This window comes from Streptomyces sp. CNX435 (genome assembly GCF_059570575.1).
This window is the reverse complement of the sequence record NZ_JCANTA010000022.1, coordinates 1-114,239: the sequence shown is the minus strand read 5'-3', so window position 1 is coordinate 114,239 and position 114,239 is coordinate 1. Positions and strand designations below refer to the sequence as shown.

The following is a 114,239-nucleotide window of genomic DNA, read 5'->3' as shown; positions in this document are numbered from 1 at the left end:
GTCGTCGTGCACACCAACCCCGACCCTGAGCGCGGGTGCTATCTGGACCTCCACCGGGCTCCCTTCGGTGAGGAGGTCACTCTCCCCGACCCGGTGGGCGTCACGCTCGACACTGAGGTCCTGAAGAACTACGTCGGCTGACCCGCGCCTCCCACCGACCGCCGTTCTGTCCGGAAGGTGACGGCCGCTACTGCGGAACTTGTGGCGGTAGGCCAGAATCGTCCGGGGCTGAAACCAGGGGGCGTGATGACGGTTGCCGGGGTGCGTCGGGGGGCGGTTGCTTTGGCCGCGGTCTGTCTGGGGGCGGTCGTTGCGGCGGGGTGCGGGGAGGAGAGCGGATCGGGTACGGCCTCGGGCAGCGGGTCGCCGTCGAGCGCGGAGGAGTACGCCGAGGCCGCGCGGACCGAACACGATCGTGCCTGGCCGGACGTCGCGGAGAAGTGCCGGGACGTACCGGCGGAGCCGTCTGCCGCGGCAAGCGACGGCGGCGACTCCGGCGCGGGGCCCGAGAATCCCAAGTACGCCGAGAACCACGCGTACAAGCAGACCACCGACGTCTCTCCCGACGAGCTGTGCCGCGGCGAGGCCCACGCCGCGCTCATCGACGCCGCGCTGCGGGACGCCGACCCCGCCGATCTGAAGGACGAGAAGCGGATCCGGCTCCTCCTCGAAGACCTCGGCTACGCCCCCGACACCGTCAGCGCCCAGCAGGCCGGCCCGTCCGCGGTCGGGTGGGACGTCACGGTGGCCGGCGCCGGGCCGTGCATCAGCGGCAACACCGGCTGGCCCGGTGAAACCGACGTTCACGGCGTGTACATGGAAGGCGGCTGCACCGAGCCCGTCGGCGGGCACTGACACCGCGGCCGGGCCGCGGTTGACGCGCGGGCAGTCCGCGGGGTTGGCTGCCGGGGTGTCCGATCTCCGCTTCCTCCGGCCGGTGGACGACGCCGCCCTCCGCGACTGGCTGTACGTCCACAACGTGACCATCCCCGCGCACCACCTGTCCCTCGACGACGTACGGGACCGCGCGCGGCGTCACCACCTGGAGGTCGTCTACCTCGGCGACGTCCCCGTCGGCTGCAGCACCGTGCGCCCGCCCGAGGACGACACCCGCACCGCCACCGTCATCGCCCGCGTCCTCGCAGACCACCGCGGCCGGGGCATCGGCGCGGAGCTGTACGCGCGCGGGCTGTTCAAGGCGTGGGAGCTGGGCGCGGAGCAGATAGTGACGGTGGTCCTCGCGACCAACGACAGCGGGCTGCGGTTCGCGCGCAAGAACGGCTTCGTCGAGACCGAGCGCTACGTGCTGCCGGGCGAGACGGCCACCTGGATCGACATGAAGCTGGCGCCTTAGAACGGTCTCCCTTGGTGATAGTCGTCGGCTGGAGCGGTTGGTCGTGACGGGGCAGCGTCGAACCAGGGCGCTGGCGCACGGCCGAGGGGCGGTCTCGGTGAGACCGCCCCTGGCCGATCCACGGCCCGCTACACGCCGGTCGCCCAGCGAGACTCCAGGTCAGACCGCGACATCTGCTGGAGGACGAAGCCGGTGATCAGGTGTGGCTGTCGATCCACTCCTGGTACGCCGGCACGGACACCCCCACGTCAGGATCGACGGCGCACTCGCCGTCGCCCAAGCCGCGGCTGACCACGCCGACGAGCTCCCAGCGGCCGCCCGCCTTCTGCAGCCCCGGTGACCCGGAGTCGCCGCTGCACAGACCGGCCTCCGGCTCCGGGCTGTTGCAGAAGTCGCCCTCGGCGATGTCCCACTCCGTGCCGCCCATGCAGTCGGAGTCCGCTGTCACGGTGGTGTCCAGCTGGTTGAGGTAGCGGGGTGAGATCTCGTTGCCGAAGTAGGGGTCGCCCCAGCCGTACCAGCGCAGGTCGCTTCCGGGCGCGCCCACCTCGTTAGCGATCCGGACCGGCTCCTGGGACACCGGGCGGTCCAGCTTGAGCAGCGCGATGTCCCCCTTCAACAGCTCGGATCCGCCGAAGTAGTCGGGGTGGACGACGATCTCCTCGACGTTGGCAGTGGTGCCCCCGGCGAGGCGGTCGTTGGAGCCGACCCGGGCGTGGAAGTTCTCCGGCGCGGTGACGGCGCCGGTGTCACGGTCGCTGACGCAGTGGGCGGCGGTCAGCACCCACTGCTCGTCTATCAGCGATCCGCCGCAGCGGAAGGTGAACTCGCCGCTGTCCCGCAGCATCTCGATCGCCGTGATGAACGGCACCTCCTCGGTGGCCTCGGTCCCCCCGACGATCGCGTTGGCGCTCCCGTGGAAGCCGGCCAGCAGCCCGACGGAAAGCGCCGCCGACACCGCACCCCCGATCAGTGCCCGCCGGACGCTTCCAGCCCATGCCTGATGCATCTGATTTTCCCTCTCGGTGATTCGCTGCTCTCTGGTTCTGCAGTCGTCAGGGGCGGGCACCGTCGGGCATGAAAACGTCACCCTTGGACCAAAGGTCACCCTTGGGGAAACCGCCACCCTTGGGGTAGGTGTCACCCATGGGCCAGTTGTCCCCGGGCCGTACGTCATCCGCCTGAACGGCCGTGCTCTCGTGCGGCTGGGCCATCGCCGGAGCCGCCGCTCCGGCGACCACCGCTGCGGCCAGGCCGCTCACGACCAGGGCCGCGCGCAGAGTGCGTGAATTCATCTGCTTCCCTTCAACGTTCATGCGTGGACCGCGGGTTGCCGCCCGCCGGGCCGGGGACGGCTTGATTCGTTCGCCAGCGTGCCGCACACACCTGGGGCGCGACCTTGACGGTTTCTGACCCCGCACCGCTACCGCCGACTCACCGATAAGGACCAGCTCTTCAGTGGTCTTCGCCCGCTCGTGCTCCTCCGGTTGAGGCACCGCTCCGTCGCCGGCGGAGCATCACCACCAGCGCCGCGGCGGCTGCCGACGAGACCGCGGCGCCCGCGCCCCACGCGGCCGGGGCCAGGCCGGAACCGGAGCCGGAGCCGGAACCGGAGCCGGAGCCGGAGCCGGACGCGGAGCGTGTCCCGGGGACGTCCATCCGGACGGGGGCATTCACGCGGCTGCGCCGCGGCGGACGTGCGCCCGGGCGCAGGCCGCCGCGCAGCCGAGCACCGACAGCGTCCACAGCCCCGTGCCGGAGATCACGAACCCGGCGCTCAGACCCATCGTGTCGTTGCCCGGCTCCAGTTCCGCCACCGGGGCGGCGCCCCAGGTGCCCCAGCCGGCCGACGGGTCGTACACCACCGCGACCTGCCGGCCCGCCGCCAGGTCCCCCGTGTCGGCGGTCATCTCCGCGGGCGCGCCGTCGTCGGCGCACGCCAGCTCGTAGTCGTAGCGGGTGACCCAGCCGGAGTCGGTGTCGGTCTCGACGGCGGCGAAGGGGGCCAGTTCCCGACGGTCCTCGACGCCGAGCACGGCGCACGTGGTCTCGGTCCCCTGCCAGCGGAGCATCCAGTCTCCGGCGCCCGGGTAGGTGAAGAGGTACGCGAGCATCAGCCCGCCGAGCCCCAGCACCATGGCGATGTCGGGGCTGTCGTCGTCCGGGTCCAAGGCGAGCCAGAGCAGGATGACGGCGCACGCGAGGATCACGACGGTGAGGATGAGAGGCAGCAGGAGGAGCAGGAAGGTGATGTTCCCCAGGTTGTGGTAAAGCCAGACGACCGCGCACGCGTGGGCGACGCACACGAGAGGCATGATCAGGAGGCCGGCGAACACCGCCCCGCGCGCCGCCCACCCCCGCCCGCCAGCCGGTTCCGGCCTATCCACCGGGATCGCCCCCTCCCCGCACGACCTGACAGGTCCGCACCACTGAAGCCGAGGTTCCTTGCGGACGTGGAGCCAAGGGTGCTTGCCGTCATAGACGGCCGGGTCAACTGGCCGTCCTCCTGACGGCCTTACGTGCGGAAGGCGATAACGCCGAAGCCGGGCCGTTCAGCCGCGCGCTGCATCCATCCGGCGCACTGCGTGACTGCCTCCACGACGTGCGGCTCAAGCGGCGGGGCATGCCCTGCCGCCTCGGTGGCCTCGAACTGCTTCAGCGCCTGAGCGATCTGCGGCGGTGTCCACTCACCGCAGCCCGGCGTGTCGGTGAACGGCAGGGGATCGGGCAGATCGAGGTAGTCGAAGGACTCCACGCGCACCGCGGTGATTCCCAGAGCCGTCAGGCCCTTGTCCACCTGCTCAAGCCAGCCGTGCTTGAAAGGGGAGAAACAGTCGTTGTCCAGGAAGGAGCCGGTGAGCAGGTACGGACTCAGACCAAAACTCACCGCGTCAATCTAACAGGAGTGCGGCGGCGTGCAGCGGCTGGGGGCGTGCAGCGGCTGGGGGCTTGCAGCGTTAGTCGCAGCCCTGGCAGTACCAGCACCGGTGCGGGATCGGCCACGCCCTGCGCCCGGTCCGAGGCGGACACCTACAGCGTCTCGCGCGGCTCCACTCGCCGTCGCAGGCGTGACACCGCCGGTGCGGACCCGGGCAGTTCTCCGCTACACCCGTCTCCGATGCGTCCGGCCCATCCATGCCCGCCACGTTACCCGTTAGGCCCCTCCCCGGGTGCGGCTCCGAGGCGGGCCGCCCGCTCACACCAGCCCCGTGACCAGCAACTTCAGGATGAACAAGCTTCAGTGGGCGGTGCCGTTCTTCGGGGCGATGGCGACTCGGATCAGTGGCAGCGGCAAGGAACCTCCAAGTAACTGAACGTACCCACGTCCGCCCGGCAGGGGTCCCGTTGTCGGTGGCGGCGGGCAGACTTGGCCGCATGGAGACGGTGTACAGCGGTGAACTCCACGTGAGCTACATGCAGTTCTACGTGGACAGCCGGCCCGACCCGTTCGGGGCCGAGAGGTGGGACACGCGCGCGGGGCAGCGCAACGGGCTGTGCGGGGCCGCCGTGCCGGGGCACCTGTTCCTCACCACCGGGCTGCACACCGGCCGGGTCGGGCTGACCGTCGAGGTGCACGAGGAGGAGCCGCCCGTCGCGGAGGTCTGGGAGGAGGTCGTCGAGGTCTCGTTCCTGCCCGCCTCGCCGAGGACGTCGGTGTTCCCGTGGGGTGACGGGGAACTGTGCGCCGCGGAGCTGGCGGAGACGGACCACCGGGTGCGGTATTGCGCACGCGGCATGGAGGTCGACCCGGACGCGGAGTCGGCTGTCCTCGACGGCGGCCCGCCCGTCGACCACTACCTGCTGCAGTTCTGGCCCGCACCCCCGGCCCCGGACCAGATCGTCCGCCAGACGTCCCGGAAGGCGGCCTACTGGCACGGCGTCGCCCGCAAGGTCCCCCCGCCGCCCACGCCCGAGGAGCTGGCGGAGGCCCAGCGGCGCGAGCGGGAGGCAAAGGAGCGCGAGCGCGCGGAAGCCCGCGAGCGGGCGGAGCGGCGGCGGTGGGGCGGGCGGATACCGAGCGAGCAGGTGCGCGCCGCCGGGGGCAACGTGATGCTGCTGGTCCGGCTGGACCGCGACCTGATCGACGTGGTCGACGCCGCGGGGCCGGCGGTGCAGCGGGACGTCGCCCGCTGGGCCGCGCGCCGGGCGCTGACCGCGGCGGGGCTGGACCGCGTCGGCTGGCTGGCCGCCGGGCTGGACGCCGTGGATCGCGGGGAGGACCTCCCCGCGCCGTTCGACGACATGACGCGGGCCTTCGACCGGCTCTTCGCCGACCCGGACGTCCCGCACACCCTCGTGGACTCCCCGGACGGCCGGCACGACAACGCCCTGCAGCAGGCCATGGCACTGCCCGCACTCTTCGGCGCCGCCGAGCCGAACCCGCTCCGGGCCGCCCTGGACGCGCTCTCGCACGCCGCCGTGACCTGGGGCAGCGCGTACCCGGAGCTGTTCGCCGAGGCCCGCGCCCGGCTGTCTGACTGAGTCGCCGCGCGGATCGCGTCCCGCGACGTGGTGTAGCGGGTTGGGCACCACGACTCCGCAGGTCACGGCCCCGGCATGCGGCCACCGCCCGCTCGCAGCCGGCACCTCCTCCGCGGGCAGCGGCTTCTTCGCCGCGCTGAGCACGAAGGCGGCGCCCGGACCTGAGACAGCCACGCCGCGGGGTGCGCGCCGCCTCCACCACTCGGCAGGACACGACCGCCGCGCGCCTACGCTCCGGCACGCCAGGCCCCCGCCCGGCCGGCCGGACCCCCATGTCCGCCGGGGCACGCCTGCCGCCGGCCGGGCTACACCGCCCTGCCTGCGCGCCCGCGCCCCCCACCGGGTCCACGTCCGTCCCCCGGGGCTCCCGGAGCCGCGCGCCCGCCTCCCCGGCGCCCGCTCCGACCCGCCGCCCCCCGGGCAGCGCCGCGCCCCGGCGCAGCCGCTGCCCTGACCACCGCTTCTGATCCTCATCAAGCCCCGCACACCCGTTGACCCCCGTGTGGACCCCGTGTATACATGCCACATTCACGGTGGATCCACCGCCGGTACGGCTCGTCCCCTGGCCCCGATGTGTGGAGATGTCAATGTCACCATTCAGCAGGCGTCACCTGCTCGCGGCGGGCGGTGGTGCGCTGGGCAGCGCGGCGCTGGCCGCGTGCGGCAGTCCGGTCAACCTGCCGTCGTCCATGGAGGAGGTGACGCCCCGGCCGGGCAGACCGAGCCGGGGCGGGGTGCTGCACTTCGGGCTCTCCACGGACCCGGCCAACCTCGATCCGCACGTCACCACCGGCGCGGCGTCGGACCTTCTGCGGCAGCTCACGTACAACGGCCTGCTCCAGTACGACGGCGACGGTGAGATCATCGGTGATCTCGCCGCCGAGTTCGGCTGGGCCGACGACACGACGTACGAGGTCAAGCTGCGCCCCGGGGTCCGCTTCCACGACGGCTCGCGGCTGACCGCGAAGGACGTCGCGTTCTCCTTCCGCCGCATGCAGGACGAGAAGACCGCGGCGACCACCGGCCCGCTCCTCGACATGGTCGAGGAGGTCGAGGCCGCCGACGCCACCACGGTCGTCTTCCACCTGAAGCAGGCGGACTCCACGATCCCCTTCGTCCTCGCCAACCCCACCGCGAACGTCGTCTCGCAGCGCTGGATCGAGTCCGGCGCCGACCCCATGACGCAGGTCATGGGCACCGGCCCGTTCCGGTTCGTGGAGCGCGTCCCCGGGGTGAGCACCACCTTCGAGCGCTTCGACGAGTACTTCGAGCCCGAGCTGCCGTATCTCAACGCCATCGTCTTCCAGCCGATGAGCGACGACTACGCCCGCGTCACGGCCCTGCGCACCGCCACCGTCGACATGATCGACTACGTCCCCGCCACCCACGTCGACGTCATCAGCGAGAACCCCCGGCTGCGCTTCGCCTCGGACCGCAGCTTCGGCTTCGGCTTCGTCGGCTTCGTCACCAGCAAGCCGCCGTTCGACGACGTCCGCGTGCGCAAGGCCGTCGCGCTGGCCATCAACCGGCCCTCCGTGCTGGAGACCGCGCTCCTCGGCCACGGCGAGCCGATCGACGGGGCGCTGATGCCGCCCGCCTTCGCCCGCTATTCCGGCTCCCTCGACGACACCCTGGACCACGACCCCGAGCAGGCCCGCTTCCTGCTCAAGAAGGCCGGCCAGGAAGGGCTGACGCTGCCGGTCGTCACCACCAGCACGTACTCGGTCATCGCCCGCCCCGCCCAGGCGATGCTGCCGGGCATCCGGGAGGCCGGGGTGGACGTGCGGCTCACCCAGCAGGAGTGGCTGACCTTCCGGGCCAGCGTCGAGGCCAAGTCGTACCCCGTGCACTCCTGGGGCACGGCGCCGAAGTTCGGCGACCCCGCCTCCCTCAACGACTTCCTCGGCAGCTCCGGCACGTTCACCGCAAACACCGACTTCACGGACGAGCGCCTGGACCAACTGCTCGCCGAGGGCCGCCGCACCCGCGACCGTGCGCTGCGCGACGAGATCTACCGGGACGTCGAGCGGCGGGCGCTGGAGCTGGTGCCGATGACCTGGACCGTACGCCGCCAGCAGGGCGAGGCGCACTACGACTACGTCAAGGGCTACCGGCACCCGCCCAAGGGCTCGTGGACCGGAGTGACCCTGCGCCGCATATGGATGGACAAGACATGAGAAGGTTCCTCCTCACCAGGTTCACGCAGGCGGTGCTGCAGCTCTTCGCCGTCGCCACCATCGTGTTCCTCCTCGTCCGCCTCATCCCCGGCGACCCGGCGCGCGCCGCGCTCGGCGAGGGCGCCACCGACGAGCAGGTCGCGCAGACCCGCGAGACGATGCACCTGAACGACTCCTTCGTGAGCCAGTACTTCGGCTTCTGGGGCCGGCTCTTCCAGGGCGACCTCGGCACCTCGCTGATGAGCAGCCGGCCGGTGATGAAGGACCTCCCGGACCGGCTGGGCAACTCCCTGGAGCTGGTGCTCGTCTCGCTGCTCATCGCGGTCACCCTCGGCGTGCTGCTCGGCCGGGTCGCGGCCACCCGCGCCGACAAGCCCGCCGACCACGCGCTCGTCGCCGGCTCGATCTTCGGGATCTCGCTGCCGGTGTTCGTCATCGGCACGCTGCTGCTGATGGTCTTCGCGTTCCTCGTGCCGGTCCTGCCGCCGCAGCGGTTCACCACCCCCTGGCAGGATCCGGTGGCCCACCTGCAGATCCTCATCCTGCCGGTGGTCACGCTCACCGCCGCCTCGTGCGCGGTCATCACGCGCATGACGCGCTCGGCGATGCTGGAGACGCTCTCCGCGGACTACGTACGCACCGCCCGCTCCAAGGGCCTCGCCGAGCAGCGGGTGATCAAGGACCACGCGCTGCGCACCGCGCTGCTGCCGGTGGCGTCCGCGACGACGGTCGAGCTGACGACGCTGATCGGCAGCACCGTCCTGGTGGAGACGATCTTCGGCTGGCCCGGGGTGAGTTCGCTGCTGATGAGCGCCGTCGGGCAGCGCGACTACCCGGTCATCCAGGCCGTCGTCCTCGCCGTCGCGGCCATCGTCATCCTCGTCAACCTCGTCGGCGACCTGGTCGTACGAGCCCTCGACCCGCGGGCGGAGGAAGCCTGACATGCCGACCGTCGAACTCACCGCTCCCCCGGCCGCACCGGCCGCCGCCGCGCCCCGCCGCGGCGCCCGCCACCTGCTGCGCGGCCTGGCGAGCAACCGCCGTACGTCGATCGCCGGCGGCTTCCTGCTGCTGGTCTGCGCCGCCGCGCTGCTCGCCCCGCTCATCGCGCCGCACGACTACCGCGACATCGCCGGCGCCCCGCTCACCCAGGGCGGCGTGCTGGGCATCGACGACTACGGGCGCGACGTGCTCTCCCGGCTGCTCATCGGGCTGCGTACGTCGCTCGCGGTCGCGCTGTCGGCCGTCCTCATCGCGGGCGCGATCGGCACGGCGCTCGGCCTGGTCGCCGGCTACGGCGGGCGCTGGGCGTCGAGCGTCATCATGCGCGGCATCGACATCCTGCTCAGCTTCCCGCCCATCGTGCTGGCCATCGCCGTCGTCGCCGCGATGGGGCCCGAGCTGGTCAACGTCGTGATGGTCATCGGCGTGCTGTACATCCCGCGGTTCACCAGGATCGTCTACAGCCAGGTGCTGGCGATCCGGAACGTGGAGTACGTCGAGGCCGCCGAGATCATGGGCACCGGGCGCGGCACCATCCTGCTGCGCACGATCCTGCCGAACGTCGCCGCGCCCGTGATCGTGCAGCTCAGCCTGTCGGTGAGCTTCGCGATCCAGATGGAGGCGGGCCTGAGCTTCCTCGGCCTCGGCGCCCAGCCGCCGCTGCCGTCGCTCGGCACGATGGTCGGCGCGGGCCGCGACTTCCTGGAGGTCCAGCCCACGCTGCTGATCTACCCGTCGGTGCTGATCGTCCTCATCGTGCTGGCGCTGAACGTCTTCGGCGACGGCCTGCGCGACCTGCTCGACCCGCGCCGCAGCGGCACCGACTCCTGAACTCCCCGTACGCAGCACGCAGCACAGCAGCGAAAGGAACCGAACCCCATGGCCGTCTCCCTGCCCGACACCCACCGTCTCGGCGAGCTGTCCTGGACGCAGGTCAAGCAACTGGCGGAGCAGGACCCGGTCGTCCTGCTGCCCATCGGCGCCATCGAGCAGCACGGGCCGCACCTGCCGGTCCACGAGGACTCCATCGTCGCGGAGTGGGTCGCCGACCGGCTGGCCCGCGAGCACGGCTACTGGGTCGCGCCCGCCCTCAACTACGGCCACTCCGGCGTCTTCCGCGGCTTCGCCGGGAACCTCTCCCTGAGCCAGGAGACGCTGCGCAACGTCACGTACGAGATCGTCGAGGCGCTGGTCGCCTCCGGCTTCCGGCGCATCGTCCTCGTCGACAACAACGGCGGCAACGTCGGCCCGGTGACCGGCGCCGCCCTCGACGCCCGCCGCGACTTCGGCGTGCTCGTCGGCCACCTCTACCCCTGGCAGCTCGGCTACGCCCTCATGCGCGACGTGTACGAGGACCCGGCCACCGCCTACGGGCACGGCGCCGAGCCGGAACACTCGGCGATGCTGGCGATGTTCCCCGAGCAGGTGCAGAGCGACCTGGCCGAGCCCGGCGCGCTCTCCTCGCCCGCCGGCTGGACGCCGACGAGCTACACCGAGGCGGCCATCCCCGGCCAGCCCGTACCCGGCACCGTGCTCTGGGACTTCTCCGAGATCAGCGCCACCGGCTGCACCGGCGACGTGAGCCTGGGCAGCGCCGAGACCGGCAAGGTGTGGATCGAGCGGGTCCTCGGCTTCTGCGCCGCGTACCTGGCGGAGTACGACCGCAACACCCGTACGGCCGAAGCCACGGCGGTGCCGGAGTGAGTACCGCGACGGACGGAGAAGAGGTGGCCGCGGCGCCCGAGCCCGAGCCGGTGCTGAGCGTGGCGCGGCTGTCGGTGGACTTCCGCGTCGCGGGCGAGTGGACACCGGCCGTACGGGACGTCAGCTTCACCGTCGGCCGCGGCGAAGTCGTCGCGCTGGTGGGCGAGTCCGGGTCCGGCAAGTCGGTCAGCTCGATGTCCGTCCTCGGCCTGGTCGCCGGCAGCGCCCGGCACCGCGGCAGCATCCGCTTCCACGACACCGAGCTGCTCGGCCTCGGCCACGAGGCGCTGCGCACCGTCCGCGGCAAGCGGATCGCGATGATCTTCCAGGAGCCGATGACGGCGCTCAACCCCGTCTACACCATCGGCCGGCAGATCGCCGAGGCGATCCGCTGCCACGAGAAGATCTCCGCGGCCGGCGCCCGCGCCCGGGCGATCGAGCTGCTGACGAAGGTCGGCATCCCGGAGCCGGAGCGCCGCGTCGACAGCTATCCGCACCAGCTGTCCGGCGGCCAGCGGCAGCGCGCGATGATCGCCATGGCGATCTCCGGCAACCCCGAGGTGATCATCGCCGACGAGCCGACCACCGCGCTCGACGTCACCGTGCAGGCCGAGATCCTGGAGCTGCTGCGCGGCCTGCGCCGCGACCTCGGCTCCGCGGTTCTCATCATCACCCACGACATGGGCGTGGTCGCCGACATCGCCGACCGGGTGGTGGTGATGAAGGAGGGCGAGGTCGTCGAGGAGGCGCCCGTCGGGCGGCTGTTCGCCGCGCCCGCGCACGAGTACACCCGCCGCCTGCTGGCCGCCGTGCCCAAGCCGCCTCCCCCCGGCGAGGCGGAGCCGACTGGCGTCCCGCCGGGTGGTGCAGGGGAGCAAGGCCCCGGAATCCGCGGGTCGGAGACGGCACCGGCGGGGCACGACCCGAAGCCCCGGGCGGACGCAGCCGCGGCAGTGGGGGTACCCCCGCCAGTGGGGGCGTTGCCGGCGGGGGAGGGCGCGACGCTGCGGGTACGGGACCTGGAGGTCGAGTACCCCGGGCGGCTGGGCCGCAAGGGGTTCAAGGCCGTGCACGGCGTGAGCCTGACGATCGGCAAGGGCGAAGTCCTGGGCCTGGTCGGCGAGTCCGGCTCCGGCAAGTCCACCATCGGCCGGGCCGTCGTCGGGCTGACCCGCGCGACCGCCGGGTCCGTCGAGGTCTGCGGCACCGACGTCACCGGCCTGTCCGGCCGCCGGCTGCGCGCCTTCCGGCCGACGTACTCGATGGTCTTCCAGGACCCCGGCGCCTCGCTCAACCCGCGCTGGTCGATCGGCGCTTCGATCGCCGCGCCGCTGCTGGTCAACGGCGTCACTGGCCGTGCCGCGGGCCGTGCCGCCGCGCACGCCCGGGTGGCCGATCTGCTGGAGCAGGTCGAGCTGCCGGCGGCCTGGGCGAGCCGGTTCCCGCACGAGCTGTCCGGCGGCCAGCGCCAGCGCGTCGGCATCGCCCGCGCGCTGGCGCTGGAGCCGGAGCTGCTCATCGCCGACGAGCCGACGTCCGCGCTGGACGTCTCCGTCCAGGCCACCGTGCTGCGGCTGTTCCGCGAGCTGCAGGACCGGCTCGGCTTCGCGTGCCTGTTCATCAGCCACGACCTCGGTGTCGTCGAACTGCTCGCGCACGAGGTCGCGGTGCTGCAGAACGGCCGTCTGGTGGAGCACGGCCCGGCGCGCGAGGTGCTGGCCCGGCCGCGTACGGAGTACACCAGGCGGCTCGTCGCCGCCGCGCCGGTGCCGGACCCGGCGCAGCAGGCGGAGCGCCGCCGGCTATGGCGCGAGATGGCGGCGGCGTGAGGGCGGCGCCGGCGCCCCGCCGTGTGGGGCGCCGCGGCCGGTCACTGCAGGTGCGCGACCACCGACTGGTCGGGGTTCAGGTGGGTGCGGATCGTACGGGCCGCGGTCTCGAACTCGTACCCACCGAGGGCGTCGAGCAGCGCCGCGTGCTCGCGCATGATGAGCGGCAGCCGCTCGGGGCGGATCGTTATCGCCGAGACCCCGATGCGCTGGTGCCGCGGCCGGAGGCTGCGGAACAGGTCGGTGAGCACGGTGTTGCCGGTGGCCTGGACGAAGCCGAAGTGGAACTGGAAGTCGAGCGCCCCGTGTTCGGCGATCGCCTCCCGGTCGCCGGCGCGGCAGCGCGCCAGCAGCTTCTCGTCGCCCATCTCCTCCAGCAGCTCGGTCTGCCGGGCGGGGATCTCCAGCCGCTTGTCGCACAGAGTACGGAAGCCGTGTATCTCCAGCACTTGGCGCAGCTCGTACGTCTCGATCATCTCGGCCACGGTGACCCGGCGGACCTGCGCGCCGCGCCGCGGCAGCAGGTCGAGATACCCCTCGGCGGCCAGCCGGTGCAGCGCCTCGCGCACGGGCGTCCGCGACACCCCCGCGGCCTCGGAAAGGACCTTCTCCTCCAGGAACGAGCCCTCCGGATACCGCCCCAGGAGGACGGACTCCCTGACCCACTCGTACGCCCGCGCCCGCGCCGTCACCGTCACCGCACGCCCGTCCTCGTCGACTGACACGCTCTCCGCCCTCTGTCGCCGCATATGTATACGCAATGTATACCAAAGCTCAAGGAGGCTCATGCCCACCCGCACGACCGACCGCCGGCCCGCCTACGCCGCCTGGCTTTCCGACCCGAGTTTCGCCACCGCCGAGATCGTGGCGGCCACCGGGTACGGCGCCGTGGTGCTCGACATCGAGCACGGCGCATTCGACCTCGCCGACCTGGAGCGCTTCATCCCGTTCCTGCGCCGGCTCGACCTCGACGTGCTGGCCAAGGTCCTCGGCCCGGAGCGCGGCCCGATCCAGCAGGCGCTGGACTTCGGCGCCACCGCCGTCGTCGTCCCGCACGTGGAGAGCGCGGCGCACGCCGCCGAGGTCTGCGCGTACGGCAAGTTCCCGCCGCTGGGCGACCGCAGCTTCGCGGGCGGCCGGACGGCGGGCTACGGGGGGTTCGACGACGACTGGATCGCCCGGCAGGACCGCGAGACGCGGGTCTACCCGATGATCGAGGACGCCGGGGCGCTGGCGGAGATCGAGAAGATCCTCGAACTGCCGGTGGTCGACGGCGTGTTCGTCGGCCCCAGCGACCTGTCGATGCGCCGCGCACGCGGCGCGTACACCCGGAGCGAGGCGGACTTCGCCGACCTCGCCGCCGTCGCGGACGCCGCGCGGGCGGCGGGCAAGCCGTGGGTGCTGCCGGCGTGGTCCGCGGCCGAGAAGGCGTTCGCGCTCGCGCACGGCGCCGACCAGCTGGTCCTGACCATGCAGCACGGGGCGCTGCTGGCCGGCTTCGGGGCGGCGGTCGCCGAGACCGACGCGCTGGCGGATTCCCGGGGGCTACGCCCCCGGACCCCCGTCACCGGCTCCGCCGGGGCCGGGTAACGCAAGATTCCGGGGCTGCGCCCCAGACCCCCGCCGGGGGCTGCGGCCCCCAGGACCCTCGGGGCTGCGCCCCACCGACCCCCCGCCGAGGGCTGCGCCTCCAGACCCCTGAGGGCTACGGCCCCCGACCCCCGCCGAGGGCGGCGCCCCCAGACCCACTTCCGGGGGCTACGCCCACCGCCCCCCGCCGAGGGCTGGGCCTCCAGCCCCCACCACACGAAAGGCACCACACCACTCATGCTCGCCACCGTCGCCCAGTTCGCCGCCACCACCGACAAGGCCGCCAACCTCAAGACCGCCGCCGACCTCGTCGCCACCGCCGCCGCGCGTGGCTCGGACCTCGTCGTCCTCCCCGAGAACGCCATGTACGCCAACCCCGACCCGCAGGCCGAGACCGCCGGCGCCGCCGAGGCGGTCGACGGGCCGTTCGCCACCGCGATCGGCGCACTGGCCAGGGAGCACGGCGTCGCGGTCGTCGCCGGCATGACGGAGGCGGCGGGCGGGGGCGCCGGCAAGCCCAGCAACACCGTCCTCGCCGTGGACCGCGGCGGCGAGCAGTTCGGCGTGTACCGCAAGGTCCACCTCTACGACGCCTTCGGCTACCGCGAGTCCGACCGCATCCAGCCGCAGCCCGCCAAGGCGCTGACCTTCACCCTCGACGGCCTCACCGTCGGCGTCATGACCTGCTACGACCTCCGCTTCCCGGAGATGGCCCGGTTCCTGGTCGACGCCGGCGCCGAGGCCATCGCCGTACCCGCCGCCTGGGTCACCGGACCGGCCAAGGAGGACCACTGGACCACCCTGCTGCGGGCCCGGGCGATCGAGAACACCGTGTACGTCCTCGGCTGCGGCCAGACGGGGCCCACCTGGTGCGGGCAGAGCGCCATCGTCGACCCCATGGGCCAGATCGCCGCCTCCGCCGGTGAGACGCCCGGCGTGGCCTCCGCGGTCCTCGACGCGGCGCGGGTGGCGGAGGTGCGGGTGAAGAACCCGAGCCTGGCCAACCGCCGCTTCTCGGTGGCCTTCGGCTGACGGCGCCTGGGGTCCCGACGCGCCGGATTCCAGGTGCTCGGGAGTGACCGAGGCCGGGATCTGCGTAGGCACAGACCAGAAACCGGTGTTGCCGTCAGAAGTTTTGACAGGCCGTGATCTGGGCCCTGCGCCGGAACGAAGACGACGTTGCCCGGGACGCTTCGGCGTCCCGGGCAACGTACGTGGCCGGCAGCGGCAGGGCTACCGGGAGAGTCGCAGGTCCCAGCCGTCGCCGGTGCGGGTCAGGGCGGGGGTGTAGGTGACGGGGGCGGGGCGGCCGGTCTCTTCCCACTGCCTCAGCCAGTCGTGCAGGACGGTCAGGGACGGGGAGTCGGGGGCATCGGCGAGGATCGTGCCGTCCTGCTGGATGACGGCGGCCGTTGTGGTGGTGGTGTGGCCGATTGCCCACAGGTCCGGGCTGAGCCCGGCCATGGTGAGGCGGTGGTCGCCGCGGGTGGCGGCGAAGGTCCGCCAGGACGGCAGGTCGATCTCCGCACCCGGGTACGGCTCGGTGTGCGTGTCCTTGAGCAGCCGGTCCAGCGCGGTGCGGGCGCCGGTGTTCAGGTGGTCGTCCTCGTCTCGCCAGGCGATGGAGATCCAGGAGGGGGCGGGGAGACGGTTCTCCCAGTCCACCCACCGGCCGGGCAGGTCGAGGTCGGTCTTGGGCGAGCTGGTGGCCTCGATGTAGCCGCCGGTGAACACCTCCTCGACCGCGGGCTCGCCGCCGGTGACGCGGATCTTGGTGACGACGGTCATGTTGGGCACGGCCGCGATCGGCAGCGGGGCGACGATGAGGCCGCCGTCGACGACCTGATTCACCCACGCCTTCGGCAGCATCGGCGGGGTGCACCAGGCCACCATCCGATCGTAGGGTGCCCGCTCGGGGAAGCCGCCGGTGCCGTCCGCCGCGTGGCAGCGGACGTGCTTCAGGCCCCGCTGGTGGTGGATGAGGCCGGCCCAGCGGGTCAGGTAGGTGTCGATGTCGAGGCTGGTCACCTGGCCCGTGGGGCCGACGAGTTCGGCGAGCAGAGCGCCGGAGTAGCCGGAGCCGGTGCCGAACTCCACGACGTTCATACCCGTCCGTGCGTCCAGCGTGGTCAGTTCGCGGTGGACGACGGCGGGGTTCGAGCGGTGCGGGGTGGCGCCGCGGCCTTCGTGGTGGGTGTAGTGGCGCTCGGGGACGGTCTCGGCGGCCAGGGCGACGGCGGACATCGGCTCACTCCTCGGGGACGAGTACAGGCATTCGGTCAACTGCTCCGGGCGGGTGAAGGACACGGCGCCGGCGGGGCGGTCAGATGGTCAGTGCGGTGTGGTGGTGCCATCCGGCTTCGGTGTACTCGCCGACCGGGCCGTGGCCGGGCACCTCGGCCCAGGCGTGGTACTCGACCGGTGGCGGGGAGAACCGCGCGCCCAGGCACCAGTTCAGGCGGCGCCCCAGCAGGGCGGCTGCCAGGACCGCGCCGAGAGAGGTCTCCATGCAGGCGGCGCGGCCGGGCCACAGGTGGCCGGTGTGCCGGACCGCGTCAACCAGCGCCCCGGCCCGCTCCGGGGTGAGCGGCCGGCGGCCCGCCCGGCGTGCCCAGCGCACAGCGCGGACGGTGTGCCGGAACGGCAGCCGCAGAAGGGCGAGCGCGAGACCGGCGGCTGCGGCCATCCGCTCGGCGAAGGTCCCGGTGCGGACGGTGGAGTACGCCTCCATGCTCGTCACTGCCACCACCCCCACCTGCGGCGGCGGATCACGGGCTGCGTGACGGCGAGGCCCTGCGCGGTCAGCGCGTCGGCGACCGTACGGACGTCGGCGGCGGCGTGTTCGCCGCCGATGCCGTACCGCTGCGCGTACTGCCCGGCGGCCTCCTCCTCGGTGGTGCCCGCGAGCAGGAGCATCACGGCGGCGGACGCGGTCGGGGTCAGGTGCGTCCAGCGGCCCGTGCGCTCATCCAGGATCGCGCCGCCTTCGTCGGTCAGGACCGGGTGGGCGCTCTCAGCCAGTCGCCACACGGGAGTTCACCTCCCACCAGGTGGTGGCGGCGGTATCGAGCTGCCGGAGCCAGACCTCAGCGGAGACCGCGAGGTGCAGGGCGCCCTGGGCGGTGGGCTGTCCGGCAGCGGCCCGGGCGAGCATCCGCGCCACCGGCCGCTCGGTGACCAGCCCGGCGGCGGCCAGCCGTGAAGACGGCCCGAGAAGATCGAGCAGGACGGGGGCGTTGTTCCGCAGGCCCGCGTACGCGAGGGCGTTGAAGCCGCCCTTCGTGGTTCGGGAGAGCACGAAGCCGGGCAGCACCCCGGTCCCGGTGAACGCCGTCTTCAGCAGCGGTTTGTAGCGGCCGGGGGCGCCGCGCTGATCTGCGGGGACCGCCAGGCAGGCCCGGATCACCTCGTTGTCGAGATACGGGGCGACCAGATCGATGCCGTACCACTCGGCGGCCAGTTGCCGCCAGCCGGTGGTGTCGGCGCCGAGGCGGGCGAGGTCCTGCCCGTCCGCCCACGTGGCGAGGCGTGCGGGTGCGTCGTCCAGATGGTCGGCGGCGGTGTCGAGGGCGGCGGCGAGTTGGTGGCGGATGTCGGGGCTCATCCAGTCGGCCGTGGCCAGCAGCGGTGTCCACGACACCGGTCGGGACGCCTGCGGCATCCACTGCCGTACAGGGCCGCGCAGTTCGGCGGCCGTCTGCCGCCACTCGCCGGCCAGACCGGTCCGGGAGGCGGGTCGGGCCCGCCGCAGGACCGACCAGGCGGAGGTGTGCCGCAGCCGGGCGTGACCGAGCGCGTGAGACCAGGCCCGGCGGTGCTGCCGCTCGCGCAGCAGGTCGGCGAGGTAGGAGGAGGGGGCGGACAGCACCGCGTCCCCGGCCGAACCGGTGAAGTGCAGGCCCGGGGCCGGGTGGTGGGTGGCCACGGTGTCCAGCACGGCCCGTTTGATCGACGCGGTGACCGCGTAGGCGTGGGGAACGTCGGTCACCGGCAGCCGACGCAGGTCGTCCAGGCCGTCGTAGTAGACGGTGGACGCGGTGCCGGACACCACGTGGTGGGTCAGGTGCGGCACCGCCGCGGCGGTGCGGGTCGCGTACGGGAGGTCGTCGTCGCGCAGGCGTTCATCGGCGAACGTCACCGCGGTGACCGGGCCCTGCTGGGCGGCGAGGCAGGCCAGCGTGGTGGAGTCGAGTCCGGCCAGGTCGGCGCTGACCAAGCGGCCGTCGAGGCGGGTGGCGACGGCTTCGACCAGCGCGGCCCGTACCGTCGCCGCGGCGAGAGGCAGATCCACGCTCCCGTATGCGGCCGGCTCGAACCGCACCGTACGGGCGCCCGAGGGGCCGGCCAGCAGCAGGTGCCCGCCCGGTACCCGTTCGACGCACCGCATCAGGCTGCGCTGCCGAAGGACGTCCGGCTGGGCCAGCGCGAGATGCGCGGCCAGCGCGGTCGGGTCGACCGGCGCCCCGTCGAGAACGGCCAGCGCCAGCGCGGACGTCGCCCACCACACCGCACCGCCGTAGCTTCGCCAGTACACGGGGTGCTGCCCGGCCAGATCACCGACGACGGCCAGCGTCGCCCCATTGCGGGCGATCGTGAGGTACGAGCCGGGCCACCGGGTCAGCTCCCGCCACCGCCCGGCCCGCACCGACGACAGCCGTGCGGCGAGCTGGTCGTCGTCGGCCCCGCAGTCCCCGATCACGGCCAGCGACACGGTTCCCTGGCTCACCGACCGCACCCGATCCGTGGGCCAGCCCACCGTCCATGCCGCCTCGATGCCGGGCACCGGGTGCCCGTGCCGGGGCCATCTGGCTTCTTCCGTTGTTCCGTACCGTCCCGCGCTCCACCGCATCGCCGCCGTCTCCTTCACGACTCGTCGTACCTGGCCAGCAACCGAAAAGAGCGCCGGGCCCACCCGTCTGTGCCCCAGCACAGGTATGGCGGGCCCGGCGTCCCCTGGGCCGGGCCCGACGGAGCGGCGTGGACCCCGTCCGGCCCGGCGGACCCGAAGGTCAGGCGTTCTTGTACTGGGTGTCGTCGGCGGTGTCGAAGTTCTGGGTGCCCAGCGTCACCTCGACGACGTCGCCGGCGTCCAGCACGACCGGCGCCTGGTAGGCCGGGGTCTGCGTGGTGTGCTCCATGTCGGAACCTCCATCCGTGTTCCGTCCCTGGCGTCCGGGAGCGGACGCGCAGTGAACGGCGGTGCCCGTCCCGGCAGTTCAGCGTCCCCGGGATTCCGGTCCGCGTCCTGCCGGGCATAACCAACAGTCAACCGGCGGTGACTCTTCGTCGGTACGGTTGGGAAGGACGGATGGGTATACGAGGTATACGGGGGGCGGTCATGGCCCAGCGCTTACCGAACACCAGGCTGCGGGACGCCGTCGCGGAATCGGGATGGACGTACGCGGCGCTCGCCCATGCGGTCCGCCAGGTCGCGGCCGAGATGGGCGCCTCCCTGCGGACGAACAAGTCGGCGGTGGACCACTGGATCGCCGGAGCGATGCCTTCGGGGCACACCGGCCGCTACCTGGCCGTCGCTCTCTCCCGCCGACTGGGACGGACCCTGACCCTGGAGGATCTGGGCCTGCCGGTCCCGGCCGGCTGGGAGAATGACAGCCTGGGACTGTCCATCGGAGACGACCCGCTGGACGCCCTGATGCCGATCTGGAGAGGCGACTTGGACCGTCGAGGCTTCCTGTCCGGTGCGGCGTACTCGGTGGCTGCCGCAGTACTGCCGTTGGAGCACGTCGACGACATCGCCTCCCGCGCGGCCAAGGCCCGCACCGGCGCCCGGGTCGGGCACGCGGACGTGGCCGCAGTACGCGACATGGTCGCGATGTTCGCGGTGATGGACGAACGCCACGGCGGACAGCACGGCCGCTCCGCCCTTGTGCAGTACCTGATGTCGGACGTCGCGACCCTGTGCCGGGGCCGGTTCGCTTCCGAGGACGACCACCAGCACATGCTGTCCGTCGCCGCTGTCGGCGTTCACCAGGCCGGCTGGCGGGCGTACGACGGCGGAGAACAGGGCCTCGCGCAGAGGTACTACCTCCAGGCGTACGCCCTGGCCCACGAGTCGGGCATCACCGGGCACGACGCTTTCGTCATGAGGACCATGTCCCAGCAGGGCATGAAGCTGCACCGCCCCGAGCACTGCCTGGCCCTGGCCGCGAGCGCCGTCGACAAGGTCCACGGACGGGTCGACACCCAGACCGAGGCGCTGTTCGCCGTCACCCACGCACACGCCCTCGCCAAAGCAGGCCGGCGGCAGGAAGCCGTACGCGAGGTCGAGCGCGCCCGCACCGCCCTGAACTCGGCGAGGGGCGACGAGGTCCCGTTCTGGGCCCTGTCGTGGGGCCCGCCCGCCGCCACCGTCCACAGCCGGACAGCGAAAGTCTTCGAGACGCTCGGGGACCGGCGCCGGGCCGCGGCGATGTACGGGACGGCGGCGGCAAGCCGACCGCCGGGCACCTATGCACGGATCGTCGCCCTGGACCTGGTCGCGCAGGCCGGGATGCAGGCCGCCCAGGGCAGCGTCGAGCAGGCGTGCGCCACCTGGGACCGGGCCATCGACCACATGGACGGCGTCCAGTCCGGGCGGACCCGCAAGGCCGTGGGCAACATGCGCCGCGACCTGTCCCGCTTCCGCACCCGCGGACTGCGATGCGCCGCCGAACTAGACGAACGCGCCCGCGACTTCCTCAGCAACCGCCGCTGACCCCAACCTCCGGGCCGGGGACAGGATGTGACGGACCCGGCCCGGTTCACAACCGCCCCGGCCGGCCGGTCGCTGCCGGCCGCCCGGGGGCCGTTTGGGGTGCGTTGGGGTTAGGCGGCCCGTAGACCAAAAAGGAACGTAACCCGCATACGAGGCGGACGCGGAGCGCGACGGCGCGCATACAGGGAGGTGAACGACCCGGAAGCGAGCGTTTCGGGGTGCTGCGGCGAAGGCGATAAATCACCACCGTGGGTGTAGGGCCCCACCCAGCCCCACCCGGCCCCACTTCCCCACGGGCCACGCCGACCTGCTCACCCCCTGCCGCGAGAAGGCGAGACTCAGATGGACGGTTACTTCCTCACGGAGCGTCACAAACGTCTCAGGGAGGAGGTCCGTGCCTACGCGGAACGCGAGGTCCGCCCCCGGGTCCCGGGGATGGAGGAGTCGCGGAACGTGCAGTACGAGCTGTCCCGCGACATCGCCCGGCAGGGCTGGCTCGGCGTCACCGTCGAGGCCGACTACGGCGGGATGGAGCTGGGCCACCTCGCCAAAACGATCGTGATCGAAGAGCTTTCGCGGGTGAGCGCGGCCATGGGCGCGATGGTGCAGGCGTCGCAGCTCGGCGTCGCGAAGATCGTGCACTTCGGCAGCGCCGTGCAGAAGAAGACGTGGCTGCCGCTGATATCCGCCGGCGTCTGCATGCCGACGATAGCCGTCACCGAACCCACGTCCGGCAGCCATGTGCTGGGGATGTCGGCGCACGCCGAGCGGGTCGGGGACGAGTACGTGGTCAACGGCCGCAAGGTGTTCGTCGGCAACAGCCACGTCGGCGATCTCCACGGGGTCGTCGTCCGCACCGGGCCCGGCTCCCAGGGCCTGTCGGCGCTGCTCGTGGAGGCCGACCGCCCCGGCTGCCGGCTGGGCCCGCACCGGCCCTCCATGGGGCTGCACGGCTTCAGCTTCGGCGAGGTGATCTTCGAGAACTGCCGGGTGCCCGCGGCGAACCTGCTGGGGCGGGAAGGCGACGGCCTGGCGGTCGCGTACTCCTCCAGCATCCTGTACGGCAGGCCGAACCTCACCGCCGTCGCCCTCGGCATCCACCAGGCGCTGGTGGAGGAGACCACCGCCTTCGCGGCCCGGCAGATCCGCTACGGCCGGCCGCTGGCGGAGCTGGGCACGGTCAAGCAGCGGCTCGGCGAGATGCAGTCGCGGCTGATGACCGCCCGGCTGGCCGCGTACCACGCGACGCACCTGCTGGACCGCGGACTGCCGTGCGACGCGGAGCTGCAGAACGCCAAGCTGGTCAACGTCGAGTCCGCGCTCGACTCGGCCCGTACGGCCATGGAGGTGCACGGCGCCTGCGGGCTCTACCCGGAGATGTCGGTGGAGCGATATCTGCGCGACGCGTACCACGTGTTACCCCCGGCCGGGACCTCCGACGTACAGCGGCTGCGGCTGGCGGAGGTGGCACTCGGCGCCGACCACGAACCGTGGTCGGCCCGCCACGCACCGCGTTCCGTCCAGCCGGTCTGAGTGCGAGCGACGGGGCGCGTCTTCTGCGCCGCGGAGGCACCTTCCGCCCAGCCGCACCTACTCGGTCAGGCCGGCCCGCTTCGCCATCGTCACGAGGTCCGGGCGGGACCGTTGATGGAGCACGAACAGCACGCGCAGCACCTCGCGGCACATGGGGTGGATCTGGGCCATCTGCGGCGCTACGGCGAAGGCGCGCTTCAGCGCCTCCTCTGCCCCGTCCAGGTCCTTGATCGCCAACCGGGCGCGGGCGACATCGATGTAGAGGCGCGCGATGCGGTTGGGCTTGAGGCCCTCCGGGGGCTCGGTGATGAGTCTGGGCGCCATCTCCGCGGCCCGGTCCGGCTGGCCGAGTTCCACGAGCGCCGCGAGTTCGTACAGGGACGTATTCCCGGGCCCGAACGTCAGGTGGTGCCGGACCACATCGTGAGGCATGCTCTCGGCCAACTCCCAGGCGTGCCGCGCATGGTCCTTGGTCGCGCTCTTGTCCCTGCCCCGAGACGCGAGGACGACGCCCCGCAGATGGAGGGAGCCGAGCACTATGGCGCCCTCCGGGCCGTTCCTCGCCGCCTGGTACTTGCCGATGGCGCGCTCTACGATCGCGAGCCCGTCCTCGTACTGTCCGGCGCTCTGATAGCAGCCCGCCTCGTTCCAGGCGGCAGCGGCCTCCGCCCCGGGGTTCCACGTCTGCATGGCGGCCCACTGCTGCCGAGCCACGATCATGTCCGCCAGGTCTGGCTGGGCGTACCGGTGCGCGACGGTATAAGCGGCGCCGTATGTGTCGGCGACCTGCCCCCAGGCGACCGCATCCCCGCCCGCCTGCAGGGCGGTCGCTGTGACCTGGCCCAGAACGGCCGGGAGCCTCCTGAGTAGCCCCAGGTAGTCAGTGTCGGAACGGAACCGGGCCACGTCCTGCAGTGCGGCGCTCAGGGCGGACTGCTCCGGGATGTCCTCCCTGGGCAGCGTGTGGCGCCGGACCGCTGCCCGTAGGTCGTTCAGCAGGTCTGCCTGCTCGCTGGGGTCTGTGAACGGCTGGCCGTAGATCCGTTGGGTCGTTACGTGCATGGCACGGGCGAGGGAGGCTACGACGGGAGGAGTGGCCGGTCGTACTCCCTCTTCGATCTTCTTGAGGTAGCTGAGGGAGATCCCGGCATCGCGAGCCAGCTTCGTCTGTCCCAGCCCTCGGGCTTTGCGAAGGACCGCGATGTTCTCACCCGCTGCCGGTGACTTGCTGTCCATGACTGCCACCTTCTCACCGTGCTCGCGATGCCGCCTCCAACCCCATTGTGACCCTGCCGAGTTGTGTCCCTGTTGTGTTCTCTGATCTTGCACGCCAGCGGTTTGCTGGTTACACACAGCGAAGGTGCGGTGACAGGAGAGGCGGATGATCGACCACCCCCACGGCTCGCCGGAACTCGAAGACCCGGCGCCGCGGCTCGCCTTCATCTACGACCGGCACGCCACGACGGCGACCGGCGCACTGGACGAGCGCATAGAGCGATGCCGGCAGTACGCGGCCGACCGCGGCTGGGTGGTGGCCGGGGAGTGGGTGGACCGCGGGGACAACGCGCTGCGCGCCCGGGCACGGCCTGCGTGGGACGGGCTCACCTATGCCATGCGTCAGGCCGCCGCACCCGCGGTGTGCCTGGTCGACACCTGGGACCGCGTCAGCTGGGACCGGTCCGACTGCGCGATCTTGCGTCTCGCTGTCCATCAGGTCGGCGGGCACTGCGTCACCGCCGGTGGGGAGGACGACCGGGAACTCAGCCGCGGCCGGATCACCGTCACCGCCCCGTTGTCGGTGAGGAGGCGGCCGTGAGCGCCGACGACGGGCCCGAGGCCCGTCGGCTTCCTCCGGTGTCCCGGAGGCGGGAGCGGGAGCACGAGCCGTTCAACCCGCGGCCTGCGGTGGCGAGTTTGGGTGAGGCGCCGGACTGGCGCGGCTACCCGCCCCCGGGGGTGGTGGGAGGAGAGGGCGTGAACGCTGAGCAGCCGTCAGAGCCGGGCGACTTGCTGATGGATCTGCGGACCGGTGGGCTCGGCCGCGTGGACCGCCTGCTCGACGACTACGTCTGGCTTCGGCTGCGCGGCGGTGGCCGCCCGTGGGTCTCACCGCTCCCCGCGTGCCGCCCCCTGACCGACGACGAGCGCCGGACCGCGGTACGCCGAGCGGGCCCTGTGCTCGCCTGGCTGCGGCCGACCCAGGAAGGCAGAGCCCGATGACCGCACCATCGCACCGGACCTCCGCAGACGGCCCGGTCCACCTGCCCGACCCGTTCCCCACCCCCGACGCCACCGCGGCCCCCAGCTGCGCGAGGTGCGCGGAGCTGGCCGAGGGCCGGACAGTGGCCCGCGCGGCGGGTGACCTGTCCGCCGTCAGCGACGCCAACGTCCTCATCCGCAGACATCCCGCCCACTGAACTCCCGCCCCCGGCCGTGCATGGCTGGCTGAACATAGGAGGTGGCGATGACCACAACAGACAACGCGCTCACTCCCGCCCTCGTGGCCCTGGCGTCGAGGCGTACGCGCTCGCAGATGCTCCCCGACACCGCCGCGTCGATCCGGCGGGCTCGCGTCTTCACCGCCCACGTCCTGAACGAGTGGGCACCGCCGATTGACGCCGATGCCGTGCGCCTGTGCGTCTCCGAGCTGTGCACCAACGCGCTCCAACACGGCAGGACACCGGGCCGCTTGTTCTTGCTGCGCTTGTCGCTCACTGATGCCGAGTTTCTCGTGGAAGTGCACGACGCCGACCCCGTCTCGCCCGAGCTGTGCGACGCCGCGCCCACCGACGAAGCCGGCCGCTGGGGCACCTGCCCGCGCCGCGGGCCCGGCAAGGTCGTGTGGTGCGGGTTCCCTCTCGCCTCGCCGTACCCCGGCGAGGCGTCGTCATGACACCCGCACTCCCGCCCCCTGCTGCGGCTGTTCAGCGTCTGCGGCGGCTCGCCCCGTCGACTCCGGGACAAGGAAGGCGGCTGGCCGCCACCATGAACCTGGCACCGAACCAGCTGTCCTCGCATCTCTCCGCTCGAACCACCTTGAGCTGGACCAACCCTCCGGGCACGCCGGTGCCCGACGTGACACAGCGTCGTTCGCACGAGTACGTGTATGCGCTGAAAGGGATGTTGCTGTGACCGAAACCCAAGCTGATTCGGATTCCACCGAGCTGTTGCGGGAAGGGATGGTCGCCGAGCTGCGGAAGCAGGGAGCCATCGTCTCCGATGAGGTGGAGGCTGCGTTCCGTGCCGTACCGCGGCACCACTTCGTGCCCGAAGTGCCGGCCGAAGACGTGTACGGAGCGCCCGAGGGGGTGGTCACGAAGCGCACCTCTGAGGGCCGCTGGGTCAGCTCGGTCAGTGCGCCGTGGCTGCACGCGCGGATGCTTGAGGCAGCTCGTGTGGCGCCCGGGATGCGGGTACTGGAGATCGGCTCGGGCGGCTGCAATGCCGCGCTCCTGTCCGAGCTTGTCGGCCCGGAAGGCGAAGTCACGAGCATCGACATCGACCCCGACATCACCGCGAGGCACGTCGCATGCTGGACGCGACCGGCTACGACCGCGTTCAGGTGATCACTGCGGATGGCGCCCAGCCGACCCCCGGTGCGACGGCCGGCGGATTCGATCTGATCATCGTCACTGTGGGCGCCGCCGACCTGCCTGCGCCGTGGGTCGACCAACTCGCCGACGACGGCCGACTGCTGGTGCCACTGCGATTTCGCTCCCTGGCCCGCACGATCGCCTTCGCCCGGGAGGACGATCACCTGCGCAGCGATGCGCTCATCCTCTCCGGCTTCGTAGCCATGCAGGGGGTGAGTGCCACGCACGCCCCGCGCACGGTGCAACTCGCCGGAAGCGACGTGCGGCTCGTCGTGGATGAGGACCAGGCGGTCGACGACACGGCGTTGACCAAGGCGTTCGCCGAGCCGCGGTGTGAACGGTGGACAGGGGTGGAGCTGACCGGATCCGAGCGTGTGCTGCCGCGGCTGGATGTCTGGCTGGCCGGCGCCGCTGCTCCGTACGGCAGGCTGCGAGCCACTTCGGAAGCGAACGACCGCGGCCTGGTCGGGTGGGTGCTGGGCACCGGCGCGGCTTGCATCTGGACAGACGATTCCCTGGCCTACCTCACCTTGCGCGCGCAGGAGGGCCAACGGGACGGCTTCGAGATCGGCGTGATCGGCCACGGTCCCGGGCGGGAAGAGCTGAGCGCACGCCTGGTCGCTGCGGTATCCCGCTTCGATCGCGAGGCCCGGCACGCCGGCGAACCGGTCGTACGCGCCTACATCCGTGGCCGGGGGGACTTCCCCACGGCGGATTCCGTGACCGTGAACAAGCCCAGCTCCCGCCTGGTGATTGGCACCTGAAGACTCGGGCCGGCCCCAGAACAGGGGACTGACCCGGAACCGCGCTCTTGGGCAACGGAGCCCTGGGAGCCCGTGCGCTGAAGGGAGGGAACGACATGACAAACGCAGTTGATGACCCGTTCGCGCTGGACCCCACCCGTGAGGACATCGGGGAGCTGACCACGTGGCTCAGCGGCGATGGCGACGGCGACGGCGACGGCGACGGCGATGGCGACACGACCGGGGACGGTTGCGGCGAGTCCCCGCCGCAGGGCCCGACGACCGGCTGCTGACCCACCAGGACCAGTGTCCAGGGCCGGACATGCTGAAGCGTGTCCGGCCCGTCCCTCTCCTGGGGAGCCTTGATGCGCACACTGTTCGATAGCCACCCGATGGCGATGGCACGAATCCCGCTTCGACCGTGCTCCGCGCCCTTGGACGACGAGGACGTGGGAGAGCGCGGGATGCTGGACGAGGGAATCTTCCTGGCCAGCCGGAGCGCGGCCGACGCGGCGGCGACGGCACGTGGACGCATGACACGGCGTGCATACGACCTGCGGTCGCGGACCCGGACAACCCCCCATGGCGTCTTCGCCGGAGTTGCCCCCGCCCGGTTTGGTGCGCGCACGGCGACGCTGCAACTGGGCGCGGACCACCGCCCTTTCACCTCCCCGGACCCGGCCTGGCTGGCAGCCGTCGCCGACCGGGTGCTCGGGGCCGAGCCCAGCCTGCTGCACGCTCTCACCGTCACCTCCGCCACCCTCGCCAGGAACCGAGGGGACCGATGGGAGATCGAACACCCCACGCCGGATGGGGCGCGGCGGTCGAGTGTGCGCGCCACCGAGGTCTCCATCTGGCTGCTGCACGCCGCCCACGGCGGCGCCCGTGTCGGCGGCCTCATTGCCCAACTGAGTCGTCGCTACCCCGACGCTCCAGCCGAGCGGGCCGCCGACGCCGTACGGGAGATGATCAAATCCGGGCTGCTGCTCACCGATCTGTTACCGGTCGGCTCTGGCATTGATCCGCTACGCCACCTACTGGCCAAGCTCCCACCCAGGGCATCCGTCCGTCCCGACCTGGAACGCCTCGCCCGGTTACTGGCCGACGCCGACGCCTACCCGCCCGGAACGAAACCCCGGCGCAAACTGCTCGGCGAAGCAACCGACCTGGCCGGTGCCCTGCACCGCTCCCATCGCCCGCTGGCCGTCGACACCCTCGTGGATGCCGACATCGCCCTGCCATCCGCTGTGGCCCACCGGGCGGCCGAAGCCGCCTCGCTGCTGTGGCGCATCGGGCACCGCGTCGGACCGCTGACCGATTACCACCAGCGGTTCTGCGCCGAGTTCGGGCGGCACCGCCTCGTACCCCTCCTCGATGTCCTCGACCCCGTGACCGGCCTGGGTGCGCCCCGCCCGCAGGATGCGCTGGGCCTGGACGAAGGTCTCGATCCACAGCGCACCGCGGTCCTCGCCCGCCTGCTCAGCGACGCGCTCACCGGAGGGGCCGGCGAACTCGCGCTCACCGAGGACGACATCGACCGGCTCGCCAACCCCTCGGCCCTGCCCCCGCCCCGCACTGCCGAGATCCACATCCAACTGCTCCGCAGCGTCACCGGCCTGACGATCGCCGTCTGCCCCGCAACCGGCTCCCAAGACGCCGGCGCCGCGCCAGGACGCTTCACCCGCTACCTCCCGGACCTGGCCCCCGGCGAGGCGCAGGATCCCGGCAGCGGACCCATGATCGCCGAGATCGTCTGCCGGCCCCGTATCGCCCGCGCCACTGCACTCGCCGTCGAGACCGGCGCCGCGCCCTGGCGCATCCCCCTCGACGTGCCTACCCGCCCCGATGACCTGCTCCCCGCCGACCTCGCCTTGGGCACTACCGGCGCCCACCTGCAGCTGTGGTCGACCAGCCACGAGCGGCCCGTGATCCCCGTGCTCTACAGCCGGCTCGCCCCGAGGCTGCTGCCTCCGGCCGCCCACCTGCTGCACTTACTCGGCCACGCCGGCACCCGCCCCTGGCATCCGTGGCACTGGGGACTCTTCGCCGCCTTCCCCCACACCCCGCGGGTGCGCTACCGCGACACGCTGCTCGCCCCCGCCCGCTGGCGCCTGCCCCCGCACGTGGCCGCCGCCGCTGACGACCGCGCCGCCTTCGAGGCGCACCTGGCCGCCTGGCGCACCGCCGCACGGCCGGCGCCGCCGTCCGTCCTGGTCACCGAGGAGTCCGACCGCCGCCTTCCGCTGGACCTGGACGATGCCGAAGAGCGCGAGATCCTCCGCCGCAGCATCCGCCGCGGCACCCGCACTCTGGCCGAACCCCTCGCCGCCCCCGAGCAACTAGCCGCTGTCGACGGCCCGACCGGACGCCACGTGATCGACCTCGTCGTCCCGCTCACCCGCCGCCACGACCCGCAACCCACGCTCCCTGACCCCCGCCGCGCACTGCGCCGGCACCCAGCGGTCTCCTTCCACTTGCCGGGCAGCACGTGGCTCTCCGCTGCCCTCGTAGCCCCTGGCCGCCTCCACGACACCCTGCTGTCCCGCCTCGCCCCGCTCCTGGACGATCTCGCCGGTGATGCCGACCGCTGGTTCTTCCTCCGCTACACCACCCCCGCCCTCGGGCCCCACCTTCGCCTACGCTTCCACGCCAACCCGCACACCCTCACCACCCGCATCCAACTGCGCCTCAGCAACGCCGCCGACGAGCTACACGGCACCGGCCTCCTGCGCACCTTGCTCCTGGAGCCGTACGAGCAGGAGGTCGAGCGGTACGGCGGCCCGGACGCCATCACCGCGGCAGAGGCCGTGTTCACCGCAGACAGCCGACTCGCCCTCCAAGCCGTACGGCGGACGCCGGACGAACGCCTCCTCCTCGCCGCGGCATGCGCCGCCGACATCGCTCGCAGCCTCGCCCCCGCCCAGGAGAGGGCCGCTCTTCGCCCCGGTCGCCTCACCGCCGGCCAACGCCGTCATCGCGACGCCCTTCGGCCCCATCTTGGCGACGGCGCCGCCTCGCTCATCCCCACCGTGCTGGCCACCGCCCACGCGGAGCTGCGCGCCGCCTTGGCCGACTACCGCAACAACCTGGCCCCGCACCTCGCTGCCCGCTGCGCCAGCGACGTCATCCACATGCACGCCAACCGGCTCCTCGCCGGCGGCCCCGAAGCCGAACGCATCGCCCGGACACTGGCCGCCGACCTCCTCCACCGCCGAGCATGACCCCCTTACGAACCCGGGCCGCCGAGACCGCCCGTCAGCTCGCCCACGCCCTGCGCGACCCGGAGTACATCACGACCCGCGTCTCGCCACGCGCGGCGCCCACCCTGTGCTACGGGCTCGCCGGCACCGCCCTCCTGCACGCCTGCCTCGCCCAGACCGACCCCGGCGCCGAAGCCGCCGCCATCGCCCACTGGGACCAGGCGCACAAGCTGACGGCACACGCACCACCGGACGGGATCCACACCGGCCCCGGAGCACTCGCCGCCTCCCTGATCATCGGCACGGACTACCTCCACGGCACCCCGTACGACAAGACACTGCCCCGCGCGGCACGATGGCTCAGCGCCCGCGCCTGCGCCCTCGCTCAGCATCACCACCAGCGCTCCGCACGCGGCGAGGGCACCCCGTGTGCCGTCTACGACGCGATCAAGGGACTCGCCGGCATCGGCCGCGTGCTGCTCGCCGCCCATCTCCGGGGCTACGGCAACGAGGCCGAGCCCGGGCTGCGCGCCGCGTTGGAGGCGCTGACGCACATGATCCTCACACCACGTGGTGCCCGGTCAGGCTGGTGGCTCTCCGCGGCCGAGCACCCGCCGACCGTTCGCGTGCCTCCCTCCGGCGCCGCCACCACCGACCTCGCCCACGGCGTCAGCGGCCCCCTCGCCCTCCTCGCCCTCGCGCACACCGCCGGCCACACCCGCTCCGGACAAGCCGACGCGATCCACACCGCCGCCGCCTGGCTCCTGAACTGGCAGGAGCCAGGCGGCTCCTGGCCCCCGTACGTCAGCGGCGACGACCTCGACACCGAGTCGGCAGCCCGGAGCACTCCGGGAAGACGGGACGCCTGGTGCTACGGCACGCCCGGCATCAGCCGCGCCCTCATCCTCGCCGCCGATGCCTTGAAGGAGCCGGCCCCGGCCCACGCCGGCCGACGTGCACTGGCCGCCTTGGGCGAACGGCCACCCGCGCAGTGGGACACCGAAGGCCCGACGCTCTGCCACGGCACGGCAGGTGTTCTCCAGACCGCGGCGCAATCCGGCTCCGACGCAGTCGCCCGGCAAGCCGCCCAACACATCGTCGCCTCGTACGCCCGCAAGCACCTGTCCGAGCAGCCGAACAACCCAGCCCCGGGCGAGCCAGGCTTCCTGACCGGCGCCGCCGGCGCTGCCCTGGCCCTCGCCGACTACTCGGGCCTCATCCCGACAGACCGCCCCGCCGCCTGGGACTGCCTGATGTTGCTCTCATGAGTAATCGCCGTGAGCCAGTGCCGGGGCAGACGGATCAGAAGGTTGCTCGCAGGTCCGACTCCCGCCAAGCGCGCATCGACCAGAGACTTCGTGTAGCTCGTTTGCCGGCTCCGCCGTTGAGGGCCGGTCAGCTCACCGCCCGGTCCCGCTCCTGGAGGATCTCCATCAGCGAGCGGGCCTGGGTCTTGATGAACTCCAGCCCCTCCTGGGCCTGCCGCCCCCACGGGCGCGGCTCGGTGTCCACCACGCACACGGTGCCCAGGGTCACGTCGGTCACCGGGTCGATGAGCGGCGCGCCCATGTAGGTGCGGATGCCGATCTGGTCGACCACCGGGTTGCCCGCGAAGCGGGGGTACGCGCACACGTCGGGCAGTACGAGCGCGGTGCGGCGGCCGACGACGTGGGGGCAGTAGCCGTGGTCGCGCTCCATGATCCGGCTGACCTCCGGCTTGCCGGGCTGGTCCGCCGCGCTCGGGTCGGCCCAGTCGGCGGGGGGCGCGTAGAGGCCGGTGAAGTACTGGTGGTCGGTGATGAGGTTGACCATCGCGTACGGGGTGCCGCCCAGCTGGGCGAGGCCGGCGGCGCCCTCGGCGAGGCGGGCGGCGAAGGCGTCGAACTCCGGGTCGGGGTGGTCGCCCAGGCCAAGTTCGTGCAGCCGCTGCTTGCGCTGCGCCAGCTCCTGGTCCTGCTCCCCGTCGGTCATCAGATGGCGGGCGGTGTGGTAGTCGAAGGTCGTCATGCGGGGCTCCTCGGTGGGGAGGTGGGCACGGGCTGTGCGGACTCGGACGCTGACGTGGATGCTGACGCGGACTCGTGCGGGGTCGCGGGCTCGGTCCCGGTCGCGGGCTCGGTCCCGGCCCGCGCCGCCACGGACCGGGCGTGCGCGTGCTCGACGAGCGTGATCAGCAGGTTGCGCGCCGAGCCGGTGGCGCGGGCGTCGCAGCACATCACCGGGGTGTCGCTGCGCAGATGGAGCGCGGCCTTCACCTCTTCCGGGGTGTAGCGGTAGGCGTCGTCGAACTCGTTGACGCCGACCACGAAGGGCAGGCCGCGCCGCTCGAAGTACTCGACGGCCGCGAAGCAGTCCGCAAGGCGCCGGGTGTCGGCGAGCACGACGGCGCCGATGGCGCCGCTCGCCAGGTGGTCCCACATGAACCAGAACCGCTTCTGCCCCGGCGTGCCGAACAGCAGCAGCATCATGTGGTGGGCGCTGAGGGTGATGCGGCCGAAGTCCATGGCGACCGTGGTCGCGTCCTTCTCCGGCACCCCGTCCAGGCTGTCGTGGTCGACGCTGGCCGCGGTCAGGGTCTCCTCGGTCGTCAGCGGCGGGATCTCGCTCACCGCACCGACCATCGTGGTCTTCCCGACCCCGAACCCGCCGGCTATCACGATCTTCAGCGGGACGAAGGAGTCGTCAGAGGTTGCGTAGTCCGACAAGGACCTTCTCCAGTAGGTATGGGTCGGTGGGGTCGGGCGGGCCCGCGGGCGCCGTGAGGATGAGCGCGCAGGTGTCGAGCAGGTCGGACAGCAGGATCTTGGTGACGGCCACGGGCAGCCCGAGCCGGCCGGCCACCTCCGCCACCGACCGCGGGCCTGCCCGGCACTCCCGCAGCGTCTCGTCGTGCTCCGGCGTGAGCGGCACCCTGGGCAGCGTCCGGGCGGCGATGACCAGGGTCTCCAGAGCGAGCCGGCGGGTCGGCGCGGTCCGCCCGCCGGTGACCGCGTACGGGCGTAACCGCGGCGCTCCGTCGGTCACCCAGGGGGCGTCGTCGTACGACGTCATGTCATGTCACCGGGCGGGGCCCGGAGCCGCGACCGCCGCCGCCCGCGCGGGAGAGGTCAGGTGCGTGGGTACGCGCTTGACCAGCTGGCCCATCTCGTAGCCGACCACGCCCAGGTCCGCGTCCGGCTCGGCGAGCACCGCGAGGATGGCGCCGGGGCCGGCGGCCATCACGCACAGCACGACGTCCTCGTGCTCCACGAGCACCTGGCGCACGCCTCGAACGGTGGCGGTGCCGATGCCGGCGCCGAGGGAGAACAGCCCGGTGGCCACCGCGGCGAGCCGGTCGGCGGCGGCGGTGTCGAGGTCGTGGGCATGCATCCGCACGCCGTCGGTCGAGGCGACGACGGCGCTGCGGGCGCTGGCGACCTGCTGGACGAAGTTGGCCAGAAGCCAGTCGAGGCTTTCGCTCACGAAGACGGGCCTTCCGTGGATCGGTGCTGGTGCGTGGGGGTGGGGGTGGGGGCGGCTGCGTAGTCGTCGGCGTGGTCATCGGCGTGGTCGGCGGCATGGTCGGGGGCGCGCCGACCGCCGCCCTCCGCGGCGCGGGAGCCGGCGGTGAAGCTGGCCATGAGGCCGGTGTTGAGGGGGGCGGACGGGGGTGCCGCGGCGGCGGGTTGGCGGCGCAGCTCGGGCACCAGGTGGCTGCCGGAGCGCTCGGGCAGCGGGGGGCGCTGCCCGGCGGCGGGGGGTGCGGGGGCGGGAGCGGAGGTGGGGGCGGCGTGCCGGGGGGTGTAGCCGGCGGTGGGGTGGCGCGCGGGAGCGGGAGTGGGGGTGGGGACGGGAGTGGGGGTGGGGACGGGGGCTTCGGGGTGGCCGGTCGCGGGCGCGGGCTGGACTGCGGTGCGCTCGTGGGCGGCGGCGCCTTCGTACGGGGGGGTGCTGTCGTACTCGCGGGCGCTCTCGTACGCGGCGGAGTTCTCGTACGCGGCCGAGTTCTCGTACGCACCCGTGGCCGCCGGGGCGCGGGTGGTCTCGGACGCGCCCGACCGGGCGGGCAGCGGGGCGGCGGCGCTCGCGGCGCCGACGGCCGCGGGCTGCGGCTGCGGCTGCGACTGCGGCTGCGGCTGCGACCGGGGCGCGGCGGCAGCGGCGGGCTGCCGCCGCTCGTGCTGCTCGCGGGCGGCGGCGGCCTTGTCGCCGGCGCGCTCGCCGGGCTCCTCCGGATCCATCAGCAGCGCGTTGGGCAGCAGCACCGTGGCGCGGCAGCCGCCGTACACGTTGCGCTGCAGCTGCACGGGGATCCGGTGCCGCCGCGCGAGGTGGGCGACGACGAGCAGCCCGATGCGGCCGTCCTTGATCTGCTCGTCCACGGCCTGCGGCGTGGACCGGCTCAGCAGGTTGTTCATCCGGTCCTGCGTGTCGGCCTGGAGCCCCAGCCCCCGGTCGTCGATCTCCACGACCAGACCGGCCGCCGCCGGCTCCACGCGCAGCTCGACCTTGGTGTCGGGCGGGGAGAACCCGGCGGCGTTCTCGACGAGTTCGGCGATGAGGTGGATGACGTCGGGGGCGACGCCGCCCTGCAGCACGCCGCTCATCGGCGGCACCAGCTTGACGCGCCCGTAGTCCTCGACCTCCGAGACCGCCGAGCGCAGCACGGCGTTCACGGGCATCGGCCGGCTGATGCGGCGCGGCACGGCGCCGCCGAGTATCGCCAGGCTCTCCACCTGGCGGCGCAGCCGGGTGACGAGGTGGTCGAGCTGGAAGAGGCCGTGCAGCAGGTCCGGGTCCTCGACCCGCTTCTCCAGCCCGTCCAGCTCGTCGAGGGAGCGGATGACCAGGTTCTGCAGCCGGCGGGCGAGGTTGACGAAGACCTCGATGCGGCCCCGGGACGAGACGTCCACGACGGCCTTGAGGGCGCCGTGCACGGTGGCGTGCACCAGCCGCTCCACCGACTCGGGGGTGACGTCGGCGCCGGCGCGGGGGGTGGGGGTACCCCCGCCAGCAGGGGCGTAGCCAGTGGGGGCACCCCCGCCAGTGGGGGCGTAGCCGGTGGGGGAGGGGGAGGTGGAGAGCGACAGCGCGTCGGGCTCGGGGCGTTCGCCGCGCTGCGCCTGGTCGACCAGGCGCAGCAGCTCGCCCTGGGCGGCTTCGAGGAGCGCGGTCAGCTCCGCGCCGCGTTCGGCACGGGCCTCCTCCTCGGCGTCGAGGGCGTCGGCGAGCGCGCCGGCGCGGAGTATCGCCAGGACCGTGATGCCCACCACGGCCAGCACTCCGGCACCGATGATCATGCGGGTCTCGGCGCTCGTCGACCCGCCTATGAGCGCGCCGTACGTCGTGGCGCCGCCCACCAGCAGCGCGGCGGTCACCGGCAGCAGCGTGACCCGCCAGAGCCGGGCGCGCAGGGCGCGGCCCGCGCGGCGCCGCCGGGAGCCGAACCGGCCCGGGCGGGGGTCGGCGTGCCCGGCGGGAGCGGGGTGGTCGGACATGGGCTTCCTCGCTGGATGGGCCGTACTCGGACTGCGTTGCCAGCGCTGTCAGCATCTGGCTGCACTGTCGTACGGCGTCGTACGGCGTCGTGCGGCGTTCTTCCGGCCGTCTGCCGGGCAGTGCGCGCGCGGCGCACACGTCATCGGATGGTCACCGTGGTCTCAAGGGCACCGTGAGCCACCACTACATTGCTCAGCGGCGGGTGTCGTTGCCACCGGTCCCCGGGGTCGTTTGGGGGTCGCTTCCCCGAGATTCGCACATGTGTTCACCTTCGCCCGCCACGGGTCCGATCGGGCCGGAACTGCGTTCGGTTTCCGCCGGTCAGGGCGCCGGCGAGGGCGCCGAACTCGCCGAGTTCGGGGGCGCTCCCGGCCCGTTCGCGGGAGGCGTGACCGCCGGGCCCGCCGAACCCGCCGGGACCCCCGGGACCGCCGAGCGCGCCGACGAAGCGCAGCACCCCGTCCAGCTCCTCCAGGCCGATCAGCCGGCTGCGCGGCCGGAGCATCCCGGCGCTGCCGTAGCGGCCCAGCTCCGCGCACCGGGCGGTCAGCCAGGCCCAGTCGAGGTCCAGGTGGTCCGCCAGCCCGCGCAGCCGCTCCGCCGCCGTGTCGCCGTCGGTGACGCTGCGCGTCTGCGCGTGCCGTACGGCGTCTGCGTACGCCCGCAGCCGGGCCCAGTGGCCGGTGGTGTCGACCTGCCAGATCCCGTCCGTACGCAGCCAGTTGGCGATGATCGCGCGCTGCCCGGGCAGCAGCGCGAACCCGTCCACCTGCGTGTACTCCGGCTCCGTGCACACCCACGTGGTCAGCCCGTGCCGCTCCATCAGCGCGAGCGCCAGGAACAGCAGCGTGCGCTCGTAGCGCTCGCTGGTCTTGACCGCGTTGTGCGGCAGGCAGAAGACGTGTCCGTACGGGCGGCCGGCGTCCGTGCCCGCCTCGCGCAGCGAACGCAGGTAGTCGTGTTTGTGGCGGAAGAACAGCCAGGCGGCGGCCTCTTCGCCGTACTGCTCGCGGACCCAGAACACCGGCCGCTCGCCGGAGTCCGCGCCCAGCCGGCGCAGGACGTGCTGGTCGCAGACGTACGAGCCGAGCCACGCGGTGCCGACGTCGGACAGGTCGGGCATCGCCGAGCGGGCCACGGCGGACCGCTCGCGCCCCAGGAAGTCGTCCAGGCCGCCGCGCTCCGCCTCCAGCACGGCGTCGTCGGCGAGGAGCCCGTCGTCCAGGTTGAGGACGGCCCAGAGGATCCCGTACGTCAGGTCGTCGAGCCGGTACGCGCGCGGGATCGGCAGCACGTCCACCGGGTCGGCGGCGACGGGCTGCCGGGCGCGTACCGCGTCGAGCACGAACAGCCCCTCGCCGCGCCGCGCGCCGAGCGCGGCGAGCAGCAGCGCCCGGCGCGCGGGGCGGATGAAGTCGCGCAGGTGCGGGTGGTCGTCGGGGCCGATGACGACGCTGTCCGGGCCGGCCTCCGCCTCGTACAGCTGCACGGCCACGGAGGTGCCGTCGAAGACGCGGTGGCCGTCGAGCTGCCAGACCCCGCCGCCGCCGGGGGCCGGCGCGGTGGGCGACAGGAAGGAGGTGGACCAGGTGACGTCGAGTGCGCGGGCGGTGGCGAGGGAGGCGTCGTCGGGGAGGCGGGGCGTGGTGAACGTGCGCGTGGGCGCCGGGCCGAGGAGCGCGTCGACGTCGATGCCGAGCATGTGCTCCAGGACGGTGCCGGCGTTGCCGCGCGGGATCTGCTCCCCGGCGAGCCAGCGCTTGAAGGTGGTGCTGGAGATGGTGAGTCTGGCCAGCCGCGGGTCGCCGTACTCGGCGGCGGCCTTGCGCGCGGCGTGCGTGTAGTGGACCTCGAACGTCGAGAATCTGGCCCAGCCGCGCTTGGCCAGCTCGACTCGCAGCAGCGTGGGCGGCGGCGGTACGGGGCCGGGCTCCAGTTCCGGCACCGGCTCCAGCCCCGGGTGCGGCTGCGGCTCCGGGAGGGCGTCGTCGTCCGTGGGTGGGGCGGGTGGGGGGGTGTGGCCGTCGGCGGGTGGTCCCGTCGTGGTCATGTGTGGCATACCTCGATCTGCCGGCTCAGACCGGAACATTGCGCTCCGTAGCCTGCCTTCTGGCATGTGCCATGCGTAAGTTCCGGGGGTGTGCAGAGCGTTCACGCCAACCCGCGCATTAAATCGGCTGATCTTCCAGGTCGTTCGGGGGTCGTCCGGCCGGGAGCGGCCTCCGGGCACGCCGGGCGGGCAATAATGCGCGATCATGAAGCGAGGCAGGCCCACGACCCGGTTGACACTGACGGACCGGGAACTCGACTTCCTCGAACACCTGGTCGCACACAGCGCCACCCCGGCGGCGAGACGGCTGCACTGCCGGATCGTGCTCGGCTGCGCGGCGGGGGAGTCGAACGGGGAAGTGGCGGCGCGGCTCGGGGTCACGCCGGCGACGGTGTGCCGGTGGCGCAACCGCTTCGCCCGGGAGGGGCTCAACGCGGTGCGGGGGGCCGCCGTCGGCGGTGAGCAGGGGCCGGTCGCGGAGCGGGTCGCGGGGCGGGTCGCGGGGGTACGGGAACGGGGGCCGTCCCGGCGGGAGTCGGGCGGGCCGGGGGCCGACGGGCGCGCGACGACCAGTCCCGCGGGAGCCGGGTACGCGGTCGGCCACGCCCCGTCCCGACGACCGGGGGCGCCGGGGGCGCCCGGAGCGCCGGGGGCGAGCACCACGGCGGCTGGGGGCACCACCGCCAGTGGGGGTACCGGTGGGGGCGTAGCCGGCGGGGGAGCGGACTTATCTGGTGGGGGACGGGCCGGGGGCGCTTCCCGCGCCGGAGGCGACTACGTACGCGTCAACGTCCGGCTCGCCGCCCTCATGCGCGAGTCGGGCCTCACCCCCACCTCCCTCGCCGGCCAGGTCCGCGAGCTGGGCCGGCGGCGCGGCCTCGAACTGCGCTGCACGCACACGTACGTCAAGCGCTGGCTGCGCGGCAGCTTCGGCCCCTCCGTACCGCCCGAGCTGATCGCCGCCGTGTTCTCCCGCCGCCTCGGCCGGGACGTCACCCCCGCCGACATCGCCGCCCCCTCCCCCTCCGGCTACGCCCTCTCCCCCACCGGCCACGCCCGCTCCCCCGCCGGCTACGCCCCCACTGGCGGGGGTCCCACCAGCTACGCCCGCACCGGCCGGGGTATCCCCAACAGCTGGCTCCTCCCCGACGACCTCGGCCTGCGCGGCCCGTCCACCCCGCTCGGCGCCGTACGCACCGCCGCCCGGCTCTGGGACGCCGACCCGCGCTACGCCCTGCCGGCGGTGTCCGCCACCGCCCTGCGGAACTCCGTCCGCCGGTGGCGCGGCGCCAGGCCGCCCGCGCCGCCGCAGCGCGCCCTCGGCTCGTACCGCGTCGGACAGCGGGACATCGCCCGGATCCACGCGCTGACCGAGCACCTGGCCATGCTCGACAACCGCTACGGCGGCGGCGCGGCCCGGTCGATCGCGATGACCCACCTGCGCACCGACGTGCTGCCGATGCTCGAAGGCACCTACACCGGGGCCGTCGGCCGCAACCTCTTCCGCGCTGCGGCCCTCGTCACCCACCACACCGCCCACCTGCTGTACGACACCGGCCGGCACAGCGCGGCCCGCCGCTATCTGCGCCTGGCCCTCGACATGGCGTACCACGCCCACGACCGCGCCTTCGCCGCCAAGATCCTCGGGACCCTCGCCCATCAGGCCGTCCACCTCGGCGACTACCGCGAGGCCGTCGAACTCGCCGAAGCCGGGCTGGCCGAGCCCGGGCTGACCCCCGGTGGCCAGGCCGCGCTGCACGCCATGGCCGCCCGCGCGCACGCCCGGCTGCGCGACCCGCGGGCGACCGCGATCGCCCTCTCCCACGCCGAACGGTCCCTGTCCGCGGGCAGCGCGGCGCAGGAGCCCGTCTGGCTGCGCTACTTCACCGGAGCCGAGCTGCACGACGAGATCGCGCACTGCCTCGTCGACCTCCGGCAGGCCCGCGCCGCCCGGCCGCACGCGGAGCACGGCATCGCGGCGCGTACGGACCGGTATGCGCGCAGCATCGCGTTCACGCGCGTCGTGCTGGCCACGGCGTGGCTGCAGCAGCGGGAGGTCGAGCAGGCCTGCCAGGTGGCGACGGGCGCGCTGCGGGCGACGGAGGACATCCAGTCGGAGCGGGTACGGAGCTATCTCGCCGGGTTCCGGGAGCGGCTGCGGCCGTTCCGGAACGTGCCGGCGGCGCGGGAGTTCTCGTACCGGGCGGCGCGGGCGCTGCGTTGAGCGGGGCGCTGCGCTGCGCTGGGCGGGTCGGGGCCGGTGAGGGGTGTGGGGGTCACCGGGGGCGGGGGCGGGCGCGCGGGCGTAGGCCCGCGGGCCGCGGGCGGGGCGGCCGGCGGCCCCGACTCGCATCTCCGCCCCGCGGGCGGCCCGCTCCCGCGACCGGCAGATCGTCAGCGTACGAACCGGGCGGGCCGGTACGGCGCCAGCTCCGGGGCCTCCCGGCCCGTCAGCACCTCCCCCGCCACCAGCTCCCCCAGGCGCAGGCTCAGCGTCATGCCGCTGTGCGTCACCACCGTGTACAGCCCCTCGGCCTCGGCGTTCCAGCCCACGATGGAGTTGTCGTCCGGCGGCATCGGGCGCGTGCACACCCGGCCGCCGACGAGCCGGGCCGTCGCCGCCGGCGCCGGCAGCATGTCGTGGGCGCGGGCGTGCAGTTCGCGGGCGAGCACGGCCACGCGGTCGGCGGGCGTGTGCTGGTCGACCTCGTCGTTGAGGTCCAGCGCCTCCAGGTAGACCCGCCCGCCGGCGAGCGGGCGGGCGTGCAGGCGCGGGGTGAGCACCATGCGGGTCAGCGCCGGGCCGCCGGCGGCCGGTTGGAGGTGGGCCAGGAGCGTCGGCGCCTCGGACCCCGGCGCGTCGCCGGGCACCAGCGGCACGTACGCGCCGGCCAGCGCGGCGACCGCCGGGGTACGCCACCCGGCGCAGCACACCGCGACGTCCGCCGGCACCGTCTCGCCCCCGGCGCACCGCACGCCGCGCACCCGGCCGCCGGCGGTGTCGATGCCCACGACGCGGGCGGCGCCGCCGGTACGGACCCGGACGCCGCCGGCGCGGGCGGTCGCGAGGAGGTGGGCGACGAGCGGCTGCGGGTCGACGGCGGCCTCGTCGGGGAAGTACGCGACCTGGGCGCCGTCGTCGATGCGTACCGCCGGCTCCAGCTCCCGGGCGCGCGGCACGGGGATCCACTCCGCGGCGTACCCCCAGTCCTGCAGCCGGGCGACGGTCTGGTGGAGCAGGTCGAGCCCGGGTCCGTCCGCGGCCCACCGCAGGGCGCCGCCGGGGCGGTACCATCCGCTGCCGACGGTGCCGGGGCTCTCCGCGTACGCCGCCGGGCCGGTCTCGCGTACGAGCGCCGCGTGGGCGCGCATGGCCGACACCGCCAACTCGTGGTAGTGGCGAGGGGACTTGGAGTGGGCGTTGATCCAGGCCATGGAGCCGGCCGTCGTCCCCGCCCCCGGCTCGCCCCCGTCCAGCAGCCACACCTGTGCCGCTCCGCCCCCGAGCCGCGCCGCCAGCGCCGTACCGATCACGCCTGCACCGATCACCACAATGCGCACGATGATTCGCCCCCGTTTCGCTCGTGCACCTCGTTCCTTCCAGGCTGCCACCGAGCGGGACCGACCGAGGGAATGGAGCATGATGTGTCCGGATATCACCCACAACAGAAGCGGAATGGATAGTTCGTACGGAAGGTAGGTTCGAGGCTCCGAGACCTGATCGACGAAGTGATCGACGAGCGGAGCACGCACATGCAGCACATCGTCCGGCCCGAGGGATCCCCGCCGGTCAACGGCTACAGCCACGCGGTGGCGTTCACCGGCACCGTGGTCGCCGTCTCCGGCCAGGTGCCGCTGGACGGCGCCGGCCGGCTGGTGGGCGAGAACGACGCCGAGGCGCAGGTGCGCCAGGTCTTCGCGAACCTCGCCACCGCGCTGGCGGCGGCGGGTTCCGGCCTGGAGCACGTCGTCAAGCTGACCGTCTACCTCACGGACCTCGGCGACCTCCCGGCGTTCCGCCGCGTACGGGACGAGCTCCAGGACCCGGTCAACCCGCCGGCCAGCTCGCTGGTGCAGGTCGCGGGGCTGGTGAGCCCCGACTTCCGGGTGGAGGTCGACGCGCTGGCGGTGGTGCCGGGCTGACCTCGTACGCCGGCGGGGCCGGGGGAGGAGACCCGGCGGCGGAACGGCGCTACGGTGTCGTGGTGACCCGGAAGCGGCTCATCGTGCTGGCCGGCGCGGCGTTCGCGCTGGCGGCGGCCGTGGTGACCGCCGTGGCCGTGGTCGCGCTCCGGGGGGGACGGGCCCGAGCGGCTGGCCGGCGCCGAGGCGATCGGCGGCGGCGGGGACACCGGCCTCCTCCCGAGCCGCCTCCCGGCGGGCGACCCCGACGGTCTCGGCCTTGGGGAACTGGACCTCCGCAGCAGCGTGAACCTCGTGGCCGGCGACGGCGACGACGGCCTGTGGATCCTCGGGGACTACGGGGTGCTCCTCCACGCCGCGGACGGCCGCGTCGACCACGCCCGGCCCGTGGCCGAGCCGGGGGGAAAGCACGTGACCGCGGGCGCGGACGGCCGGGCGGTCATCTCCTTCTCCAGGTCGGCGGTGGTGACGGGGACTGATCCGGACGACGACCGCACCGTCGAACCGCCGCTCCCCGAGGACACGTACGTCAGCGCGGCGGCAGCGACCGACGACGGGACGGTGCTGGTGGGGTACACGAACGGCGCCCTGGACGCCTTCGGGCCGGACGGGCGGGTGCGGCACCTCGTCGACGAGGCGCCGGGCAGGGTCGGCGCCCTCGCCGCGTTACCGGACGGGCGGGTGGCGTTCGTGGCGACGAACCCGGACGGCGAATACCTCCGCGTGGTGCGGCCGGACGGCGGGATACGGACCGTCTACGAGGACGTGGACCGCCGTCGCTCCATCAACCAGATCGCCCCGGCGCCCGGGAACCGGGTCGTGGCGCTGAATGCCGGGTCCGACACCGTGCCGCGGATCAGCGTGATCGACCTCGCCGGCGGGGTGTCCGAGACCGTCGCCACCCTGTCGGACGTGGCGCTCTGCGACTCGACGGACTCCTGTGGGCCCAGCGTGCTGCAGGGGGTCTGGTCTCCGGTCTCGGTCGCCGTGGTCGGCGACGACCTGGTCTTCCTCGCGGACGGGAAGCTCTGGCGGCGCGAAGACCTCTTCTCCTGAGGCTCCGGGGCGTACGGCCGCGGCGGTCACAGCTCGCCCTCACCGAACCCCTCGCCCGCGCCCTCTCAGCAGGTCACCCGCGCGAGTGGAGCTGACTCCGAACCGATGATCTGCTCGGCGAGGGCTGGAGAGACTGGCTTCGACCCGGAAGGGGGTGCACCATGACGGTTATGGCAGAGCGCACGGCACACGTGACTCAGATGTCGGTCGACGATTTCGAGAAGATCGCCAAGGCCGCCGAGAAGGAGATCGAAACCGTCAGGTTCGAGTTCATCGACGGACGGATCGGAGTCAAGGGCGTGCCGGACGGAGATCACGGCGAGATCATCGCGTGGCTGATGGAGCAGTGCATGGAGAGCGGGCGCCTGTTGCGCACGTACGCGAGCGACCTCGGCCTCCAGGTCGAAGAGTACCGCGGCGGGCGGGCCAAACCAGACGCCATCCTCGCGCCGAAGGGGACGTTCGCCGGGCAGGGCGACTGGGCAGATCCCGACCACGTCGCGATGGTCGTGGAGGTGACCTCGTTCGACTCGGACACCCACCGCCGGGACCGCGTGGAGAAACCCGTCGCCTACGCCGCCGCCGGCATCCCGGTCTACCTGCTCATCGACCGTGATGCGTGCACCCTGACCGTGCACAGCGACCCCTCTCCCCGGGGCTACCGGGACATCCACTCGGTTGAGTTCGGCGCTACGGTCGCCCTGCCGAAGCCGGTGGATATCGAGCTGGACACCGGGGAACTCAAGGACTACGTCCGCTGACCGGGGCACCCCCCATAGCCGGTGGCCCGCGCCGGAGCCGTCACGACGTGCGGGCCGTACCGCACTCGCCGGGCACCCGTCCCTCACCTGCGTCGACGGCTCTTCGAATCACCGTCCGGCCGATACACCCGGCCGCGGGCAGGGGCGGATGTCAGACCCGTGGTTCAGGATGGGGGCATGAGGGAGATCGACGTGGTGCTGGCGGACGGGCGCCGGCTGCACGTGTACGACACCGGGGCCGGCGGCCGTGACGACCGGCTGCCCGTCTTCTGGCACCACGGGACGCCGAACGTCGGGGCGCCGCCCGGGCCGCTCCTCGCGGACGCCGAGCGGCTGGGGATCCGGTGGGTGTCGTACGACCGGCCGGGATACGGGGGTTCGAGCCCGTGGCCCGGGCGGGACATGGCGTCGGCGGCGGCGCTCGCCTCGCGGGTCGCCGACGAGCTGGGCATCGGACGGTTCGCCGCCGTGGGGCACTCCAGCGGGGGCGCCCACGCCCTGGCGTGCGGTGCGCTGGCGCCGGAGCGGGGGTACCCCCGCCAGAGAGGGCGTAGCCGGCGGGGGAGGGTGACGGCGGTGGTGAGCGTGGCGGGGCCGGCGCCGTTCGGGGCGGCGGGGCTCGACTGGTTCGCGGGGATGGCGGCGGGCGTCGCGGATTCGCTGCGGGCGGCCGTCGCGGGGCGCGCGGCGAAGGAGAAGTACGAGGCGGCGGCGGCGTTCGACCCGGAGATGTTCACGGCGGCGGATCACGCGGCGCTGGCCGGCGCGTGGCGCTGGTTCGAGGACGTCGTCGGCCCCGCCGTCGCCGGCGGCCCCGCCGGTCTGGTCGACGACGACCTCGCCAACGTCGGCCCGTGGGGCTTCGACCCGGCCGCCGTGACCGTGCCGGTGCTGCTCCTGCACGGCGCCCGGGACCGGGTGATCCCGCACGCGCACGGCGAGTGGCTGGCCCGCCGCTGCCCGGCGGCGGAGCTGTGGGTGCGGCCCGACGACGGCCACATATCCGTCCTCGACTCGGGCGCGGCGGCGCTGGAATGGCTCCGGGAGCAGACCGGGCCGGCCGGCGCGGCATGATGCTGATGCCGATCACGCGGACGCCGGTCTCGGCCACCCCGCACAACGACCAGGAGGACCGGCGTCCACCCCGGCCGGCCGCTGCCTGGGGTTCCCGAACCTCCTGCAACACCGCGTCGACTCGTTCCGCCTCACGGACCCCACCCGCCCGGGATATCGCAAAATCCTCGTGTTCTTCCTGGTCGACCCGTCGAAGACGATCGTCTCGACCTCCGACGTGCCACCGCAGCAGCCGTGGTCCGGCACCTCGACCATGACGCTTGAAAAGGCCAGGAGCTACCGCGAACAGCTCATGCAGGAACGCAAGTTCTTCGTCGACGAACACAACGAGCAGCTCTACGAACGGGAGTTCTCCCTCTGCGAGCACTGAGAGGGAGGGCGTCCTCGCCCTTGCCCGAACGGCGTCGTGGAACATTATAAAACACACGGATTGTCACGATGTGTCAGGAATGCGGTTTAGGCGTGTGCCCAGCTGGTTACCCGGGGCGGCATGGCACAGATACCGAAGCGGCGCGGAAAGCACGGAAGGTACGGCGGACCCGTCGCGGCCGTTCAGGAGGCCGAGGTCGCGCGGGGGACGGCTGCCGGGCCGGACGAGCAGGTGGTGCAACAGGCGCCGGACATACCTTCTGACCTGCCCAAAGGCGCCTGGGGGGCGGTGCTGAAAGGCACCGTGAAGGAGTTCAAGAAGGACGAGCTGACCGACCGGGCGGCGGCGCTGACCTACTACGGGATCCTGGCGCTGTTCCCGGCCCTGCTGGCGCTGATCTCACTGCTCGGGGTTGTCGGGCAGTCGGCGTCGCAGCAGGTGCTGGACAACATCCAGAAGCTGGCCCCGGGCGCGGCGCGGGATGTCCTCAGCAACGCGGTGAAGCAGATGCAGGGCAACGCCGGGATCGGCTCGGTCATGGCGATCGTGGGTCTGGTGCTCGCGGTGTGGTCGGCGTCCGGCTATGTCGCCGCGTTCATCAGGACCGCCAACGCGGTCTACGACGTCCCGGAGGGCCGTCCGGTCTGGAAGGTGCTGCCGGTCCGCGTCGGCGTGACGGTGGTCCTGATGGTCCTGGCCGTGGTCAGCGCGGTGATCGTCGTGTTCACCGGTGGTCTGGCCGAACAGATCGGCTCCGCGCTGGGTGTCGGCGACACGGCACTGACGGTGTGGTCGATAGCGAAGTGGCCGGTGCTGGTGCTCCTGGTCACGGTCATGATCGCGCTTCTGTACTGGGCGACGCCCAACGCGAGGGTGCGCGGCTTCCGCTGGATCACGCCGGGCAGTTTCCTGGCGCTGGTGATCTGGATGATCGCCTCGGCCGGGTTCGCGCTCTACGTGGCGAACTTCGGCTCGTACAACAAGACCTACGGCACCTTCGCCGGCGTCATCATCTTCCTGGTGTGGCTGTGGATCACGAATCTGGCGATCCTGCTGGGCCTGGAGTTCGACGCGGAGATGGCCCGGCAACGCGCGGTGGCGGGCGGCCAGCCTGCCGAGGAGGAGCCGTACGTCGAGCCGCGCGACACCCGGAAGTGGGACGACGAGGACCGCCGCCGGCTTGCGTCCTGAGAGGAGGGTTCACCGCCGGAATCCTCACCGGGCCTGCTTCAACGACTTCGAAGGACAGGTGAACTCCATGACAGTACAGGGCCCTCCCCGCACGGGAAGGAGAGCGCAGGAACCGGTGGGCGAACTGGTCCAGCGTGCGTCGCGGCAGATGTCTCATCTGGCCCGCGATGAGATGCGCCTGGCGCAGGCGGAGATGACCGAGAAGGGCAAGCGCTTCGGCAAGGGCGGCGGTCTGTTGGGCGGCGCCGGTCTGTTCGGTGTCCTCACCTTGCAGGCGCTGGCGGCCACCGCGATCGCCGCGCTGTCGCTCGTGCTGGAGGTGTGGGCGGCGGCACTGATCGTCACCGGTGCGCTGGCCGCCATCACCGCGCTGACGGCGGCGCTCGGCAAGCAGCAGATCAGCAAGGCAACCCCACCGAAGCCCGAACAGACCGTGGACAGCGTGAAGGCCGATGTGGCCGAGATCAAGGAGAGGGCGGCCCGACCATGACATCTGACAAGCCGCAGACGGGCGACAGGGCGACGCCCACTCCGGAGGAACTGCGCGAGCAGGTCGAGGCGACTCGTAAGGAACTCGGCGATACCGTCGCGGCGCTCGTGGAGAAGATCGACGTCAAGACCCGCGCCCAGGAGAAGACGGCCACCGTCAAGCATCAGGTCGCCGGGAAGACCACACAGGTCAGGACCCGTCTGCGGGACAAGGCGGCGCACGCGGCCCACGCGGTGCAGGACAGGACCCCCGAGCCGGTACGCGCCAAGGCCACCGCGGCCACAGAACAGGTCCGCGGTGCGGCCGTCCACGGCGGGGACCTGGCCCGGGAGAAGGCTCCGGAACCGGTACGTGAGAAGGCCGGTCAGGGCATGCGGGCGGCGCGGGCCAACCGCGTGCCTCTGCTCGCCGCCGCCGGCGCGGTCATCGTGCTGCTGCTCATCGGCCGCTCCAGGAGGCACCGATGAAAGCCGCAAAGATCGCCTACAAGCCGGTCGGCATGGCTCTGGGTGCCCTCAGCGGTGTTCTGGCCGGCGCGATGTTCAAGCAGGTCTGGAAACAGCTCGGGCACGAAGAGGACGCCCCCGACGCCACCGACGAGAACCGCACCTGGCGCGAGGTCCTGTCGGCAGCCGTCCTTGAGGGCGCGATCTACGCGGGTGTCAAAGCCGCCGTCGACCGCGGCGGCGCCACCGCCACCCGCCGCCTGGTCGGCACCTGGCCCGGCTGACCCGGCCGTTGTCAGTCCGCCGCAGTAACCTTCCCGCCACTGAGCAGCACGGCGCCTGACGGCCGGAGAGAGAAGGAGTGCCTTGTCCATCCATCCCTTCTACGGCGTGCGGGTGCTCGCCCTGGCTCCCGACCGGCCGCGGGTGAGATTTCGTATCTTCGTCGTCGACTACGACGTCGAGCGCCGGTGGCATGCTGAACTGCCGGGAGACGCCGGCTTCTTCCTGTCCCTGCTGTGGCAGAGCGCGGACGACAGCGGTGGCTCCCTCGCCGGTTTCTTCACCTGGCGGGAGCCCGAGAACGACGGCTGGCTCACCGTGAACACCCGGTGGTTCGTCGAAGGCGTCGAACGTGTCGCCGCCCGCAACCACCCGCCGGCCGACGAGGTCTGGGAGCACATCGATGCCCTCCGGGGGGAGGGGATCCACCAACGGGACGACGGCTGGCCGGACGAGGACCGTCTTGTGCAGGCCGACTACGAGGTGCAGGTCACCGACCCACGGTGGCTGGAGCATCTCCGGCCCGGTCTGAGCTGGGAGACCGGGTACTACCCGGACCCGACCCGTCGGCTGCTGCGCGCCGAGGACGCCCCGCACGTGCCGGATCTCACGGAGCCGGAGGCCGTCCTCACTCCGTTCGCCGGGTCCGACTATTCCGACGACATCGCGGCGCTGGCCTTCTCCGACGACGGCCGCTTCCTCGCCGTCACCAGCGAAGACGGCGAACTGGCCGTCTACGACACGGCCAACCGGTCCGAGCGGCTCCGCCTGTCACCTGACTCGGCCGGCCGGGACATCATGTGGGTACCCGGGCGGCATGTGGTCACGCTCAAGGAGGACGAATACGACGAAGTGCGCCCGTGGGCCTACGACCTCGACGCCGACACCGAGACCGACGTTCCGGTGGAACCGGGCCGCGAACGCTCCCGCACCGGCCGCTTCCGGGTCGAGTACGGTGCCGACGGTCGGGTGGACTTCGTCTCCGGGCAGTCCTCGCCCGATCGCACGGTACGCGTCGGGGACGCTTCCTCCGGCCGGGTCCAGGGCGTGGCATTCAGTGCCGACGAGACCCGGATGTTCGTCGCCCACGACTCGAAGGTGCACGTGATCGAGCCCGCCACCGGCAGGGTCCTGGACACCATCGCCGTGCCGGGCGACTGGCTGAACTCACTGGCGGCGAGCCCGGACGGCGCGTACCTGGCCGTGGCGACCGAGGACTGGAACGATGAACGGAAGTGCACGCCTGACATCTACCGGGTCGCCGACCGTGAACTCGTCATGCGACGCCCTGCGAAGGACCGTACACAGGCCGGGATCAGTGCCAGGTCCCTCGCCTGGTCGCCCGACGGCGCCCGGCTGGCGGCCATGGTGGAGAACCAGATTCACCTCTTCCGTGTCGGCCTGCCGGACGAGCCACCGGCCCGTCTCGCACTCGCCCAGCACTACAGAGGTTGCTCCTGATCCAAGCTCCTGGGCCCCGGTGCTCCTGGTCCGTGAAACGGAGACAAGGTGATCCGCACCTTGGTGGCGTCGTCCGGAGAGTCAAGATCTACTTGCATGAGCCATGTGCCTGGTGTGAGCCGGAGTGTGTCGTCTCTGTGAGCGTCTCCGATGGACAGCACCCCGGACGGGAGGTCGATCGTCGCCTGGTACGCGGATTCTGCTGCGGCCGTCTGACGCACTTCTACCACCATGTCGACGTCAGCCACGTCCTCGGCAACCAGACGCTGGTGCCGGACCCGAATGGTCACCCAGCAATGCGAAGTCCATACCGGGCCCGGAGCATCCAGGCTGTCCGCATCGAAGTCGCCTTCATCCTCGTCGTTGGCGTAGATACAGCCCCAGTAATAGGGCCGAGTTCGGCGCAACAGCTCGCCTGTTTCCATCGGCACATCATGCCCCAGCCGTACCGCAGCGCGAGATCAGTTCCAGTCACGCAAGCCCGTCCAAGACGGCTACACCAGATCAGTGTCGAGACCCTGCGACTCTTTGCTCGACGGCCTGGCTCAATCTCCAGCGGGGAGGACGCCGGAACCAGCAGGACTCCGGCCGGCAGCCTCCAGCGCGCCTTCGGGTCCGCGGCCCACTGCGGCTCGTCCGGCCAGTCGCTCGGGTAGCGCCGTCCGAGATAGACCATCGCGAGTGGCTCTTCCAGCTGGACCGGCGGGTCCTCCTCCATGAAGGACAGATCGTCATCGTCGTCGGCGGTGACGAACCCGAGGTACGTGCTCGCGAACTCGGTGACGATGCCGATCAGCTTCGCAAAGGCGTCGGTGTTGCCCCGGTTCTCGTCGTAGTCCTCGTCGAGCCGACTCTCTTCGACGTGGATCTGCATCATCCAGTTGTCGGAGAGGCGGGCCCCCGCCAGGAACGCCGACGTGCCCGGCAGCCACACCTCCAGCCCCGGCCCGAAGTCGGCGGGCGCCGTCCGGAAGCCCCGCCCTCCAGGACCCCGGCGAGGCGCCGCCGGTCGGCCGGGGTGGACTCGTCACGGTCGCCGTCGTAGGGCAGGCCGATGAACCAGATGCTGTCGTCCATGGGGACATCCTGCCTCGTGCAGGGCCGACATCAGGAGGTGCTCCTGCACGAGGATTCGTACGAGGCTTGCTTCCGCAGCAGCGCCGCGCCGGACTCGGCCAGCCAGTCCGCGAGCGTACGCAGTCCGGGGTGGATCACGCGCAGCGCCTCGATGTCCGCGTGCCAGCGCGAGCCCGCCGCCCAGCGCTCGCGGACCCGGGCGATCTCGGGGCCCCGCGCGACGGCCTCGGCGTGCGTGAGCTGCTCGTAGCGCACCGCGCTGCCCGTGGCCTCGCTGATCGCGGCGACCGCCGCGGCCGGAGTGGGGGCGTCCCCCGCCAGCTCCAGCGTCCGCCCCGCGAACCGGTCCGGCCGGTCGAAGGCCAGCGCGGCGAACTCGGCGATGTCCTCCACCGCGATGATCTGGACGGGCTCGTCCGGCGGGAAGATGTGCCGGTGCACACCGTCGACGATGCCGTCGACGCCGATGGGCGGTGACACCAGGTAGTTCGACATGAACCGCACCGGGCGCAGCACGGTCACCTTCCGGATCCGTTCCCGCAGGTAGTCCTCGATGCGCTTCTTCCCCTCGGAGCCGCCCAGGCGGTCCGGCGTGGACGCGATGCCGGTGAACACCACGTGCCCGACCCCCACCGCGGCCGCGGCGTCGACCAGCGCCCGCCCCCGGGCGAACTCCCGCTCCACGTCGGAGCCGTCCGGCCCGAAGGCGAGGGGCGGCACGGCGAACAGGCCCGCCGCCCCCTCCAGCGCCGCGGGCAGGCTCGCCGGGTCGTCCAGGTCGCCGCGTACGAGGTCGGCGCCGGCGGCCTCAAGTGCGCGGGCGGCGGCAGCGGCCGGATCCCGTACGAGCGCGCGCACCGGCCGGCCCGCCGCCAGGAGCCGGCGTGCGGCGGCGCCGCCCTGCCTGCCGGTCGCACCGGTCACGACGACCAAGCGGTCAGTGGTCATGTCTGTCGTCCTCCACCCCGGGATTGTCTGTCGGTCGATGTGGAATGCTCCACCCGGTTGAGAGCGACGGACAAGGATTACGTGACATGACGACCCCGGCTCCTCGCGACGTGGGCCGCGCCGACGCGCGCCGTAACCGCGCGAAGGTGCTCACCGCCGCCGCCCGGGCCTTCGACGAACACGGCCCGGACGTCTCGCTCGGCGCGATCGCCCGCCGGGCGGGGGTCGGCGCGGGCACCGTGTACCGGCACTTCCCCAGCAAGGAGATCCTGCTGGAGGCCGTGCTCGCCCGGCAGGTCGACGAGGTGGTGGACGCCGCCCGGCGGTGGGCGGCCCGCACCGATCCCGTCGCGGCGCTCTTCGGCTTCCTCCTGGAGGTCGTCGAGACGTCCCACGGGCGCAAGCACACCTGCGACGCCCTGACCGCCGAGGCGAACTGGCCGCGCCCGGGCCTGGCCGCGTCGGCCCGCCGGTTCCGTCAGGCCCTCGACGAACTGCTCCGCGCGGCCCAGCGGGCCGGCGGGGTCCGCGACGACGTCGGCCCGGCCGACGTCGTCGCGCTCACCGCCGGGTGCGCGACGGTACGGGCCGCCCACCCCGACCGGACGGGCGGCGCCCGCATGGCGCGGCTGGCGCTGGAGGGGCTGCGGAGTCCGGCGTACGTCACGAAAGTCCCGGCGTTCCGTGACGGCGTCGGTGCCGGTGCCGGTGCACGTGGCCCGTCGAGGCGGTGCGAGGAGTGCGGAGCCCACCTCGACTCCCGCCCCACCGGCCGCCCGGCCCGCTACTGCGGGGCAACCTGCCGCCAGCGGGCACACCGCCGGCGCCCCGGGCCGATGACACGTTCCCGGGGGGCCGGCGGGGAGGGAGCCGAGGGCCGCCGTCAGCGGAGGTAGACGTTGGGCTGTGGCGGGCGGTTCATGCCGTCCCCGAGGAAGTAGCTCGGGTGGGGCGGCTGGTTGTAGGCGGTGTTCTGCCACGCCAGGGCGACGCGGTACTGGGCGTCGTGGACGAGGGTGTGCAACTTGGTGGTGGTGGGTGTGGAGGTGGCGTAGATGCGCAGGGCGCTGTTGTCCGTGTGGCGCCAGATGACTTCCTCCCGCCAGTCGCCGAAGAGGTCGCCGGACAGGACGGGCGTGGACTTGGTGCCGTTGCTGGAGGTGACTCCGCTGCCGTCGAACAGCCGGGTGTCGCCGCCGGTGCCGTACTTGTCGACGTGCGTGCCGTCCAGGAGTTCGCGCACCGGGTCGGCGTCCCACCAGGCCAGGAAGTTGGCGGAGGAGGGGTTGCGGCCGACGTTGCCGCCGGCGGAGTTGCGGAGCTGGTCCATGTTCGGGCCCGCGCCCCAGAACTCCGCGCCCTCGTTGCCGGCGAAGATGTCGCCGGCCACGCCGCGGCCGGGGCCTTCTTCCCCGCTGGTGGGCGTGCGGTGGATGACGTCGCCGTTGCGCGCGTCGTGCAGGTCGGAGCCGGGCTGGCTGCTCGATTCGTGGATGCTGAAGACCTCCACGCCGGAGCGGGCGGGTACGAAGTCGCCGACGTGCAGGGCGTCGCCGTGGCCGAAGCCGGTGGAGTACATCAGGCTGCCGTTGTCGTCGATGGTCGCGGAGCCGTAGACGATCTCCTGGCGGCCGTCGGCGTCGACGTCGGCGACGGACAGCTGGTGGTTGCCCTGGCCGTGCGCGGCGCCGTTGCCGGAGGAGTTGGAGTCGAACGTCCAGCGGCGGGTGAGCTCGCCGTCGCGGAAGTCCCAGGCGGCGACGACGGCGCGGGTGTAGTAGCCGCGGGCCATGATCAGCGAGGGGCGCTCGCCGTCGAGGTAGGCGGTGCCGGCGAGGAACCGGTCGACGCGGTTGCCGTAGTCGTCGCCCCAGTCGGCGACGTTGCCGCGCCCCGGGACGTAGTCGACGGTCGACATGGCGGCGCCGGTCAGGCCGTTGAACATCGTCAGGTACTCGGGGCCGGTGAGCACGTACCCGCCGGAGTTGCGGTGGTCGGCGCCGGCGTTCCCGATGACCGTGCCCTCGCCGTCGCGGGTGGCGTCCGCCGTCTTCATGGCGACCTCGGCGCGGCCGTCACCGTCGTAGTCGTAGACCTGGAACTGCGTGTAGTGCGCGCCGGCCCGGATGTTGCGGCCCAGGTCGATACGCCACAGCTGCTCCCCGTCGAGCCGGTACGCGTCGACGTAGACGTTGCCGGTGACGCCGGACTGGGAGTTGTCCTTGGCGTTCTCCGGGTCCCACTTGACGATCAGCTCGTACTGGCCGTCGCCGTCGACGTCGCCCGGGCTCGCCTCGGAGGGGATGTAACCGGAGCCGGGGCTCTCCAGGGGCACGTCGAGGTGGTCGCCGCCGCTGAAGCGCAGCGAGTTCTCCGACGGCTCCTGCTCGACGCCGCCCACCACCGCGGTCACGGTGTACGTGGCGTCCGCGGGGGCTCCGTCGTCGAGGTAGTTGGTGGAGTCGGTGACCGGCGAGTCGTTCACCTTCGTGCCGTCGCGGTAGACGTTGAACTCCGTGTCGTAGCCCTCGGTGCCCAGCAGCCGCCAGGACACCAGGTTGCCGCTGCCCGAACGCACCGAGACCAGACCCCGGTTCAGACTTTCCATCTGCAGGGCCGCCGCCTCGGCTGCCCGCGGATCCGGGTCGGCCGACTGGGCGTGCCCGCTGTCGGTTTCGGCGGTGGCGGCGTTCGACCACGGCGTGGGGAGGGCGGCCAGCGATACCGCGGCCAGCGACGCTGCCAGCAGCATCACGGCAGGCCCGCGGGCCTCTCGCAGTCTTCGCACGGACATGTGGGGGTCTCCTTCGATGGACGGCGGACGCTCACGATCCCCGGAAACGATCACTGAAACGATTCAATTCCAGGCCCCATGGGAGCGCTCCCGCGGAAGACTAGAGCCGGGCGGCCGGAGCGGCAATACCCCCGCGCGCACGCCGCCGGGTGCGGCCCGGGAGAGGCGGCGGGCCGGGGATCTTGAACGCCGCCCATACGATCTTTCCGGGGCCGTCGCGGTCGGAGGTGCCCCAGTCGTCGGCGAGGGCGGCGACCAGCAGCAGCCCGCGGCCGCGGTCGTCGGTGTCCGCGGGCGCGCACACGTGGGGCTCGCCGCCTCCGGCGTCGTGCACCTCCACGTGCACGAGGTGCTCCTGCGCGAGCACCCGTACGAGGAAGAGGTGGCCGGCGGGGGTGTGCCGCAGCGCATTCGTCGCCAGTTCCGAGATGCACACGCGGATGTCGTCCGCCCGGTCCCCCGCGCGCACCGCCGCGGCGACGAAGTCGCGCGCCCTGCCGACCGAACGTGCCCCCCGCGCGAACATGCGCGACTGCGCGGTCCCTCCGCCCGCCACCTGCTTGTCTGCCATCGCCATCCCTGCCAATTCGTCAGTTCGACCGCCGCCCGCGGCGGGGATCTACTACTTTGCGTAAAGGAAGTGTTGCGCTCCGTACCCGGAGGGCGACAGGTCTTCACGTCCCCGGCCACCGCTGGAGATAGGAGTCGCACAGTGCCCGCACGTCCCCGCGAACTCACCCCCGACCGCAGTGCCCGTCACCTCTTCGGCGCGAAGATGCGCGCCCACCGCATGCGCGCGGGCATGAGCCTGGAGGCGCTGAACGAGGTGGTGAACATCAGCCGCAGCCACCTGGCCCGCATCGAGACGGCGGAGGCCATGCCGCCGCCGGATCTGCCGCCGCGGCTGGATGCGGCGTTCGGGACGGACGGGATCTTCCAGGAGCTGTACCTGCTGGCGGCGAAGGAGATCCACCCGGACCAGTTCAAGCGCCGTATGGAACTTGAGGCGCGTGCGCAGATGATCGGGGAATACAGCAGCCAGATCGTGCCGGGGCTCCTGCAGACGGAGGACTACGCGCGCGCCCAATTCACGCTGTCCAATCCCTGGGCACCTGAAGGGAAGATCGAGGAGCTTGTCACTGCCCGTCTGAGTCGGCAGTCGGTGCTTTCGTCGGGCACATTGCTGGCTTATTCGGCGGTGCTGGACGAAGCCATGCTCCGCCGGGGTCTCGGCGGACCGGAGGTGATGCGTCCCCAGCTCGCACGCCTGGCAGAACTAACGCTCACTCAGACGACCATGGTCCAGGTCGTCCCCTTCGCCCTCGGGGGACATGCCTTCATTGGTGGCTCAATCATGCTGATGACCTTGGACGGTGGTGCGCGGGTCGCCTACGAGGAAGGCATCACGACCGGCATGTTGATGGAGGATCTGGCAAGCGTCATCGAACGGCAGCGGGTATACGATCTCTTAAGGGCGTCCGCCCTGTCGCCGGACGATTCGGCGGCCTTTATCCGGTCCGTGATGGAGGAACTTCCGACATGAGCACCACGCCCGACCTCTCCCCCGCGGAGTGGGTCAAGTCGAGCTACAGCGGAAACGGCGGGGGCAACTGTGTCGAGTGGGCACCCGCCTTCGCCACCTCCGGCGTCGTCCCGGTCCGCGACAGCAAGGACCCGCACGGCCCCGCGCTCACCTTCGAGCCGTCCGCCTGGTCGTCCTTCGTCGCCGCCGTCCAGCGAGACGAGTTCGGCACCGCGTGACGTAGACCCGCCTCTGCCCGACCGGCCCCCGCCACCTTCGGCGGGGGTCGCTGTACAGCGGTCGCGCCGCAGCGTCAGGCGCCGTAGCGCGGCAGAACTTCGGTGTCGACCGGGGACGGCAGTGGAGCCGGCAGTTCGATCGCCTCTCCGTACACCCCGTCCAGCCGGCCGTGGTACTCGCCGTCCTTGGGGCGGGTGTGCAGGACCCAGCGGCCGGTGCGGGGGTCGAGGACGAGCAGGGTGGCCACGCCTGCGCGGGCATACCAGCCGTTCTTGTCGGTGATGTCCTTCGCCTTCTCCGACTGCGAGATCACCTCGATCGCGAGAGCGACGTCACGGGGGTCGGCGAGCCAGGAACCGTCCTCGTCCCACTCCACGGGCAGGACCGCAAGGTCGGGCGTGGCGTAGTCGTCCGGGTCCTCCGGCATCGCGACCGAGGACATCTCGTACGGGGCCAGGCCCTCGGGCAGCCGGGGCTCGATCTGGACCCGCAGGCGGCGGATGGTGCCGGCGTGCTTGCCACGCGCCCGGGTGGGGGACGTCACGAGGCTGCCTCCGATGATCTCGACACGCAGGCCGGTGGACGCTTCGATCTGCTCGGCGACCTCACGCAGGTTCCCGGGGCGCGGGTACAGTACGGGAAGGCTCACAGCTGCCCACCTCCTCATCGGCGGCCGGTGGTCACCACCGTACCGGGTACGGCCCCCCGGCCGGGGCACGCGCACATCTGGTCCAAGGGAAGATCGTCACCGACCCGGGGTAACCGGCTCCCCTTCGACGGAGACGGCGAGCTGGCGCCGGACGGCGGAGGGGCTTTCAACGTTCTCAGCCCAGGGCCTCGATCGCACGCAGGATCAGCGCCCGCGCCTCCGCCCCGTACACCGCGAGCTGGGTGAATTGCGCGAACGCCTGCTCGTACAGCTCGATCTCGCTGGGCGCGGTGACGCGCACACGCGCGGCCAGCAGTTCGACGTTCACCTGCGCGTCATCGAAGATCGTGAATGCCTCCAGCGGCCAGATGACGCCCTCCCGCACCGCGGCCACGGGCACGACGCCGAGGGAGACCGCGGGCAGCGTCATGCAGGCGAGCAGGTTGCCCAACTGGCCCGATATCACGTCGGCGTCGCCGAGTCGGTGGTTCAGTACGTGCTCCTCGACGAGGACCGCGAAGCGGTGGTCGCCTTCGCGGATGACCCGCGAGCGCCGCATCCGCGCGGCCACGGCCTCACTCACGTCGTCCGGGGTGCCGCGGAAGCCTGCGATGGTGCCCATGAGGGCGGCGGCGTAGGCCGGTGTCTGCAGGTAGCCGGGGATGACGTTCGAGGCGTAGGTGCGGAAGGCCCGGGTGCGCTCGTACAGCGGTGAGGCGGCTTCCTGTAGTCGGCGCATGCCGGTGCGCTGGAGCCGGCGCCACTGGACGTACATCTGGTCGGCCTGCCGGTTGGCGGCGATGAGGTCGGGAGCCTGGCCGTCGACGTCGCACGCGGTGCACCAGGCGCGTATGTCAGCGTCGGACGGGGTGGTGTGGGCGTTCTCGATACGCGACGGCTTCGCGACCGACCAGCCGCACCGCCGGGCCAGCTCCTTGCTGGTGATCCCCGCGTCCAGGCGCAGCTCCCGCAGTCGCGCCGCGAGGGCTGCGCGCGCTTCATGGGCACTGGACGGCGGGGAAAGGGGCATGAGGGGCATCCGTCCTCGTCCGTCTCCGGGTCGATCGCGACGAGTTGAATGGTCAGGGCAACCGTTCCTAGAGACTGAGCGGGAGTGAGTCCTGTTGCCAGAAGCCATGCTCAGCCGAACACCCCGAACGGTCTTGGGTGTTCTGGTCCACCGCGTTCGCTCCGCGTCCGGCGCGCACGGATCGTGTCCGTGGTCCGGGGACGCGGGGGCGGTTTCCCTCGCTCCCCCGGTCGCCGAGTCGGGCCTGGGCGGTCCGATGCCCGTGCACATCGCTCTGGTGTGCACGGGGCGGTGTCGTCCGTCGCCTGATCCGGTGTCCGAGGGCGCGCCTGCCGATGGCCACCGAGGCGGCGGCGTGTCGGCTGGTCTTGCGGGTTTTGCTGGTGAGGGGGGCTTGCCAGTGCTGGGCGCCCCAGACGCTGGTGTAGGCAGGGTCGACGGCGATCACGCTGATGCTGGCTTCTGCGCTCATGGACAGCAGGCGTGCGCGCAGGCGGCCCGTGGGGATGCCGGAGATGAGCTGCCTGAATCGCTTGCGGCGGCCGTGTTTCTCGCGGGTGGTGGAGTCGGTGAAGTCGAGGTCTTCGATCGCGATGGCCTGCACGCCGGTCTGCTTGGCCCAGTGCAGGAGGCCGGTGAGGGCGTGGCGGAGCTGGGCGTCGCGGTGCGAAGCGCTGCCGGTGAGTTGGTAGGTGAAGCGGCGGGGTGTACCGACGGGGTTGCCGTGTTCGTCGAGGCGCCATGCGGCCAGGTGGTCGGCGTTGGTGTCCACGGCGATCACGCCGTGGGCGCGCAGCGTGGCCAGCGGCACGATGGTGGGGGCTTTGCGCCTCCAGGAGGCGTCGAGGTACCAGCGGCCCCGGACCATGTCCAGGTGGATGCGGTAGGCCACGGCCCGGTTCGTTTCGATTCGGTCGTGCCATTCGTCGCCTCGGTGCCGGAAGGCGACCCTCGCGGCGAGCACGTACCGGCCGTGCTTGGTGTTCGCGTGCTGGGCGAGGGGGGCGGGCAGCTTGATGCTGATCTCGCCGTCGGGGCTGACGCGGATCGTCTCGTTCCCGAACCTCTTGCCGGACTCGCCATCGGCGGTCAGGAACCACCGCGCCGCCTCCCACTGTGCCCGCCACTGCGCCTCGGTCAGGTTCGCGGCGGTGAGGTGGTGACGGGTGCGCAGCAGTCGGCGGCCCCCGCGTGTGATCGACACGCGTCCGGCATCGCGTTCGGCCGCGATGCGTCCGTACCGCTCTTCGAGGATCGCCAGGCGCCGGGACTTGTGGAACCACTCATGCGAGGACCGGTAGCCGCCGGGCTTGCCCCGGCTGCCCTTCTGGGCGACGGGCAGGGACAGCCGGTGCCGGATCATGCGGATACCGGCATCCAGGGACTGCAGGTGCGCGTGCTGCGCACGCCGGGACAGTCCCCACTGATCGTGCGTGCTGGTCGTGATCGAACCGGCCCAGCGGGAAGACGACAGGGCTGTCAGGTCGCGTTTGCGCCCGGCCCACGTGTCGGTGGAGTGCTCCAGGCCGTCACGGCACCTGCGAGCCAGATCACGCGAGGCCAGTGTCCCCAGGTGCCCACCGACAAGGCGCAACACCTTCTCGTCTCCGGCCGTCAGTCCCTTGAGCCGGTCGCGGATGCTGACACCCGTCGGGCCGTCGGCAGCAAACGGCCGGGCAATCTGCCGCAGCGGCCTGCGCTGGTCAGCCATGCTCGGCGGCCTGAAGCGCCTTGCGGGCACGGTTCTTCGCCGACCGGCGCCCATACAGGCGGGCACAGAACGAGGTCAGCACCTCCACCATGTCCCGCTCCAGGTCATCCCCGACCTCGCCTTCGTCCAGCACGACCAGGCGGCGCCCGGCCGCGGACAGAGCCGCCTCGACGAACTCGACGTTCATCCGACTGAGGCGGTCCTTGTGCTCCACCACCACCGCCTGCACAGCAGGATCGGCAAGCAGCCCCTTGGCCTTGGAACGGGCGCCGTTCATGCCGGAGGCGATTTCGGACTCCACCCGCACCACCCGCTGGCCTGTAGTGGCAGCCCACCGGGCCAGCCGGACGACCTGGCGCACCAGATCGTCCTTCTGATCATGCGAGGAGACGCGGGCATACAGCCCCAGCCCGCCGATTGCCTCAGGCGCGGCGTTGGCCCCCACGTTCACGAGGATCGTGCGCGGGCCGACCCGCTGAGCCGGTACCGGCAGCGTCCCCTCACGGAACCAGCGATACGCAGTCTGCGGATGCACGCCCTGCGTCTTCGCCCATTCCGTGAGATTCATGCTCTGACAACGACACTCACTCATACATGGTTACGCACACTCACCCGACTTCGAGGGCTAGCAGTTGAACACCCTCCCGACCTTCAAACTGATTACGGGGAATTTCACCAGCTTCAGCCGATGAGATGACTCCGTCGAAGGCGGACCAGGGGGAGCACACCGGCGTATCTAGAGGGGATGCAATTCTGCGTAATCTCGTTCCAGCTCGCCGCCCGGGGCGAGCCCGGCGACGAGGACGACAACACCGACGGGGGCCGGGCGGCGGCTCGATCTGCCGAGCGCGGCATGGAGTCTGCGTCTGGACCGCCGGATTGAGCTGGCCAAGACCATGTACGGGCACGACGCGTTGCACACCGGGACCCTCACCCTCGACGACGGCGAGCTGATGAAGCAGGCGCGCCGGCTCGCCCGCTGACCTCCGGGCGTGCGTGTGGGTGGCGCGGGACCCCGGCGGAGGTCCCACGCCACCCACGTCTGGCGTCCGGGCCGGGAGCGGGGGCCCGGGCGGGAGTCAGGACACCGCGTTCCACCTGTCCCGGCCCTGGTAGGCGGGCAGCCACTGGTCGTTGAACATCGTGAGCACGTTCTCCGGCATCCGCGCCGTCATCATCGCGACGACGTCCTCGTTGGCGTCCTCCAGCAGCCACGGGACCATCGTCGCCGTCTCCGGACCGGTCTTGGCGACGTGCACCTGGCTGTAGTGCTGCCACTGATCCTGCGTCAGCCGCGCGTCGATCAGCGGCAGCGCCTCTTTCTCCTCGTGCTCCAGGTGCGCGGCCAGCGCCTCCGCGAGCGCGCTCGTGGCGGCGGCGACCTTGTCCCGGTCGGCGCCCTCGTCGGCCAGGACCGCGTCGACCGACGCGAGCAGCGGGTCGATCTGCGCGTGCTCGGCCTCGATCGCGTCGAGCACCGCCACCTCGCCGGGCTTGTCGGCGACGGCCTCGCGCAGCGGGGGCCAGAGGGCCTCGTCCTCGGAGGTGTGGTGGATGGTCAGGGCCTTCTTGAACAGCTCGTAGCTGGAGCCGTTGGCCAGGATCCGGCGGGGGTTCTCGTCGGTGCGGGCGGCGACCTCGGCGATCTTCGCCAGGTCGCGCCGCAGGGCGTTGTGCATCGCGTACATCATGGACATGTCTATGTTTCCGGTCATAGCTCATTTCCGTGTCGTCGATCCGAGTGTGGGACGCCCAAAATCGTATAGGACGTCCCGTCTTGTCCGCGTGCGAAGCAGCTGCCTCCCCTTATGACAGGCGGGACCCGGACGATGTGACGGACCCCGGGTCGGAGCCGGGTCGAAGCCATGGTCGAGGACCTGCACCGGACCGACGACGGCACTCCGCGACCTGCTGCGCTTCCTCGTCTACGACCCGCCCGACGGGCCGTCCACCGTGCTCAGTCACCGCCGCGAGGATCTGCCCGGCAGCGGGCTGCCGCTCGGCGGCGTACCGCCGGCCGGCCGGATGGCCGCCCCCGCGGACGCCCCGGGGTACGTACGGCGGTCTCACCCGGCCCGGCGCCAGCGAGCGCCGGTCGCGCTGGTCGCCTTGAGCAGCGCGGGCAGCGCGGGCTCGCCGGGGGCGGCGCGCCACACCTGAACGTGGTACTCCTCGCGCGGCGCGCCGTCCGCGCGCGGGTACCCGCCGTCGCGGTTCCGCCCATGGACGCGTACGCGATACGTCCCCGCCACCCCCGCGCCCGCGCCCGCTCCGGAGCCCGCGCCCGTGCCCAACGGCAGTCGGCTGGCCTCGTCGTCGCTCTCCTGCCAGTTCGTGGCGAAGTCCATGAACGCCGACCGCCACGCCACGGACACCTCGGCGACGTCCTGCCACGCCGCCGCCTCCAGCGGCGGTTCCCCGTCCCAGAGTTCGGCGCTCACCCCGACCGTGCCGATCTCCTGCCCGCACAGAATCCGCAGCCCCTCGCCCGCGGGGTCGGCCTCGACCAGCCCGTTGTCCGTGAACCCGGCCTCGAACTCCACGACCAGCGACTCCCCGACGACGTCGACCGTCGACGCGTCCACGAACACGTCGACCGTCCCGACCCCCCACATCAGCCCCGCCAACCCGCCCACTCTCCTCTCCACGCCGGGGACCCCTCCCTCTCGGGTCCGGGCGGTCCGGTCTACCTCATCCACCTGGCCGTACCCACTTTTTTGTGGGTACTTGGCACGCCGTGCCCGCCGGGGCGAGGCTGGTGGCAGCCGGGAAACACGGAGGTGGTCAGGGAGCCGGGCGGGCTCCGGTGAGTTTGTCCAGCCGGCGGTGGCCCCAGTCGCTCAGCGGGGCGAGCGCCGCGGAGAGGTCACGGCCGAAGTCGGTGAGCGAGTACTCCGTCTTCAGCGGCAGCCCGTCGTGCACCTCGCGGTGCACCAGGCCGTCGCCCTCCATCTCGCGCAGCGCCTGGGTCAGCACCTTCTCGCTGAGCCCGGGCAGCCGGCGGAGCAGTTCGCCGGGGCGGTGGGGGCGGGTCTCCAGCAGCCAGAGCAGGGCCGTCTTCCACTTGCCGTCGATCACCGCGATCGCGGCGGTCACCCCGCAGACGTTCGTGTCCTGAGCGCGCTTCCGCGTCACGGCACCCCCATGATCACCACGTGTCTCATTTTCCTTCTCCTACTTATGGAGGTTAGTCGTGTCCGAAAACTCTGCCGTCACTGTCCTCGGTCTGGGCCCGATGGGACGGGCCCTGGCCGGTGCGTTCGTCGCCGCCGGGCGGCGTACCACCGTCTGGAACCGGACCCCGGGCCGGGACCGCGAGCTGGTCGGGCTGGGCGCGCTGAGCGCGGCGTCGGCCGCGGAGGCGGTGGCGGCGAGCGAGCTGACCGTCGTGTGCGTGCTGGACTACGACGCCGCCGACTCGGTGCTGCGCCGCGAGGACGTCGCCGGCGCGCTGACGGGCCGTACGGTCGTGAACCTGACCGCCGACACCCCCGCGCGGGCCCGCGACGCCGCGGACTGGGCGGCGGCGCACGGCGTCCGCTACCTCGACGGCGCGATCATGACCCCGGTGACCACCATCGGCACGCCGGACGCGGTGTTCATCCACAGCGGGCCGAAGGACCTCTACGACGCCCACCTGCCCGCGCTCGCCGCGCTCGGCGGCACCCACACCCACCTCGGCGAGGACATCGGCCGGGCGGCGGCGTACGACGTGGCGCTGCTCGACATCTTCTGGACCGCGATGTCGGGCTACGCCCACGCCCTGGCCGTCGCCCGCGCCGAGGGCGTCACCGCGCGCGAACTCGCCCCGTTCGCGAAGGGCATCGGCGCGATCCTGCCGCCGATCTTCGACGGGGTGGCCGCGGCCGTGGACGACGGGGACTTCTCCGGTGCGAGCAGTCCCGTCTCGTCGGCCGCCGCGACCATGGCGCACGTGGTCGCCGCCTCCGAGGGCCACGGCATCGACGCCGGCGTGATGCGGGCCGCCGCGGGGCAGACCCGGCGGGTCATGGGGCTGGGGTACGGGGCGGACGGGTTCACGCGCGTCACCGAACTCGTCGCCGGGAGGCTCACGGCCGCGTCCGGCGGCACGGCCGACGAGGGCTGACCGGCGCTGACCGGGGCTGAGCAGCGCCGGCCGGGGGCCGGCCGGCGCTGACGCCCCGGCGAACGGGGGCCGTCCGGTCCGCATCCGGCCGGCCAACTTCCGCCTCCCCTCGCCCTGTTGCGTTAGACGGCGTACAGGACGGGAATTCCCCCGTCGACCCGCGGAGACGACGGCGGGAGCGACGAAGGGGGAGCCATGAGACGACGCTGGGGAATCGGCGCGGCACTGGCCGCCGCGGCGGCGGTGCTGGTGCTCGCGGGCTGCAGCCAGCCAACGGACTACAGCGAGGTGGTGACGTTCACCGACGAACACGGCCGCGCGTGCACCGCGGCGGTGGTCGTCGACCAGGAGCAGAGCGAGGGCGACGACTACGAGGTCTCCGGCCTCGACTGCGACTACCCCCCGGAGGGCCAGTCGCCCGGCCCCGCCGGCCAGCAGCCGCTGCCGGAGCGGAACGCCGGGGACTGACCGGCCGGACGAGGCGCGGCCGGCCGCGGCGGCGGTGGCGGTGGCGGTGGCGGTGGCGGCGCGGCCGACGCCGCGGGCAGCCTCGGGGCGTTCGCCCCGGCGACCGCCGGCGCCGCGCGTCGCGGCGCCGCGGCCCGGCCCGTCGCCGCTCGCGGCGGTCGCCATGGCCCGCGCCCGTGGTGATCCTGGCCCGCGCCCGGCCCGCCCCCGTACCCGCCCGGCGGACGTCACCCCCGCAACTCCCCCCGCACCACCAGCGCCGCCGCCACCAGACTCCCCAGCGACGCCCGCGTCTCCGCCCACCCCCGGGTCTTCAGCCCGCAGTCCGGGTTCACCCACAGCCGCTCCGCCGGAATCGACCGCAGCCCGGTGTGCAGCAGCGCCACCGTCTCCGCCGCGCTCGGCACCCGCGGCGAGTGGATGTCGTACACGCCCGGCCCCGCCTCCCGCGGATAGCCGTGCGCGGCCAGTTCGTACGCCACCTGCATGTGCGAGCGCGCCGCCTCCAGGCTGATGACGTCCGCGTCGAGGTCGTCGATCGCCGCCACGATGTCGCCGAACTCCGCGTAGCACATGTGCGTGTGGACCTGCGTGTCCGCGCGCGCGACGCCCGTCGTCAGCCGGAACGCCTCCGTCGCCCACGCCAGGTACGCCGGCCGGTCCGCGGCGCGCAGCGGCAGCGTCTCGCGCAGCGCCGGCTCGTCGACCTGGATGACCGCCGTGCCCGCCGCCTCCAGGTCGGCCACCTCGTCGCGCAACGCGAGCGCCACCTGCCGGGCGGTCTCGGCGCGCGGCTGGTCGTCGCGGACGAAGGACCACGCCAGCATCGTGACCGGGCCCGTGAGCATGCCCTTGACCGGGCGGTCCGTGAGCGACTGCGCGTACGTCGTCCAGCGCACGGTCATCGGCTCCGGCCGCGCGATGTCGCCGGCCAGGATCGGCGGCCGGACGTAGCGGGTGCCGTACGACTGCACCCAGCCGTGCCGGGTGGCGAGGTAGCCGGTGAGCTGCTCGGCGAAGTACTGCACCATGTCGTTGCGTTCGGGCTCGCCGTGCACCAGCACGTCCAGCCCGGCCTTCTCCTGGTACGTCACCACCTCTCGGATCTCCGCGGCGATCCGCTCCTCGTAGCCGGCCGGGCCGAGGCGCCCGGCGCGCAGGTCGGCGCGGGCCGCGCGCAGGTCGGCGGTCTGCGGGAAGGAGCCGATGGTCGTCGTCGGCAGCGGCGGCAGCCGCAGCCGGGCGCGCTGGGCGGCGGCGCGGTCGGCGTACGGCGCGGGGCGGCGGGCGTCGGCGGGGGTGACGGTGGCGGTGCGGGCGCGTACGGCCGGGTCGCGGGTGATCGGGGAGGCGGCGCGGGCGGCCAGGACGGCGCGGTTGGCGGCGAGTTCGGCGGCGACGGCGCCGGTGCCGTGCGCCAGCCCCCGGGCCAGCGTGACGACCTCGGCGCTCTTCTGCCGGGCGAACGCCAGCCAGCGCAGCAGCTGCGGGTCGATGTCCCGCTCCGCCGCCGCGTCGAGCGGTACGTGCAGCAGGGAGCAGGAGGCGGCGACGTCGACCCGGTCGGCGAGCCCGAGGAGGGTGCCGAGGGTGGCCAGCGCCCGTTCCAGGTCGCAGGCCCAGACGTTGCGGCCGTCCACGACGCCGGCGACGAGCCGCTTGCCGGGCAGCCCGCCGGCGGCGGCCAGCGCGTCGAGGTTCGGCGCGGCGGCGCCGGTGAAGTCGAGCGCCAGCCCTTCGACCGGCGCCTTGGCGAGCACGGGGAGTGCGTCGCCGAGGCGGTCGAAGTAGGAGGCGACGAGCAGCGCGGGGCGGTCGGTGCGGGTGCCGAGGTCGCGGTAGGCGCGGGCGGCGGCGGCCAGTTCGGCGGGCGTACGGTCCTGCACGAGCGCCGGTTCGTCGAGCTGCACCCACGCGGCGCCGGCCGCGCGCAGATCGGCCAGCACCTCCGCGTACACGGGCAGCAGCCGGTCCAGCAGCGTCAGCGGCTCGAAGCCGGCGGGCGCGCCGGGCGCGGGCTTCGCAAGCAGCAGGTACGTCACGGGGCCGACCAGCACGGGCCGGGGGTCGGCCGCGAGGCCGAGCGCCAGGGCCTCGGCCAGCTCCGCGGTCTGCTTGCCCGAGTCGGCGGTGAAGACGGTGTCCGGGCCCAGCTCGGGTACGAGGTAGTGGTAGTTGGTGTCGAACCACTTCGTCATCTCCAGCGGGGCCGCGTCCTGCGTGCCGCGGGCCATGGCGAAGTAGCCGTCGAGCGGGTCGGCCGCGACGGCGTCGCGGTGGCGGTCGGGGATCGCGCCGACCATGACGGTGGTGTCGAGCACGTGGTCGTAGTACGAGAAGTCGCCGGTCGGCACCTCGTGGACGCCGGCACCGGCCAGCTCCCGCCAGTTGGCGCGGCGCAGGCCGGCGGCGGTGGCGCGGAGTTCGGCGGCGGTGACGCGGCCCTTCCAGTAGCCCTCGATCGCCTTCTTCAGCTCCCGGTGGTGGCCCTGCCGGGGGTAGCCGTACACGGTCGCCCGTGCCGCCGCGGCTGCGGACTTCGCTGTCACGGAGATCTCCTTCGCGAGATGAATCCCTGAGATCCCGGCGACGGGAGGAGAGGGGGAAGGAGACGTGAAGGGGGCAGCCCGGCGCGCGCCCGCGGTGCCGCGGCGGGTGTCCGCCGCGTCGCGGTGCCTGTCCTCAGGTCTGCCCTGTACGTCACGTGCGCCGACCCGCCCTCGAAGGTCACCGGGATGTCCGCGCACGGAAGGCCCGCGCGCGGGCAGCGGGCAGGTCTTCGGACTCGCGGGCACGTCCGTACGCGCGAAGCTGCGCGCACGGGCGCCTACTGGCCGTCGCTTCCCGGACCCGCGGGGTCCAGTGCGTATGACGGCGGTCGTTCCCGCTCACCGCTGCGGGGCAGTCCCGGATTCCCACCGGGTTCCCTCTTGCGACGCCACCGCCTGGCGGGCGGGGCGAACCGGCTGCACGGCCAGTGTAGGCGGCAACCCGGGCCGGCCGCCGGGCGGTTCGCCCCGCCCCGGCGAACGCCTCCGCCCTCCACCTCCGCGGCCCCCGCTGCCGCGTCGTCAACCTCCGCGACGACGCCTGAGTCGTTCATCCCGCCGGCGTCGGGACCTCCCGGGGAAGCAGGCCCGTCGACTTCGCCGTCGCCCAGAAGTCCGCCGGCACCGGGAGGGCGAAGGCCCGTACCGTGCCGGCCACCTCCGCGGGCGTCCGGGCGCCGACCACGACGCTCGTCACCGCCGGGTGGCCGAACGGGAAGCGGACGGCCGCCGCCGCGGGCGGGACGTCGAAGCGGCGGCAGAGCGCGTGCCAGTCGGCGACGCGGCGGGCGAGGGCGGCGGGGACGGTAGTGGGGGCACCCCCGCCAATGGGGGTACCCCCGCCAGTGAGGGCGTAGCCGGCGGGGGAGAGGGCGTAGCGGGTGGGGGAGTAGCCGTGCGGGGCGGTGGGGCGGGGGTCGGTGAGCAGGCCGGACTGGTAGACGCCCGCGGCCAGCACCGCGACGCCGCGCGCCGCGCACAGCGGCAGCAGGTCGTCGAGGCCGGAGTGGTCCAGCAGGTTGTACCGGCCGGCGAGCATGACGCAGTCCGGACCCGGGGCCGCCGCCTCGCGGAGGTAACGTGCCGCCACCGGCGCGTGGTTGACACCGATCGACACCGCGCCGACGGTGCCGCGGGCGCGGAGTTCGGCCAGCGCCCGGTACGCCTCCGTGACGGCGACCGGGAAGTCCTCGTCCGGGTCGTGCACGTGCAGCACGTCGATCCGGTCGAGCCCGAGCCGCCGCAGGCTGTCCTCGACGGAGCGCATCACGCCGGCGTACGAGTAGTCCCGCCGCGGCCCGACACCGGGCGGCGGGTCGGCCCAGATCGGCTGCGTGTCGGTACCGCCGGGCACGATGAGCCGGCCGACCTTCGTGCACAGGGCGTACGCCGCGCGCGGGCGGCCGGCGAGGGCGGCACCGGCGCGGCGTTCGGAGAGCCCGTACCCGTAGACCGGCGCGGTGTCGAAGAGCCGGACGCCGGCGTCCCAGGCGCGGTCGACGGTGCGCGCGGCGTCCTCGTCGGACACGGGCGCGAACAGGCCGCCGATGGAGGCGAGTCCGAGGCCGAGGCGTGTGACGGGAACGCCGGTACGTCCCAGCGGCACGACCTCACCCGCTCGCATCCGCAGCTCCTCCTCAGTTCGGGCCCCGCGTTCACAGCGCGATGTCGTAGCCGCCCGCGCTCAGCGTCGCCGTGTCGCCTCACCCAAAGCAGCCCCCCACCACGCGCATTGCCTGCTCCCAACTCCCCGTACCCGCTCCGGCACCCGAACACGTCCCCGCCCGTCAGGCCGGCGGGGCTGCCGTGACGCTCGGCTTCGTCCGTAGGATCGCTCCATGCCTGCTGACCAACGCGTGACCCGGTCCACGTTTTCCGGCCGTATCCAGCCGATATCAGCTCCTCAATCGATGCCGCAGCTGCCCCGGCGGATCTGGTCAGATGCAGACTGGGAGCAAATCCAGTCCGGCTACGCGTCACGGGACATGGATGAGAAGTGGGACGTCTTCGTGGAGGGCGAAGTTGTCTTCCTGCATCGAAGCTGGACCGGTTACGGAGTCTTCGCGGCGACCTTCGCGCCGGTTGACGGCGGTGGATGGCGGATCGCCAGTGCCGTGGTCGAGCGTGACGCCGAGCGCTATCGAGGCACGGACGATGCCTACGACTGCGTCATGCTCGAGTTGGTGATCAGCGCCATCGTGCTGGGCGAACCAGCGCCCGACCTCCGCTCGAAGCTGGTGGAGTTGACGCGTCGGAAACCTCGCTCTGCTGATGCCCCGGCCGGCCTGATTCAGCACAGCGCCCTGGGGCTGCGCTCGGACTCCTAGTGCCGCATCAGGCGACGTTCGCGCACATGTGCCGGCTGCCGTCATGACGCGCGGAGTCGGGCGGCGGCGGATGCTGCGAGGTCCTTCGCCATCCCGCAGAGATCCTCGGTGGGACGCTCGCCGTGGACGTCGAGGCGCACCATCTCGGCGGCGGTCACGCCATCCTGGCCGTTGTACCTGTGGTGCTCGACAAGCGCGGTACAGGTGTCGCCGTCGTCGTTCGGTTTGACGACCGTGCGGTATCCACTGAGGGTGAGGACCGTGCCGTCCTGAGCGGAGCTGGGCTGGTCCCGGAAGAAGCTCACCTCTGCGTCGAGCTCGTCGATGGTGCTGGACCACTCGCAGCCCCAGTTCGCGATTGTGGTGTCCGGCACGTCGGTCCTGAGGCCGGGAACGGCGGACAGCGCGGTGGCGTCGAGGAGTTTGCAGGCATTCCCCCAGGCCAGCGAGGATTGCGGGTAGGCCGATGCACGGCGGGGGATCGGACCGGCGTCGAGGACCTCGGCCGCGCTCGCGGCGGCTCTTTCGGCGACCGTACACAGGGTGGCGTTGCCGCCGTTCACTGAGCCTTCGCCCATGTTGACGCGGACCTGGAGCAGCGTTTCCGCTGTGCTGCCGCCGGTGGTCAGCAGCCGGCTGCACTCATCGTCCTCCGCCTCGTCTTCGACGACGTTGATCCTCCCGATCGTGCGGATGGGTTTGGCCTCCTGGGGCGGCGAGCTCTGAACCAGGCGGATCGATACGTCAATCCGGGTATCACCGTCGACTTCTACCAGCACGTCGCAACGGTCGAAGTTCCCGTAGTCCACATCCTTGCGGACGTCCTCGCCGCCGAACTGGTCGAGAACGGCGGTATCGGCGAGGGCACACACGTCCGCCGTGTGCGGGCTGCCGATCAGGGCCTGCGCCCCCGGTCGCCCGCTCTGGCCGGCCTCGGACGCGGGCTTTCCGTCCTCGCCGTCGTCGTCGCCGTCGTCGCCGCCGCCGCCGCCGCCGAGGATGATGCCGAGTGCCAGAGCCACCACAGCACCGACACCGAGCGCGGCTGCGAGCAGTGGCTGGCGTCGGCGCTTTGTGACGGTGTCGGAGGCGGCAGCGTCCCCGGGTGCTGTAGCCGTGTCCTTTGAGGCTCCAGGGTCGGCTGCGGCGACGTCCTCCAGCAGTTGCTTGACCTCCGAGGCATCGGGGCGCTGCTGAGGGTTGCGTCGGAGCATGGCGGCGAGCACGGGGTACAGCGGCCCCACGGCGTCGGCGTCCAACTCGACGAAGCCCTGCTCGGCCTGTAAGTGCCTCAGACTCCGGGTGTTCTCCCAGTAGTCCACGTCCTCCTGGTGGCCGTTGCTCTCCCGGGTCCCTGGCTCGCCGCCACGCGGCGGCGTACCGGTGACCAGGGCGTAGAGGGTGGTCGCCAGGCAGAACACGTCCGATACCGGCCGGGGGGTACTGCCTCGGGCCAGTTCGGGAGCTGCGTAGTCCGGTGTGTAGCTGAAGGGGCCGTTGAACGTGATGGTCTCGCTGCCGCCGACCCGGTAGGCCGCTCCGAAGTCCAGCAACTTCGCGTCACCGCGCCGTGTGAGGCCGATGTTCGCGGGCTTGAGGTCGCAGTGAACGACGCCTTCCTCGTGCAGGGCGACCAGCGCGTCGGCGAGTTGGGCCCCGATGCGGGCCGCCTGTTCGGGGGAGACCAGTGGTTGCCGGTCCAGGCCGCCGCTGGGCACGTACTCCATGACGAACCAGTACGTGTCCGCGTCGCGCCCGTCGCCCTCCGACGCCACGGTGACGACGTCGTACAGGGTCACGACGTGAGGATGGTCGCGGAACTTGGCCATGGCCCGCGGCTCGCTCAACAGCCGACGCACCGCTGTCTCGCCCTCGCCGTCCGTCCGCTCCGGCTTCAGCGCGACGTCCTGACCCACCACTGTGTCGTGTGCCAGCCACACATCGCCGCCGCGCCCCGCGCCGATGACCTCCTTGAGGACGTAGCGGTCGGCGAACTCCTCTCCGGAACGCAAAATCCACCCCCTCGCTCGACCCTGCCCACACGACCAGCGCCACGCGCCGGATCGAACCTATTGTGTAGGAGGACTGTGCGCAGGGTTACCAGCGCTTTCAACAGTCACCCTTATCGGTAGCCGCAGTCTGGCCGGAAGTGATCGGTCGACTGACTGGACTGCGTCGTCGGCGGGCACCATGCGGCACACGCTACGGGTGCGCTACGTGACCGGCAGGGACGCTCCGTGCCACTCGCCGGCCCGGGTGGGACGCCGTGTCCTACCCGTCCACGTGCAGTCGGTCGGCCAACTCGGTGATGGGCGCGGTGCGGCGGGGTTCGCGGCTGCGGATGTCGGCCACCAGCTGGCGCGCCGTGCCGTGGTACCGCATCCACTCCGGGGCTTCCCGTTCGGCCGCCAGCAGGGCGCCGGTGGCGTGTTCGTCCTGGGCCAGGGCCGTGTAGGCCAGCGCGCGGTCGACGTGGAAGCGGGCCCGCCAGGTCGGGGGCAGGGTGCGTAGGCCCGGGATCGCGCGGGACGCGACGACGGCCTCGTGGCTCTTGTCCATCTCCACGAGGAAGTTGACCTTCGCCACGCCCGCGTTCGTCGGCCCGAAGGGGGTGGCGTAGTCGAGCCGGTCCTCGCCGATGCGGGCGGCGGCGGCCGAGGCCATGCGCAGCAGCTCCGTCACGTGGTCGTACCGGGTCTCGCCCTGGCGGGCGGCGGCGGTCGCCGCGCGCAGCAGCAGGATCCCCCACAGCGACAACTCGACGGGCCGGGACCGGAATCCCGGGTCGATCGCGTCGGCCTGGGTCAGGGCGACGTGTTCGGCGTCCTCCAGCCGCCCCTGCCGGGTGAAGATCCACGCCAGCGTCGAGGCGCCGATGGCCTCCAGGTACGGGTCGTCCGAGCGGCGTGCCGCGTCCGTCGCCCGCTCCATCGCGGTGAACGCGGCGTCCTCCTTGCCCAGTGCGGCCAACGTGGTCGCCGCCACCTGGTACGCCTCCGCGAGCACCGCGTAGGCCGCGGACCGGGCACCGCCGTGCTGCGCCTCCACCGCGGCCCGGGCGTCGCGGATCAACTGGGGGAGCAGGGCGCCGATTTCGCCCATACGGCCGTCGCGGCGAATGCGCTCGGTCGAGCGCAGGGCCGCCCGCAGGGCGGTCACCGTCGGCGGATCCTCCGGCTGTGGTTCCTCGCCGAGCAGGTCCGAGCCGAGCAGGTCAGATACCGGAGCCACCGCCTGTCGCAGGGCGAGGACCGAGGGAGCGTCGCCTTCGTCGTGCGCTTCGAAGGTGGTGGGCTGGCCGATGAGGACGGAGGTCTCGACGTCGAGGGCGCGCGCCAGTTTGTTGAGCGTGGACAGGCGCGCGGAGTGGCGGCGGTTCTGCTCCAGCTTCCGTACGGTGTCGACCGAGACGTCCGCCCGCTCCGCGAGGCGCTCCTGCGTCAACTCGCGCCGCGCACGCAGCCGTCCGACCCGGTCACCGATGGACTCGTCGTACCCCATGGACACCTCCGCCGTGCGGATTCCCCTGCCCACGCTACCCGGTCGGTGCCTCCCGCTCAGTAGACGATGTTGAGGCCGGAGGGGTCGGTCTCCAGCTCGGTGGCGGTGATCTCGCCGTCGTGGACGGTGAAGCGGAACGCGATCTGGGGGCGGCCGTCCAGGACCCAGACCAGGCCGGCGGCGCCGTTGATGAGCGCCGGGACGGGGGCCCAGGTGCGTACCGTGCAGACGCGGGTGACGGACTCGGTGCCGTTGACCTCGGTGGCGCCGACGACGGCGTCACGGCCGCGGCGTTCGGCGTGGGCGGCGGCCTGGGCGGCGGTGGTGACGGGAGCGGGGCCGGGGGTGGGGTGGGGCGCGGGGGGCGTCGCGTTCGGGGGTGCGGCGTTCGGGGGTGCGGGGGGCTCGCCCGCCGCGTCGCTTCGTACCGGGTGGTCCGGGTCCAGCACCGTCAGCAGCGCCTCGAAGTCGCCCTCGCGGGACGCCTCGAAGAACGCGCGCGCGATGTCCGCACCCGCCTTCACCGCGGGGTCCACGCCGTCGTCGGAGCCGTCGCAGCCACCGAACACGCCCGCGTCGTAGACGCTCTCGCCGTACGCGCCGCCGCCGCCCGGCGCGTCGCCGCCCTTCGGGTCGTCGCCGTACGCGCCCGCCGGGGCCGCCGCCGCCGGGCCCGCCCGGCGTACGCGGGCGCGGGCGCGGCCCGCGAGCTGCCGGGCCGCCGCCGGCGAGCGGTCCACCACCGCCGCGATCTCCTCGAACGGCACCGCGAACATGTCGTGGAGCACGTACGCCAGCCGCTCCGGCGGCGTCAGCGTGTCGAGCACGACCAGCATCGCGAGACGTACGGAGTCGGCGAGCAGCACTTCCTGTTCGGGGTCCGCCGGCGGCTCGCCCGGCTCGGCGGCGTCGACGAGGACTTCCGGACGGGCCTTGCGGGACCGGAGCATGTGCAGCGAGACCCGCGCGACGGTCGTGCGCAGGCACCCGTCGAGGTTCTCCGCGCCGACGCCGCCGACGCTGTCGGTGCGGCTCAGCCTGATCCAGCTCTCCTGGACGGCGTCGTCGGCCTCGTCGGCCGAGCCGAGCATCCGGTAGGCGAGGGCGCGCAAGCGGGGGCGGTCGGTCTCGAATCGTTCGGCCAGCCAGTCGTGTTCGTCCATCTGGTCAGGTCCTCTCGGCGACACCTTCTTTCAGTTGACCGCCGAGAGTGCCCGGATGTGACGGCCCCCGGGAAGTTCGCCCAGCTGGGAGCGCTCCCGGGCGGGAGTGCACGAGTGCACGGCTCCCGCCCGGGTGCCCCCGGGTCGGCCCCCCCCGGGGTCGGCCCCGCAGTTCAGCCCATGGGGTCAGCCTCCGGGTCAGCCGCCCGTGCCCCACCAGTCGCGGGCCACGTACGCCGGCCGCCACTCCTCCCGGTACGCCGCCCGCACCGGCGGCGGCAGGAACGCCAGCGCCGCCGTCTGCATCTTCTCGTCGGCGCCCTCCAGCATCCACGCCGTCAGCACCGGACCGTCGGCGGCGCCCTTGGCGGCGTGCACCCCGCCGAAGTGCTGCACCTGCTCCGGCGTCAGCGTCCTCTCGATCAGCGGAAGCGTGGCGTCCTCCTCGTGGCCGAGGTGCGCCCTGAGCTTCCCGGCCAGCTCGTCGGCCAGCCCGCCGAGCCGCTTGGGGCCCCGGTCCCGGTCGACCAGCGCCGCGTCGACCGCGTCGAGGAGCGGGTCGATCTGCGCGTGCTCGGCCTCCATCGCCTCCACGACCGCCAGGTCGTCCGGCCGGTCCGCCAGGGCCTCGCGCAGCGCGGGCCAGAGCGCCTCGTCCTCGGCGGTGTGGTGGATGTGCAGGACCTTTTTGAACAGCTCCCAGCCCGCGGCGGCGGCGAGGATACGGCGCGGGTCGTCGTCGGTGCGTGCGGTGGTCTTCGCGATGTGGTCCAGATCGCGGCGGAGCGCGTCGTGCATCGCGTACATCAGGGTGAAGTCGACGGTGTCGCTCATGGTTGGTTCTCCCTTGCTCACCCTTCTGACGGATCAGCCCCGCGGAATGTGAGGCGGTGCAAGAGAGGGACTGGCGGCGGGTGCCACGCCCTGCCCTGGCGCCGGGCGGGTCCCGTCGCGCGCGAAGGCGAGACGGCAGGTCTGGACACAGCTCCGTGGGGCGACTGCGACACTTCACCTCAAGTCCGGCACTACGACGCGGACCTCTTCTGACGCTGCGGATGGCGGCAGTGGACGTCGTCAGGTGGTACGTCATGAGGACCACGAGCCGAGCTACGCCCAGCGGCGGATAGCGTCTATCGTCCTCTCCGGCGAGGTGTTGAAGCAGAACCGGATACCGGGTGCCGCCGCGGCCACCAGGTTGACAAACCGTTCGAACACGAAAGTGTGCTCGGGCGCCAGGCGCACGCCGCCTCCGATCATGACCACGTCGAAGGATCCCTCGGCCAGCCGTTCGCGGACGGCCTTCTCCGCCTCGTCCGGGTCGGAGCCGGTCAGGCACGTCACCAGGTCGAAGCCGGCCTCCCGCACGGCGGTCATGCCCTGCTCGATCTGTGCGGCGAGCGTCGGCTCGTCGAGGCCCGGATACCTGCTGTAGTCGATCGCGCTCGGGTGGAACCCGAGGACCAGAACCCTTGTCACGCTCTTCCCTTCTCCCAATGGATACGTAATTCGGCGCGGCAGCCAGTCGCACCGCCAGCTTCCCGGAATACATCCGCAACGGCGCCTCGTGCTCAGGCTCACAACCAGCGCATGATCTTTCCAGTCGCGGACCGCGGAATGTGATCGACTGACTCGATGAAACGCGGAACTTCCACAGGGCCCAGTTCAGCAGCACACCATGTGCGCAGACTTTCGACCGAGAATCCCGGGTTCAGAACGACACGACACCCCGGTACCTCACCGCGGACCTTGTCTTCCACTCCGAAGACTTCGACATCCGCCACGCCCGAATACCGCAAAAGGACCTCACGAATACGGGAGCAACTCACGCGCATGCCCGCGACCTTTAAGAAGTCGGCCTGCCGTCCAACGAGCCAGATACCCTTCGGCTCCACCCGTCCAATGTCGCTGGTGGGAAACCAACCGTCGACTGCGAGCCCCTCATCGTAATGAGTACCTCGGATGACTCCATCGGCAAGTCCACCGGTCCGGACGTGTAGCACATCCTCATCCGAGTCGGGGCTCGCCAATCGGATCTCGACGTCAGGCAGTGGCCGGCCCACGTAGCCGAGCGGATCTGAAACTGATCGCATGTCACCGATGGAGAGCGTGCCTGTCTCGGTGGAACCATATACGTTGAACAAAGGAAGAGAAGCGATCAAGGATTGCTCAATCGTCTCGCTGTGAAGCTTACCCGCTGACGATATAATCGCAGCCAGCCTGGAGAAGACATCTGTGGTGCTCGAACCAAGAATAAGATCCAAATGAAACGGAAGGCCGGTGAATACCTGGACATCGGGCCGATCAACTGCGGCGGACAGTACGGACAAGGTTGCGCTGGGCTTGGCCGCCCATACCCGAAGGCCCATCCCCAACGCGGCCACGAGATGGCTGAATCCGTACAGGTGGAAGCTCGGTGCGGCCAACACCACGCCGGAATATCCTTGATAAACAGCGCCCGCAATCCGGGTACTGTCCACCGACGTGGCCTGCACGCTCCGAACGACCCGATTCGGCGTTGCGGTTGAGCCAGATGACATGAAGCCATAGGAAATCGTTCGCAGAGGTTCCACGAGCGGCGAATCGACAGCAACCCTTTCCTTCGCCACGCCCTCCAGCCCTGCCGACCACGTCTCAACCTCAATCCCCACGGCGCCAAGATCAAGGTTGGGGTCCACGTACGTGACGTTTGCGTCGGTGGCTTCGGCAGAGACGGCCGCCGCGATGATCGACGTGGTCTTCGGGCTTCTGCAGACGATTCCCGTCTGGTCGGCGAGTTGGTCGGCCAGCGCCAGGCCGGCCGACAAGAGCTCACCCCCCGACCACCACTTACCGTCTTCGAACAGCACGGGTGATTCTTTGGCGTCAGAGAGAATCCGCGAGAATATCACTCGCGTTCACCATCCTCGGCCAGTGCCAACGCCATAAGTCCGCAAGCAGGCTTGTCGAGATCCGAAGAAACGGTTCGAGACAGCATCGATTCGATCGAAACGGCGAGTGCCCGCGGATCACTCACCGGTAGGTGCCCCGTGTTCGCGACCACAAAGATTTCGGCGCAGTCGGAGATCTCTCGGATCTCCACGTAGAGTTTACTTCCATGGCGGAGTAGATCTTTTCCGAGCGTGAGTTCCCGTACCGCTCCCGACGGGACCGGGCCCTTGCGCAGCCGCACCGATCGTGTGTCGTTGTGGAAACTGTCAAACCAGGGGAGCTCATCCAAGCCCTTGGCATCCTGCAGCTCACGCCGCATCCTGTTCCAGGCGTGCGGATTGAACCGACTCATTCGGTACGAGTTCAACGATTCCTGGTAGACGTAACGAACGATATCAGCGAAACTCCTTCCGCCGACATCAATACGTAAACCCCAAGATTGCGCAAGATTGCCGATAAACGCGACCTCGGCGGGAGAGAAGCGGTTGGAGAGCATACTCTGCAGCACAACGCGCTCTCGGCCGGCCAGCACGGACACCAGTACCGCGGTAGCTGCCATGAACACACTCGCCGAACTGACACGAAATTTCGCGGCGATCTGATCCGCGGCGGCCGTTGCATCAGGACTGACCAACGTCGCGCTGCGCAACACCGGCCGGTCGGTCACCTTTGTCCCAAACATTTTCGTTTCATGAGATCCGAGAAGGTCCTGCCAACGTAGGACAGCCCGCTCGGAAACCTTCATGAGGCGTTCGCCGGCCTCTTCCTCTGCGCGGCCGACGCCCGTGATCCTGTTCTTTCCCGACCACACGCGACCCCCGCGGAGCAGACCGCGCATGTCCTGCACCAACGCCCGTTCACCAAACTTGTCGAGCACGAGATGCGACGTCACACCGAGGATGGCGATCGGCTGTCCCTTCGAAACCGCAAGCGCGAACCGGACCGGCCATTGTCCTGCGGTGTCGAATGACGGTTGGCTCCACTCCTCCAGGTAGGAATGGACATCCGTCGGGTCCAACTCGACGGTAGGCAGCTCGATCCTCCCGGACTTACTGACCTCCTGATAACAGCTACTACCGTCGTCGGCCATGGGGAATTTCGTTCGGAGCCCTTCGTGAACGGACATCACGGTGCCGATAACGGAGGCGATGTTTTTGTACCGACTCGTCTGCTCCACAGGAACCGCAAACCGGGTGTTCAGATGGCCGTCGTGCGGCCTGTCGCGCTTGATGGCCGGCCAAATACTCTCCTGAGCCCACACGAGTGGTCCCGAAGCACTCCGCTCACCGGAGAACTCGACCTCAATCACCGAGGTTTCGGTCAAACGGGAAGCTGACTTCATTCTAAAATATCCATTCTTTCACTGGCCAAGGCATGGACACCTCTGTCGAGCCTGCTACGGACGGAGGTTCGCGATTGACCCCGAACCCACGAACACGGACTTCGAGGGAGTGAGGCCAACGTCCTCTATCATGGAGAACGCATAGTGGTCGCGAACAACGAAACGATCCTTACCGTAGATGAGGTACCGATCGCTCTCTTCCGATGGCGTGAAATTGATCGTGACGACATTCGCGCCAGCCAGGTAGCCGAGCTTCTGACCCCCGGGGGAGTTTTTCGCCAAAGCACTAACGGATGGAATCAGCCATCGCGGGTTCAGGATACGGCTCACCGCGATCGCGTTGAGAGTCATGTCCGCGTTTCCGGAATCGGCGTTTTCCAGCGGTGTTTCCAGGGCCGGAATAAACGGCGAGAAACTGCACATGTCGACGTCGAGTTCTAACGCAAGCAGGATGTCCTCGGCTACTGACGCAACAGATTGTCCAGGAAGTCCGACAATTCCGCCGACGCCCACTCTGTATCCGAGGTCCTTGAGTAATCGAATACATTCCAGGCGCTCCTCAAGACGCTCCTCCCGCATCTCCAGATTGAGATCGGGATCGCTCGTCTCGAATTTCATGATATAGCTGTCCGCACCCTGTTCTTTGAGGTACTCAAGCTCGGCCCTCTTCTTTATCCCGAGGTTCAGCAACACCTCAACGTCTCCGCCGAACATCTCCTTGATGCGAGGGATGGCGCGCCCGACGACCTTGGTCGTCTGGGGTATCTCCCCACCCTGGAAGAACACCACGTTGATATCGTTTCGCTGCATGACCTCAGCGGCTTCGACGAGCTCGTCATCACTTGCCACAAAGCGGTCGATCTTGCGAGTGTTGTCCCGGCGCATCGGACAGAATTTGCAGTTGACTCGGCAGATATTCGCGACTTCCGACACTCCACGTACGACGACTCTGCTGCCGAATACTTTGTCGCGGGCCGCCCTGGCTTCCTGGAAGAGCGCCGACTGCTCGCCTTTCGTCGCTTGGAGCATCTTCATAATCTGTGCTTTATCGATCACAGCATCTCCTCATCTGTCCGCGCATTCGGAGGGTTGCACCAGGAGTGTGCCGGATTAGCGGGCCTCGCGCTTTTCGATGCAGGACGCCAGCGCCCGGACGCTCGTAGTGCTGGCGATCACATCTTCACCATCCAGAGTGATACCGAATTCTTCCTCGGCCCTCGACAGCACATACATGATCGACAGGGAGTCGAATCCGAGAGAACTCCGTAGGTCGGTGTCGAGATCCAGGTCGGCCTCATATCCCGCGCCATCTGAAGAGCGCAGAACATCCTGGACAATCGCCTGTAGCTTTTCAGCAATCTCAAGACAACGCTGCATTATGTGATGCTCTTTCCTGATGCCTGGGCGGTGTGACTTTTCCGGCACTGATCAAGTCGCACTACGAGCGAGCGCTGCGAACGGCTAATACAGCTCGGCCGCCATTGTGTCTCTCCGCGATGGGTCATATCTGGATATCGCCTGATCAACTCACTGACCGCACAGTGCGCCTCGGCGATCGCCAAAGTATTCCCCAGGCAGTGGTGTGAACCTGAGCCAAAGCCGAGATGGCTGGCCTTTCGCCGCCTCAGGGAGAATGAGTCGGGACTCTCGTATTTAGCGCCGTCGCGGTTCGCCGAAGCGAACGAGGCAATGACGAGTGAACCGTCGCCCTCCAGCGTCTTGCCGGACAACTCGAGATCGCGCACGAGGTAGCGGTTCGCTGACAGGCTCAGCGGTGGCTGATACCTCAGGGTTTCCGCTATGAGATCATCTATGTGAGCTCTTCCACTCGCAAGCTCTCCCGGGACGTCAGGAAACTCCAGGTAACACAGAATTGCATTGTTGATCAAATTGACAGTGGCCTCGTGACCCGCGATGATCAAGAGTGTGATCGTAGAGATGAGATCGGCATCCGTGATGTTCGTCTTCCGAGATCTTGTTGTCATCAGCTCCCAGATCAGGCCATCGTGACTCACTGGACGCCTTCTCTCGAAGATCTCCGAGACGAACCGGGTTAATTTGGCACGGGCGTCGCCCATGCGCTGGCTTCCATCGTCAGTCGCGAGAATGTCAGTCGTCCATCGCCTGAGATCCGGCTCGTCGTCCGATAGAATGCCAAGCACCCTGCCGATTACCAGAGCGGGAACGAGCCGTGCGAAGTCCTCCACGAGATCGACGTCTTCACCCGGCGGTAGAAGGGAAATCTGCCGATCAACGATACGTGAGATCATTGGTTGCATCGCACGGACATTCGACTTGGAAAAGGTGCTTGCAATAGCCTGCCTGAGCATCGAATGACGAGGGTCATCCGATTCGAGCATATGACTGTTCTCACGGCCAGGGCGTTGATTACTCAGCGAGTCGGAGGATAATAAACACCGCGCATCCGAATAATTCAGAACGAGATGACAACGCCGTCCATCCGGCAAAATGACTTCGTGAACAGGGCCTTCATTCCGCAGAGCCGCATAGCACGCCTGCGGATCGGAGTAGAGTTCTGAGCCAAATTCTCTCAATAAGTCTATCAAGAGAAACTCCTCTACGCTGACACCGGCATTGCGACAGTTTTCTCATCCACCGTTCCTAGCGGGTCCTCTAGTCCCGTCGCGGGTATCGGTAACGCGTCTTTGATCGCTCTCTGATAGGCAGCGGGCGGGAAGATGCGGCAGCGCATCCTCCGCCTGTGCCGTTTCATTCCCGCCCCCGGCTCCTCCCACGCCCGGTGGCTGGAACAGGACAGGGCCGACATTCGCTTTCGGCCATGAGCAGAGCGGTCCCGGGGGGTGCCTCTATACGGGTTCGTCAATCCTGTCGTGCCGGGTTTGAGGTGATTCGTTGGCGTGGGGTTTATGCGGTGAGTGCGGCGGTCCTTGGCTCGCGATTCGTAGAAGGTGCCGTCTCGGAGCATGGCGAACAGGACGCTGATTCGTAGGCGGGCGAGGCGGAGGAGGGCTTGGGTATGGGTCTTGCGGTGGGCGCGTTGCTTGTCGTAGTGGGCGCGGGAGGCCGGGTCGGCGTTCATACAGGCGAAGGCGGACAGGAACATGGCCCGTTTGAGTTGCCGGTTGCCGCCTCGTGGGGCGTGTTCGCCGTGGATCGAGGTACCCGACGACGTTGTGGTGGGGGCGAGTCCGGCGTGGGAGGCGAGGTGGGCGGCGGCCGGCTTTGCGCAGGGCGGCCGGGGAGCCGTAGCGCTCCAGCAGCCAGGTGGCGGCCTGGTGGTCGAGACGGGGACCCAGGACGCGCTCCAGGCTGGGGTGGAACTGGGTGAGCAGACCTCGTATCCGGTTGGACGTGCGGGTGGCCTCGGCCGCGAGGTCCTGTCGGAAGAAGCCGGTTAGCGGCGGCGGGGCCCGCACGGGAGGGCGTGGGCCCGCCGCGCCTGGGACGGGGCGTGGGTCAGCAGCTCAGGCGGTCGCCCGGGGTGACGCCGAGGATCTGGGTGAAGCGCTGGTAGTTGTCGATGCGGCTCTGGACCTGCGCGGGGTTGCCGCCGTTGCACTCCAGGGCGCCGTTGATCGAGCGGATGGACTCACCGAAGCCGGCGTCGGTGGTCATCGCCGTGTGCCCGGGCATGGTGCCGGGTCCGCTCTGGGTCATCCAGTACCACAGGCCGGTCTGCCAGGCCACGGCCGGCTCCCGCTCCACCCGCCAGGGGTCGTTGAGCAGGTCGAGGCCGAGCGCGTCGCCGGCGGCCTTGTAGTTGAAGTTCCAGCTGAGCTGGATGGGCCCGCGGCCGTAGTACGCGGCCTGGCCGGCCGGGCAGCCGTAGGGCTGGGTCGCGTCGCAGTAGTGGGGGTAGTTGGCCTGGTTCTGCTCCACGACGTGGACGAGGCCGCCGGTCTCGTGGCTGACGTTGGCGAGGAATGCGGCGGCTTCGCGGGCCTTGGTGGTGTTGTCGCCGGTGTTGGCGAAGGCGGGGTAGGACCGCATGGCGGTGGTGAGGCCGCTGTACGTGTAGAAGGAGTTCCGGTTCGGGAACGTCTGGTTGAACTGGGCCACCGTCACGAACTCTCCCGGACCGGGGCCCGGCCCGGGGTCGCTGCCGCCGCAGGTGCCCTGGTCGGCCCAGACGCCCCACTGCCCGGACCTGTCAAGGTCTAGACCAACAAATACCGCGAGGTTCAGCACACAGCAGGCGTCGGTCTCGACACCCGTCCGCCCCCGGCGTCGGTGACATAGGAGCCCCCGGCTGTCGCTACTTTGAGACTTCCAAGCCACGGGCGCGAAGGGGAGACGCAGATGAGCGCACGATCGGAAACGGTCAACGCATGGCTGGAGCCGCGAGCGGAGGAGATGGTGGACTTCCTCGGCCGCCTCGTCGCCGAGCCGACCGAGAACCCGCCCGGGGTGGGACTCGGCCGCTGCGCGGAGGTGCTGGCGCAGGAGATGCGCCGGCTGGGCCTGGACCCGGAGCTGGTCGGCATCACCGGCGCGCACACCCTGGAGGACCCGTACATCGTGCGCGGCGGCGCCGGGGCCGGGTCGAAGTTGCTGTACTTCCACGGCCACTACGACGTGGTGCCGGTCCAGGACCGCAAGCAGTTCACCATGCAACGCGAAGGCGGCAAGCTGATCGGCCGCGGCACGGCCGACATGAAGGGCGGCATCGTCAGCATGGTCTACGGCGCCGCAGCCGCCAGGGACCTGGGCCTGATCGGGGACGGCCGGATCGTGATCCACCTCGTCCCCGACGAGGAGACCGGCAGCGTCGTCGGCGCCGGGCAGCTGCGGGAGCACCACATGATCGACCCCTCCGCGGTGGCGATGGTGACCGGCGAGCCCAGCGGCAGCAGCATCTGGAACGCCGCGCGGGGTGCCGTCAGCCTCAAGGTCGGCTTCGCGGGCCGGGAGGCGCACGTCGGCCAGGCGGCGTTCGGCGTCAACACCTTCGCGCACATGGTCCACGTGGCCCGGCCGCTGCTCGCCTACGCCGCGGAGATGGCCGCCCGGCCCACCGGCTACCCCATGGACCCCGCCGACCCGACCGGGTCCATGGTCGTCGTGGGCGGGCTGTGCGGCGGCGGGTCGAACTTCAACGTCGTGCCCGCCGACACCTGGTTCACCGTCGACAGCCGGTTCAACCCCGAGGAGGACCTCCAGGCGGCCCTGGACCGGATGAAGACGATCATCGACGAGGCGGCGGCCGAGGTGGACGCGGAGGTCACCGTCGAGGTCACCCAGTTCCAGCCGCCCGCCGGCACCCCGGCCGACCACCCGGCCGGCGCCGCGCTCGCGCGCTGCGTCGAGGAGGTACGCGGCGAGCCGGCCCGGTTCGAGATGTGCGGCGGGATCCTGGAGAACCGCTGGTACGACCAGCTCGGCATCCCCTCGTTCGCCTTCGGCGCCGGCCGCCTGGACGTCTCGCACGGCCCGAACGAGCATGTCGACGAGCAGGAACTGCTCAGGACCGCCGCCGTGTACGCCCTGTACGCGGGCGAAGTCCTCGCCTGATCCCGCCTGATCCCGCCCCGCCGCACATAGTGCGCACCACCGGATGAACAGGCCCGGGAGGCCCCGTTGACTGCCGCTCGGCGCGGCCGTACCGTCCTTCCGTTTGGTTTCTCAGCCGGTCGGACGTCCGGATCGACCGCCGCTTCGACGGCGGGCTCGTCGACCGTGCCCCGACCGCCGAGCCGGGAGGTCCGCACGTGCCCGAAGAAGAAGCCACCCCGTCACTCGACCCCGCCGCCGCCGGCGACTCCGCCAGACGCGGCCCCAGCAGCGGCCCCAGCAGGCGCAGCCTCGGCCGCGCCGCCGCGGCCGTCGCCGTCACCCCCGTCCTCGCCGGTACGTGGCAGGCGCTCACCGCGTCCGCCGCCTCCGCCGCGGAGGCGGTCAGCACCCGGAGCCGGGCCTGGACCGGCACGTGGGCCGCCGCCGAGACGACGGTGCCCGTGGCCGACGCCGCTGCCTTCGCCGACCAGACCCTGCGCCAGGTCGTGCACACCAGCGCCGGCGGGCGCGCACTCCGTATCCGCCTCACCAACCAGTACGGCACCGAGCCCCTCGTCGTCGGCGAGGTCCGGGTGGCACACTCCGTCCCCGGCGACGGGACCGCCGTCGTGCCAGGCACCGACCGCGCGGTGCGCTTCGGCGGCCGTACGTCGGTGACGCTGGCGCCCGGCACGCGGCGGTGGAGCGACCCGGTGTCGCTGGAGGTGCCGACGGCGGCCGACCTCGCCGTCAGCGTCTACCTGCCGGGCCCGACGCCCGCCGACACCGTGCACAGGTCGTCGTTCCAGCGCAACCATGTGGCCGCCGGGAACGTTGCCGCGAAGCCGGCCGTCGAGCCCGAACGCACCTTCACCAGCTGGTACTTCCTCGCCGGCGTCGCCGTCTCCGGCACGGCGCCGGGGACGGAGGCCGAGGAGGGCACGGCGATCGTCGCCTTCGGCGACTCCATCACCGACGGCGCCGCCACCACCGTCGGCGCCAACCGCCGCTGGCCCGACGTCCTCGCCCGCCGCCTCCGCGACGAGGCCGGCCGCACCGCCACCGGCGTCCTCAACACCGGCATCGGCGGCAACCGCCTCCTCCGCGACCCCAACCCACCGCCCGGCTCCAACGCCGAGGGCTACGCCCCGTACTTCGGCGAGGCCGGCATCCGCCGCTTCGCCCGCGATGTACTGGACCAGCCGGCGGCCCGGCACGTCATCGTGCTCCTCGGCATCAACGACCTCGGCCACCCCGGCCGCGACGCCCCCCGCGACGAGGAGGTCACCGCCGCCGACCTCATCGCCGGCCACCGCAGCCTCATCCGCCAGGCCCACGCCCGCGGCCTGCGCATCCACGGCGCGACGGTCCTGCCGGTGGAGGGCGACGACCTCGGCTTCTACACCCCGGAGCGGGAGGAGGTCCGCCAGGCGGTGAACCTCTGGATCCGCAACGCCGGCGAGTACGACGGCACCGTCGACTTCGACGCGGCGACCCGCGACCCGGCGCAGCCGCGCCGCCTGCTGGCGGCGTACGACAGCGGCGACGGCCTGCACCCGAACGACGCGGGGATGGCGGCGATGGCGGAGTCGATCCCGCTGCAGCTGTTCACCTGAGCGCCCCCGCAGAGAGCAGCCGGTAGCAGCAGAGGGCCGGCCCGCGACACCCGCGGGCCGGCCCTCTCGTTCCGTACGGAGTCGTACGGAAACTCAGTCGCGTTGGGCGTTCTCCGGGAGCTGGCGGAGCTTCATCGTGCTCGCCGTGCTGCTGCCGAAGCCGTAGTCCAGGAGCTTCGCCGCGTCCGGGTAGCGGTCGCTCGCGTTGAGGACCACGCCGATGTACGTCTTGCCGTTGCGGGTGGCGGTGAAGACCAGGCACGGGCCCGAGGGGGTGGTGGTGCCGGTCTTCATGCCGTTGGCGCCGCTGTAGGAGCCGAGGAGCTGGTTGGTGTTGTACCAGGTGTACGTGCGGCGGTTGCCGTTGCTCGCGGTGGCGTAGCGCACGGCCTTGGTCTTGGAGACGATCTCGCGGAACTTGCCGGAGTAGTTGTAGACGCTCTTCGCCAGCTTCGCCATGTCGCGCGGCGTCGAGTAGTTGTCGCCGGCGGCGGAGATGCCGTCGAACGAGTCGAACCGGGTGTTGGTCATCCCCAGGAAGTCGGCCTTGGCGTTCATCTTCTTAATGAAGGACTTCACGCGCGCCGAGCGCGTGCTGCCGGTGCCGTACGTGTCGGCCAGCGCGTACGCGGCGTCGCAGCCGGAGGGGAGCATCATCGCGTACAGCAGCGTGCCGACCGCGACCTTGTCGCCGGTCTTGAGGTCGGCGGTGCTGGCGCCCTGGTTGACGACGTAGTCGCGGTACGCCTGCTTGATGGTGACCTTGCGGTCGAGGTCCAGGTTCGGCTGGCTGAGCACCACGCGCGCGGTCATGATCTTCGTGGTGCTGGCGATCTGCCGCTTGGTGTCGGACGACTTGCCGAAGACCTTCGCGCCCGTCGACCCGTCCATCAGGAACGCGCCCTTGGCGGAGACGGTCGGCGCGGCGGCGGCCTCGGCCACGCCCGCGGCCTCGGCCGCGCCGGCCGGGGAGGCCATCGGGGCGACGGCCAGCAGGGCCCCCGCGGCCACGACCCCGGCCGTCGTCCTGCGGAACCGGGTGCCCGCGCGACGGGGGCGCGGGCTCAGCCGCGGGCGGGCGCTGTTTTCTGTTGTTGTCAAGGCAGTTGCTCCGATGCTCCGGTGTCGGTGCGCGGCGCGCTCACGCGCGGCGGCGGCGCCGCTCCCTCTCCCGACTCCCGACGGGGCCGAATGGATGTACGACGATAGGTGTGATTTCCGCCGACCCGGATGGGTCATACGGGCACTCCTGTGGCGCCGTTGCGCTTGACGCGGTCACGTCCGAGGAATAGTTGTGCTCTCAATGACCCCTTGTCCCCTCGTCGCTGGAGGCTTCGATGGACGTTCTGGTGCTGATCGGCCGGATCCTCTTCGTCCCCCTCTTCCTCAGCTCCGCCGTCGGCCATCTGACGCAGACCAAGCAGATGGGACAGTACGCCGCCGCCAAGGGCGTGCCCGCGGCCGAGCCGGCGACGGCGGGCAGCGGGGTGCTGATGCTCGCGGGCGGGCTCAGCGTGCTGCTGGGGGTGTGGGCCGACCTGGGGGCGCTGCTGCTGGTGGTGTTCCTGGTGCCGACCGCGGTGCTGATGCACGCGTTCTGGAAGGAGGAGGACCCGCAGTCGAAGCAGATGGAGATGATCTCGTTCAACAAGGACATCGCGCTGGCCGGCGCCGCGCTGATGCTGTTCGCGCTCTTCTCGTACGTGGGCGACGACCTCGGGCTCACGATCACCGGGCCGCTGTTCGACATCAGTTGAGAGTGAACGTACGGGCCGTGCGGGCCGTGCCGCCGGTCCGTACGTGCGCGGAGGGTTGACATGTCCGCGGAGAGCGCGCTTCCTTACTGACACGTCAGTAACTTCTGTTGGCAGAGTCGCCCTCCGAGGAGTTGCCCGCATGCATAGCCGTACCCTCCGGCGTGCCTTCGGCACGCTCGCCGGCACCACCGCCGCGGCAGTCGCCGCCACCGTCGCCCTGCCGCTCACCGCCACCGCCGCGGCCGACCGGCCCCCGTTCTACGAGCCGCCCGCCGCGCTCCCCGCGGCGGCCGGCGACGTCATCCGCTCCGAACCGTCCGTCTACTACCTCGACCCGCTCAAGACCCTCAAGGTCGACGCCCACGTCCAGCGCGTCATGTACCGCTCCACCGACGGCCACGGCGACCCGCTCGCCGTCACCGGCACCGTCATCACCCCCAAGTCCGCCTGGTCCGGACCCGGCGAGCGCCCCGTCATCGGCTACGCCGCCGGCACCCAGGGCCTCGGCGACCAGTGCGCGCCGTCGCGCCAGCTCGCCAACGGCACCGAGTACGAGGGCCTGTTCGTCAAGGGCCTCCTCGCCCGCGGCTACGGCGTCGCCATGACCGACTACGAGGGCCTCGGCACGCCCGGCGTGCACACGTACATGAACCGGGCCGTCCAGGGCCAGGCCGTCCTCGACTCCGTACGCGCCGCGCAGCGCCTGCCCGACGCGCACCTCCCCGACGACGGCCCCGTCGCCGTCTACGGCTACTCCCAGGGCGGCGGCGCAGCCGCCTCCGCCGCCGAACTCGCCCACTCCTACGCCCCCGACCTCGACGTCAAGGGCGTCGCCGCCGGCGCCGTCCCCGCGGACCTGGCGGCGGTCGGCCGCAACCTCGACGGCTCCCTGTACGCCGCGTTCCTCGCCTACGCCGTCGCCGGCCTCGCCGAGGGCGCCGACGTGGACCTCGACCCGTACCTCAACGACCGCGGCCGGCAGGTCATGGCCGAGGCCGCGGAGACGTGCACGGCCGGGGCCGTGCTGCGCTACCCCTTCCTGCAGTCGAAGACGCTGACCCCCGACGGCCGGCCGATCACCGACTACCTGGGCGAGTCGCCGTGGCGCGAGGTCGTCGGTGAGCAGCGCATCGGCGCGCGGAAGCCGGAGGTTCCGGTCTTCGTCTCGCACAGCCTGCTCGACGACGTCATCCCGTACGCGGTCGGGGAGACGATGGTCGAGGACTGGTGCGCGAAGGGCGCGACGGTGGACTTCTCGACGAACGTCGCGCCGACGCACGTGGGCGGCGCGATCGCGTCGTACCCGGCGGCGTACGGGTGGCTGGAGGGGCGGCTGGCGGGCAGGCCGGCACCGTCCGACTGCTGAGGCGCGTACCCGCTCAGGCCCCCCGTTCCGTACGTACGGCCGTACGTACGGAACGGGGGGCTCCGCGCAGCAGCGTGGCGCCCGCGAGCTGGAGCGCGGCGAGGGCGGCGAGGAGCTGGGGCGGCGAGAAGGCGGACGCCGCGGCGGCGGTGAGCGCCGCGCCGGCGGCGCCGGCGGTGGTCTTGAGCCCGGCGCCGAGGGTGAAGACCTGGGTGCGGGCCGCGGGCGGCGCGTGGTCGGCGCGGATCCGCAGCGTGGCGGCGAGCAGCGGCCCGTCGCAGAGGCCGGCGACGGCGAAGAGCGCCACGCACAGCGGGTACGGGGCCGCCGCGGCGGCGCCGAGGAGCGCGGCGCCGGTGCCGACGAGGCAGGCGGCGGCCAGCCGCGCGTCGGAGAACCCCGGCGGCCGGCGCGCGGCGACGAGCGCCCCGGCGAGGGCGCCGGCGGCGAGCACGGTGAGCAGCACGCCGCCGCCCCCGGGGTAGCCGCGCTCGTCGGCGAGGAGCACGGCGACGGGGGCGAGCCCGCCGACGCCGACGAAGGCGAGGGAGGTGGCGGCGGTGATACCCCGCAGCGCGGGTATCCGCCACAACACCCGGAGCCCGGCGAGGAGTTCCCGCCAGAGTGTGGAACCCCCGCTCCCGCCCCGCGCCTTCGTCCCCTCCCCGTCCGGGCGCCGCACTCGCAGCGTCGCCGCCAGGCCCGCCGCGCCCGCCGCCGCGGCGGCCAGCGCCGCCGTCGCAGGGCCCGCGCCCCACAGGCCCGCCGCCGTCGTCACCGCCGCCGGGGCGGCGATGCCCGCCGCGTTGTACGTGGCCGCGTCCAGGGCGTACGCGCGGGCGCGCGCCTCGGTGCCGGGGACCAGCGCGGCGAGGACGCTGGACAGGCCGCCGGTGACCATCGGCCCGCAGCAGCCGCCCAGCGCGGCGACCGCCAGCACCACCGGCACCGGCGCCCGGCCGAGGGTCAGCGCGACGCCCGCGATCGCGGCGGCGAAGACGCCGAGCGCCGCCGCGTGGAACGCCGCACCCCCGCCCCGTGACCGCGCCCCCGCCCGCGCGGCCAGCGCCCCCGTCAGCGGGGCGGCGACCGCGTGCGGCGCCATCCACGCCGCGAGCACCGCCGCGCCCTGCGCGGCGCTGCCGGTCCGGTGGAGGGCGAGCAGGGTGACGGCGACGGCCATGCCGTCGTCGGCGAGTCGGGCGCAGGTGGCGGTGGCCAGGTACCGCCGCACTCCCCGGCCCATACGTCCCGCCTCCCCGGTCCGATCGCGGCCGGCCTGTCCGGTGGCCGGTCGCCGGTGGCCGTCCGCTGCCCTGTCGCCGTCCGGCGTCCGCCCACCACCGGCCGGCGTCCGCCGTGCGGCGGCCGACCCACCGCCGGCGGCCCACCGCCCACCGCCGGCCGTTCCCGGCCGAACTCCGCCTCCGGTCCACCGTCCGGTTCGTAACGGCTTATACGACGCAAGACGTTACCACTACTCTGGACCCACCACCCCCGCCCGCCCGAGGAGGCCCGCGATGAGCCCGTCGCCCCGCGCCACCGCCCGCGCCGCGGCCCACGGATTCCGCCCCGCCCAGCGCCTCCTCGACGTCGCCAACGCCGTCCGCCGCGACCCCGGCGTCCCCCGCGCCGACCTCGCCCGGCTCCTCGCCGCCCACGGCGAGACCCCCGCCGACCTCGCGCCCGGCGCCTTCACCGAGGCCGACGCCGACGCCCTGCGCGGCGCGGCCCGGCGCATGACCGCCGTGCTCACCGAGCCGGACGCGGACCGCGCCGCCGCCGCGCTCAACGACGTGTTCGCGGAGTGCGGCGCCCGGCCCCGGCTCTCCCGGCACGGCGACCACCCCTGGCACCTACACGTCGACCGCGGCGACGACGCCGGCTGGGCCGACTGGTTCCTCGCCGCCGGCGCCCTCGCGCTGGCACAGATCCTCACCGAGTACGGGCAACCGGCCTGGGGCGAGTGCGCCGCCCCCGACTGCTCAGTCCTCTACCTCGGCACCGGCCCCGGCAGCGCCCGTCGCTACTGCTCCACGGCCTGCGCCTCCCGTACGCGCGTCGCCGCCCACCGCCGCCGACAGCGCGCGGAGCGGCGCGAGCAGAAGCCGTCATCTTCCACGGGCTGACGGCCGAGGACCCGCCCTCCGTGAGGTCGACCTGGAGGTGACGGAGGCGGCGAAGAAGCGCCTCGTCGCGCTGGGGCACCGGCCGGAGTTCGGCGCCCGCCCGCTACGGCGCACGCTGCAGCGGGAGTTGGCCAACCGGATCACGAACCTGCTGCCGGACGGGTCGATACGGCCCGGGGACACGGTGCTGGCGGACCCGGACCCGGACAGCGGCGAGCTGGTGTGCACGCGCGTGCGGCCGGAGGGCGCGCGTACGGCCGGAGGGCTCACGCGTGCCGGAGGGCTCACCGGCGCCGGAGGGCGCGCCGGCGGCGCTGCCGGACGCGGCTTGCGGGGCGTCGGCGGCCCCCCGCGTCACGCCGGTGTCGTACGCGCCAGACGCAGCAGGAACTCCGCGTTGCCGCCGCTCTCCTTCATCCGCTCCAGCAGCAGCTCCATGCTCTGCACGGCGTCGCGGTCGCCCAGCACCCGGCGGAGCCGGTGCAGCAGGGCGACCTCGCCGGGGGCGGCGAGAAGTTCCTCGCGGCGGGTGCCGGAGGCGTGGACGTCGACGGCGGGGAAGATGCGCCGCTCGGCGAGCGTGCGGCTGAGGCGCAGCTCCATGTTGCCGGTGCTCTTCAGCTCCTCGAAGTAGTAGTCGTCCCCGCGGGAGCCGGTCTCGACGAGCGCGGTGGCGAGGATCGTCAGCGAGCCGCCGTCCTCGATGTTGCGGGCGGCGCCGAAGAGCTTCTTGGGGATCAGCAGCGCGGAGGCGTCCACGCCGCCGCTGAGGGTGCGGCCGCCAGCGCCGGCGCTGTTGTTGGCGGCGCGGCACAGCCGGGTCAGCGAGTCCAGCAGGATCACCACGTCCTGCCCGGCCTCGACCATCCGCTTGGCGCGCGCCACGGCCATCTCGGCGACGGCGACGTGCTCGCGGGCGGGGCGGTCGAAGGTGGAGGAGATGACCTCGGCGGGCACGGAGCGCTGCATGTCGGTGACCTCCTCGGGGCGTTCGTCGAGGAGGACGACCATCAGGTGGCACTCGGGGTGGTTGACGGCGATGGCGTCGGCGAGGTGCTGCAGCAGGATCGTCTTGCCGGTCTTGGGCGGGGCGACGATCAGGCCGCGCTGGCCCTTGCCGACGGGGGCGAGGAGGTCGACGACGCGGTTGGTGAGCCGGCCGACAGGGGTCTCCAGGCGCAGCCGCTCGGTGGGGTGGAGGGGGACGAGGTCGGCGAAGTGGGGGCGGCGGGCGGCGGCCTCGGGGCCGAGGCCGGCGACGCGGTCGACGCGGGCGAGGGCCGGGGCCTTCGGCGGCCGGTCGGCGGCACCGCCGCGGTCGCGGCGCTTGCCGGGCCCCGAACCGGTGGCGGAAGCGGGGCCGGCGTCGCGGTGGGCGTCGCCGCCGCGGCCCGGCAGCACGCCGCCCTCCACGGGGTCCCCCATGCGGAGACCGAAGCGGCGTACGAGGTTCGTGGGCACCTGGACGTCGTCGTCGCCCGGCTGCAGGCCGCCGACGCGCAGGAGGCCGTGGTTGCCCACGGGCTCGAACACCCCGGCGACCGCGGTGAGTTCGGACGTGGCCCGGGCGGCGGTCGCCGCCGGGGTTTCTGCTGTGGTGTGTGTCGCAGTAGTCATGCACGGTCCTTTCACGAACGGTGTCGCGGTTCCAAGGGGTGTGTGGGATGTGCGGCAGAGGCGCGGCTTGGGCACGCGCGGCCGCGTAGAGGGGCGAAGCAACCTCGCTCGGCGTCAGTCAGCGACTCGACAGAGAACCGGAACGGGTGGTGAAGAAGCACGGGCGCCGCACTGCGGGCGCAACCAGGTGCTGATGTCAGAGTAACACCCCCCGCCCCCGGCCCATCACCCCGGCCGCTACGGGCCGCTGAGCAGGCCCGTAGTGGCGAACCACGGGAAAAGGGCTGCCCGGGTGTCACTGGCGCGTGTCACAGTGCTAGTCAAATGACTGCTGCACTCATCGGACGAGACCACCCCGCGGGCGTCCTCCGGGCCGAGGCCGACCGGGCCGCGGACAGCCACGGGGGCCTCGTGCTCGTCACCGGCGAGCCGGGCATCGGCAAGACGTCGCTGGTCACCGTCGCCGTGGCGGAGGCGAGGCGGCGGGGGACGCTGGTGCTCGGCGGCTCGTGCTGGGCGTCGGAGAGCGCCCCGGGGTACTGGCCGTGGGTCCAGGTCGTACGGGCGCTGCGGCGCGGTCTGCCGGCGGCGGAGTGGGCGGCGGCCCGCGAGGCGGCGGGCAGCGGGCTGGACGTGCTGCTGGGAGAGGAGCCGGCGGAAGGCGGCCGTGCGGACCGCGGCCCGGGCCACGACCACGGCCCGGACCCCGGCCACGCGCCGGACCACGGCCACGCGCCGAACTACGGCCATCCGCCGGACCACCAGCACGGGTCAGACCACCAGCACGGACCGGGCCACCAGCACGGGCCGCACCACCCGTACGGACCGGACAGCGGAACGGCCCCCGCCCCCGCCCCCGCAACCGGCCCTCCGCCCCTCCCCGGCACCACCCCCGCACCCGGCGGCACCGCCGCAGGCGGCACGTTCGCCGACGGCTTCCGCCTCGCCGACGCCGTCACCACCGCCCTCGTGGCCGTCTCCCACACCCGCCCCGTCATCGTCGTCCTCGACGACCTGCACTGGGCGGACCCCGCCTCCCTGCGCCTGCTGGAGTTCGCCGCGCAGCACACCTGGTTCGAGCGGCTGCTCCTCATCGGCACGTACCGGGACGCCGAGGTCGACACCCCCGGCCACCCGCTGCGCGACCAGATCGCCCCGCTGGTCGCCAAGGCCACCACCGTCACCCTCACCGGCCTCGACCGCAACGGCACGGCCCGGCTCATGGCCCGTACCGCCGGCCACGACCCGGACGAGGCGCTGGCCGCCGAGGTGCACCGGCGCACCGGCGGCAACCCGTTCTTCATCGAGCAGACCGCCCGCCTCTGGGCCGGCGGCGCCTCCGCGGACGCCGTGGCGCCCGGCGTGCGCGACGCCCTGCAGCGCCGCCTGCAGCTGCTGCCGGAGCCCGTCGCCGAGCTGCTGGTCGCCGCCGCGGTGCTCGGCCGCGAGTTCCACCGCCAGGTGCTCGCCGCGGCCGTCGGCAAGCCGCCCGGGCACGTCGACCGGCTGCTGGAGACGGCCGTCGCCGCCCGGCTCGTCGTCGGCCGGGGCGCGGGCACGTTCGCCTTCGGGCACGACCTCGTACGCGAGACGCTGTACGAGGGTCTTGATCCCGCCGAGGCGCGCCGCCGGCACGCCGCTGTCGTACGCGCCCTCGCCGCCGCGCCCGCGCTGAGCGAGAAGGTCTTCCCCGCCGACCGTGCCCGGCACGCCTGGGCCGCGGGCGACGAGCTGCCCGCCGAGCAGGCCGTCGGGCTGCTGCGAGCCGCCGGGCAGGACGCCGGCGGGCGGCTCGCGTTCGAGGAGGTCGTCACGCATCTGCGGCGGGCGTACGAGCGGTCCGCCGGCGTGTCCGCGCGCTGCCGGGTGCTCACCGCGCTGGACCTGGGCGGCGCGCTGCTGCACGCGGGCAGGACGGCCGACGCCTGGCCGCTGTTCGACGGGGCCGTGCGCACCGCCCGCGCGCAGGACGACCCGGAGATGCTGGCCCGCGTCGCCCTCGGCGTCTACAGCACCGAGGGCTACTGCGCGACGGTCCCCCAGGACCAGGCCGCCGCCAACCGCGTGCTGCTCCACGAGGCGCACCGCGCGCTGGCCCGCGGCTCCCGCCCCGAGCGGGCCGACGGCGCGTCCGCCGAGGTGGAGCTGTCGGCCGACCAGATGGCGGCGGAGCTGAGCATCATCCTGTCGGTCAGCGCCCGCCGCGGCCAGGACGACGAGGAGCTGGGCTTCGGCCTGTGGACCCGGCACAACGCGATTTGGGGCCTGGGCACGGCCGCCGAGCGGGTGGCGCTGACGGAGGAGCTGATCACGCTCGCCGAGCGGGCCGGCGACCCCGCCGGGCGGCACATCGCGGTGGCGATGCGCTGGGTTGCGCTGCTGGAACTGGGCGACCCGCGCTTCCCGGACACGTACCGCGGCTATGTGATCGCCGCCGAGCAGAGCGACCTCCCCACCATCCGGCACACCGTGGCCATGGACGAGAGCCTGATCGCGGCGCTGCGCGGCGACTTCGAGGCCGCCGAGCGGCACCTCGCGCACGTCGTGGAGCTGGGTCGGGACACCGTGCACGAGCACTGGGGCGAGATGCTCGACCACCACCGGTGGACGATGCGGATGCTCCAGGGCCGGTACGCGGAGGCGGCCGAGGCGGCGGCCCGGGTCACCGTCGCCGGGCACGGCTTCGCGGCCGTGCTGCTGGCGCTGACGGACCTGCGCCGCGGCGACCCGGAGCCCGCGCTGCGGCTGATCGCCGAGGGTCCGACGGGCCAGCAGCAGAGCCGCAACTTCTATCCGCTGTGGCTGCGGCTGCAGGCGGAGACGGCCACCGCGACGCGGGACCCGGAGCTGGCCGCGGCGGTACGGGAGGCGCTGTCGCCGTACCGCGGGCAGTGGCTCGTGTCGGTCTTCGGCTGGGACATGAGCGGGCCCGTCGACTACTGGCTGGCGCTGGTCGACGCGGCGGAGGGCCATTGGGCGCCGGCCGCGGACGGCTTCCGCGCGGCCCGCCGCTCGGCGGACCTCATGCAGGCCCGCCCGTGGGCGGTGCTGGCCCGCCACGGGCTGGCGCGGGTGCTGCGGGAGCAGGGCGACGCGGCGGCGGAGAAGCTGGCGGCCGAGGCGGTGGCGGAGGCGCGCCGGCTGGGCATGACCCTGGACACCCCCGGGCCCGAGCCGACAGCGGCACCGACAGCGGCACCGGCACCGGCACCGGCACCGGCACCGGCACCGGCCGCACCACCGCCCACCGGCGGGGAGTTCCGCTACGACGGCCGGGTGTGGACCCTGACGTACGCCGGCCGGACCGTACACCTCCCCGACGCCAAGGGCCTGCGCGACCTGCACACCCTGCTCGGCGCCCCCGGCACCGACATCCCCGCCGTGCGCCTGCTCAGCCCGGAGGGCGGCGAGGAGGTGGTGGCCGCCCACCGCATGGGCGGCGACCCGCTGCTGGACGCCGAAGCCAAGTCCCGCTACCGCCGCCGCCTCGAACTCCTCGACGAGGAGATCGACCACGCCACCGCCACCGGCGACGACACCCGCGCCGCCGCCTACGACCGCGAACGCGCCGCCCTCCTGGCGGAGCTGCGCGCCGCCGCGGGCCTCGCCGGCCGCACCCGCCGCCTCGGCGACGAGGCGGAACGCGCCCGCAAGGCGGTCGGCGCCCGCATCCGCGACGCCCTCCGCAAGATCGCCAAGGACCACCCCGCCCTGGCCGACCACCTCAAACAGGCCATCTCCACCGGCACCACCTGCACCTACCACCCCCCAGCCCCCACCCTCACCTGGCACCTGTGACTCCTGTTCCACAATTGCGCGACAGATGTTTCACATCTGTGGGTATCCTGATGCCATGGCACCGACCATCGGATTCCGCCCCACGGACGAGGACGAGCGGATCATAAGAGCCGCGATGCGCGAGGGTGAGCGCACGAGCGACGTGATCCGGCGCGCGCTGCGGCTCCTGGAGCGCGAGGTCTGGCTCGCGCAGGCCCGAGAGGATGCGGAGCGGCTCAAGGACGAGGACCTGTCCGCCGAAGAGGACGCCTGGTGATCCGCGGCGCGATGTACCGCGTGGACCTGGGCGACGCCAAGCGGGGCCACGAACAACGGGGCCGCCGCTACGGGCTCGTTCTGAGCCCGAGTTCCATGCCGTGGAGCGTGGCCACGATCATCCCCACGTCGACGAGCGCACAGCCGTCCGCCTTCCGCCCCGAACTGGAGGTCGCGGGGACGCGTACGCGGCTGCTGGTCGACCAGATCCGCACGGTTGACGTGTCGTACGTCCACGGCGACCCGGTCCACTACCTCGACCACGCCGAACTGGCAGAAGTAGAACACGCCGTAGCCCGCTACCTCGGCCTCTCCTCCTGGCACGCATGACCGTTTTGTGGCCGCGTTAAACCGGCTCTGGGGCTCCTTGGCCTTCTCATGACACGCCCTGCCCTGGCGCACACGTGGGCCCGATTTCTTCCCTTTCGCCCTACATGAACCTACACACTTCGCCCCTCTCGCCGGAGCGGTCCGGACGGGGCCGAGCGGCCGTGCCGCCGTACGGCCGTGCCAGCCCGTCTCGCCCCCGTTCAACTCAGCCGGCCGGGGCCATCCGCGTGAACCAGTCCGCCGCCGCGGCGCCGACTTCCTCCAGCGCGCCCGGCTCCGGGAACAGGTGCGTCGCGCCCGGGATCACGCGCAGCTCGTGCGGGGCGGTGAGCTGCTCGGCGGCCTCCTCGTTGAGCTTGATCACGATGTCGTCCCGGCCGCCGACGAGCAGCAGCACCGGCGCGCGTACGTCGGCGAGCGCGCCGTCTGCGAGGTCGGGGCGCCCGCCGCGGGAGACCACGGCCCGTACCAGCTCGGGGCGCTCGGCCGCGGTGATCAGCGCCGCCGCGGCGCCCGTGCTGGCGCCGAAGAGGCCGAGGGGCAGATCGGTGGCGCGGGCCGCGAGCCAGTCGGCGGCGCCGCTGAGCCGGTGGGCCAGCAGGGCGATGTCGAAACGGTGCTCGTGGGTGACCTCATCGGTCTGGTCCTCGGCCGGGGTGAGCAGATCCAACAGCAGGGTGCCGAACCCGCGGTCGTTCAGCTGGGCGGCGACGGCCTGGTTGCGTGGACTGTGCCGCGAACTGCCGCTGCCGTGGGCGAACAGCACCAGGCCGGCGGCCTCGTCGGGCATCGCGAGGTCGCCGGTCAGCTGCGTGCCGGCGATCCGGAGGGTCACGCTCTCGACGGGCATGGCCTCCCACCTCCTGGGACGTCGTTCCTGGGAGTCGGGTACCAACGAGATGAATCGGGCAAACCTGGGGCGCGCGGAAGCGCGCCCCCGTCGATATTTAGTCCCCGTTGGCTGTGTCACTTCTCGTGGATGTCGTTTCGATGTGGGTTCGGGAATCGCCTGCTCTCACTTTTCATGATCAATGTCGGCGAGAATTGATCCTGGAAGCAGCCAAGAGTGCCCTGGGTCCTCACTCGGTTGCTGTGGGCAACAACGTAGGTAGCCGCTGCCGATCCGAAGTGCGAGCGGCACTGAATCGGGAATCACTTGATCATCACCGGTGTTGGGACCTGCTGTCAGACCCATCCTGTGAAGGGCTTTTCGTGCGCGCCATACAGATCGATCGTTTCGGCACCCCTGACATCCTCGACGTCATCGATGCTCCTGATCCCGAACCCGGCCCCGGAGAGGTGCTGATCCGGACCGTCGCGACCAGCATCAATCCCGTCGACGACAAGACACGGGAGGGAGCGATTGGTGAAGGAACGCCGCCACTGCCGATGACGCTCGGTTGGGACCTGGCCGGCATCGTGGTCGACGGCAGGAGCAGCGGGCTGCGCGCCGGTGAGCGCGTCATCGCCATGTCGCACCAGCTCAGCACCGGCCGAGGGACCTGGGCCGACCTGGTCGCGCTTCCCGCGCAGGCAGTCGCCGCCGCGCCGCGGTCGGTCAGCCTGGCCGAGGCCGCCACGTTGCCGCTGCCTGGGCTGACGGCATTGCAGACGCTGGACTGGCTGGCGGTGAAGTCCGGTGAACGCCTCCTGATCGCTGGTGCCGCGGGGGCAGTTGGCGGGTTGGCGTTGCAGATCGCCCGTGCACGCGGCGCCAAGGTCGATGCTCTGGTCTCCCGGGATGCGCAGCTCGCCTTCGCCCGTGACCACGGTGCCGACCTCGTCACCACTGACCGCAACACTCTGCGCGACCGTCACTATGACGCTGTCTTCGATACCTTCGGGGGATTCGTGACCAAGGCGGTGGCCGACGGCGGCAGGTACGCGTCGATCGCCACCCAAGCCGGTCCGGTCCCCGACCTGTCCTCCCGTGGTGTGCGTACCACCATCAACCAGGTGCGCGAGGACGGTGCGGGCCTGAACGAGCTGACCAAGCTCGTCGATGACGGCTCCCTGCAGCTACGTGTGCACTCCACCTTCGGCCTCCAAGAAGTCCAAGCCGCACACGCTCGCTTCCTCCAGGGCGGCTTGGCAGGAAAGATCACCCTGGTCTTCTGAAGCGAGCCCTCACGTATGCCCCACCCTCACGTGCGTCGACAGGTCCTGCCTGTCGGGGATGCAAAATTCCGTCAAGGTTCCGTCAAGGCGCGTATGGCAGGTTACAGCCGGGCCCGGGAGCGCCGAATAAGGCACCCCGGTCACTACACCTGGAAAAGCATGGACGCCATGCTTTCTTTCTTTACCTGATCTACACAGACGCACGAGGGAGAAGTGTGCGGATCCGCACGAGTTTGGGAGCGTTGGCGCTCGGGGCTGTCGTTCTGATTTCTGCAGGCACCTTGCTCAGCACCGCTTCAGCCGGGGAAACCTGGGACCGCATCTATGAGTTCGAAGGCATTACGGTCTCCATGCGAGAAGACGGCGACGTCGTCAAGGTCTGCGATACGGCGGCAAATCGTTTTCCGGCCACAATCGTGGTGCACGAGTATCTGGGCGAAGAGATCTATACCATCAAGGCCAAGGGCGGCGACGGCACCTGTAAGACCCGCCGGGCCAGCGACGGCGGGGTGTACAACCTGCCGGAGAAGCAGAAGTTCACCGCCGGCCTCTGGGGCAAGGCGGGGACCATGTACGGCAGTGGAGTCTGGGTCAACGACCAGGATCCCGCCACGTGAGCGCTACGGGCCCGTAGCCGCGCGGGGCGGCGGCGGGCCCGTAGCGCTCAGTTCTGCTTCGGCTCCTCCAGCCGCGGGAACAGGATGGCGCCCTTGGTCACCCGCGCCCCCGCCGGCAGCCGGCCCCACTGCCCGGCCTCCGCGATCCGCTGGTCCGCCAGCGGGCCCAGCGCCGGCTCCGCGCCCAGCGACGACCACAGCTGCTGCGCCGTCCCCGGCATCACCGGGTGCAGCAGCACCGCCACCGCGCGCAGCGCCTCCGCCGCGGTGTAGAGGATCGTCGCCAGCCGGGCCTGGGCCTCGGCCGAGGGGTCTCGCGCGACCTTCCAGGGCTCCTGCTCGGTCAGGTACAGGTTGACCTTCTTGATGAAGTCGAAGACCGCCGCGATGCCGCCCGCGAAGTCCAGCTCCTCGCCGATCCGCCGGTCGGCCTCCGCCGTCGCGTGCGCCAGCCCGTCGACGATCACCTGCTCCGCCAGGCCCGCCGCCGGCGCCGCCGGCAGGTCGCCGTCGAAGTACTTGACGGTCATCGCGCCCACGCGCGACGCGAGGTTGCCGAAGTCGTTGGCCAGCTCGCTGGTGTAGCGGTGGGTGAAGTCCTCCCAGGAGAACGAGCCGTCCTGGCCGTACTGGATGGCCCGCAGGAAGTACCAGCGGTAGGCGTCGACGCCGAAGTGGTCCGTGAGGTCCTGCGGCTTGATGCCGGTCAGGTTGGACTTCGACATCTTCTCGCCGCCGACCATCAGCCAGCCGTTGGCGAAGACCTTGCCCGGCAGCGGCAGCCCGTTCGCCATCAGCATCGCGGGCCAGATCACCGCGTGGAAGCGGAGGATGTCCTTGCCGACGAGGTGGACGTTCGCCGGCCAGGTGCTCGCGAACTTCCGCTCGTCGGCGCCGTAGCCGACGGCGGTGGCGTAGTTCAGCAGGGCGTCGATCCACACGTAGATCACGTGCTTGTCGTCCCACGGCACCCGCACGCCCCAGTCGAAGGTGGAGCGGGAGATCGACAGGTCGTTGAGGCCCTGGCGGACGAAGTTGACGACCTCGTTGCGGGCGGACTCGGGCTGGACGAAGTCGGGGTGGGCCGCGTAGAACTCCAGCAGCTTCGGGCCGTATTCACTGAGCTTGAAGAAGTAGTTCTCCTCCTTCAGCATCTCCACCGGCTTCTTGTGGATCGGGCAGAGCTTCAGGCCCGCGTACTCACCCTCGCCGTCGAGCAGCTCGCCGGGGGTCTTGTACTCCTCGCAGCCGACGCAGTACGGACCTTCGTAGCCGCCCTGGTAGATCTCGCCCTTGTCGTACAGGTCCTGGACGAACTCCTGCACCCGGTCGGTGTGCCGCTTCTCCGTGGTGCGGATGAAGTCGTCGTTGGCGATCTCCAGATGCTCCCAGAGGGGCTTCCACGCCTCCTCCACGAGCCGGTCGCACCACTCCTGCGGGCTGACGCCGTGCGCCTCCGCGGTGCGCATGATCTTCTGACCGTGCTCGTCCGTGCCGGTGAGGTACCACACCTTCTCGCCGCGCTGGCGGTGCCAGCGGGTGAGCACGTCGCCTGCGACGGTCGTATAGGCGTGGCCCAGGTGCGGAGCGTCGTTCACGTAGTAGATGGGGGTCGAGACGTAGTACGCCGTCGCCCCCTGCTGCTCTTCTCCAGTGGCCGCCATGGTCGAAATCCTAACGGCCAGGGGCCCGCGCACTCATCCGATTACGTACGGTGACAGCCCGCCCCCTACCGGCGCGGGTTCACCTGGAGTTCAGGTCCACGACTCTCCCCGGCGGGACTCCGCGCCTAGCGTCCGGCGCGAACTCACAGAAACCGGAGGGGATCGTGCGCAGACTTCTGCCGCTCATAGGCTCGCCGCACCCGGGCGGTCGCTCGGCCATGACCTGTCGCTACCGCTGTGGTGACGCCTGCTTCCACGAGGTGCCGAACACCAGCGACAACGAGTACGCCGGCGACATCGTCGCCCGCGCCGTCTCCCGTCGCGGGGCGCTGCGCGCCGGTGCCGCGGTGACCGTGGTCGCGGCCGGCGCCGGAGTCGTCGGGGCCGCCGCGGCGCCGGCGGCGCCCACCGCGCCGGCCGGCACCTTCGGCCGCGGGGCCACGGCCGAAGGCGCCGGCGGGGACAGCGCCCGCGGGCTGCGCTTCGACGCCGTCGCGCCCAACACCGACGACGCCGTCACCGTCGCCGGCGGCTACGACCAGAACGTCGTCATCGCCTGGGGCGACCCCATCCTGCGCGGCGCCCCCGCCTTCGACCCGGCCCGCCAGTCGGCCGCCGCCCAGGCCGGCCAGTTCGGCTACAACAACGACTTCCTCACCCTGCTGCCGCTGCGCCACGAGCGCGACCGGGAGCTGCTGGTGGCCAACCACGAGTACACCAGCGAGCAGGTGATGTTCCCCGGCTACGACCCGGAGAACGTCACCCGCGAGCAGGCCGAGATCGGCTGGGCCGCGCACGGCATGTCCGTCGTGGCGGTCGAGGAGGGCCGCGGGGGCGGCGGCCTCCGGGCCGTACCGCGGCATCCGCTGAACCGGCGGATCACCGCAACCACCGAGTTCGAGCTGACCGGCCCGGCGGCGGGGAGCGACCTGCTCAAGACCTCCGCCGACGCGACCGGGCGGCGCGTGCTGGGCACCCTCAACAACTGTGCGGGCGGCACCACTCCGTGGGGCACGGTGCTCTCCGGCGAGGAGAACTTCAACCAGTACTTCGCCCACACCGACTCCGTCACCGACCCCGTCGCGCAGCAGCGCCTCGCGCGCTACGGCTTCTCCGGCGGCGCCTCGGAGCGCAAGTGGGAGCAGTTCGACGACCGCTTCGACGTCGTCAAGGAGCCCCACGAGCCGCACCGCTTCGGCTGGGTCGTGGAGATAGACCCGTACGACCCGGATTCCACCCCGGTCAAGCACACCGCGCTCGGCCGCTTCAAGCACGAGGGCGCCAGCATCCGGCTGACCGCCGACGGCCGCGCCGTCGCGTACTCCGGTGACGACGAGCGCTTCGACTACCTCTACAAGTTCGTCTCCGACAAGCGCATGGTGCGCGGCGACAGCCGCTGGGCGCGCGCCCACAATATGACGCTGCTGGACGAGGGCACGCTCTACGTCGCCAAGCTCACCGGCGACAGCCCGGCCGCCGAGATCGACGGCACCGGCGCGCTGCCGGCGGACGGGGAGTTCGACGGCGCCGGCGAGTGGATCAAGCTGGCCAGCGGCGACGTCTCGTACGTCGACGGCATGACCGCCGAGGAGGTCTACGTCTTCACGCGGCTCGCCGCCGACAAGGCCGGCGCGACGAAGATGGACCGCCCGGAGGACGTGGAGCCCAGCCCGAACAGCGGCAAGGTGTACGTCGCGCTGACGAACAACACAAACCGCGGCGTCGACGACTACGCCGCGGCCGACGAGGCCAACCCGCGCAACGCCAACAAGCACGGGCACGTCCTGGAGCTGACCGAGAAGCGCGACGACCCGGCGTCGACCGGCTTCGGCTGGCGGCTGTTCCTGGTCTGCGGCGACCCGGCCGACCCCTCGACGTACTTCGCGGGCTTCCCGAAGGACGAGGTCAGCCCCATCTCCTGCCCGGACAACGTCACGTTCGACCCGTACGGCAACCTGTGGATCTCCACCGACGGCAACGCGCTGGGCACCCACGACGGGCTGTTCGGCGTGGCGACGACGGGCCCGTACGAGGGCCAGGTGAAGCAGTTCCTCACGGTGCCGGTAGGCGCGGAGACGTGCGGCCCGGTGGTGCGGGAGGACCGCGTGCTGGTCGCGGTGCAGCACCCGGGCGAGATCGACGGCGCGTCGTACGAGAACCCGGGCTCGGCGTGGCCGGACGGACCGGGCAGGCCGAACCGGCCGGCGGTCGTCAACGTCTGGCGCGGCGGCGGCGGGCGCATCGGAGCCTAGGGCCTGACCGTTCTGATGCGGCCCCGATGCACCCTGACATCCCGTAACGGGACTTCGGAGGTCGCGGTACGGCCTTGAGAAGTGCCGTGACGGGAACTCCGGTTCACCGGGCGGGGCGGCTCCCGCGTGCACGTGTCGGCGTGCCGCGGGGCCGTCCGGCCCGGGTTCCCCGGTCGGGCATATTAGGTTAGCCTCACCTAAGTCACGTCGACCGAGGGGAAACCTGCCTTGGCCACCACCGCCACCACCGCCACCACCGCCCCGACCATCCGCGGCACGCTCTCCCGCCGCGGCCTGCTCACCGCCGGCGGCGCGCTCGGCCTCACCGCCCTCCTCGCCGCCTGCGGCGACGACTCCGCGAGCGGCGGCTCCGGCGGCTCCGGCGGCTCCGGCGGCTCCGGCGGAGGCTGGACGTTCACCGACGACCGCGGCAAGAAGGCCGAGGCCGACGGCCGCCCGGAGAAGATCGTCGCCTTCGTCAGCTCCGCCGCCGCGCTGTACGACTACGGCGTGACGTGCTCCGCGATCTTCGGCCCGAGCGAGCCGATCGACGGCAGGCCCAACCCGCAGGCGGGCGAGCTGGACCTGGACGAGCTGGTCAGCCTCGGCGAGGCGTGGGGCCAGTTCAACGTCGAGAAGTACGCCTCACTCGGGCCCGAGCTGCTGGTCAGCAACATGTTCCCGCCGCCCCAGCTGTGGCATGTACCGGAGGAGAGCCGCAAGAAGATCTTCGCGCTCGCTCCCACGATCGGCATCAAGGGCGCGCACACGAGCCTGCTGCAGCCGCTGAAGCGGTACGAGGAGCTGGCGGAGGCGCTCGGCGGCGACACGCGCGGCGCGCGGGCGGCGGACGACAAGAAGCGCTTCAAGGACGCCGAGAGCCGGCTGCGGTCGGTGGCGAAGGCCAAGCGCGGGATAAAGGTGCTGGCGATGACCGGCGACCAGGACAACATGTACGTCGCCGTCCCCGGCTCGTACACCGACCTGCACTACTTCCGGGACCTCGGCGTGGACGTCGTCGAGGGCAAGGGGTCCGACGGGTCGGACTTCTGGGACTTTCTGAGCTGGGAGAACACCGACAAGTACCACGCCGACCTGATCATGATCGACAACCGCACCCAGGCCATGACGCCTGAGGCGCTCGCCGAGAAGCCCACCTGGGCCCGGCTCCCCGCCGTCGAGGCCGGGCAGACGACGCCCTGGGCGATGGAGGAGCGCTACAGCTACCGGGGGTTCGCGCCGGTGCTGGAGCGGCTGGCGGACGCCATCGAGAACGCCGACAAGGTCGGCTGAGGGAGCGGCATGGCTTTCCCCGAAGACGTACGCACGGACCGCACCGGCACAGCCGCTCCGACCCTTGCGGAGCGGGTGCGCACGATCCTGGCGACCACGGGGTCGCTGACGCTGGAGGCCGACGGCTTCCGCTGCGACCTGGTGGGCCTGCACACGGCGGCCCCGGGCGGGAGCCCGGTCCCCGACCCCGGCCCCGACACCGACCCCGACACCGACCCCGACCGCGGCCCCGGCCCGGCGGCGGAACCCGGGTGGCTGCTGCGGCTGTGCCCGCCCGCGGACAGCACGCTCGCGGCCCGGGTGGCCTGCGCCCCGACCGGCGACCTGCCGGTGCGGCTGCACCTGACGGACATCGCGCCGGTGGGCGTACGGGACCGGGTACGGGCCCGGGTGACGCTCACCGGCTGGCTGGCGCCGGAGCGGGCGCAGCCGGAGGCGGACCGGCTGGTGCTGGGCTTCGAACCGGCGGAGGCGCTGGTGGTGACCGCGGGCGACGGTACGGACCCCGCGACCCCCGACGTGGCGGTCGTGGACCTGGACGAGCTGGCCGCCGCCCACCCCGACCCCCTGGCCGCCCAGGAGTCGGCGATGCTGCTGCACATGGCGGACTCGCACCGCGACGCGGTCGACGCCCTCACCCGCCTCGTCGACCCGGCGGTGCTGCACGGGGTGGTCCGCGTACACCCCCTCGCGATGGACCGCCACGGCCTCACCCTGCGCCTCGAACACCCCCGCACCCACCGCGACGTCCGCCTCCCCTTCCCCGCCCCCCTGGCCGACGCCGCCGAAGCCGGCCCGGCCGTCCAGACCCTCCTCCACGCCGCCCACCACTGCCCCCGCCGCCGCAGCCACCGCGGCGGGTAGCGGCAGCGGCAGCGGTTGATGGGCACAGGCCCAAGTGGACACGTAGTCGCGACGGTTTGTGACCGCTGGAGAGAGCTGCAGAGAGACCTCTCGGCGTCTTTCGTTTCAGGTTGCCTGCCTGGCCAGCATGTGCAGGGCCCGCACGGCAGGTGATCCGGGGTCGGCCGTGATCAGGACGACTTCCTGGTCATCCTCGGGCACGAGCAGGACGTCGCAGTCCAATCGCAGCGTGCCGGCTTCCGGGTGGTCCAGGGTCTTGGTGCGGTGTCCGGGAGCGTGGACCGGACGTGTCTGCCAGATCTGCCGGAACTCCTCGCTGCCGGCGTGCAGTTCGGCCAGCAGGGCGGTCACCTGCGGGTCGTGCGGGTAGCGGTCGGCGGCCCGGCGCAGCCGCGCCAGTCGATCACCGCGGGCCTCGTCCAGCTGGCCGTCGCGCTCTCGCGCTACCGGCTCGGTGCCCAGTGGGCGATGATCCTCAGCGGCGGGATCTCCGCCCTCGCGGGTACCAATTTCCTCGCGACGGCCGGCGAGGCGGACTCACTCACCACCATCGCCGGTTACGCGACGCTGGGCGGCGTCTTCTTCCTCATCTCAGCGGCCCGCCTCCACCGCCGCGCGCCGTGAGCACGAGCGTGGCGGCGGCGAAGGCGGCGGGGAGCGCGGCCAGGGCGAAGCCGAGGGGGAGCGGGACGCGGCCGATCAGCAGGCCGGTGCCGGCCGTGGCCGCGGCGGAGCCGGCGTTGAGGGCGGTGTTGACCCACGCGCCCGCCTTCGTACGGGTGCCGGGGGCGGCGGACTCGTCGGCGATGAGGTACGCGGTCGTGATGCCCGGTGCCACGAAGAGCCCGAAGAGTGCGGCCCCGGCCACGAGGGCGTACGGGTGCGGGGACAGCCCGGTGGCGGCGAGCAGCAGGGCCAGGGCCGCCGCGAGCACCGGCAGGCGCCGGGTGCCGGGCGAGCGCCAGCCGACGGCGCCGTAGGCGAGGCCGCCGACGGCGCTGCCGGCGGACATCGCGGCGAGGATCCAGGGCACGAGGCCGCCGGCGCCGTGCTCGTCGGCGGAGGCGACGACGAGGAGCGGGAGCGCCCCGAGGCACACCCCGACCCCGGCGGCCCCGACGGCGGCCTGCCGCATGGCGGGGTTCCCGCGCAGGACCCCGGGCGTGGGCGTGGGCGCGGGCTCGGGCGCCCGCGCGGACTCGGGCTCGGGCTCGGGCGCGGGTTCGAACTCGGGCGCGGGCTCCGGCTCGCGCGCCTTGCCCGCCGGCCGGCCGGAGCCCGTCCGGGCGCGCGTCGCCGGTGACGTGACCAGCGCCAGCGTGCCGGCGAGGATCAGCCCCGCGCCCGCCCCCAGCCCCACCGACGGCGGCGCGACACTCACCACCGCGCCGACCAGCAACGGCCCCGTCACGAGCAGCAGTTCCTCGGCGACGGAGTCGAGGCTGTACGCCCGCGGCAGCAGCCGCGCCGGCACCAGGTCGCTCCACAGCACCCGCATCACCGGCCCCAGCGGCGGCGTGAACGCCCCGGCCGCCGCCGCCGCCGCCGCACCGCCCGCACCGCCCCCCGCGGTGACGACGCCCAGCGCCGCCAGCAGCACCGCGTACACCCCCGCCATCGGCGGCAGCGCCCGCCGCGGCCCGTGCCGGTCGATGAACCCCGCCCGCACCGGCGACAGGAAGACGCTGGTGGCCCCGAAGCACGCCGCGGCGAAGCCGGCCGCGGCGTACGACCCGGTGGCCTCCCGGACGGAGAGCAGCAGCGACAGCGGGACCATCCCGTACGACAGCCGCCCCAGCAGGGCGGCGCCGAAGGTGCGGGAGGCGTGGGGGACGCGCAGCACAGCCGCGTAAGACGGCGCAGGCATGGTGGTGTTCCTCAAGAGAAGTGCGTGCATGGGCGGCGTACTGCCACGCCCGACTACGCACAGAGGAGGAACATGCGCCCGAACCTACCAGAGGCACGACGCACGCGACCGGGCCCGCCCCCTGCTCCTGGAGAGGACGGGCCCGGTCGACGGCCGGGGGCCGGCTTACTTCCGGGCGTACAGGCGCATCGTGATCGGGCCGAAGATCGCCACGATCACGCCCGCCCAGCCCAGGGTCCAGGCGATGTCCGCGCCCGCCGAGTCGCCGTGCATCAGGTCGCGGACCGCGGAGGCGAGGCGCGTGACCGGGTTGTTGTCGACGAACGCCTGCAGCCAGCCGGGCATCGTCTTCGGGTCGACGAAGATGTCGCTGAGGAACGTCAGCGGGAACATCACCATCATGCTGACGCCCATGACCGACTTCTCCGTACGGAGCAGCAGGCCGAACATCGTCCAGATCCAGGAGACCGCGAAGGAGAAGACGATCAGCAGCGCCACCCCCGCGAGCACGCCCACCACGCCGCCGTCCGGGCGGAAGCCCATGATGAGGCCGACCCCGATCATCACCACCGACGCTATGAGGTAGCGCAGCATGTCGCCCAGCAGGTAGCCGACCATCACCGCGGGGCGCCAGATCGGCAGCGTGCGGAAGCGGTCGAAGACGCCCTTGTCGATGTCGGTGTTGACGGAGATGCCGGTGTACATCGTGATCATGACGATGCTCATCACCAGGATGCCCGGCAGCAGGTACTGCAGGTAGTCCGAGGTGGAGCCGGCCAGCGCACCCCCGAAGAGGTACGTGTACATCAGCACCATCATGATCGGGAAGGCGGTGACGTCGAAGAGCTGCTCCGGCACGTGCTTGATCTTGAGCACGGCCCGCCAGCCGAAGGTCACGGAGGCGGACCACGGACTGGGCCGTGGCGGTCGCTCCTTGGCCACCAGCAGTTCCGCCAGGCTCTCGGTGGTGACCGGCGCGAGGTCTTCGGTGCGGCTCTGGGTCTCGGTCGCGGTGCTCATGCTGCTGCCTCCTGGGTCTCGGCACCGGCCGGGCGGTCGGTGAGGGCGAGGAAGACCTCGTCCAGGCTGGGCTGACCCAGCGAGAAGTTGTCGACGGTGATGTCCGCGCGGGCCAGCTCCGCCAGCGCGGCGGCGGCCTGGGCCGCGGCACCGGAGCCGTTGTCGCCGTCGCCGACGCGGGCCGTGAGTGCGACAGGGTCGGGTTCGAGCTGCACCTGGGCGCCGGTGAGGGCCGTCTCCAGGAGGGTGACCGCCTCCGCGCGCTGCGCGGCGTCGCGCAGCCGGAGGTGGACGGAGCCGGCGCCGACGGACGCCTTCAGCTCGCCCTTGGTGCCCTCGGCGATGACCTTGCCGCGGTCGATGACGGCGATACGGGAGGCGAGCTGGTCGGCCTCGTCCAGGTACTGCGTGGTGAGCAGGACGGTGGTGCCCTGGGCGACGACCGCGCGGACGATGTCCCAGACCTGGTTGCGGCTGCGCGGGTCGAGGCCGGTGGTCGGCTCGTCGAGGAACAGCAGGTCGGGGGTGTTGAGGATGGACGCGGCGATGTCGATGCGGCGCCGCATGCCGCCCGAGTACTGCTTCACCTGCTTCGCCGCCGCCTCGGTCAGGCCGAACGCCTCCAGCAGCTGCGCGGCGCGCACCCGCGCGGCGGCCGGCCGGTGCCCGAGGAGGCGGCCGAGCAGCACCAGGTTCTCGGTGCCGGTCAGGTCCTCGTCGACGGAGGCGTACTGGCCGGTGAGGCTGACCAGGGAGCGCACGTCGTTCGCGTCGCGCACGACGTCCTTGCCGAAGACCCTGGCCTCGCCGCCGTCGGGGCGCAGCAGGGTGGCGAGCATCTTGACGGTGGTGGTCTTCCCGGCGCCGTTGGGGCCGAGGACGCCGTAGACGGTGCCGCGGGGGACGACGAGGTCGACGCCGTCCACCGCGCGGGTCTCGCCGAACACCTTCACCAGTCCCGACGTCTCGATCGCCGGGCCGGACGAGTCGTTTGTCATGTCCTTCTTCTCCAAGTTCTCCAACGTTCGGTATGTGTACGGCGTCCGCTACGCCACGTACGGCCGCGCCGCGCGGGCCTCCCTGAGCGCGAGACCCCACCAGGTGAGCTGGTCCAGCAGGGCGCCGGCGGCGCGTACCAGCCCGTCCGAGTAGATGGACCCCCCGGCCGGGAATTTCTCATCGGTGAAGCGCAGGTCTATTCCGACGGAGTCCCGCACGGTCACCGTGTGCAGTTCGGTGAAGACCGAACGCAGCTGCTCCACCGCGTGCACGCCGTCGCAGCCGAAGCCGTACGACACGAAGCCCACCGGTTTCGCGTGCCACTCGTCGTAGCACACGTCGATGGCCTGTTTGAGCTTCGCGGGGAAGCTGCGGTTGCACTCGGGGGTGACGACGACGAAGCCCTCCGCCCACGCCAGCTCCGCGGTGAACGAGTGCATGGGCCCGGTCGGGTGCTCCGGGTAGCACACCGGGAGGTCGTAGTCCGCGAGGTCGAGGACGCTCAGCGCCACGTCGCCCCGCTCGCCGGCCAGCTCGTCGAGCCAGTGCGCGACGCCCGGGGGGCGGCAGTCGGCCTCGGCCGGGCCGCCCAGGATGCACGCGACGCGCAGCGGCGCGGGCGCACGGGACGTACCAGACGTACCGAACGCACCGGATGTGCCGGATGTGCCGGACGCACCCCGCTCGCCGGACTCGCCGTTCCGCATCGGACACCTCCCGGGTCTCGGCCGCGCCGGGCGGTGCGCCCGGGCCGTACACCCTTCAGGCGCCAGAAGCCGGCAAGCGCCCGCTAGATCCGATCTAGCGGGCCTGGCGGGTCTGGCGGGCCGCACGACGGCGTCATGTCCGGGTCGTCCACTGTTCACCCGGCGCTAACCGAAGCCGCCCCGCATGGCCGACTGCCGCCAGTTCGATACAGGACCTGAGTTATGTCCGTATCGATCAGCGGAGAGCAGGAGAGCCAGTGAGCACGAAGCAGACGAAGCGGACCGCAGCCCGCCTGGGCGCCCTCCTCCTCGCCCCGGCCGTCGTCGCCACCCTCGTCTCCTGCGGCGGCGAGAGCGAGGCGAGCGCCGGTGACGAGGACTCCGGGCGACTCACCGGGACGGTCCTGATCGACGGCTCCAGCACGGTCGAGCCGCTGACGAAGCTCGCCGGGGAGAGCTTCGGCCGCCGGGAGGGCGGGGTACGGGTCAAGGTCGAGGCGTCCGGCACCGGCGGCGGGTTCGACAGGTTCTGCGCCGGCGAGACGGACATCTCCGACGCCTCCCGGCCGATCAACGACTTCGAGACGGAGACCTGCGCCAACTGGGACGTGCCGTACCGGGAGCTGACCATCGCCAACGACGCGCTCACCGTCGTCGTCCCGAAGGCCAACGACTGGGTGGACTGCCTCACCACCGACCAGCTCAAGCGCATCTGGGAGCCCGGCTCCGAGCTGACCAGCTGGGCGGAGGTCGACCCCGCGTTCCCGGACGAGCCGCTGCAGCTCTACGGGCCGGACACCGACTCGGGCACCTTCGACTACTTCACCGAGGCCGTCAACGGCGAGGAGAAGGCGTCCCGCTCCGACTTCACCCCGAGCAGCGACGACAACGCGCTCGTCAAGGGCGTCGCGGAGCACTCCGGCGGGCTCGGCTACTTCGGCTTCACCTACTTCGACGAGAACCGCGACAAGCTGCGCGCGCTGGAGGTCGACGGCGGCGACGGCTGCGTCGCGCCCAGCACGGCGTCCGTCCAGGACGGCTCGTACAAGCCGCTGGCCCGGCCGCTGTTCATCTACCCCTCGGCGAAGGCGCTGGAGCGCCCCGAGGTGGAGGCGTTCGTCGAGTTCTACGTGGCCAGCCACACGGACTTCGCCGAGGAGGCCGGCTACATCCCGCTCAGCGAGGCGCAGGAGAACAAGCTGCGGCGCGACCTGGAGCGGCTGAAGAAGCACCGCGACCGGCCCGGCGGCGCGGGTGACACCGGCGGCGACGCGGGCGGCTCGGGCGGCCTCTGAGGCGGATGGTGCGGCGCTCGGCGGCGTGGATCATGCGTTCATAACGGACCGATAACGGCATCACGCACTCCTGTTCCGATGTTCACCTTCGGTTAACCGCCACCACCCGATCGAGTCCTCCGGCATGGAATTTCATGAGACGCGACGAAGGGGGTGGTGACCGACCGATGGACACACCGGCGATACCCGGCCAGCGAAACGGACAGGGACATGTCCTGCTGCTCGCCGATCCGGACGAACAGGTGGCTCACGATCTGGCGGAGCACCTGTCGGGCCATCAGGTGAAGGTCGTCTTCTGCTCGGACGGGGCGGAGGCGCTCCTCCAGGTCGGCCTGCAGTCCCCCGACGCCGTACTGGTCAGCGCCAAGCTGCCGCTCGTCCCCGGCGCCCGGGTGGTCGAGGTGCTGCGGCGCCGCAGCGCCACGCCCGTCATCATCGGCGTCGGCCCCGACGACGCGGAGGACGCCGTCGAGGCGCTCACCGCGGGGGCCAGCGCCTGCGTCGCCCGCCCGTACCGGCCGTACGAGGTCCTGAAGATGCTCGGCGTCGCCAGCCCGGCGACGTACGACGTGGACCAGACGGTCGTCTCCGGGCCGTACAGCGTCAACCCCGCCACCTTCGAGGCCCGCGTCGACGGCCGGCTGGTGCAGCTGCCGCTGCGCGAGTTCAAGCTGCTGCACCTGCTGGTGGCCAACTCCGAGAAGGTCGTCACCCGCGACCAGATCAGCGCCGAGCTGTGGGGTGGCAGCGCGCCGAAGTCCAACACGATCGCCGTGCACATCCGTCGGCTGCGCGACCGCATCGGGGACAACCCGCACGATCCCCGCATCATCCTCACCGTCCGCAACGTCGGCTACCGCTTCGTGCCGCCGGCCGCGGACCCCACTTAGACCCCACAACTGACGTTTGTCTCGATTTGTTATCAAGCCGCCTCTGGAGTGCGGCCGTAGGAAGGAAAGTCCCAAGTGAAGTCTCAGCGCAAGATCCGGTACCGCGCCGCCGCAGGCGTTCTCGCCCTCTCCAGTGCCCTCGTCCTCTCGGCGTGCGGCTCGGACGACAACTCGGACTCCGGCGACGACAAGGCCGGGAGCGGTGGCGACAGCCCCGCCGCCGCCGGCGACATCACGTGCGGCGGCAGCGGCGAGCTGCTCGCCTCGGGCTCCAGTGCCCAGGACAACGCCGTGCAGCAGTGGGTCGCCGACTACCAGGCCGCCTGCCCCGATGTGACGGTCAACTACAAGCCGGTCGGCTCCGGCGCCGGCATCGAGGAGTTCCTCAACGGCCAGACGGCGTTCGCCGGCTCCGACTCCGCGCTGGAGCCGGAGGAGCTGGCGAAGTCCAAGGACGTCTGCTCCGGCGGGCAGGGCATCAACCTGCCGATGGTCGGCGGCCCGGTCGCCATCGCGTACCACCTGGAGGGCGTGGACGAGCTGGTGCTCGACGCCGAGACCCTGGCGAACGTCTTCAACGGCGAGATCAGCAACTGGAACGACGAGGCCATCGCCAAGCTGAACCCCGACGCCGAACTGCCGGACACCAAGATCCAGCCCGTGCACCGCTCGGACGAGTCCGGCACCACCGAGAACCTTGCCGCCTACCTCAACACCGCCGCCAAGGACGCCTGGCCGCACGAGCCCGACAAGAAGTGGCCGATCGAGGGCGGCCAGGCCGCCAGCGGCTCGGCCGGGGTGTCCTCGCAGGTGAAGCAGACCGACGGCGCCATCTCGTACATGGAGATCTCGCACGCCGAGTCCAACGACCTGACCACCGTCAAGCTGGACACCGGTGCCGCCGAGCCGGTCGAGGCCACCGTGGAGAACGCCTCCGCGGCCATCGCCGCCGGCAAGCGGGTCGGTGAGGCCCCCGACATGGCGCTGGAGCTGGACTACGCGACCAAGGTCGACGGCGCGTACCCGATCACGCTGGTGACGTACGAGATCGCGTGCGACAAGGGCAACAAGCCGGAGTCCCTGGACGCGGTGAAGTCCTTCCTCGGCTACACCGCCAGCGAGGCCGGCCAGCAGTCGATCGTCGAGGTCGGCTACGCCCCGCTGCCCGCGGACATGGCGGCCGAGGTCGCCAAGACCGTCGGCAGCCTGTCCTGACCTGTCCTGAACGCCCACCGCCGGCCGGCGAACCAACCCGTCCGGCCGGCGGGGGGGCCATCCGGTGCACCGCCGCCGGGACGCGGGCGCGGACCGCGCCTCGCCCCACACCAGACCGGAGATTCACGTATGACTGCTCCACCCAAAGACATAGAAACCCCCGCCCCACCGCCATCCCAGGCCCTGCTGTCGGACGGCAAGGGCGGCAGCTCCCGCCGCGGCGACAAGATCTTCTCGGGCCTGTCGAAGGGGTCCGGGATCACGCTGCTGCTGATCATGGCCGCGATCGCCGCGTTCCTGGCGTACCGCGCGTCCCTCGCCCTCGCGGACAACGAGGGCAACTTCCTCACCACCTTCGAGTGGGACGCCAACGCCATCCCGCCGAAGTTCGGCATCGCCGTGCTGGCCTTCGGCACGGTCGTCTCGTCGATCGTCGCGATGGTCATCGCGGTGCCGATCGCGGTCGGCATCGCCCTGTTCATCACCCACTACGCGCCACGGAAGCTGGCCACGCCCCTCGCGTACGTCATCGACCTGCTGGCCGCCGTCCCGTCCATCGTCTACGGCCTGTGGGGCGCCCTGTTCCTCGTCCCGCACCTGGTCGGCACGTACGAGTGGCTGGACCGGTACCTCGGCTGGACCGTCGTGCTGTCCTTCGACGGGACCGCGCCGCGCTCGCTGATGACCGCGGGCATCCTGCTGGCCGTGATGATCCTGCCGATCATCACGAACGTCAGCCGCGAGGTCTTCGCGCAGACCCCCCGCCTCCAGGAGGAGGCCGCGCTGGCGCTGGGCGCCACCCGCTGGGAGGTCATCCGCACCACCGTGATCCCGTTCGGCCGCTCCGGCGTCATCTCCGCCTCGATGCTGGGCCTGGGGCGGGCGCTGGGCGAGACGATGGCGGTGGCCACGGTGCTGTCGCCGTCGGCGCTGCTGTCGGCGGAGATCCTCCAGGCGGGCGGCGGTACGTTCGCGCAGAACATCGCCGCGTCGTTCGGCGAGTCCGGGCAGTTCGGGCGGGACGCGCTGATCGCCTCCGGCCTGGTCCTGTTCGTCATCACGCTGCTGGTCAACGGCGCCGCCCGGCTGATCATCGCGCGGCGCAAGGAGTACTCGGGGGCCAACGCATGAGCGACGCACGCGCGGCTGCCCAGCCGCACCCGACGACGTTGACCGCACCTCCCGCCGCGCGGGCGACTGCGACATCAGCCGCATCCGCGGCGGGGCGAATGATCGGGGGGGAAGCATGAGCGCGCAGACCATCGCCGACAAGGTCGAGCCGGTCGACCGGCTCGGCATCCAGCAGCCGCGGCTGCCGCGCTGGGCACCGCTGGGCATCGCCGCCGGCGCCGCCGTCGTGGGCTCGCTGATCGGCGTGCTCGCCGACCTCGGCAACCGCATCCAGTGGGGCCTGATCGCGGCGATCCTCTTCGTCGTCGGCCAGTACGTCATCTCGACGGTGGTCGAGGGCGGCCGGCAGGCGAAGGACCGGCTGGCGACCGCCCTGGTGTGGATGGCGTTCCTGCTGGCCGTGATCCCGCTGGCGTCGCTGATCTGGGAGACCGTCAGCAAGGGCATCGGGGTCACCGACGGCCACTTCCTCACCCACTCGATGAGCGGCGTGGTCAACATCTCCCCCGGCGGCGGCGTCTATCACGCGCTGATGGGCACCATCGAGCAGGTGCTGATCGCCACGTTGATCGCCACCCCGATCGGGCTGCTGACCGCCGTCTACCTGGTGGAGTACGGCCGCGGGCCGCTGGCGAAGGCGGTGACGTTCTTCGTCGACGTGATGACCGGCATTCCGTCGATCGTCGCCGGCCTGTTCGTCCTCAGCCTGTGGATCATGATCCTGGACTTCGGCTACTCCGGCTTCGCCGGCGCACTGGCGCTGGCGATCCTGATGATGCCCGTGGTCGTACGCTCCACCGAGGAGATGCTCAAGCTCGTACCCAACGAGCTGCGCGAGGCGTCGTACGCCCTGGGCGTACCGAAGTGGAAGACGATCCTCAAG

105 protein-coding genes, 7 pseudogenes and 1 riboswitch (1 of these 113 running past the window's edge) are annotated in these 114,239 nt (G+C 71.9%); of the genes and pseudogenes, 59 read left to right on the top strand and 53 right to left on the bottom strand.

All coding sequences use genetic code 11. The features are described from left to right. The 3 genes from T328_RS28775 to T328_RS28765 all read left to right on the top strand — a co-directional run. Nucleotides 1-141, top strand: partial view of a Uma2 family endonuclease gene (locus T328_RS28775; protein ID WP_496499120.1) — the 3' end only. It extends 450 nt beyond the left edge of the window; the window shows 141 of its 591 coding nt (coding positions 451-591); its start codon lies beyond the left edge, outside the window; its stop codon occupies nt 139-141. 141 nt (nt 142-282) lie between these two features. After that, nucleotides 283-855: a hypothetical protein gene (locus tag T328_RS28770; RefSeq protein ID WP_496499119.1), complete on the top strand. Its 573-nt coding sequence runs from the start codon at nt 283-285 to the stop codon at nt 853-855. A 55-nt stretch (nt 856-910) separates the two neighbouring features. After that, on the top strand, nt 911-1,354 hold the full coding sequence (locus T328_RS28765) for a GNAT family N-acetyltransferase (protein WP_496499118.1): 444 nt from the start codon (nt 911-913) through the stop codon (nt 1,352-1,354). Between the two features lie 196 nt (nt 1,355-1,550). Here the strand turns inward: T328_RS28765 and T328_RS28760 are convergent, their stop codons facing one another. The 4 genes from T328_RS28760 to T328_RS28745 all read right to left on the bottom strand — a co-directional run bounded on the left by T328_RS28760 (nt 1,551) and on the right by T328_RS28745 (nt 4,241). Continuing rightward, on the bottom strand, nt 1,551-2,363 hold the full coding sequence (locus T328_RS28760) for a S1 family peptidase (RefSeq protein WP_496499117.1): 813 nt from the start codon (nt 2,361-2,363) through the stop codon (nt 1,551-1,553). Nucleotides 2,364-2,409: 46 nt separating this feature from the next. After that, nucleotides 2,410-2,649: a hypothetical protein gene (locus T328_RS28755; protein WP_496499116.1), complete on the bottom strand. Its 240-nt coding sequence runs from the start codon at nt 2,647-2,649 to the stop codon at nt 2,410-2,412. A 378-nt stretch (nt 2,650-3,027) separates the two neighbouring features. Continuing rightward, nucleotides 3,028-3,660: a hypothetical protein gene (locus tag T328_RS28750; protein ID WP_496499115.1), complete on the bottom strand. Its 633-nt coding sequence runs from the start codon at nt 3,658-3,660 to the stop codon at nt 3,028-3,030. Nucleotides 3,661-3,869: 209 nt separating this feature from the next. Next, a complete protein-coding gene (locus tag T328_RS28745; RefSeq protein WP_496499114.1) occupies nt 3,870-4,241 on the bottom strand; it encodes a DUF7691 family protein in 372 nt (123 codons plus the stop codon). 488 nt (nt 4,242-4,729) lie between these two features. Here T328_RS28745 and T328_RS28740 point away from each other — a divergent pair, with 488 nt between their 5' ends. From T328_RS28740 to T328_RS28715, 6 genes are all read left to right on the top strand, one after another. Then, entirely contained in the window at nt 4,730-5,836 is a 1,107-nt protein-coding gene (locus tag T328_RS28740) for a hypothetical protein (protein WP_496499113.1), read from the top strand. Between the two features lie 581 nt (nt 5,837-6,417). Further along, nucleotides 6,418-8,013 carry an ABC transporter substrate-binding protein gene (locus tag T328_RS28735; protein ID WP_496499112.1) on the top strand — a complete coding sequence of 532 codons (1,596 nt, stop codon included), beginning with the start codon at nt 6,418-6,420 and terminating at the stop codon, nt 8,011-8,013. After that, nucleotides 8,010-8,954, top strand: coding sequence for an ABC transporter permease (locus tag T328_RS28730; protein WP_496499111.1), 945 nt, complete (start codon nt 8,010-8,012; stop codon nt 8,952-8,954). Before T328_RS28735 ends, T328_RS28730 begins: the two co-directional genes overlap by 4 nt. 1 nt (nt 8,955) lies before the next feature. Beyond that, nucleotides 8,956-9,846, top strand: a complete 891-nt coding sequence (locus T328_RS28725) for an ABC transporter permease (RefSeq protein ID WP_496499110.1) — start codon at nt 8,956-8,958, stop codon at nt 9,844-9,846. A 48-nt stretch (nt 9,847-9,894) separates the two neighbouring features. After that, nucleotides 9,895-10,719: a creatininase family protein gene (locus T328_RS28720; RefSeq protein ID WP_496499109.1), complete on the top strand. Its 825-nt coding sequence runs from the start codon at nt 9,895-9,897 to the stop codon at nt 10,717-10,719. Next, nucleotides 10,716-12,548, top strand: a complete 1,833-nt coding sequence (locus tag T328_RS28715; RefSeq protein ID WP_496499108.1) for an ABC transporter ATP-binding protein — start codon at nt 10,716-10,718, stop codon at nt 12,546-12,548. The genes T328_RS28720 and T328_RS28715 overlap by 4 nt, the downstream gene beginning before the upstream one ends. A gap of 41 nt (nt 12,549-12,589) precedes the next feature. On the opposite strand, the gene T328_RS28710 is transcribed toward T328_RS28715, so the two are convergent. Next, the gene (locus T328_RS28710; protein ID WP_496499107.1) at nt 12,590-13,273 is read right to left on the bottom strand and encodes a GntR family transcriptional regulator; all 684 of its coding nucleotides are present in this window, start codon (nt 13,271-13,273) and stop codon (nt 12,590-12,592) included. 61 nt (nt 13,274-13,334) lie between these two features. Between T328_RS28710 and T328_RS28705 the strand changes: the two genes are divergently transcribed. Beyond that, nucleotides 13,335-14,138 (top strand): HpcH/HpaI aldolase family protein, encoded by an 804-nt coding sequence (locus T328_RS28705; RefSeq protein WP_496499106.1) that lies wholly within the window; start codon nt 13,335-13,337, stop codon nt 14,136-14,138. Between the two features lie 237 nt (nt 14,139-14,375). Then, nucleotides 14,376-15,170: a carbon-nitrogen hydrolase family protein gene (locus T328_RS28700; RefSeq protein ID WP_496499105.1), complete on the top strand. Its 795-nt coding sequence runs from the start codon at nt 14,376-14,378 to the stop codon at nt 15,168-15,170. Between the two features lie 201 nt (nt 15,171-15,371). Here the strand turns inward: T328_RS28700 and T328_RS28695 are convergent, their stop codons facing one another. From T328_RS28695 to T328_RS28675, 5 genes are all read right to left on the bottom strand, one after another. Then, nucleotides 15,372-16,382: a protein-L-isoaspartate O-methyltransferase family protein gene (locus tag T328_RS28695; RefSeq protein WP_496499104.1), complete on the bottom strand. Its 1,011-nt coding sequence runs from the start codon at nt 16,380-16,382 to the stop codon at nt 15,372-15,374. 79 nt (nt 16,383-16,461) lie between these two features. Then, complete coding sequence (locus T328_RS28690) at nt 16,462-16,884, bottom strand: lasso peptide biosynthesis B2 protein (RefSeq protein ID WP_496499103.1); 423 nt, start codon at nt 16,882-16,884, stop codon at nt 16,462-16,464. Further along, the gene (locus T328_RS28685; RefSeq protein WP_496499102.1) at nt 16,875-17,168 is read right to left on the bottom strand and encodes a PqqD family peptide modification chaperone; all 294 of its coding nucleotides are present in this window, start codon (nt 17,166-17,168) and stop codon (nt 16,875-16,877) included. Before T328_RS28685 ends, T328_RS28690 begins: the two co-directional genes overlap by 10 nt. After that, a complete protein-coding gene (locus T328_RS28680) occupies nt 17,152-18,987 on the bottom strand; it encodes an albusnodin/ikarugamycin family macrolactam cyclase (protein WP_496499101.1) in 1,836 nt (611 codons plus the stop codon). The genes T328_RS28685 and T328_RS28680 overlap by 17 nt, the downstream gene beginning before the upstream one ends. A gap of 160 nt (nt 18,988-19,147) precedes the next feature. Then, nucleotides 19,148-19,276, bottom strand: a complete 129-nt coding sequence (locus T328_RS28675) for a lasso RiPP family leader peptide-containing protein (RefSeq protein ID WP_179180899.1) — start codon at nt 19,274-19,276, stop codon at nt 19,148-19,150. Nucleotides 19,277-19,476: 200 nt separating this feature from the next. Here T328_RS28675 and T328_RS28670 point away from each other — a divergent pair, with 200 nt between their 5' ends. Together T328_RS28670 and T328_RS28665 are read left to right on the top strand one after the other, a co-directional pair. Beyond that, complete coding sequence (locus T328_RS28670) at nt 19,477-20,853, top strand: NsdA family TPR-like regulatory protein (protein WP_496499100.1); 1,377 nt, start codon at nt 19,477-19,479, stop codon at nt 20,851-20,853. A 342-nt stretch (nt 20,854-21,195) separates the two neighbouring features. Then, nucleotides 21,196-22,386, top strand: coding sequence for an acyl-CoA dehydrogenase family protein (locus T328_RS28665; protein WP_496499099.1), 1,191 nt, complete (start codon nt 21,196-21,198; stop codon nt 22,384-22,386). Nucleotides 22,387-22,443: 57 nt separating this feature from the next. On the opposite strand, the gene T328_RS28660 is transcribed toward T328_RS28665, so the two are convergent. Next, complete coding sequence (locus T328_RS28660) at nt 22,444-23,622, bottom strand: helix-turn-helix domain-containing protein (RefSeq protein ID WP_496499098.1); 1,179 nt, start codon at nt 23,620-23,622, stop codon at nt 22,444-22,446. A 145-nt stretch (nt 23,623-23,767) separates the two neighbouring features. Here T328_RS28660 and T328_RS28655 point away from each other — a divergent pair, with 145 nt between their 5' ends. From T328_RS28655 to T328_RS28620, 8 genes and pseudogenes are all read left to right on the top strand, one after another. After that, a complete protein-coding gene (locus T328_RS28655) occupies nt 23,768-24,202 on the top strand; it encodes a recombinase family protein (protein ID WP_496499097.1) in 435 nt (144 codons plus the stop codon). Between the two features lie 158 nt (nt 24,203-24,360). Then, the gene (locus T328_RS28650) at nt 24,361-24,606 is read left to right on the top strand and encodes a hypothetical protein (protein ID WP_496499096.1); all 246 of its coding nucleotides are present in this window, start codon (nt 24,361-24,363) and stop codon (nt 24,604-24,606) included. Continuing rightward, nucleotides 24,603-24,803, top strand: a complete 201-nt coding sequence (locus T328_RS28645) for a hypothetical protein (protein ID WP_496499095.1) — start codon at nt 24,603-24,605, stop codon at nt 24,801-24,803. Before T328_RS28650 ends, T328_RS28645 begins: the two co-directional genes overlap by 4 nt. Nucleotides 24,804-24,850: 47 nt before the next feature. Beyond that, nucleotides 24,851-25,279 carry an ATP-binding protein gene (locus tag T328_RS28640; protein ID WP_496499094.1) on the top strand — a complete coding sequence of 143 codons (429 nt, stop codon included), beginning with the start codon at nt 24,851-24,853 and terminating at the stop codon, nt 25,277-25,279. A gap of 286 nt (nt 25,280-25,565) precedes the next feature. Further along, nucleotides 25,566-26,743: pseudogene (gene fxlM, locus T328_RS28635) on the top strand (methyltransferase, FxLD system). A gap of 95 nt (nt 26,744-26,838) precedes the next feature. Beyond that, nucleotides 26,839-27,015 (top strand): hypothetical protein, encoded by a 177-nt coding sequence (locus T328_RS28630; RefSeq protein ID WP_496499093.1) that lies wholly within the window; start codon nt 26,839-26,841, stop codon nt 27,013-27,015. 171 nt (nt 27,016-27,186) lie between these two features. Then, nucleotides 27,187-29,943 carry a lantibiotic dehydratase gene (locus tag T328_RS28625; protein ID WP_496499092.1) on the top strand — a complete coding sequence of 919 codons (2,757 nt, stop codon included), beginning with the start codon at nt 27,187-27,189 and terminating at the stop codon, nt 29,941-29,943. Further along, the gene (locus tag T328_RS28620; protein WP_496499091.1) at nt 29,940-31,190 is read left to right on the top strand and encodes a lanthionine synthetase LanC family protein; all 1,251 of its coding nucleotides are present in this window, start codon (nt 29,940-29,942) and stop codon (nt 31,188-31,190) included. The genes T328_RS28625 and T328_RS28620 overlap by 4 nt, the downstream gene beginning before the upstream one ends. 127 nt (nt 31,191-31,317) lie before the next feature. Here T328_RS28620 and T328_RS28615 read toward each other — a convergent pair whose 3' ends face one another. The 6 genes from T328_RS28615 to T328_RS28590 all read right to left on the bottom strand — a co-directional run bounded on the left by T328_RS28615 (nt 31,318) and on the right by T328_RS28590 (nt 37,450). Further along, nucleotides 31,318-31,929: a GAF domain-containing protein gene (locus T328_RS28615; protein WP_496499090.1), complete on the bottom strand. Its 612-nt coding sequence runs from the start codon at nt 31,927-31,929 to the stop codon at nt 31,318-31,320. Beyond that, nucleotides 31,926-32,627: a GTP-binding protein gene (locus T328_RS28610; protein WP_496499089.1), complete on the bottom strand. Its 702-nt coding sequence runs from the start codon at nt 32,625-32,627 to the stop codon at nt 31,926-31,928. Before T328_RS28610 ends, T328_RS28615 begins: the two co-directional genes overlap by 4 nt. Then, nucleotides 32,605-32,973 carry a DUF742 domain-containing protein gene (locus T328_RS28605; RefSeq protein ID WP_496499088.1) on the bottom strand — a complete coding sequence of 123 codons (369 nt, stop codon included), beginning with the start codon at nt 32,971-32,973 and terminating at the stop codon, nt 32,605-32,607. Before T328_RS28605 ends, T328_RS28610 begins: the two co-directional genes overlap by 23 nt. A 6-nt stretch (nt 32,974-32,979) precedes the next feature. Then, the gene (locus tag T328_RS28600) at nt 32,980-33,384 is read right to left on the bottom strand and encodes a roadblock/LC7 domain-containing protein (protein ID WP_496499087.1); all 405 of its coding nucleotides are present in this window, start codon (nt 33,382-33,384) and stop codon (nt 32,980-32,982) included. Further along, nucleotides 33,381-35,399 (bottom strand): sensor histidine kinase, encoded by a 2,019-nt coding sequence (locus tag T328_RS28595; protein WP_496499086.1) that lies wholly within the window; start codon nt 35,397-35,399, stop codon nt 33,381-33,383. The genes T328_RS28600 and T328_RS28595 overlap by 4 nt, the downstream gene beginning before the upstream one ends. A 266-nt stretch (nt 35,400-35,665) precedes the next feature. Continuing rightward, a complete protein-coding gene (locus T328_RS28590) occupies nt 35,666-37,450 on the bottom strand; it encodes a hypothetical protein (protein ID WP_496499085.1) in 1,785 nt (594 codons plus the stop codon). Between the two features lie 205 nt (nt 37,451-37,655). Between T328_RS28590 and T328_RS28585 the strand changes: the two are divergent. Next, nucleotides 37,656-37,880, top strand: a pseudogene (locus tag T328_RS28585) (helix-turn-helix domain-containing protein); the annotation flags it as partial. A 378-nt stretch (nt 37,881-38,258) separates the two neighbouring features. Further along, nucleotides 38,259-39,674 carry a tetratricopeptide repeat protein gene (locus T328_RS28580; protein WP_496499143.1) on the top strand — a complete coding sequence of 472 codons (1,416 nt, stop codon included), beginning with the start codon at nt 38,259-38,261 and terminating at the stop codon, nt 39,672-39,674. A gap of 170 nt (nt 39,675-39,844) precedes the next feature. Here T328_RS28580 and T328_RS28575 read toward each other — a convergent pair whose 3' ends face one another. Further along, the gene (locus tag T328_RS28575; RefSeq protein ID WP_496499084.1) at nt 39,845-41,002 is read right to left on the bottom strand and encodes an NAD(P)/FAD-dependent oxidoreductase; all 1,158 of its coding nucleotides are present in this window, start codon (nt 41,000-41,002) and stop codon (nt 39,845-39,847) included. 201 nt (nt 41,003-41,203) lie between these two features. On the opposite strand from T328_RS28575, the gene T328_RS28570 reads away from it, so the two are divergent. The 10 genes and pseudogenes from T328_RS28570 (at nt 41,204) to T328_RS28525 (ending at nt 48,724) form a co-directional block, all read left to right on the top strand. Continuing rightward, nucleotides 41,204-41,593 (top strand): RidA family protein, encoded by a 390-nt coding sequence (locus T328_RS28570; protein WP_496499083.1) that lies wholly within the window; start codon nt 41,204-41,206, stop codon nt 41,591-41,593. A gap of 294 nt (nt 41,594-41,887) precedes the next feature. Further along, nucleotides 41,888-42,649, top strand: a complete 762-nt coding sequence (locus T328_RS28565) for an NHL repeat-containing protein (RefSeq protein WP_496499082.1) — start codon at nt 41,888-41,890, stop codon at nt 42,647-42,649. A gap of 161 nt (nt 42,650-42,810) precedes the next feature. After that, nucleotides 42,811-43,410, top strand: coding sequence for a Uma2 family endonuclease (locus tag T328_RS28560; protein WP_496499081.1), 600 nt, complete (start codon nt 42,811-42,813; stop codon nt 43,408-43,410). Nucleotides 43,411-43,587: 177 nt separating this feature from the next. Further along, a complete protein-coding gene (locus T328_RS28555; RefSeq protein ID WP_496499080.1) occupies nt 43,588-44,484 on the top strand; it encodes an alpha/beta fold hydrolase in 897 nt (298 codons plus the stop codon). Between the two features lie 55 nt (nt 44,485-44,539). After that, nucleotides 44,540-44,854, top strand: a pseudogene (locus T328_RS28550) (DUF4246 family protein); the annotation flags it as partial. A 120-nt stretch (nt 44,855-44,974) separates the two neighbouring features. Further along, entirely contained in the window at nt 44,975-46,045 is a 1,071-nt protein-coding gene (locus T328_RS28545) for a YihY/virulence factor BrkB family protein (RefSeq protein ID WP_496499079.1), read from the top strand. 67 nt (nt 46,046-46,112) lie between these two features. Next, nucleotides 46,113-46,535, top strand: a complete 423-nt coding sequence (locus tag T328_RS28540) for a phage holin family protein (RefSeq protein ID WP_496499078.1) — start codon at nt 46,113-46,115, stop codon at nt 46,533-46,535. Then, complete coding sequence (locus tag T328_RS28535; protein ID WP_496499077.1) at nt 46,532-47,002, top strand: DUF3618 domain-containing protein; 471 nt, start codon at nt 46,532-46,534, stop codon at nt 47,000-47,002. Before T328_RS28540 ends, T328_RS28535 begins: the two co-directional genes overlap by 4 nt. Beyond that, entirely contained in the window at nt 46,999-47,265 is a 267-nt protein-coding gene (locus tag T328_RS28530; RefSeq protein WP_496499076.1) for a DUF4235 domain-containing protein, read from the top strand. The genes T328_RS28535 and T328_RS28530 overlap by 4 nt, the downstream gene beginning before the upstream one ends. A gap of 82 nt (nt 47,266-47,347) precedes the next feature. Further along, nucleotides 47,348-48,724 (top strand): WD40 repeat domain-containing protein, encoded by a 1,377-nt coding sequence (locus T328_RS28525; RefSeq protein WP_496499075.1) that lies wholly within the window; start codon nt 47,348-47,350, stop codon nt 48,722-48,724. Between the two features lie 286 nt (nt 48,725-49,010). Here the strand turns inward: T328_RS28525 and T328_RS28520 are convergent, their stop codons facing one another. Next, a complete protein-coding gene (locus T328_RS28520; protein WP_496499074.1) occupies nt 49,011-49,601 on the bottom strand; it encodes a hypothetical protein in 591 nt (196 codons plus the stop codon). A 230-nt stretch (nt 49,602-49,831) separates the two neighbouring features. Further along, the gene (locus tag T328_RS28515; protein ID WP_496499073.1) at nt 49,832-50,749 is read right to left on the bottom strand and encodes an NmrA family NAD(P)-binding protein; all 918 of its coding nucleotides are present in this window, start codon (nt 50,747-50,749) and stop codon (nt 49,832-49,834) included. 86 nt (nt 50,750-50,835) lie between these two features. Between T328_RS28515 and T328_RS28510 the strand changes: the two genes are divergently transcribed. Further along, a complete protein-coding gene (locus T328_RS28510; RefSeq protein ID WP_496499072.1) occupies nt 50,836-51,645 on the top strand; it encodes a TetR/AcrR family transcriptional regulator in 810 nt (269 codons plus the stop codon). Here T328_RS28510 and T328_RS28505 read toward each other — a convergent pair. Beyond that, nucleotides 51,633-53,543: a rhamnogalacturonan lyase gene (locus T328_RS28505; protein ID WP_496499071.1), complete on the bottom strand. Its 1,911-nt coding sequence runs from the start codon at nt 53,541-53,543 to the stop codon at nt 51,633-51,635. The two genes, T328_RS28510 and T328_RS28505, sit on opposite strands and share 13 nt — an antisense overlap. A 100-nt stretch (nt 53,544-53,643) precedes the next feature. Next, nucleotides 53,644-54,069: an ATP-binding protein gene (locus T328_RS28500; protein ID WP_496499142.1), complete on the bottom strand. Its 426-nt coding sequence runs from the start codon at nt 54,067-54,069 to the stop codon at nt 53,644-53,646. A gap of 186 nt (nt 54,070-54,255) precedes the next feature. On the opposite strand from T328_RS28500, the gene T328_RS28495 reads away from it, so the two are divergent. Together T328_RS28495 and T328_RS28490 are read left to right on the top strand one after the other, a co-directional pair. Next, on the top strand, nt 54,256-55,086 hold the full coding sequence (locus tag T328_RS28495) for a helix-turn-helix domain-containing protein (RefSeq protein ID WP_496499070.1): 831 nt from the start codon (nt 54,256-54,258) through the stop codon (nt 55,084-55,086). Beyond that, complete coding sequence (locus tag T328_RS28490) at nt 55,083-55,304, top strand: DUF397 domain-containing protein (protein ID WP_496499069.1); 222 nt, start codon at nt 55,083-55,085, stop codon at nt 55,302-55,304. Before T328_RS28495 ends, T328_RS28490 begins: the two co-directional genes overlap by 4 nt. A gap of 74 nt (nt 55,305-55,378) precedes the next feature. On the opposite strand, the gene T328_RS28485 is transcribed toward T328_RS28490, so the two are convergent. The 7 genes from T328_RS28485 to T328_RS28455 form a co-directional block, all read right to left on the bottom strand. Beyond that, a complete protein-coding gene (locus T328_RS28485) occupies nt 55,379-55,954 on the bottom strand; it encodes a Uma2 family endonuclease (protein WP_496499068.1) in 576 nt (191 codons plus the stop codon). 175 nt (nt 55,955-56,129) lie between these two features. Continuing rightward, nucleotides 56,130-56,984: a helix-turn-helix domain-containing protein gene (locus T328_RS28480; protein ID WP_496499067.1), complete on the bottom strand. Its 855-nt coding sequence runs from the start codon at nt 56,982-56,984 to the stop codon at nt 56,130-56,132. 67 nt (nt 56,985-57,051) lie between these two features. Next, nucleotides 57,052-58,695: an IS200/IS605 family accessory protein TnpB-related protein gene (locus tag T328_RS28475; protein WP_496499066.1), complete on the bottom strand. Its 1,644-nt coding sequence runs from the start codon at nt 58,693-58,695 to the stop codon at nt 57,052-57,054. Beyond that, on the bottom strand, nt 58,688-59,263 hold the full coding sequence (locus tag T328_RS28470; protein ID WP_496499065.1) for an IS607 family transposase: 576 nt from the start codon (nt 59,261-59,263) through the stop codon (nt 58,688-58,690). The genes T328_RS28475 and T328_RS28470 overlap by 8 nt, the downstream gene beginning before the upstream one ends. A gap of 511 nt (nt 59,264-59,774) precedes the next feature. Further along, nucleotides 59,775-60,410, bottom strand: coding sequence for a hemerythrin domain-containing protein (locus T328_RS28465; RefSeq protein WP_496499064.1), 636 nt, complete (start codon nt 60,408-60,410; stop codon nt 59,775-59,777). Between the two features lie 351 nt (nt 60,411-60,761). Then, on the bottom strand, nt 60,762-61,343 hold the full coding sequence (locus T328_RS28460) for a hypothetical protein (RefSeq protein WP_496499063.1): 582 nt from the start codon (nt 61,341-61,343) through the stop codon (nt 60,762-60,764). A 136-nt stretch (nt 61,344-61,479) separates the two neighbouring features. Continuing rightward, the gene (locus tag T328_RS28455) at nt 61,480-61,830 is read right to left on the bottom strand and encodes a winged helix-turn-helix transcriptional regulator (RefSeq protein WP_496499062.1); all 351 of its coding nucleotides are present in this window, start codon (nt 61,828-61,830) and stop codon (nt 61,480-61,482) included. Between the two features lie 58 nt (nt 61,831-61,888). Here T328_RS28455 and T328_RS28450 point away from each other — a divergent pair, with 58 nt between their 5' ends. Further along, the gene (locus T328_RS28450) at nt 61,889-62,803 is read left to right on the top strand and encodes an NAD(P)-dependent oxidoreductase (RefSeq protein ID WP_496499061.1); all 915 of its coding nucleotides are present in this window, start codon (nt 61,889-61,891) and stop codon (nt 62,801-62,803) included. A gap of 195 nt (nt 62,804-62,998) precedes the next feature. Next, nucleotides 62,999-63,271, top strand: coding sequence for a hypothetical protein (locus tag T328_RS28445; RefSeq protein WP_496499060.1), 273 nt, complete (start codon nt 62,999-63,001; stop codon nt 63,269-63,271). 227 nt (nt 63,272-63,498) lie between these two features. On the opposite strand, the gene metE is transcribed toward T328_RS28445, so the two are convergent. Both metE and T328_RS28435 read right to left on the bottom strand, forming a co-directional pair. Continuing rightward, nucleotides 63,499-65,820: a 5-methyltetrahydropteroyltriglutamate--homocysteine S-methyltransferase gene (gene metE, locus T328_RS28440; protein ID WP_496499059.1), complete on the bottom strand. Its 2,322-nt coding sequence runs from the start codon at nt 65,818-65,820 to the stop codon at nt 63,499-63,501. Nucleotides 65,821-66,024: 204 nt separating this feature from the next. Beyond that, a riboswitch (cobalamin riboswitch) is annotated at nt 66,025-66,253 on the bottom strand. Between the two features lie 117 nt (nt 66,254-66,370). Next, on the bottom strand, nt 66,371-67,444 hold the full coding sequence (locus T328_RS28435) for an aldo/keto reductase (RefSeq protein WP_496499058.1): 1,074 nt from the start codon (nt 67,442-67,444) through the stop codon (nt 66,371-66,373). A 286-nt stretch (nt 67,445-67,730) separates the two neighbouring features. Between T328_RS28435 and T328_RS28430 the strand changes: the two genes are divergently transcribed. Further along, entirely contained in the window at nt 67,731-68,147 is a 417-nt protein-coding gene (locus T328_RS28430) for a hypothetical protein (RefSeq protein WP_496499141.1), read from the top strand. A gap of 41 nt (nt 68,148-68,188) precedes the next feature. On the opposite strand, the gene T328_RS28425 is transcribed toward T328_RS28430, so the two are convergent. The 12 genes and pseudogenes from T328_RS28425 to T328_RS28370 form a co-directional block, all read right to left on the bottom strand. After that, on the bottom strand, nt 68,189-70,159 hold the full coding sequence (locus T328_RS28425) for a serine/threonine-protein kinase (RefSeq protein WP_496499057.1): 1,971 nt from the start codon (nt 70,157-70,159) through the stop codon (nt 68,189-68,191). A gap of 259 nt (nt 70,160-70,418) precedes the next feature. Next, entirely contained in the window at nt 70,419-71,648 is a 1,230-nt protein-coding gene (locus T328_RS28420; RefSeq protein WP_496499056.1) for a helix-turn-helix domain-containing protein, read from the bottom strand. Nucleotides 71,649-71,704: 56 nt separating this feature from the next. Continuing rightward, entirely contained in the window at nt 71,705-72,811 is a 1,107-nt protein-coding gene (locus tag T328_RS28415; protein WP_496499055.1) for a sigma factor-like helix-turn-helix DNA-binding protein, read from the bottom strand. 198 nt (nt 72,812-73,009) lie between these two features. Continuing rightward, nucleotides 73,010-73,645: a hemerythrin domain-containing protein gene (locus T328_RS28410; protein WP_496499054.1), complete on the bottom strand. Its 636-nt coding sequence runs from the start codon at nt 73,643-73,645 to the stop codon at nt 73,010-73,012. Nucleotides 73,646-73,918: 273 nt separating this feature from the next. Then, a complete protein-coding gene (locus T328_RS28405; protein ID WP_496499053.1) occupies nt 73,919-74,287 on the bottom strand; it encodes a hypothetical protein in 369 nt (122 codons plus the stop codon). A gap of 98 nt (nt 74,288-74,385) precedes the next feature. Further along, on the bottom strand, nt 74,386-75,657 hold the full coding sequence (locus tag T328_RS28400) for an ANL family adenylate-forming protein (RefSeq protein WP_496499052.1): 1,272 nt from the start codon (nt 75,655-75,657) through the stop codon (nt 74,386-74,388). Between the two features lie 38 nt (nt 75,658-75,695). Further along, a complete protein-coding gene (locus T328_RS28395) occupies nt 75,696-77,063 on the bottom strand; it encodes a condensation domain-containing protein (RefSeq protein WP_496499051.1) in 1,368 nt (455 codons plus the stop codon). Between the two features lie 72 nt (nt 77,064-77,135). Continuing rightward, nucleotides 77,136-78,137: a biotin synthase BioB gene (locus T328_RS28390; protein WP_496499050.1), complete on the bottom strand. Its 1,002-nt coding sequence runs from the start codon at nt 78,135-78,137 to the stop codon at nt 77,136-77,138. A 54-nt stretch (nt 78,138-78,191) separates the two neighbouring features. Continuing rightward, complete coding sequence (locus tag T328_RS28385; RefSeq protein WP_496499049.1) at nt 78,192-78,458, bottom strand: acyl carrier protein; 267 nt, start codon at nt 78,456-78,458, stop codon at nt 78,192-78,194. Further along, complete coding sequence (locus T328_RS28380; RefSeq protein ID WP_496499048.1) at nt 78,458-79,648, bottom strand: cytochrome P450; 1,191 nt, start codon at nt 79,646-79,648, stop codon at nt 78,458-78,460. Before T328_RS28380 ends, T328_RS28385 begins: the two co-directional genes overlap by 1 nt. A 347-nt stretch (nt 79,649-79,995) precedes the next feature. After that, a pseudogene (locus T328_RS28375) lies at nt 79,996-80,449 on the bottom strand (transposase); the annotation flags it as partial. Nucleotides 80,450-80,519: 70 nt separating this feature from the next. Next, nucleotides 80,520-81,209: pseudogene (locus tag T328_RS28370) on the bottom strand (chitinase); the annotation flags it as partial. Nucleotides 81,210-81,362: 153 nt separating this feature from the next. On the opposite strand from T328_RS28370, the gene T328_RS28365 reads away from it, so the two are divergent. Next, nucleotides 81,363-82,574 carry a M20/M25/M40 family metallo-hydrolase gene (locus tag T328_RS28365; RefSeq protein WP_496499047.1) on the top strand — a complete coding sequence of 404 codons (1,212 nt, stop codon included), beginning with the start codon at nt 81,363-81,365 and terminating at the stop codon, nt 82,572-82,574. 197 nt (nt 82,575-82,771) lie between these two features. Further along, complete coding sequence (locus T328_RS28360; protein WP_496499046.1) at nt 82,772-84,172, top strand: SGNH/GDSL hydrolase family protein; 1,401 nt, start codon at nt 82,772-82,774, stop codon at nt 84,170-84,172. Nucleotides 84,173-84,265: 93 nt separating this feature from the next. On the opposite strand, the gene T328_RS28355 is transcribed toward T328_RS28360, so the two are convergent. Beyond that, entirely contained in the window at nt 84,266-85,150 is an 885-nt protein-coding gene (locus T328_RS28355) for a D-alanyl-D-alanine carboxypeptidase family protein (protein WP_496499140.1), read from the bottom strand. A gap of 359 nt (nt 85,151-85,509) precedes the next feature. On the opposite strand from T328_RS28355, the gene T328_RS28350 reads away from it, so the two are divergent. Together T328_RS28350 and T328_RS28345 are read left to right on the top strand one after the other, a co-directional pair. After that, a complete protein-coding gene (locus T328_RS28350) occupies nt 85,510-85,929 on the top strand; it encodes a DoxX family protein (protein WP_496499045.1) in 420 nt (139 codons plus the stop codon). A gap of 139 nt (nt 85,930-86,068) precedes the next feature. After that, on the top strand, nt 86,069-87,295 hold the full coding sequence (locus T328_RS28345; RefSeq protein WP_496499044.1) for a lipase family protein: 1,227 nt from the start codon (nt 86,069-86,071) through the stop codon (nt 87,293-87,295). Between the two features lie 13 nt (nt 87,296-87,308). Here the strand turns inward: T328_RS28345 and T328_RS28340 are convergent, their stop codons facing one another. Then, complete coding sequence (locus T328_RS28340; RefSeq protein ID WP_496499043.1) at nt 87,309-88,541, bottom strand: MFS transporter; 1,233 nt, start codon at nt 88,539-88,541, stop codon at nt 87,309-87,311. 274 nt (nt 88,542-88,815) lie between these two features. Between T328_RS28340 and T328_RS28335 the strand changes: the two genes are divergently transcribed. Then, nucleotides 88,816-89,424 carry a CGNR zinc finger domain-containing protein gene (locus T328_RS28335; protein WP_496499042.1) on the top strand — a complete coding sequence of 203 codons (609 nt, stop codon included), beginning with the start codon at nt 88,816-88,818 and terminating at the stop codon, nt 89,422-89,424. A 37-nt stretch (nt 89,425-89,461) separates the two neighbouring features. Then, a pseudogene (locus T328_RS28330) lies at nt 89,462-89,551 on the top strand (ClpB D2-like domain containing protein); the annotation flags it as partial. 227 nt (nt 89,552-89,778) lie between these two features. Here T328_RS28330 and rho read toward each other — a convergent pair. After that, a complete protein-coding gene (gene rho, locus T328_RS28325) occupies nt 89,779-91,041 on the bottom strand; it encodes a transcription termination factor Rho (RefSeq protein ID WP_496499041.1) in 1,263 nt (420 codons plus the stop codon). Between the two features lie 324 nt (nt 91,042-91,365). Here rho and T328_RS28320 point away from each other — a divergent pair, with 324 nt between their 5' ends. Genes T328_RS28320 through T328_RS28310 form a run of 3 tightly spaced genes read left to right on the top strand, consistent with a single transcriptional unit; the run spans nt 91,366 to nt 95,424 of the window. Next, the gene (locus T328_RS28320) at nt 91,366-94,839 is read left to right on the top strand and encodes an ATP-binding protein (RefSeq protein WP_496499040.1); all 3,474 of its coding nucleotides are present in this window, start codon (nt 91,366-91,368) and stop codon (nt 94,837-94,839) included. Between the two features lie 55 nt (nt 94,840-94,894). After that, complete coding sequence (locus T328_RS28315; RefSeq protein WP_496499039.1) at nt 94,895-95,095, top strand: hypothetical protein; 201 nt, start codon at nt 94,895-94,897, stop codon at nt 95,093-95,095. Beyond that, entirely contained in the window at nt 95,092-95,424 is a 333-nt protein-coding gene (locus T328_RS28310; RefSeq protein WP_496499038.1) for a type II toxin-antitoxin system PemK/MazF family toxin, read from the top strand. Before T328_RS28315 ends, T328_RS28310 begins: the two co-directional genes overlap by 4 nt. A 205-nt stretch (nt 95,425-95,629) precedes the next feature. Here the strand turns inward: T328_RS28310 and T328_RS28305 are convergent, their stop codons facing one another. Then, complete coding sequence (locus T328_RS28305; RefSeq protein WP_496499037.1) at nt 95,630-96,274, bottom strand: dienelactone hydrolase family protein; 645 nt, start codon at nt 96,272-96,274, stop codon at nt 95,630-95,632. Nucleotides 96,275-96,636: 362 nt separating this feature from the next. On the opposite strand from T328_RS28305, the gene T328_RS28300 reads away from it, so the two are divergent. Together T328_RS28300 and T328_RS28295 are read left to right on the top strand one after the other, a co-directional pair. After that, nucleotides 96,637-97,542 carry an NADP-dependent oxidoreductase gene (locus T328_RS28300; protein ID WP_496499036.1) on the top strand — a complete coding sequence of 302 codons (906 nt, stop codon included), beginning with the start codon at nt 96,637-96,639 and terminating at the stop codon, nt 97,540-97,542. A gap of 215 nt (nt 97,543-97,757) precedes the next feature. Then, nucleotides 97,758-98,159 carry a hypothetical protein gene (locus T328_RS28295; protein ID WP_496499035.1) on the top strand — a complete coding sequence of 134 codons (402 nt, stop codon included), beginning with the start codon at nt 97,758-97,760 and terminating at the stop codon, nt 98,157-98,159. 47 nt (nt 98,160-98,206) lie between these two features. On the opposite strand, the gene metG is transcribed toward T328_RS28295, so the two are convergent. Then, nucleotides 98,207-99,823: a methionine--tRNA ligase gene (metG, locus tag T328_RS28290; protein ID WP_496499034.1), complete on the bottom strand. Its 1,617-nt coding sequence runs from the start codon at nt 99,821-99,823 to the stop codon at nt 98,207-98,209. Between the two features lie 164 nt (nt 99,824-99,987). Here metG and T328_RS28285 point away from each other — a divergent pair, with 164 nt between their 5' ends. From T328_RS28285 to T328_RS28275, 3 genes are all read left to right on the top strand, one after another. Beyond that, nucleotides 99,988-102,075 carry a PhoX family protein gene (locus tag T328_RS28285; protein ID WP_496499033.1) on the top strand — a complete coding sequence of 696 codons (2,088 nt, stop codon included), beginning with the start codon at nt 99,988-99,990 and terminating at the stop codon, nt 102,073-102,075. Nucleotides 102,076-102,303: 228 nt separating this feature from the next. Next, nucleotides 102,304-103,368, top strand: coding sequence for an ABC transporter substrate-binding protein (locus T328_RS28280; protein ID WP_496499032.1), 1,065 nt, complete (start codon nt 102,304-102,306; stop codon nt 103,366-103,368). Nucleotides 103,369-103,377: 9 nt separating this feature from the next. Then, nucleotides 103,378-104,232 (top strand): DUF2470 domain-containing protein, encoded by an 855-nt coding sequence (locus T328_RS28275; protein WP_496499031.1) that lies wholly within the window; start codon nt 103,378-103,380, stop codon nt 104,230-104,232. Between the two features lie 105 nt (nt 104,233-104,337). On the opposite strand, the pseudogene T328_RS28270 reads toward T328_RS28275, so the two are convergent. Then, a pseudogene (locus T328_RS28270) lies at nt 104,338-104,631 on the bottom strand (MmyB family transcriptional regulator); the annotation flags it as partial. Between T328_RS28270 and T328_RS28265 the strand changes: the two are divergent. Further along, a complete protein-coding gene (locus T328_RS28265) occupies nt 104,593-104,856 on the top strand; it encodes a hypothetical protein (RefSeq protein ID WP_496499030.1) in 264 nt (87 codons plus the stop codon). The pseudogene T328_RS28270 and the gene T328_RS28265 overlap by 39 nt on opposite strands. Here T328_RS28265 and T328_RS28260 read toward each other — a convergent pair. The 4 genes from T328_RS28260 to T328_RS28245 form a co-directional block, all read right to left on the bottom strand. Further along, nucleotides 104,819-106,099 carry an MFS transporter gene (locus T328_RS28260; protein WP_496499029.1) on the bottom strand — a complete coding sequence of 427 codons (1,281 nt, stop codon included), beginning with the start codon at nt 106,097-106,099 and terminating at the stop codon, nt 104,819-104,821. The genes T328_RS28265 and T328_RS28260 overlap by 38 nt on opposite strands. A 165-nt stretch (nt 106,100-106,264) precedes the next feature. Continuing rightward, nucleotides 106,265-107,119: an ABC transporter permease gene (locus tag T328_RS28255; protein WP_496499028.1), complete on the bottom strand. Its 855-nt coding sequence runs from the start codon at nt 107,117-107,119 to the stop codon at nt 106,265-106,267. Continuing rightward, the gene (locus T328_RS28250) at nt 107,116-108,117 is read right to left on the bottom strand and encodes an ATP-binding cassette domain-containing protein (protein ID WP_496499027.1); all 1,002 of its coding nucleotides are present in this window, start codon (nt 108,115-108,117) and stop codon (nt 107,116-107,118) included. Before T328_RS28250 ends, T328_RS28255 begins: the two co-directional genes overlap by 4 nt. Nucleotides 108,118-108,165: 48 nt before the next feature. Continuing rightward, nucleotides 108,166-108,825: an NADPH-dependent FMN reductase gene (locus T328_RS28245; RefSeq protein ID WP_496499026.1), complete on the bottom strand. Its 660-nt coding sequence runs from the start codon at nt 108,823-108,825 to the stop codon at nt 108,166-108,168. Nucleotides 108,826-109,082: 257 nt separating this feature from the next. Between T328_RS28245 and T328_RS28240 the strand changes: the two genes are divergently transcribed. From T328_RS28240 to pstA, 5 genes are all read left to right on the top strand, one after another. Then, nucleotides 109,083-110,120 carry a PstS family phosphate ABC transporter substrate-binding protein gene (locus tag T328_RS28240; protein WP_496499025.1) on the top strand — a complete coding sequence of 346 codons (1,038 nt, stop codon included), beginning with the start codon at nt 109,083-109,085 and terminating at the stop codon, nt 110,118-110,120. 167 nt (nt 110,121-110,287) lie between these two features. Beyond that, nucleotides 110,288-111,010 (top strand): response regulator transcription factor, encoded by a 723-nt coding sequence (locus tag T328_RS28235; protein WP_496499024.1) that lies wholly within the window; start codon nt 110,288-110,290, stop codon nt 111,008-111,010. 75 nt (nt 111,011-111,085) lie between these two features. Further along, nucleotides 111,086-112,225, top strand: a complete 1,140-nt coding sequence (gene pstS / locus T328_RS28230; protein WP_496499023.1) for a phosphate ABC transporter substrate-binding protein PstS — start codon at nt 111,086-111,088, stop codon at nt 112,223-112,225. Nucleotides 112,226-112,354: 129 nt separating this feature from the next. Continuing rightward, nucleotides 112,355-113,356, top strand: a complete 1,002-nt coding sequence (gene pstC, locus T328_RS28225) for a phosphate ABC transporter permease subunit PstC (RefSeq protein WP_496499022.1) — start codon at nt 112,355-112,357, stop codon at nt 113,354-113,356. A gap of 115 nt (nt 113,357-113,471) precedes the next feature. Next, the coding region (pstA, locus tag T328_RS28220) for a phosphate ABC transporter permease PstA (protein WP_496499021.1) at nt 113,472-114,239 on the top strand (768 nt) is incomplete at its 3' end.

Bases quoted from the DNA above. Each gene is read 5' to 3' on its own strand.
- T328_RS28760 (WP_496499117.1), bottom strand. From the start codon at position 2,363: ATGCATCAGGCATGGGCTGGAAGCGTCCGGCGGGCACTGATCGGGGGT.
- T328_RS28755 (WP_496499116.1), bottom strand. From the start codon at position 2,649: ATGAATTCACGCACTCTGCGCGCGGCCCTGGTCGTGAGCGGCCTGGCC.
- T328_RS28740 (WP_496499113.1), top strand. From the start codon at position 4,730: ATGGAGACGGTGTACAGCGGTGAACTCCACGTGAGCTACATGCAGTTC.
- T328_RS28735 (WP_496499112.1), top strand. From the start codon at position 6,418: ATGTCAATGTCACCATTCAGCAGGCGTCACCTGCTCGCGGCGGGCGGT.
- T328_RS28730 (WP_496499111.1), top strand. From the start codon at position 8,010: ATGAGAAGGTTCCTCCTCACCAGGTTCACGCAGGCGGTGCTGCAGCTC.
- T328_RS28725 (WP_496499110.1), top strand. From the start codon at position 8,956: ATGCCGACCGTCGAACTCACCGCTCCCCCGGCCGCACCGGCCGCCGCC.
- T328_RS28720 (WP_496499109.1), top strand. From the start codon at position 9,895: ATGGCCGTCTCCCTGCCCGACACCCACCGTCTCGGCGAGCTGTCCTGG.
- T328_RS28705 (WP_496499106.1), top strand. From the start codon at position 13,335: ATGCCCACCCGCACGACCGACCGCCGGCCCGCCTACGCCGCCTGGCTT.
- T328_RS28700 (WP_496499105.1), top strand. From the start codon at position 14,376: ATGCTCGCCACCGTCGCCCAGTTCGCCGCCACCACCGACAAGGCCGCC.
- T328_RS28695 (WP_496499104.1), bottom strand. From the start codon at position 16,382: ATGTCCGCCGTCGCCCTGGCCGCCGAGACCGTCCCCGAGCGCCACTAC.
- T328_RS28680 (WP_496499101.1), bottom strand. From the start codon at position 18,987: ATGCGGTGGAGCGCGGGACGGTACGGAACAACGGAAGAAGCCAGATGG.
- T328_RS28675 (WP_179180899.1), bottom strand. From the start codon at position 19,276: ATGGAGCACACCACGCAGACCCCGGCCTACCAGGCGCCGGTCGTGCTG.
- T328_RS28670 (WP_496499100.1), top strand. From the start codon at position 19,477: ATGGCCCAGCGCTTACCGAACACCAGGCTGCGGGACGCCGTCGCGGAA.
- T328_RS28665 (WP_496499099.1), top strand. From the start codon at position 21,196: ATGGACGGTTACTTCCTCACGGAGCGTCACAAACGTCTCAGGGAGGAG.
- T328_RS28660 (WP_496499098.1), bottom strand. From the start codon at position 23,622: ATGGACAGCAAGTCACCGGCAGCGGGTGAGAACATCGCGGTCCTTCGC.
- T328_RS28655 (WP_496499097.1), top strand. From the start codon at position 23,768: ATGATCGACCACCCCCACGGCTCGCCGGAACTCGAAGACCCGGCGCCG.
- T328_RS28645 (WP_496499095.1), top strand. From the start codon at position 24,603: ATGACCGCACCATCGCACCGGACCTCCGCAGACGGCCCGGTCCACCTG.
- T328_RS28640 (WP_496499094.1), top strand. From the start codon at position 24,851: ATGACCACAACAGACAACGCGCTCACTCCCGCCCTCGTGGCCCTGGCG.
- T328_RS28630 (WP_496499093.1), top strand. From the start codon at position 26,839: ATGACAAACGCAGTTGATGACCCGTTCGCGCTGGACCCCACCCGTGAG.
- T328_RS28625 (WP_496499092.1), top strand. From the start codon at position 27,187: ATGCTGGACGAGGGAATCTTCCTGGCCAGCCGGAGCGCGGCCGACGCG.
- T328_RS28620 (WP_496499091.1), top strand. From the start codon at position 29,940: ATGACCCCCTTACGAACCCGGGCCGCCGAGACCGCCCGTCAGCTCGCC.
- T328_RS28615 (WP_496499090.1), bottom strand. From the start codon at position 31,929: ATGACGACCTTCGACTACCACACCGCCCGCCATCTGATGACCGACGGG.
- T328_RS28605 (WP_496499088.1), bottom strand. From the start codon at position 32,973: ATGACGTCGTACGACGACGCCCCCTGGGTGACCGACGGAGCGCCGCGG.
- T328_RS28595 (WP_496499086.1), bottom strand. From the start codon at position 35,399: ATGTCCGACCACCCCGCTCCCGCCGGGCACGCCGACCCCCGCCCGGGC.
- T328_RS28590 (WP_496499085.1), bottom strand. From the start codon at position 37,450: ATGACCACGACGGGACCACCCGCCGACGGCCACACCCCCCCACCCGCC.
- T328_RS28580 (WP_496499143.1), top strand. From the start codon at position 38,259: ATGCGCGAGTCGGGCCTCACCCCCACCTCCCTCGCCGGCCAGGTCCGC.
- T328_RS28570 (WP_496499083.1), top strand. From the start codon at position 41,204: ATGCAGCACATCGTCCGGCCCGAGGGATCCCCGCCGGTCAACGGCTAC.
- T328_RS28560 (WP_496499081.1), top strand. From the start codon at position 42,811: ATGACGGTTATGGCAGAGCGCACGGCACACGTGACTCAGATGTCGGTC.
- T328_RS28555 (WP_496499080.1), top strand. From the start codon at position 43,588: ATGAGGGAGATCGACGTGGTGCTGGCGGACGGGCGCCGGCTGCACGTG.
- T328_RS28545 (WP_496499079.1), top strand. From the start codon at position 44,975: ATGGCACAGATACCGAAGCGGCGCGGAAAGCACGGAAGGTACGGCGGA.
- T328_RS28540 (WP_496499078.1), top strand. From the start codon at position 46,113: ATGACAGTACAGGGCCCTCCCCGCACGGGAAGGAGAGCGCAGGAACCG.
- T328_RS28535 (WP_496499077.1), top strand. From the start codon at position 46,532: ATGACATCTGACAAGCCGCAGACGGGCGACAGGGCGACGCCCACTCCG.
- T328_RS28530 (WP_496499076.1), top strand. From the start codon at position 46,999: ATGAAAGCCGCAAAGATCGCCTACAAGCCGGTCGGCATGGCTCTGGGT.
- T328_RS28520 (WP_496499074.1), bottom strand. From the start codon at position 49,601: ATGATGCAGATCCACGTCGAAGAGAGTCGGCTCGACGAGGACTACGAC.
- T328_RS28515 (WP_496499073.1), bottom strand. From the start codon at position 50,749: ATGACCACTGACCGCTTGGTCGTCGTGACCGGTGCGACCGGCAGGCAG.
- T328_RS28510 (WP_496499072.1), top strand. From the start codon at position 50,836: ATGACGACCCCGGCTCCTCGCGACGTGGGCCGCGCCGACGCGCGCCGT.
- T328_RS28505 (WP_496499071.1), bottom strand. From the start codon at position 53,543: ATGTCCGTGCGAAGACTGCGAGAGGCCCGCGGGCCTGCCGTGATGCTG.
- T328_RS28500 (WP_496499142.1), bottom strand. From the start codon at position 54,069: ATGTTCGCGCGGGGGGCACGTTCGGTCGGCAGGGCGCGCGACTTCGTC.
- T328_RS28490 (WP_496499069.1), top strand. From the start codon at position 55,083: ATGAGCACCACGCCCGACCTCTCCCCCGCGGAGTGGGTCAAGTCGAGC.
- T328_RS28480 (WP_496499067.1), bottom strand. From the start codon at position 56,984: ATGCCCCTTTCCCCGCCGTCCAGTGCCCATGAAGCGCGCGCAGCCCTC.
- T328_RS28475 (WP_496499066.1), bottom strand. From the start codon at position 58,695: ATGGCTGACCAGCGCAGGCCGCTGCGGCAGATTGCCCGGCCGTTTGCT.
- T328_RS28470 (WP_496499065.1), bottom strand. From the start codon at position 59,263: ATGAATCTCACGGAATGGGCGAAGACGCAGGGCGTGCATCCGCAGACT.
- T328_RS28465 (WP_496499064.1), bottom strand. From the start codon at position 60,410: ATGACCGGAAACATAGACATGTCCATGATGTACGCGATGCACAACGCC.
- T328_RS28445 (WP_496499060.1), top strand. From the start codon at position 62,999: ATGAGACGACGCTGGGGAATCGGCGCGGCACTGGCCGCCGCGGCGGCG.
- T328_RS28435 (WP_496499058.1), bottom strand. From the start codon at position 67,444: ATGCGAGCGGGTGAGGTCGTGCCGCTGGGACGTACCGGCGTTCCCGTC.
- T328_RS28430 (WP_496499141.1), top strand. From the start codon at position 67,731: ATGCCGCAGCTGCCCCGGCGGATCTGGTCAGATGCAGACTGGGAGCAA.
- T328_RS28420 (WP_496499056.1), bottom strand. From the start codon at position 71,648: ATGGGGTACGACGAGTCCATCGGTGACCGGGTCGGACGGCTGCGTGCG.
- T328_RS28415 (WP_496499055.1), bottom strand. From the start codon at position 72,811: ATGGACGAACACGACTGGCTGGCCGAACGATTCGAGACCGACCGCCCC.
- T328_RS28410 (WP_496499054.1), bottom strand. From the start codon at position 73,645: ATGAGCGACACCGTCGACTTCACCCTGATGTACGCGATGCACGACGCG.
- T328_RS28385 (WP_496499049.1), bottom strand. From the start codon at position 78,458: ATGCAGCGTTGTCTTGAGATTGCTGAAAAGCTACAGGCGATTGTCCAG.
- T328_RS28365 (WP_496499047.1), top strand. From the start codon at position 81,363: ATGAGCGCACGATCGGAAACGGTCAACGCATGGCTGGAGCCGCGAGCG.
- T328_RS28355 (WP_496499140.1), bottom strand. From the start codon at position 85,150: ATGGCCTCCCCGGCCGGCGCGGCCGAGGCCGCGGGCGTGGCCGAGGCC.
- T328_RS28350 (WP_496499045.1), top strand. From the start codon at position 85,510: ATGGACGTTCTGGTGCTGATCGGCCGGATCCTCTTCGTCCCCCTCTTC.
- T328_RS28345 (WP_496499044.1), top strand. From the start codon at position 86,069: ATGCATAGCCGTACCCTCCGGCGTGCCTTCGGCACGCTCGCCGGCACC.
- T328_RS28340 (WP_496499043.1), bottom strand. From the start codon at position 88,541: ATGGGCCGGGGAGTGCGGCGGTACCTGGCCACCGCCACCTGCGCCCGA.
- T328_RS28335 (WP_496499042.1), top strand. From the start codon at position 88,816: ATGAGCCCGTCGCCCCGCGCCACCGCCCGCGCCGCGGCCCACGGATTC.
- rho (WP_496499041.1), bottom strand. From the start codon at position 91,041: ATGACTACTGCGACACACACCACAGCAGAAACCCCGGCGGCGACCGCC.
- T328_RS28320 (WP_496499040.1), top strand. From the start codon at position 91,366: ATGACTGCTGCACTCATCGGACGAGACCACCCCGCGGGCGTCCTCCGG.
- T328_RS28315 (WP_496499039.1), top strand. From the start codon at position 94,895: ATGGCACCGACCATCGGATTCCGCCCCACGGACGAGGACGAGCGGATC.
- T328_RS28305 (WP_496499037.1), bottom strand. From the start codon at position 96,274: ATGCCCGTCGAGAGCGTGACCCTCCGGATCGCCGGCACGCAGCTGACC.
- metG (WP_496499034.1), bottom strand. From the start codon at position 99,823: ATGGCGGCCACTGGAGAAGAGCAGCAGGGGGCGACGGCGTACTACGTC.
- T328_RS28275 (WP_496499031.1), top strand. From the start codon at position 103,378: ATGGCTTTCCCCGAAGACGTACGCACGGACCGCACCGGCACAGCCGCT.
- T328_RS28260 (WP_496499029.1), bottom strand. From the start codon at position 106,099: ATGCCTGCGCCGTCTTACGCGGCTGTGCTGCGCGTCCCCCACGCCTCC.
- T328_RS28255 (WP_496499028.1), bottom strand. From the start codon at position 107,119: ATGAGCACCGCGACCGAGACCCAGAGCCGCACCGAAGACCTCGCGCCG.
- T328_RS28250 (WP_496499027.1), bottom strand. From the start codon at position 108,117: ATGACAAACGACTCGTCCGGCCCGGCGATCGAGACGTCGGGACTGGTG.
- T328_RS28245 (WP_496499026.1), bottom strand. From the start codon at position 108,825: ATGCGGAACGGCGAGTCCGGCGAGCGGGGTGCGTCCGGCACATCCGGC.
- T328_RS28235 (WP_496499024.1), top strand. From the start codon at position 110,288: ATGGACACACCGGCGATACCCGGCCAGCGAAACGGACAGGGACATGTC.
- pstC (WP_496499022.1), top strand. From the start codon at position 112,355: ATGACTGCTCCACCCAAAGACATAGAAACCCCCGCCCCACCGCCATCC.